This window comes from Sphingobacterium sp. UME9 (genome assembly GCF_014170215.1).
Classification (GTDB): Bacteria; Bacteroidota; Bacteroidia; order Sphingobacteriales; family Sphingobacteriaceae; genus Sphingobacterium; species Sphingobacterium paramultivorum.
This window is the reverse complement of sequence record NZ_LZZP01000013.1, coordinates 1,326,446-1,441,788: the sequence shown is the minus strand read 5'-3', so window position 1 is coordinate 1,441,788 and position 115,343 is coordinate 1,326,446. Positions and strand designations below refer to the sequence as shown.

96 protein-coding genes (1 of these 96 cut by a window edge) are annotated in these 115,343 nt (G+C 39.7%); 50 read left to right on the top strand and 46 right to left on the bottom strand.

All coding sequences use genetic code 11. The annotated features are described in order from the left end of the window. The first annotated feature begins 80 nt into the window (after positions 1–80). The 3 genes from A9970_RS25170 (at position 81) to A9970_RS25160 (ending at position 4,912) form a co-directional block, all read left to right on the top strand. Positions 81–449 carry a DUF1801 domain-containing protein gene (locus tag A9970_RS25170; RefSeq protein ID WP_120332728.1) on the top strand — a complete coding sequence of 123 codons (369 nt, stop codon included), beginning with the start codon at positions 81–83 and terminating at the stop codon, positions 447–449. Between the two features lie 188 nt (positions 450–637). Then, positions 638–3,904 carry a carboxypeptidase regulatory-like domain-containing protein gene (locus A9970_RS25165; RefSeq protein ID WP_182984117.1) on the top strand — a complete coding sequence of 1,089 codons (3,267 nt, stop codon included), beginning with the start codon at positions 638–640 and terminating at the stop codon, positions 3,902–3,904. Positions 3,905–3,967: 63 nt separating this feature from the next. Further along, complete coding sequence (locus A9970_RS25160; RefSeq protein ID WP_182984116.1) at positions 3,968–4,912, top strand: MBL fold metallo-hydrolase; 945 nt, start codon at positions 3,968–3,970, stop codon at positions 4,910–4,912. 43 nt (positions 4,913–4,955) lie between these two features. Here A9970_RS25160 and A9970_RS25155 read toward each other — a convergent pair whose 3' ends face one another. Further along, the gene (locus A9970_RS25155; protein WP_182984115.1) at positions 4,956–5,555 is read right to left on the bottom strand and encodes a nitroreductase family protein; all 600 of its coding nucleotides are present in this window, start codon (positions 5,553–5,555) and stop codon (positions 4,956–4,958) included. A 142-nt stretch (positions 5,556–5,697) separates the two neighbouring features. On the opposite strand from A9970_RS25155, the gene A9970_RS25150 reads away from it, so the two are divergent. The 3 genes from A9970_RS25150 to A9970_RS25140 all read left to right on the top strand — a co-directional run bounded on the left by A9970_RS25150 (position 5,698) and on the right by A9970_RS25140 (position 7,754). Continuing rightward, positions 5,698–5,994, top strand: coding sequence for a helix-turn-helix domain-containing protein (locus A9970_RS25150; RefSeq protein WP_198385931.1), 297 nt, complete (start codon positions 5,698–5,700; stop codon positions 5,992–5,994). Positions 5,995–6,028: 34 nt separating this feature from the next. Then, positions 6,029–6,595, top strand: coding sequence for a Crp/Fnr family transcriptional regulator (locus tag A9970_RS25145; protein ID WP_120332724.1), 567 nt, complete (start codon positions 6,029–6,031; stop codon positions 6,593–6,595). A 73-nt stretch (positions 6,596–6,668) separates the two neighbouring features. Beyond that, positions 6,669–7,754 carry a DUF418 domain-containing protein gene (locus A9970_RS25140; RefSeq protein ID WP_182984114.1) on the top strand — a complete coding sequence of 362 codons (1,086 nt, stop codon included), beginning with the start codon at positions 6,669–6,671 and terminating at the stop codon, positions 7,752–7,754. 107 nt (positions 7,755–7,861) lie between these two features. Here the strand turns inward: A9970_RS25140 and A9970_RS25135 are convergent, their stop codons facing one another. Together A9970_RS25135 and A9970_RS25130 are read right to left on the bottom strand one after the other, a co-directional pair. After that, positions 7,862–8,770: an NAD(P)/FAD-dependent oxidoreductase gene (locus A9970_RS25135; RefSeq protein WP_182984113.1), complete on the bottom strand. Its 909-nt coding sequence runs from the start codon at positions 8,768–8,770 to the stop codon at positions 7,862–7,864. Positions 8,771–8,780: 10 nt separating this feature from the next. Continuing rightward, entirely contained in the window at positions 8,781–9,389 is a 609-nt protein-coding gene (locus A9970_RS25130; RefSeq protein ID WP_182984112.1) for a bifunctional 2-polyprenyl-6-hydroxyphenol methylase/3-demethylubiquinol 3-O-methyltransferase UbiG, read from the bottom strand. Positions 9,390–9,655: 266 nt separating this feature from the next. Between A9970_RS25130 and A9970_RS25125 the strand changes: the two genes are divergently transcribed. Then, positions 9,656–10,318 (top strand): DUF1349 domain-containing protein, encoded by a 663-nt coding sequence (locus A9970_RS25125; RefSeq protein ID WP_075993244.1) that lies wholly within the window; start codon positions 9,656–9,658, stop codon positions 10,316–10,318. A gap of 45 nt (positions 10,319–10,363) precedes the next feature. On the opposite strand, the gene A9970_RS25120 is transcribed toward A9970_RS25125, so the two are convergent. The 4 genes from A9970_RS25120 to A9970_RS25105 form a co-directional block, all read right to left on the bottom strand. After that, positions 10,364–11,143 carry a helix-turn-helix transcriptional regulator gene (locus A9970_RS25120; RefSeq protein ID WP_182984111.1) on the bottom strand — a complete coding sequence of 260 codons (780 nt, stop codon included), beginning with the start codon at positions 11,141–11,143 and terminating at the stop codon, positions 10,364–10,366. A 35-nt stretch (positions 11,144–11,178) separates the two neighbouring features. Beyond that, positions 11,179–13,734, bottom strand: a complete 2,556-nt coding sequence (locus tag A9970_RS25115) for a BamA/TamA family outer membrane protein (RefSeq protein WP_182984110.1) — start codon at positions 13,732–13,734, stop codon at positions 11,179–11,181. Positions 13,735–13,824: 90 nt separating this feature from the next. Next, on the bottom strand, positions 13,825–14,250 hold the full coding sequence (locus A9970_RS25110; RefSeq protein WP_182984109.1) for a GNAT family N-acetyltransferase: 426 nt from the start codon (positions 14,248–14,250) through the stop codon (positions 13,825–13,827). Between the two features lie 55 nt (positions 14,251–14,305). After that, a complete protein-coding gene (locus A9970_RS25105) occupies positions 14,306–14,761 on the bottom strand; it encodes a DUF1572 family protein (protein WP_182984108.1) in 456 nt (151 codons plus the stop codon). Positions 14,762–15,262: 501 nt separating this feature from the next. Between A9970_RS25105 and A9970_RS25100 the strand changes: the two genes are divergently transcribed. From A9970_RS25100 to A9970_RS25040, 13 genes are all read left to right on the top strand, one after another. Next, positions 15,263–16,576, top strand: coding sequence for an ATP-binding protein (locus A9970_RS25100; RefSeq protein ID WP_182984107.1), 1,314 nt, complete (start codon positions 15,263–15,265; stop codon positions 16,574–16,576). Between the two features lie 90 nt (positions 16,577–16,666). Then, positions 16,667–17,266 carry a TetR/AcrR family transcriptional regulator gene (locus A9970_RS25095; RefSeq protein ID WP_088162102.1) on the top strand — a complete coding sequence of 200 codons (600 nt, stop codon included), beginning with the start codon at positions 16,667–16,669 and terminating at the stop codon, positions 17,264–17,266. A gap of 78 nt (positions 17,267–17,344) precedes the next feature. Further along, entirely contained in the window at positions 17,345–18,547 is a 1,203-nt protein-coding gene (locus tag A9970_RS25090; protein WP_120332716.1) for an efflux RND transporter periplasmic adaptor subunit, read from the top strand. A 14-nt stretch (positions 18,548–18,561) separates the two neighbouring features. Next, positions 18,562–21,750, top strand: a complete 3,189-nt coding sequence (locus A9970_RS25085; protein WP_182984106.1) for an efflux RND transporter permease subunit — start codon at positions 18,562–18,564, stop codon at positions 21,748–21,750. Between the two features lie 6 nt (positions 21,751–21,756). Further along, complete coding sequence (locus A9970_RS25080; RefSeq protein WP_182984105.1) at positions 21,757–23,202, top strand: efflux transporter outer membrane subunit; 1,446 nt, start codon at positions 21,757–21,759, stop codon at positions 23,200–23,202. 283 nt (positions 23,203–23,485) lie between these two features. Next, the gene (locus A9970_RS25075; RefSeq protein ID WP_153848369.1) at positions 23,486–23,968 is read left to right on the top strand and encodes a DUF4822 domain-containing protein; all 483 of its coding nucleotides are present in this window, start codon (positions 23,486–23,488) and stop codon (positions 23,966–23,968) included. A gap of 384 nt (positions 23,969–24,352) precedes the next feature. After that, on the top strand, positions 24,353–25,456 hold the full coding sequence (locus A9970_RS25070; protein WP_182331310.1) for a sensor histidine kinase: 1,104 nt from the start codon (positions 24,353–24,355) through the stop codon (positions 25,454–25,456). Further along, positions 25,456–26,217 carry a LytTR family DNA-binding domain-containing protein gene (locus A9970_RS25065; protein WP_182331308.1) on the top strand — a complete coding sequence of 254 codons (762 nt, stop codon included), beginning with the start codon at positions 25,456–25,458 and terminating at the stop codon, positions 26,215–26,217. The genes A9970_RS25070 and A9970_RS25065 overlap by 1 nt, the downstream gene beginning before the upstream one ends. A 241-nt stretch (positions 26,218–26,458) precedes the next feature. Continuing rightward, positions 26,459–27,577 carry an efflux RND transporter periplasmic adaptor subunit gene (locus A9970_RS25060; RefSeq protein ID WP_159730948.1) on the top strand — a complete coding sequence of 373 codons (1,119 nt, stop codon included), beginning with the start codon at positions 26,459–26,461 and terminating at the stop codon, positions 27,575–27,577. Between the two features lie 117 nt (positions 27,578–27,694). Beyond that, positions 27,695–30,856: an efflux RND transporter permease subunit gene (locus tag A9970_RS25055; RefSeq protein ID WP_153848365.1), complete on the top strand. Its 3,162-nt coding sequence runs from the start codon at positions 27,695–27,697 to the stop codon at positions 30,854–30,856. Position 30,857: 1 nt separating this feature from the next. Further along, positions 30,858–32,294 carry an efflux transporter outer membrane subunit gene (locus tag A9970_RS25050; protein ID WP_182984104.1) on the top strand — a complete coding sequence of 479 codons (1,437 nt, stop codon included), beginning with the start codon at positions 30,858–30,860 and terminating at the stop codon, positions 32,292–32,294. A 291-nt stretch (positions 32,295–32,585) separates the two neighbouring features. Further along, positions 32,586–33,455 carry a DMT family transporter gene (locus tag A9970_RS25045; protein ID WP_182984103.1) on the top strand — a complete coding sequence of 290 codons (870 nt, stop codon included), beginning with the start codon at positions 32,586–32,588 and terminating at the stop codon, positions 33,453–33,455. Between the two features lie 235 nt (positions 33,456–33,690). Next, positions 33,691–34,056, top strand: a complete 366-nt coding sequence (locus A9970_RS25040; RefSeq protein WP_182984102.1) for a VOC family protein — start codon at positions 33,691–33,693, stop codon at positions 34,054–34,056. 61 nt (positions 34,057–34,117) lie between these two features. Here the strand turns inward: A9970_RS25040 and A9970_RS25035 are convergent, their stop codons facing one another. From A9970_RS25035 to A9970_RS25025, 3 genes are all read right to left on the bottom strand, one after another. Then, complete coding sequence (locus A9970_RS25035) at positions 34,118–35,344, bottom strand: DEAD/DEAH box helicase (RefSeq protein ID WP_153848361.1); 1,227 nt, start codon at positions 35,342–35,344, stop codon at positions 34,118–34,120. A 221-nt stretch (positions 35,345–35,565) separates the two neighbouring features. After that, positions 35,566–36,753 carry a Na+/H+ antiporter NhaA gene (gene nhaA, locus A9970_RS25030; RefSeq protein ID WP_159730954.1) on the bottom strand — a complete coding sequence of 396 codons (1,188 nt, stop codon included), beginning with the start codon at positions 36,751–36,753 and terminating at the stop codon, positions 35,566–35,568. 587 nt (positions 36,754–37,340) lie between these two features. Further along, positions 37,341–38,321, bottom strand: a complete 981-nt coding sequence (locus A9970_RS25025) for a hypothetical protein (RefSeq protein WP_182984101.1) — start codon at positions 38,319–38,321, stop codon at positions 37,341–37,343. A gap of 274 nt (positions 38,322–38,595) precedes the next feature. Here A9970_RS25025 and A9970_RS25020 point away from each other — a divergent pair, with 274 nt between their 5' ends. Then, positions 38,596–40,221: an ABC-F family ATP-binding cassette domain-containing protein gene (locus A9970_RS25020; RefSeq protein WP_153846346.1), complete on the top strand. Its 1,626-nt coding sequence runs from the start codon at positions 38,596–38,598 to the stop codon at positions 40,219–40,221. A 133-nt stretch (positions 40,222–40,354) separates the two neighbouring features. Here A9970_RS25020 and A9970_RS25015 read toward each other — a convergent pair whose 3' ends face one another. Further along, positions 40,355–41,341, bottom strand: coding sequence for an endonuclease/exonuclease/phosphatase family protein (locus A9970_RS25015; protein WP_182984100.1), 987 nt, complete (start codon positions 41,339–41,341; stop codon positions 40,355–40,357). Between the two features lie 203 nt (positions 41,342–41,544). On the opposite strand from A9970_RS25015, the gene A9970_RS25010 reads away from it, so the two are divergent. The 3 genes from A9970_RS25010 to A9970_RS25000 are packed head-to-tail and all read left to right on the top strand — an operon-like array spanning position 41,545 to position 44,850. Next, complete coding sequence (locus A9970_RS25010; protein ID WP_153846348.1) at positions 41,545–42,720, top strand: glycosyltransferase family 1 protein; 1,176 nt, start codon at positions 41,545–41,547, stop codon at positions 42,718–42,720. Continuing rightward, positions 42,708–43,709: a lysylphosphatidylglycerol synthase transmembrane domain-containing protein gene (locus tag A9970_RS25005; RefSeq protein WP_182984099.1), complete on the top strand. Its 1,002-nt coding sequence runs from the start codon at positions 42,708–42,710 to the stop codon at positions 43,707–43,709. The genes A9970_RS25010 and A9970_RS25005 overlap by 13 nt, the downstream gene beginning before the upstream one ends. Further along, the gene (locus A9970_RS25000) at positions 43,696–44,850 is read left to right on the top strand and encodes a glycosyltransferase family 4 protein (RefSeq protein WP_220801692.1); all 1,155 of its coding nucleotides are present in this window, start codon (positions 43,696–43,698) and stop codon (positions 44,848–44,850) included. Before A9970_RS25005 ends, A9970_RS25000 begins: the two co-directional genes overlap by 14 nt. A 74-nt stretch (positions 44,851–44,924) precedes the next feature. Here the strand turns inward: A9970_RS25000 and A9970_RS24995 are convergent, their stop codons facing one another. The 6 genes from A9970_RS24995 to holA form a co-directional block, all read right to left on the bottom strand. Further along, the gene (locus A9970_RS24995; RefSeq protein ID WP_202883745.1) at positions 44,925–46,154 is read right to left on the bottom strand and encodes a sterol desaturase family protein; all 1,230 of its coding nucleotides are present in this window, start codon (positions 46,152–46,154) and stop codon (positions 44,925–44,927) included. Between the two features lie 339 nt (positions 46,155–46,493). Beyond that, positions 46,494–48,077 (bottom strand): MDR family MFS transporter, encoded by a 1,584-nt coding sequence (locus A9970_RS24990; RefSeq protein WP_153846350.1) that lies wholly within the window; start codon positions 48,075–48,077, stop codon positions 46,494–46,496. 2 nt (positions 48,078–48,079) lie between these two features. Next, complete coding sequence (locus A9970_RS24985; RefSeq protein ID WP_153846351.1) at positions 48,080–49,183, bottom strand: HlyD family secretion protein; 1,104 nt, start codon at positions 49,181–49,183, stop codon at positions 48,080–48,082. 14 nt (positions 49,184–49,197) lie between these two features. After that, complete coding sequence (locus tag A9970_RS24980; protein ID WP_120332703.1) at positions 49,198–50,508, bottom strand: TolC family protein; 1,311 nt, start codon at positions 50,506–50,508, stop codon at positions 49,198–49,200. After that, positions 50,498–51,115: a TetR/AcrR family transcriptional regulator gene (locus A9970_RS24975; RefSeq protein WP_075993267.1), complete on the bottom strand. Its 618-nt coding sequence runs from the start codon at positions 51,113–51,115 to the stop codon at positions 50,498–50,500. The genes A9970_RS24980 and A9970_RS24975 overlap by 11 nt, the downstream gene beginning before the upstream one ends. 170 nt (positions 51,116–51,285) lie before the next feature. Next, positions 51,286–52,293 carry a DNA polymerase III subunit delta gene (gene holA / locus A9970_RS24970; RefSeq protein WP_182984098.1) on the bottom strand — a complete coding sequence of 336 codons (1,008 nt, stop codon included), beginning with the start codon at positions 52,291–52,293 and terminating at the stop codon, positions 51,286–51,288. Between the two features lie 413 nt (positions 52,294–52,706). On the opposite strand from holA, the gene A9970_RS24965 reads away from it, so the two are divergent. The 8 genes from A9970_RS24965 (at position 52,707) to A9970_RS24930 (ending at position 62,592) form a co-directional block, all read left to right on the top strand. Next, complete coding sequence (locus A9970_RS24965) at positions 52,707–53,168, top strand: type I restriction enzyme HsdR N-terminal domain-containing protein (protein ID WP_153846354.1); 462 nt, start codon at positions 52,707–52,709, stop codon at positions 53,166–53,168. A gap of 169 nt (positions 53,169–53,337) precedes the next feature. Then, positions 53,338–54,039, top strand: a complete 702-nt coding sequence (gene clpP / locus A9970_RS24960; protein WP_046674530.1) for an ATP-dependent Clp endopeptidase proteolytic subunit ClpP — start codon at positions 53,338–53,340, stop codon at positions 54,037–54,039. Positions 54,040–54,041: 2 nt separating this feature from the next. Then, on the top strand, positions 54,042–55,292 hold the full coding sequence (gene clpX, locus A9970_RS24955) for an ATP-dependent Clp protease ATP-binding subunit ClpX (protein WP_070565518.1): 1,251 nt from the start codon (positions 54,042–54,044) through the stop codon (positions 55,290–55,292). A 124-nt stretch (positions 55,293–55,416) separates the two neighbouring features. After that, a complete protein-coding gene (locus A9970_RS24950; RefSeq protein WP_120332702.1) occupies positions 55,417–56,250 on the top strand; it encodes an AMP nucleosidase in 834 nt (277 codons plus the stop codon). Positions 56,251–56,494: 244 nt separating this feature from the next. After that, entirely contained in the window at positions 56,495–57,658 is a 1,164-nt protein-coding gene (locus tag A9970_RS24945) for an efflux RND transporter periplasmic adaptor subunit (protein WP_227550202.1), read from the top strand. Between the two features lie 77 nt (positions 57,659–57,735). Then, complete coding sequence (locus A9970_RS24940; protein WP_153846356.1) at positions 57,736–60,888, top strand: efflux RND transporter permease subunit; 3,153 nt, start codon at positions 57,736–57,738, stop codon at positions 60,886–60,888. Continuing rightward, positions 60,888–62,354, top strand: coding sequence for an efflux transporter outer membrane subunit (locus tag A9970_RS24935; RefSeq protein ID WP_182984097.1), 1,467 nt, complete (start codon positions 60,888–60,890; stop codon positions 62,352–62,354). The genes A9970_RS24940 and A9970_RS24935 overlap by 1 nt, the downstream gene beginning before the upstream one ends. A gap of 25 nt (positions 62,355–62,379) precedes the next feature. After that, positions 62,380–62,592, top strand: a complete 213-nt coding sequence (locus A9970_RS24930; RefSeq protein ID WP_120332699.1) for a DUF6965 family protein — start codon at positions 62,380–62,382, stop codon at positions 62,590–62,592. Between the two features lie 29 nt (positions 62,593–62,621). On the opposite strand, the gene A9970_RS24925 is transcribed toward A9970_RS24930, so the two are convergent. The 7 genes from A9970_RS24925 to dinB all read right to left on the bottom strand — a co-directional run bounded on the left by A9970_RS24925 (position 62,622) and on the right by dinB (position 70,546). Further along, positions 62,622–62,999, bottom strand: coding sequence for a response regulator (locus A9970_RS24925; protein ID WP_182331290.1), 378 nt, complete (start codon positions 62,997–62,999; stop codon positions 62,622–62,624). A 251-nt stretch (positions 63,000–63,250) separates the two neighbouring features. Then, positions 63,251–63,454 carry a YwbE family protein gene (locus A9970_RS24920; RefSeq protein WP_046674525.1) on the bottom strand — a complete coding sequence of 68 codons (204 nt, stop codon included), beginning with the start codon at positions 63,452–63,454 and terminating at the stop codon, positions 63,251–63,253. A gap of 247 nt (positions 63,455–63,701) precedes the next feature. Next, positions 63,702–65,027 carry an RIP metalloprotease RseP gene (gene rseP, locus A9970_RS24915; protein WP_182331288.1) on the bottom strand — a complete coding sequence of 442 codons (1,326 nt, stop codon included), beginning with the start codon at positions 65,025–65,027 and terminating at the stop codon, positions 63,702–63,704. Between the two features lie 16 nt (positions 65,028–65,043). Next, positions 65,044–66,201, bottom strand: a complete 1,158-nt coding sequence (locus A9970_RS24910; RefSeq protein ID WP_182984096.1) for a 1-deoxy-D-xylulose-5-phosphate reductoisomerase — start codon at positions 66,199–66,201, stop codon at positions 65,044–65,046. Positions 66,202–66,216: 15 nt separating this feature from the next. Next, positions 66,217–67,023, bottom strand: coding sequence for a beta-carotene 15,15'-monooxygenase (locus A9970_RS24905; RefSeq protein WP_182984095.1), 807 nt, complete (start codon positions 67,021–67,023; stop codon positions 66,217–66,219). Between the two features lie 154 nt (positions 67,024–67,177). Continuing rightward, the gene (locus A9970_RS24900; RefSeq protein WP_182984094.1) at positions 67,178–69,304 is read right to left on the bottom strand and encodes a S9 family peptidase; all 2,127 of its coding nucleotides are present in this window, start codon (positions 69,302–69,304) and stop codon (positions 67,178–67,180) included. A 144-nt stretch (positions 69,305–69,448) separates the two neighbouring features. Continuing rightward, positions 69,449–70,546, bottom strand: coding sequence for a DNA polymerase IV (dinB, locus tag A9970_RS24895; protein WP_182984093.1), 1,098 nt, complete (start codon positions 70,544–70,546; stop codon positions 69,449–69,451). Positions 70,547–70,785: 239 nt separating this feature from the next. Between dinB and A9970_RS24890 the strand changes: the two genes are divergently transcribed. Next, positions 70,786–71,193: a hypothetical protein gene (locus A9970_RS24890; protein WP_120332692.1), complete on the top strand. Its 408-nt coding sequence runs from the start codon at positions 70,786–70,788 to the stop codon at positions 71,191–71,193. Between the two features lie 152 nt (positions 71,194–71,345). Here A9970_RS24890 and A9970_RS24885 read toward each other — a convergent pair whose 3' ends face one another. The 4 genes from A9970_RS24885 to A9970_RS24870 are packed head-to-tail and all read right to left on the bottom strand — an operon-like array spanning position 71,346 to position 74,867. Further along, the gene (locus A9970_RS24885) at positions 71,346–72,302 is read right to left on the bottom strand and encodes an exonuclease (RefSeq protein ID WP_310889303.1); all 957 of its coding nucleotides are present in this window, start codon (positions 72,300–72,302) and stop codon (positions 71,346–71,348) included. 1 nt (position 72,303) lies between these two features. Beyond that, positions 72,304–72,879 (bottom strand): dephospho-CoA kinase, encoded by a 576-nt coding sequence (gene coaE / locus A9970_RS24880; RefSeq protein WP_182984092.1) that lies wholly within the window; start codon positions 72,877–72,879, stop codon positions 72,304–72,306. A gap of 10 nt (positions 72,880–72,889) precedes the next feature. Beyond that, positions 72,890–73,840 carry a YbbR-like domain-containing protein gene (locus A9970_RS24875; protein ID WP_182331280.1) on the bottom strand — a complete coding sequence of 317 codons (951 nt, stop codon included), beginning with the start codon at positions 73,838–73,840 and terminating at the stop codon, positions 72,890–72,892. A gap of 49 nt (positions 73,841–73,889) precedes the next feature. Continuing rightward, positions 73,890–74,867, bottom strand: coding sequence for a BtrH N-terminal domain-containing protein (locus A9970_RS24870; RefSeq protein WP_182984091.1), 978 nt, complete (start codon positions 74,865–74,867; stop codon positions 73,890–73,892). Between the two features lie 545 nt (positions 74,868–75,412). Here A9970_RS24870 and A9970_RS24865 point away from each other — a divergent pair. Then, positions 75,413–75,862 carry a hypothetical protein gene (locus tag A9970_RS24865; RefSeq protein WP_182984090.1) on the top strand — a complete coding sequence of 150 codons (450 nt, stop codon included), beginning with the start codon at positions 75,413–75,415 and terminating at the stop codon, positions 75,860–75,862. A gap of 928 nt (positions 75,863–76,790) precedes the next feature. Then, a complete protein-coding gene (locus A9970_RS24860) occupies positions 76,791–77,450 on the top strand; it encodes a DUF6266 family protein (protein WP_182984089.1) in 660 nt (219 codons plus the stop codon). Between the two features lie 61 nt (positions 77,451–77,511). Here A9970_RS24860 and yajC read toward each other — a convergent pair whose 3' ends face one another. From yajC to A9970_RS24840, 4 genes are read right to left on the bottom strand one after another with little or no spacing between them, the layout of a single operon-like run. Further along, entirely contained in the window at positions 77,512–77,832 is a 321-nt protein-coding gene (gene yajC, locus A9970_RS24855) for a preprotein translocase subunit YajC (RefSeq protein ID WP_088162141.1), read from the bottom strand. Between the two features lie 26 nt (positions 77,833–77,858). Then, entirely contained in the window at positions 77,859–78,320 is a 462-nt protein-coding gene (locus tag A9970_RS24850) for a DUF1573 domain-containing protein (RefSeq protein ID WP_182984088.1), read from the bottom strand. A gap of 27 nt (positions 78,321–78,347) precedes the next feature. Continuing rightward, a complete protein-coding gene (nusB, locus tag A9970_RS24845) occupies positions 78,348–79,295 on the bottom strand; it encodes a transcription antitermination factor NusB (protein WP_153846367.1) in 948 nt (315 codons plus the stop codon). A gap of 60 nt (positions 79,296–79,355) precedes the next feature. Continuing rightward, a complete protein-coding gene (locus tag A9970_RS24840; protein WP_182984087.1) occupies positions 79,356–80,435 on the bottom strand; it encodes a Glu/Leu/Phe/Val dehydrogenase in 1,080 nt (359 codons plus the stop codon). A gap of 181 nt (positions 80,436–80,616) precedes the next feature. Between A9970_RS24840 and A9970_RS24835 the strand changes: the two genes are divergently transcribed. Both A9970_RS24835 and A9970_RS24830 read left to right on the top strand, forming a co-directional pair. After that, on the top strand, positions 80,617–82,398 hold the full coding sequence (locus A9970_RS24835) for an ABC transporter ATP-binding protein (protein ID WP_182984086.1): 1,782 nt from the start codon (positions 80,617–80,619) through the stop codon (positions 82,396–82,398). 94 nt (positions 82,399–82,492) lie between these two features. After that, entirely contained in the window at positions 82,493–82,837 is a 345-nt protein-coding gene (locus A9970_RS24830; RefSeq protein ID WP_182984085.1) for a hypothetical protein, read from the top strand. Positions 82,838–82,933: 96 nt separating this feature from the next. On the opposite strand, the gene A9970_RS24825 is transcribed toward A9970_RS24830, so the two are convergent. The 6 genes from A9970_RS24825 to A9970_RS24800 form a co-directional block, all read right to left on the bottom strand. After that, positions 82,934–84,175: an MFS transporter gene (locus A9970_RS24825; protein ID WP_182984084.1), complete on the bottom strand. Its 1,242-nt coding sequence runs from the start codon at positions 84,173–84,175 to the stop codon at positions 82,934–82,936. Between the two features lie 213 nt (positions 84,176–84,388). Then, positions 84,389–85,483 carry a dipeptidase gene (locus tag A9970_RS24820; RefSeq protein ID WP_259655474.1) on the bottom strand — a complete coding sequence of 365 codons (1,095 nt, stop codon included), beginning with the start codon at positions 85,481–85,483 and terminating at the stop codon, positions 84,389–84,391. A gap of 1 nt (position 85,484) precedes the next feature. Beyond that, positions 85,485–86,591 carry a D-TA family PLP-dependent enzyme gene (locus tag A9970_RS24815; protein ID WP_182984083.1) on the bottom strand — a complete coding sequence of 369 codons (1,107 nt, stop codon included), beginning with the start codon at positions 86,589–86,591 and terminating at the stop codon, positions 85,485–85,487. Positions 86,592–86,601: 10 nt separating this feature from the next. Beyond that, positions 86,602–87,066: a RidA family protein gene (locus A9970_RS24810; protein WP_075993294.1), complete on the bottom strand. Its 465-nt coding sequence runs from the start codon at positions 87,064–87,066 to the stop codon at positions 86,602–86,604. Between the two features lie 30 nt (positions 87,067–87,096). Further along, on the bottom strand, positions 87,097–88,425 hold the full coding sequence (locus tag A9970_RS24805) for a gluconate:H+ symporter (protein WP_182984082.1): 1,329 nt from the start codon (positions 88,423–88,425) through the stop codon (positions 87,097–87,099). A gap of 235 nt (positions 88,426–88,660) precedes the next feature. After that, positions 88,661–90,118 (bottom strand): aminoacyl-histidine dipeptidase, encoded by a 1,458-nt coding sequence (locus A9970_RS24800; protein WP_182984081.1) that lies wholly within the window; start codon positions 90,116–90,118, stop codon positions 88,661–88,663. Between the two features lie 128 nt (positions 90,119–90,246). On the opposite strand from A9970_RS24800, the gene A9970_RS24795 reads away from it, so the two are divergent. Further along, a complete protein-coding gene (locus A9970_RS24795; RefSeq protein WP_120332681.1) occupies positions 90,247–91,731 on the top strand; it encodes a glycoside hydrolase family 130 protein in 1,485 nt (494 codons plus the stop codon). Here A9970_RS24795 and A9970_RS24790 read toward each other — a convergent pair. Then, positions 91,703–93,916: a glycosyltransferase family 4 protein gene (locus A9970_RS24790; RefSeq protein WP_182984080.1), complete on the bottom strand. Its 2,214-nt coding sequence runs from the start codon at positions 93,914–93,916 to the stop codon at positions 91,703–91,705. The genes A9970_RS24795 and A9970_RS24790 overlap by 29 nt on opposite strands. A 358-nt stretch (positions 93,917–94,274) precedes the next feature. Between A9970_RS24790 and A9970_RS24785 the strand changes: the two genes are divergently transcribed. After that, positions 94,275–94,865 (top strand): sugar O-acetyltransferase, encoded by a 591-nt coding sequence (locus A9970_RS24785; protein ID WP_182984079.1) that lies wholly within the window; start codon positions 94,275–94,277, stop codon positions 94,863–94,865. Positions 94,866–94,953: 88 nt separating this feature from the next. On the opposite strand, the gene A9970_RS24780 is transcribed toward A9970_RS24785, so the two are convergent. The 3 genes from A9970_RS24780 to A9970_RS24770 all read right to left on the bottom strand — a co-directional run bounded on the left by A9970_RS24780 (position 94,954) and on the right by A9970_RS24770 (position 100,527). Then, complete coding sequence (locus tag A9970_RS24780; RefSeq protein ID WP_182984078.1) at positions 94,954–95,370, bottom strand: GNAT family N-acetyltransferase; 417 nt, start codon at positions 95,368–95,370, stop codon at positions 94,954–94,956. Further along, positions 95,367–96,875 (bottom strand): NAD(P)H-hydrate dehydratase, encoded by a 1,509-nt coding sequence (locus tag A9970_RS24775; RefSeq protein ID WP_182984077.1) that lies wholly within the window; start codon positions 96,873–96,875, stop codon positions 95,367–95,369. Before A9970_RS24775 ends, A9970_RS24780 begins: the two co-directional genes overlap by 4 nt. Before the next feature lie 229 nt (positions 96,876–97,104). Continuing rightward, on the bottom strand, positions 97,105–100,527 hold the full coding sequence (locus A9970_RS24770) for a glycosyltransferase (RefSeq protein ID WP_182984076.1): 3,423 nt from the start codon (positions 100,525–100,527) through the stop codon (positions 97,105–97,107). Between the two features lie 165 nt (positions 100,528–100,692). On the opposite strand from A9970_RS24770, the gene A9970_RS24765 reads away from it, so the two are divergent. The 4 genes from A9970_RS24765 (at position 100,693) to A9970_RS24750 (ending at position 105,634) form a co-directional block, all read left to right on the top strand. After that, complete coding sequence (locus tag A9970_RS24765; RefSeq protein WP_182984075.1) at positions 100,693–101,532, top strand: DUF4846 domain-containing protein; 840 nt, start codon at positions 100,693–100,695, stop codon at positions 101,530–101,532. A gap of 254 nt (positions 101,533–101,786) precedes the next feature. Further along, positions 101,787–102,989, top strand: coding sequence for an NO-inducible flavohemoprotein (gene hmpA / locus A9970_RS24760; protein ID WP_220801691.1), 1,203 nt, complete (start codon positions 101,787–101,789; stop codon positions 102,987–102,989). 53 nt (positions 102,990–103,042) lie between these two features. After that, the gene (locus A9970_RS24755; protein ID WP_259655473.1) at positions 103,043–103,567 is read left to right on the top strand and encodes an Rrf2 family transcriptional regulator; all 525 of its coding nucleotides are present in this window, start codon (positions 103,043–103,045) and stop codon (positions 103,565–103,567) included. A gap of 1,467 nt (positions 103,568–105,034) precedes the next feature. Continuing rightward, on the top strand, positions 105,035–105,634 hold the full coding sequence (locus A9970_RS24750; protein WP_182984074.1) for a hypothetical protein: 600 nt from the start codon (positions 105,035–105,037) through the stop codon (positions 105,632–105,634). Positions 105,635–105,795: 161 nt separating this feature from the next. Here A9970_RS24750 and A9970_RS24745 read toward each other — a convergent pair whose 3' ends face one another. Beyond that, positions 105,796–106,275, bottom strand: coding sequence for an SRPBCC family protein (locus A9970_RS24745; RefSeq protein ID WP_182984073.1), 480 nt, complete (start codon positions 106,273–106,275; stop codon positions 105,796–105,798). Positions 106,276–106,390: 115 nt separating this feature from the next. On the opposite strand from A9970_RS24745, the gene A9970_RS24740 reads away from it, so the two are divergent. Beyond that, entirely contained in the window at positions 106,391–106,891 is a 501-nt protein-coding gene (locus A9970_RS24740; protein ID WP_182984072.1) for a GNAT family N-acetyltransferase, read from the top strand. A 9-nt stretch (positions 106,892–106,900) separates the two neighbouring features. After that, positions 106,901–107,746, top strand: a complete 846-nt coding sequence (locus A9970_RS24735; protein WP_182984071.1) for a metallophosphoesterase — start codon at positions 106,901–106,903, stop codon at positions 107,744–107,746. A gap of 34 nt (positions 107,747–107,780) precedes the next feature. Here the strand turns inward: A9970_RS24735 and A9970_RS24730 are convergent, their stop codons facing one another. Then, positions 107,781–108,362 carry a TetR/AcrR family transcriptional regulator gene (locus A9970_RS24730; RefSeq protein ID WP_182984070.1) on the bottom strand — a complete coding sequence of 194 codons (582 nt, stop codon included), beginning with the start codon at positions 108,360–108,362 and terminating at the stop codon, positions 107,781–107,783. A 61-nt stretch (positions 108,363–108,423) separates the two neighbouring features. Here A9970_RS24730 and A9970_RS24725 point away from each other — a divergent pair, with 61 nt between their 5' ends. Further along, positions 108,424–108,609 (top strand): hypothetical protein, encoded by a 186-nt coding sequence (locus A9970_RS24725; protein WP_075993309.1) that lies wholly within the window; start codon positions 108,424–108,426, stop codon positions 108,607–108,609. A gap of 828 nt (positions 108,610–109,437) precedes the next feature. Here A9970_RS24725 and A9970_RS24720 read toward each other — a convergent pair. Next, positions 109,438–109,863 carry a cold-shock protein gene (locus A9970_RS24720; protein WP_075993311.1) on the bottom strand — a complete coding sequence of 142 codons (426 nt, stop codon included), beginning with the start codon at positions 109,861–109,863 and terminating at the stop codon, positions 109,438–109,440. A gap of 370 nt (positions 109,864–110,233) precedes the next feature. On the opposite strand from A9970_RS24720, the gene A9970_RS24715 reads away from it, so the two are divergent. After that, positions 110,234–110,515: a GNAT family N-acetyltransferase gene (locus A9970_RS24715; protein ID WP_153846387.1), complete on the top strand. Its 282-nt coding sequence runs from the start codon at positions 110,234–110,236 to the stop codon at positions 110,513–110,515. 53 nt (positions 110,516–110,568) lie between these two features. Here A9970_RS24715 and leuS read toward each other — a convergent pair whose 3' ends face one another. Beyond that, positions 110,569–113,352 carry a leucine--tRNA ligase gene (gene leuS / locus A9970_RS24710; RefSeq protein ID WP_182984069.1) on the bottom strand — a complete coding sequence of 928 codons (2,784 nt, stop codon included), beginning with the start codon at positions 113,350–113,352 and terminating at the stop codon, positions 110,569–110,571. Positions 113,353–113,570: 218 nt separating this feature from the next. On the opposite strand from leuS, the gene A9970_RS24705 reads away from it, so the two are divergent. The 3 genes in view from A9970_RS24705 to A9970_RS24695 are tightly spaced (at most 22 nt apart) and all read left to right on the top strand, a layout consistent with a single transcriptional unit that may run on beyond the window. After that, on the top strand, positions 113,571–114,449 hold the full coding sequence (locus A9970_RS24705; protein WP_159731000.1) for an ABC transporter permease: 879 nt from the start codon (positions 113,571–113,573) through the stop codon (positions 114,447–114,449). Between the two features lie 4 nt (positions 114,450–114,453). Next, entirely contained in the window at positions 114,454–114,693 is a 240-nt protein-coding gene (locus A9970_RS24700) for a DUF3098 domain-containing protein (RefSeq protein ID WP_153846390.1), read from the top strand. A 22-nt stretch (positions 114,694–114,715) separates the two neighbouring features. Further along, on the top strand, positions 114,716–115,343 hold the 5' portion of the coding sequence (locus A9970_RS24695) for an undecaprenyl-diphosphate phosphatase (protein ID WP_153846391.1). Its footprint extends 167 nt past the window's final position; only the first 628 of its 795 coding nucleotides appear in the window; its start codon is at positions 114,716–114,718; its stop codon lies beyond the right edge, outside the window.

Genomic DNA, 115,343 nt, shown 5'->3' with positions numbered 1-115,343 from the left:
CTAAACAACAAAAGAAAATTGTAACTATATCATATAAAAAAGGATAAGTCTTGTATCTTTATTTGCAACACATCATTCATATGCAGGAGATCCAACATTTCTATCTGAACCAGAAAGAACCAAATAAAAGCTGTCTTTTAGCATTAAGACATATTATCCTTCAACAGGATGCGGATGTGAGTGAGACCATAAAATACGGTATGCCTTGCTTTTGCTATAGAAAAAAAGCATTCTGTTACCTTTGGACCGACAAACGGACTACATTTCCATACCTACTGATGGTTGAAGGTAAACATTTGGACCAGGTACAGCTGGAAGCAGGTCAGCGTCTTCGGATGAAAACATTGCCTATTGATCCACAGGAAGACCTTCCGATAGACACAATCGAAAGTATTCTAACGGCCGCCTTAAACCTCTATCGCAATGGCACAATTAAAATTAAAAAATAGCCCTCACCAGTGAAATAACCTATCATCAACCATCAAACGATAACCTATATAATTACCAAATGAAGGCTTCATATAGCAGCGATTGTGGAAATATTTAAATAATATTTACTTAACACAAAATCAATAATACTCTCCTACCTTTATCGCGGTTTAAAAATCACCTAGTCATTTAAACAGCTACAAAACAAATGAGAAAACATTTGATTACCAGCATTTTGCTAAGCACAATTGGTACATCACTTACCTATGCGCAAAATGAAACCACCTCTGCTCTGAATGGAACCGTCAGAGAGGGAAATTCGCCAATCAATGGGGCGACAATCGAAGCCATACATTTACCTTCTGGGACAAAGTACGTTACTTCATCGCGAAATGACGGTCGCTACAATCTTCCCAATATGAGAATTGGTGGCCCTTATCAAATCACCGTAACTTATCTGGGCCATTCACCCAATATCAAGCAGATAGAGAAACTAGCTTTGGGACAAAGCTCAACATTGGATATTCAGATGCAGTCCGCATCGCAGGTGTTGGATGAAGCGGTCGTTGTAGGAACGAGACAGGGAAAAGTCTTCAACTCCGGCCGAACGGGTGCAGCACAAAACATTTCAAGAACAGCGATTCAAAATCTACCTACACTTAATCGAAGCTTTACAGACTTTGTCAAACTGACCCCTCAATTTTCGATGCAGTACGGTAATCCTTCTTTTGCAGGAAGAAGCAACCTTGCAAATAACTTTACGATCGACGGAGCGCTATTTAATAATGCTTTTGGATTACAGGGAACTATCGGAAGTCAAACAAACTCGCAACCCATCAATATGGACGCCTTTGAGGAGATTTCAGTAAACATCGCTCCTTATGACGTCAGACAAAATGGTTTTACCGGCGCTGCAATCAATGCTGTAACAAGAAGCGGTACAAACGAAGTACAAGGTTCGTTAAATTATTATTTCAGAAATCAGAATTTAGTCAACAAATACAATTCGGCCGGGCTAAGAACACCAGTCAACAACTTCAGCTTAAAAGGCTATGGTTTTACCGTGGGGGGACCAATTATCAAAAACAAGCTGTTCTTTTTTGCAAGCGGCGAGCTTGAGCGAAGAACAGACCCAGGAACAAATTTTATAGCTTCACGTGGAGGAAATACGGGTCCAAATGTTTCAACCGTATCTGCGGAAAAACTTGATGATCTAGCCAACTACCTAAAATCGATCGGCTATAATCCTGGATCTTATCAAGATTATCCTTTAGATACACGCAGTGACAAATTTTCCGTTAAATTAGATTACAATATCGATCAAAAAAATACTTTAAGCGCCAAATATTTCTACTTTCGTTCCTATCGCGACATCCTACCGTCCAATAGTGGTGCGCCCAAAAATAATCGGCAACCGTCCAACCTTGGCCTACCTTTCAGCTCAGCAGGCTACGGTATAAACAACAATATGGACAATGTGAATTTAGAATTACGCACACGTATCAGTAGCAAATATTCAAATTCATTGACTGTAGGTTACAATGTCATGAACGATTTTAGGGAATCCAAAGGTGGTCAGCCATTTCCTTTGGTAGACATCATGAACCCCGACGGTAGTAGCATGACAGCATTTGGTTACGAGCCATTTACAGCATTTAATAGTTTAAAGACGAAGGTATTTCAAGCTACCAACAACTTTAATATTTATGCCGGAAAACATGAGATTACATTAGGTGCCAATTTTGAAAACTACAAAACCACCAATGGATTTGCACCGAACTATTATGGTGCCTATACATTTGCCAGTTTAGATGATTTCTACAACTCTGCAAAAAATAATGTTTCTAACGCAACCAAATACCAAATCCAGTATTCTGTTTTACCTGATGGATCTTTTCCTTACGCAGAGATTTCTGCACGTATGTTTGGTTTATATGCGCAGGATGCCTATGCTGTAAATGATCATTTTAAATTGACTGCTGGATTGAGAGCCGATTTGACGAACATATCATCTCCCAATGAACTGAAAAATGATAATGTAACCAAGTTGAATTTTGATCAAGGTGAAAAGATCGATGTATCAAAATATCCAAAGAGTGCAATTCTTTGGTCGCCACGAATTGGATTTAATTGGAATGTCAATGGAACCAGTCAAACGCAGGTACGTGGTGGATCGGGAATTTTTACAGGTCGTCCGCCATTAGTATGGATTTCTAATCAGGCCGGAAATAATGGTGTCATGTTTGGTTCTGAATCCATCAATAATCCAACAAATAGGCCGTTTACACCTGATGTAGATGCTTATCGCAATGTGAACCACCAAACTGCAGCCAACAACTCGAGTTACAACTTGGCGGTAACGGATAATAACTTCAAATTTATGCAGCTTTGGAGAACGAACCTTGCTGTTGACCAAAAATTACCGGGCGGTGTTATTGGTACTTTTGAAGCCATGTATTCGAAAGATATCAATTCGGTTTATTTCCGTAACGTCAATCTAAATACGACGGATGGAAAAGCTTTAGCTGGTGCCGATAACCGTATGCGTTATACAACACCACGTATCTATGGCGCCGCACAACCGACTCCTGAAAATCCTAACATTTCGGACGCTATTGTGATGTCCAATACATCAAAAGGCTATAGCTACACCCTGACAGGAACATTATCGAAAGAATTCAAAGGTGGTTTCTTTGCAAATATCGGTTATACCTATACAGATTCAAGATCTGTGAATGATGGAGGATCTATTGCACAGTCAATGTGGCGTGATCGTTATGTTTCGGGCAATCCAAATAGTGCTGATCTTTCTTATTCGACTTATCTGGTTAAAAATAGATTTATTGCCAACTTCTCGTACCGTAAAGAATACCTGGATCATTTAGGAACGACATTCTCTTTATTTTATCAACTGCAGGATGGGCCACGTTACTCCTATACCTATGGCGGTGACCTGAATAATGATGGTTTGTCGGGCAATGACTTGATCTATATCCCGAATAGTAAAGCTGAAATTGCTCTTGTTGGCGACAATGCGCAAGACACTCGGACAGCTGATCAACTATGGTCTCAATTGAACGGATACATTAATCAGGACAATTACCTGAATGCACACAGAGGCCAATACGCGAAACGTAACGCATTGGTAGGAAAAATGATCGGAACACTGGATATTCGTATCGCGCAAGATGTGTTTTTAAATACCAGCGGAAAGAAACATCAATTGCAGATTACTTTTGATGTATTTAATTTCGGTAATATGATCAACAAAAGCTGGGGAGTTGCCCAATTTGCCAACAAAGCAAACGGTATCTTAAATTACAAAGGATTGAATGCTCAGGGACAACCAACATTCTCATTCCCTTATTTAGATGCAACAAATCAGATTCCTTTAACCAACACTTTCTCGAACAGTGTGGATGAAACTTCACGCTGGAGAATTCAGCTGGGTGTACGTTACCGATTCAACCAATAAACAAAAAATAGTGTAAATTTGAACCCATCCTATAACAAAGGATGGGTTTTTAGTTTAATAATCATGAAAAAACTAGCGCTTTCCATTTTTACATTTCTTGTGACCATGACCTGTCAGGCACAGCATTTTGACCTTGTCCCGCTGGGAATATATGGTGGCGAACAAGAAGACAATCTTTCTGCTTATTTAGTAGGAACTCCAAAAGACACGGCCTTCCTTTGCCTCGATGCCGGAACCATAAATACAGGCATCAGAAAAGCCATTGCATTGAAAAGTCTAAATGGGTCGGTCGAAACAATTTTACATAACCAAATAAAGGGATATTTCATTTCCCATGGACATCTCGATCATTTATCGGGTCTTATTATTAATTCTCCTGCCGATAGCAAAAAGAACATTTTTGCTATTGATCCCGTCCTTCAAATTCTACAAAATCACTATTTTATCACGGATACCTGGATCAATTTTGGGGATCAGGGCCAAAAACCCATACTGGGAAAGTATCATTACAACAGTTTACAAGAGGGGCTGGAAACGCAAGTACCAAATACGGCATTATCATTGACGGCATACGAGCTGAGCCATGTAAATCCATATAAAAGTAGTGCTGCCCTCGTCCACTACGACAACCACTATCTCCTTTACCTTGGTGATACCGGTGCCGATCGGGTGGAAAAATCCGATCAGCTAGATAAGCTCTGGAATAACATTGCTCCACTGATCAAAAACAAACAATTAAACAGCATATTGATTGAAGTCTCCTTTCCAAATAATCAACCGGAAAATTTACTCTTTGGTCACCTAACCCCCAATTTGTTGCTAGAAGAACTGCTAAAGCTCAAAGAAAAAACGGGACTGAAAAACTTGGAAGGGCTAAGCATAGTGGTCACACACCGAAAACCAACTGGTAACAACCCTGAAATCATTAAAAACGAATTGCTCAAGAATAATCCACTTAAAGTAAATTATATTTTCCCCGAACAGGGCAAAAAGATACGTTTAAACTAATGTAAAAAAAGATGAAACCGATAGTGGTTTCATCTTTTTTTACCTAGAACTCTTCAATTATATCTGCAATTGTCAAGCGTGATTTTGCGGTAATGGCAGGCTGATTTGCATCCTCCACATGTCGATAGCCAATAGCAACTGCAAACAGCGTTTGATAGCCATCGAGTTCCAGTATTTCATCGTAGACGGAATTTTCAATTCCTTCCATCGGGGTTGCGTCAATATGATTTGCAGCACAGGCTGCAAGGAAAAATCCCAAAGAAAGATACACCTGTTGCTTCATCCAGGATTGAACATGGACCTCCCCTTTCGACTGCAAAAATTGCTTATAGTAATTAATCGATCCCTTTGGAAGCGTGTTTGCGATTTGCTCTTCAAAGCGATCTACATCGGTAAGTGCACTAAAGACAACCAGATGGCTTGCCTCATTTATCTTCTGTGCGTTCCAATAGGATGCGGCAGCGAGTTTTTGTTTCATGTCCCCAGAAGAAACAAAGAAAAACTTCCATGGCTGGCTATTGATGGAAGATGGACTCAATCGGATTATTTCCTTTAATTCAGCGATTTTCTCCTCCGGAATTAGCGCTTCTGAATTATACTTTTTCGTTGTGTAACGTTGCTTTGCAGTTTCTAAAAAATCCATAATATACAAGATTAAATTAACTATATTTTTTATAGTTGCAAACTTAAATATAGTGTTATATATTTGCAATAACGGTCAAACTTGATAGTAACAGATGTATTTGATAGACAACAAACAATATCCATGTAGTACCAGCCTGACTATGAAATACATAGGCGGCAAGTGGAAGGCAGTAATTTTGATTCATTTAATTGAAAAAAAACGCTATAATGAGCTGAGAAAAGAATGCGCCCTAATTACAGAGCGTACATTAAGCTTACAATTAAAGGAACTTGAGGCTGATGGTTTAGTAAAACGTACTGTACATACCGACAAAGCTCCTTTGAAAGTAGATTACGAACTGACAGAATTCGGAAAAACACTTGTTCCACTACTCGAGTCGATTGCTGAGTGGGGAAGAGAAACGGCGGGTCGGACCGAACGGATTCAACAAATGTAACTTCAGCAACTTTCGATCACTCAAATCAGCTATAATGAATGAGCATCTAAAAAAAATCAATGCTTTAATTGACGGTTTTGATGCGGAAACAAACTCAGCATTACAGGCCATTTCCAAAACCAAAAAATACAAAAAGGGCGAATTTCTTTTATATCAAGGTGAGGTTTGTAAGTCTAGCTTTTGGATAGAGGAAGGTATTACGAGGAAATACTATATGAATGAGAAAAAAGAAGTAACGACTGAGCTACTTTTTAAACATGATCTCGCAGTCGCCTTTAGCAGTTATGTTTCGAATCAGCCTAGCAGGGAGTTTATTCAGGCAATTACAGACGTTACTGTCTCGTGCATGGATAAAAACGCTTTTCAGCATCTCAAAATAAATCATCCTCAACTCATTCAACTCGATCTTTTAATGACAGAATACTATACAATGTGGTTAGAAAAGCGTCTATTTGAATTTCACACCCTCAGCGCCATGGAAAAGTATAAGCTACTCCTTAAGGAACAGCCAGATTTCATACGCCATATACCGCTTACCTATATTGCTTCTTATCTGGGAATTTCCCTAGAAACATTAAGCAGGGTCCGTACAAAAATCTAATTATTTGATTTAAATCAAATGCCAGACCAGTACATCTTTCAAAATTTGCAGTACATTTTGAAAATCAACTATCATGGCAGAAAAAATCAGATTTATAGGATTTGATATCCTGAGAGCTTACGCAATCTTTGGGATGTATATCGTCAATTTTAATCTCGTTCTTGGAGATCCACAACATACCAGTTGGCTAGGCCAGTTTCTCACGCTCTTTAGCGGCAATTCGAGTACAATATTTGTTGTCCTATCAGGCATGGGACTTACCTTGCGAACAGAAAAATCTATTTACGCTTCTCCGCAAGAACAAGTTAAACTAAAGACTATTGTGCAGAAAAAAGCAGGTTTTCTATTTGTTCTCGGATTATTATTATCTATTTTGTGGCCTGCAGATATCCTTCACTTTTATGGATTTTACATGTTTATCGCCTCTTCCTTGCTATTCGTTGATAAACAATACTACATATATGGGGCAATTTTCTTCACGATCGTTTTTCACCTTTTGCTCATTTTAATTCCTTATGAAACCGGATGGAATTTCGATACACTAACTTATACCGACAACTGGAGCCTAAAGGGGTTTATCAGGAACTCTTTATATAATGGCTGGAATTCTATTTTTCCGTGGATGTCTTATTTCATGATCGGTATGTACCTGGGTAAACTGGACTGGACCAACGCCATCGTTCAAAAAAAACTGTTTTTCATAGGATTGGTATTATACCTGGCAGTACAAGTTGCACAATATATTCCTCAAAACCTCATTGGCATAACAGCCTACTCTTTTCTAAACGCGGATTATCTTCCTCCGGTACTTCCATTTTTAATAAGTACAATAGGTTTTAGCCTGCTACTTATTAGCAGCTTCATGTACATTAGCCGCTTTATTACTCCCAATACATTTGTCAACTGTCTCGCGAAAACTGGCCAGATGACATTAACGCATTATATATCCCATTTAACATTAGGCATCCTATTATTTTCTTTTTTGGCTAGCAAGGGGGTGTTTCATCAAGTAATCGACCAGCAAGCAACCTTATCACCAGGGATAATTCTCTTCCTATCATCGACTTATTTTATAGGCAGCTACTACTTCAGCAAAATTTGGACAAAAAAATTTAAAAACGGTCCATTTGAATTTCTTTTAAGACGAGCATCGAACTAGGGTCCCGCTTAAAGGTAGTATTTACGCATCAGGAAGTTTTTGTGATATAAACTTCCTGATGAATTAACAAAGTGCGATCACATCCGGAAAACAGATCAATGCGGCCACTAAAAAACCTCGTCGACAAGTTCTTTATTAACCATTGCTCCAGCTAGGTTTCCTGTCGCAACAGCATTCGCCACCGAACGCATTATACTAGAATTATCTCCACAGGCAAAAACACCCGCAACTGTTGTTTTCTGGAAATTGTCTACTTTTATATGTCCCTGATCGGTCAATTCGCAACCTAACATGGCAGGAATAAGCGAATGTTGCCTGAAAGGAATGGCAGCATAAACAGCATCAAAGGCAAGTTCACGACCGTCTTTTAATTGTACCTGCTGAACCCATCCATTCTTGTGCTGGATTTTACTTATTTCTTCTTCAATAATCGAAATACCGTGTAACTTCAGTTTTGCTTTCTGCTTAACATCAAAACTAGCCTTACCCAAAGTCAATAGCGTTAAGTCAGATGACAGATTGTGAACCAAACCTGCAAGGTGAAGAGCTCTTTCACCATTGGCCATAATAGCAGTTTTTCCTTTTCGAAATTCATAACCGTGACAATATGGGCAATGGATAACCGAAATTCCCCAACAGGCTGAAAATCCCTGTATGCTAGGCATAATATCTTCCACACCGGTCGCAAAAATGAGCTTTTTAGCCTGAAAGACGTCCCCATTTTCGGTGGTTATTTCATACCCTGTAGCTGTCTTCGTGCCGCTCACAGCAAGCCCTTTCTGGAACTTGACACTCGGGTAGTTCAGGACTTCTTCCCTTGCTTTTTTCGCTATACTGAGCGGCTTTTCACCATCATGCGTGATGAAATTATGGGAGTGCGGCGTCTGTCGATTACATGGTAGCCCACTATCGATAATCAACACATTCCGCAAGGAACGTCCCAATGCCATCGCTGCAGAAAGCCCCGAATAACTTCCCCCAACAATAATTACCTCATAGCTTCTATCATCTTTCATATATACATTATTAAATATTAATCCTCTTCTGACAAATGATGAAGTAGAATGGAAAATTTTCCTCCACTTCCCTAATTTCCATTAATCCATAGGGATCGAATTCGGCATGAATGGAATCAACATCGTAAAAGAACATATGTACTCCACCAAACATTGCAAATCGATCAGTGCCTATGGCCTCTCCCTTTCCGTAGATGCTTGCTTGCTTTGATACGGTCGTAAAAATCATATAACCTCCTTCAGCTAATTGGTCAAAACAATGCTGGATTAACGCATTACGTTCATCAGCATCCAATAGATGAATAAGCCCGTAACAAAATATACCATCATATATATCCTGATCAAAAGGCATTTCATTAACTGAACCATGATGGATAACCGTATCTGCCCCAAAGGATTTCCGGGCGAGCTCTATTGCCGTTTTCGAGATCTCAATGCCTGTAATTTTTATTCCGTTTTCCGAAAAAGGGCGACCATTGCGACCGTAGCCGAACCCAGGAATCAATATATTTTTTATGTTATGCTCCAAAAAAAAGCCTAATGCAAAAATTGTAGACTTTGCGGCTTCATCCCCCCACATTTCTTGCTTCTCTATAAAATTACGTTCCCAAAATTCCATACTGCTGTTGCTTATATTGTTTAAAATTGAAATCGATCCTGTTGGCTATACCAATACGGTACTACAATGGATTAAAAGTCAACTCAGCGAAGATAGTACTTTTCACTATTGCAACTATGTAGCAAAAACACTAAATGCAATTAAATTGCAAATAAATTACAATAGGATGAATTATTGAAATCATGGTTATTTATCAGTATTGAAAATCTGTGCTATGCTTAAATATCTTTGCTGATGAAAATGAATATCATCACAAAAACAAAAACATGAAAACTATAAAGACATTTTTAGCAGCTTCATTATTTCCATTGCTTACGATACAGGCCAGCGCACAAAAATTGGATAAGATGCTTTGGTTTAACGAACCAACAGAATGGAACATCAAAGACAATTCGCTTTCGATGTTCGTTACGCCTAAAAGCGATTATTGGCGTATCTCTCATTATGGATTTACAGTAGATGACGCCCCCTTTTTCTATACGCTACGCGGGGGAGAGTTTGAAGTCAAGGCGAAGATCTCGGCGAACTATCAAACCCGGTTCGATCAAGCAGGTATTATGCTGCGCATTGATCATGAAAACTATATAAAAGCAGGAATCGAATTTGTCGACGGAAAATACAATTTAAGTACGGTCGTTACACATAAAACAAGTGATTGGAGCATTGTTCCGATCGATAAGGAAATCCCCTACATCTGGATCAAGGCGATACGTCGATTAGATGCTGTCGAATTTTTCTATTCCTTTGATGACAAGGAGTATATCATGATGAGAAATGCCTGGCTACAGGATAATCACCCTGTTATGGTCGGTTTAATGGCAGCTTCACCAGACGGCAATGGCTTTCAGGCCAAATTTGATTATTTTACGATCAAACACCTTGCAGATCAACGTCGAAGCAAATGGCTGAAAGAGAATAATTCAAACTAAAAATACCGACGCCCGCCTAAGACAGTCGCATAGGTGGGCGTTATCTTAAGTCAGTATATCCTGCTGCATCTTGTTAAACACACTCACTGCTTCATATGAATTTCGTACACGAAGCTTTTGGAGTATATTTTGCCGATGCCGATTAACTGTATTTAAGCTCAGGCCTAGTTTTTCGGCAATTCGTTTACTAATCATGCCCTCCTTGATACAACTTAAAATTTCTTTCTCTCGTGTACTAATTGACGTTTTCGCACCATAACCATCCAAGTGATGAACTACGCCTGTTACCTGATTGAGGATATAATTTCGGAGATTGATTGACGTTTCAGTTTCTGGTAATAGGGTATAACAGCATAAAGCCAACTGTGGGAATTCCGGTCCCGGGGTGTCCAAGTAAAAAATTTGATGGGACAGCTGCATGATTTGCCCCTCTCTCCCTTCGACCCGCAGGATGCTGTTTGCTTGATAATTGAATCGCTCCGCCCGATCCATTTTTTTGACCAAGTTGAGAAATTGAAGCTCCAAAGCATGCTTGATGGCCAAATCATCGGGGTAAACACGTTCGAGAAGAAAATCTTCCCAAATACCGTTTATTTCCAGTTTCTTTTCATCTGCAGGAAGATGAAGTCGCTCCGCAATTGTCCCTAAATATGTATAACTCCAGTTCGCTGTCAGGTCACTCAGTACAGCTATACCATTATGAATGTCGGCAAAAGTTTTTGCGTAACTCTTATAATGTTTTAGCACAGATAAATCAATGCTGCTATTTCGTAGTCTACGCTCCGAAAAATTCTTATCTAATTTTTTTTTGATCTCCGATTTCATTTCATTTCACACTTAAAAAGCTTCATTTTAGGTCTTTAAAAAGAAAGTCCAACGCGAAGATAAGGCAAGGTTGCTTCTTTACTAAAACCGACTACCCCCTGAATCGTGAGCAGATCTCCAGGCATAAAATAAATTCCGCCGCCGTACCCCATATGCCAGTCATTGGAATTTTCATGACTCATCCATACCCTTCCGACATCATAAAAACCAATTGCCCCGACTGTTCCAGGAACGATATAAGAAGAGTAGCTAAATAATTTTAATCGCATGTCAAAATTATTATATAGCGCTGTTTTCCCAGTGAACCGTCGGGAATTATACCCTCTTAAGCTCATTTCCCCTCCAATTTGCGCATGCTGATAAAAATAGGGATCTCCCCATACCGCATCAAATCCCACACGGTTGGCGAAAGTAATATAGTTATCGGCAACCGTTTTATAAAAACTCATGGAATGCTGCAATTTTGTATAATTGCGGCCCTCCCCTCCAATTTCAGCATTCCAGCCCAGCCTGGTATGTACGTATATTCCAGATTTAGGATTGGCCATATTATCACGTGTATCATAATCTATCCCGCCAGTAAGACCAGTAAAGAAATTACTCCCATAGATAGGTTCCGATGGATATTTTTGATGGAATTCCTCAAAATAACGTCCAACATTATTCGATTCTCTACTCGTATAATATTCAGAAGAAGATCCATAGAACACCTTGAATTTAGGTTCTAGGTACTTTTCCAGAAAAATGTCACCGCTCACAAGATCAAATCGATTTCGGTAATACGAAATGCGCTTTGAATCCGATTTATCGAAAATAGTATTGTTTCCATATCCAAAGAAATTACTCAGGTTTTTGGGACCAAGGGACGAAAGATGAATATAAAGATCATGCCCTGCAATGAGATCTTTATAATTCCCTTTGTAATCAAACATAAATGATTCGCGACCGGTCAAATAACTGCCTAGAAACTGATGCCGATAGGCATAAGGCTTCTTTCTGAACCCCTGATTCTCGATCATATACCCCAGCCCAAAAATAAGTCCACGATCAACTCCATAATCTAGGTTAAAAACGACCCCTTTACGATCATAGATAAAATTTTCATAGTCAAACTTATGGACAGCGCTGTCTTTGCTCAACTTCAGATGGATAGCATCATCAACCTGCATAGCACCCGGCACCTGATTTTTACCATCATAGATATAAACTTTGCTGCCATTGGCAAATTTATCAGTTGTACGATATAGATTCTGTCCATCCCCCCCAATTAGCCGGATCTTTATGGGCGATTTGCCCGATCCATGTAACTTATATTCGTCAGTGCCCGATATGCCATATATACGAACTTCTTTGGTCTGATCAGGTACAAAGGTGCGTTTTAGCAGTTTTCGCCCTTCGGTACCATCTTTTTTCTTGTTGTGGATATTGACAGTGACCGAGCCATCCTTATTGTAATCGACATCCACAAATTCAGATTTGGCGGACAATGGTAGTTCAACGACACGCGCAAGAAATCGATAGTAGGTCAGTCCGCTTTCCATCAGCTCGTCCCTTCTTGAACGAATATTTGTTTCCAATTCATTCGCGCTCATTTTCACAATTGTATCAGGCATCGTTAACATCGCTTGATGAATCAACGAATCCGTCAGTGTTTTCTGAACAAACTGTATTTCGTCAATCCATTCATCCTCTGTAAGATGAGTGAGAAAAAAATGATCAAAAGTACTCGCATTAAAATTCCAATGGGGCACATTTCGGATATGCGGACTAAAGGGTTGCAAATGAGCCTTCAGCCATTGATAGGAAAGTAATGTGGGAAATACACCCGAAGTTTTATAATATACCTTATCCCGATCCCTTGGGACGGGGGTATAGATCTTTTTACCTTTTTCTTTTTCGGGATCCCAACGCCAATTATCTTGATGACGATCCCAGTCCCCAAGCGTAAAGTCGAGCATCCGCGCACGTAGCGTGAGCTTCTGATCAATTTGCGTATCGTTGTCTTCCAACACTTTACGCATGACTTTTGCGCTATTATCTGTTTTTTGATCCTCAAAAGGGGTGCGCGCCTCAAACATATAGGCCCTATTTTTAAATACCTCACGATACTCGCCGAACCTAGGGTCATCTCCTACAAAAACCAGTTCTGGCGAAGCTGAAGGAATACCTAAGGCTTTATTAAATGGCGGAACGGTCAATGCACCAAATGGATGATGTATCGAAATCTGATCTTGTACTATATCTTTTGCAAATGTCTTTCGAAGGCTTTCTGGTAGACTACGTTCAGGGTATTTCTGAATAGACCTGAGAACCCACTCCCTACCCATAGAATCTACCAGTCGAAGTGACTGTGTCTGCATACCACCACCCAACTTAACAATCTGAAGCCCGCCCCGCTCAGTAGCGAGATCCATCACACGCATCTTAACAGGAGTATTGTATAGTTTACGGTAACTATCTCCAAGCCAAAATCGATGCAATAAACCCACTCGGTCATATTCAGGTGCGATCACCGTGGTAATACTGTCCATACGTTGTGCATGCGAATTAAAAACACAGCAACAGGCAATTAATGTAAAGATTCTTCTCATTTTATCTAAGTCGGGTCTTCGAGAAATCAACAGTCGATACAGGTAGAATGTTTGATGGTCTCGATATCTAATTGGGCTAAAGTTCACCTTTTAAAGCAAAGAATCAAAAACTTTCTGCTCCTTTTTTAGTATAAAACCGCTATTTTGATAAAACTTATGGCTCTCGGTCCGAATGATATTGCATCTGACACGCAAACGGTAACAATCGAGAGACCTAGACCAATCAGATGCCGTATGCAATAATAATCGACCTAGCCCCCGACCTCGATATTCTTCATCGACAACCAAGCCAATGATTTCTACATAAACACCAGTCTCCATACTGATTACCTGATGAAGTTGAATCCAGCCAACTGTTTTATTATCAATAATCCCCACAAATACAGCATACTCCTGCTTCCGCAACAGATCCTCCAAAATAGTTTTCATTCCCTCAATATCGGCTGGATACCCCAGCTGTTCGGTCAAGGTTGCGAGCTCCGGGGCATCAGATAATACCGCTTTTCTTACATCCATACTATAAATTTGTTTCCTATGTTTTAGAATAAGAATAGGTTTACCAATACATTAACTACACCTCAGGTTGATCCAGCAGTCGGCGGTGATAGTTTATTTGGCCAAGGTGATAAGTTAGGTGGGTGGTCAGATGAACAAGCAAATACTGCGTTGTTGTTTTTTTCTCAAACACGCGTATAGGATATATCTCAAGAAGATTCTCCTCTGACAACAGATCCAAAGAGCGTGTAACCACATCAATCGTATCATCTATCTGATCTATTAATCGTGTTCGAGGAATGTCTTTTAACGAAAACTCGGCCGCTCGATCTCTGATATACCCAGTCTTGCCTATTTCAGCACCAATATATGTTTGAAGATTTCCGATCAGGTGTAAACATAAGTTGCCAGCTGAATTGGAAATATTACGTTCAATAAGCCATATATTTCCTTCCTGTTTGTACAAAGAAATTTCATCACGCAGCCTGTTTAAGTCCCGTCGGAAAAGGCTTTTTAAAGTTTCTATAAGCATAGACTAAATTTAGGTATATTTTCTACCAAAAAAGCAACTTCTATATCAACACATCAACTTTAGCCGTCAATGGCCATATGGATACGAATGAAAAGTATACATCTCCACATGATATTATGTAATTTTAAGCTACTTAAAGCCCAATAACCATGAAGATAGTTTCAAATTTCCCAAAGAAAACCTGGGTAATTTTTAGTGTAATAACAGTTGCGGCCACCATTCTCTTCGCTAAATGCGATAGCCCATCCGATGGAAATAACAGATTGGGCTTTCCATTTCCTTTTTATGAATATATTGGCGGCAAACACTCATTTGAACCTGAGAATCGAAGTAGTTTCAATTTTATTTATCTTCTTTTCGATCTTATTATCTATTTTGGACTTGCTTATTTTTTCACATTTTTAATCAAGAGATCTAAAAAATAGTGTACATTGAAATGGAATTAATCGACCAAATTATTTCCATCTTTTTTTACAAGTTTTAAGCTAAACCGTCTTTACGATGAAGAAGAGCACAAAAATAACCAACCAAAGTATCGAATCTGCAGGACTTCCCAAAGACCCCAAACATGCCATTGCTGAATATATCTGGAATGGATTTGATGCAAAAGCCACACAGATCGAACTCTTCATAGACAGTAATGAATTAGGCTACATTAATCGTATAAGCATACAGGACAATGGCGAAGGCATATCCCTAGAGACGCTTTCTTCCTCATTTGGAAACTTTTTGGATTCTATAAAAAAGAACAGCCTCAGACGCAGCTCCTATACAAGAGGAAAAAAGGGAAAGGGCCGATTTTCTTTCTCGCTTTTTGCAACACGTGCAATTTGGAATACTGTTTTTCAAAAGGATGAATATTTCTCAAACTACCGAATTCAAATCGATCGCGAAAGTAAAGAGCAATACGATATCAGTGAAAGCATGCCAGTAGTACATAAAAATACAGGAACACAAGTTACTCTTGAAGGCGTTTTTGGACTTAATGCTACATTTTTTGAAAGCGATGACTTTAACAATTTCCTCGCACAAGAATTCGGTTGGTTTCTCTACTTGAATAAGGAAAGGAATTATGCCATACGCGTCAATGGAAAGTTGTTGGCTTATGATCATTTAATCCAGGAAGCTGATCAACTATCGTGGACTGGCTATAGCCCCGACCAGGATACTTCCTATAGTTTCACCATCAATTATATTCGCTGGAACCAGCAAATTGGTGATCGATATTATTATTATTTTCTTAATAGTGATAAAAAGGAAATTGCCAAAGTACTTAGCAGTTTCAATAATAACGCGATCAATTTCCACCACTCCGTCTATGTGGAATCTACCTTCTTTGATCATTTCGAACAACAAGATATCCTCCTATCTACAGAAGATAATCTTTTCTCGGGGAAAGCCAAACAAGTTATTTATCGAAATTTACTTGCCGAGTTACGTGATTTACTCGATAGAAAACAAAAAAAATATGTACTAGAGCACGCTGTCGCGGTAAAATTAACAGATCTTGAAAGAAAGGGCCTACTACCCGCATACAACAACTCGGAAAAGGATAAAAAAAGAAAAACCCTATTCTTAGCATTAGTACAGGAATTATATATTGTAGATCCACGCATTTTCTTCGGCATTAAAACAGACCTTATCCGCACCTATCTTGGTTTCATCGACCTGTTATTGCAATCGGAAAAAAGTACTGAAATTCTCCCTATCATCGAACAGGCACTTCCCCTAACTGAGAAAGAAAAAAATCGCATAAAACAGATTGTAACCCTTGCTGCAAGCCCTGAAAACGCTTCTTCCGAACCGAAAAAATAAGGCCTTTTTATTTAATGACTTTTAGATGTCAATAAATAAAATTAAAAGTATCACTTTTGCCTAACACTGTTAAATTATTTACGCATTAGCATGGGTAGTAAAGAACGCATACAACGGCTCAAAGATGAGAATAGAACCAATATTCTAGATGCTGCGCTCCAAATCGTCAAAGAAGAAGGATGGCAGGCCCTGAGTATGCGCAAAATTGCAGATATCATTGAATATACTGCCCCTATGATATACGAGTATTTCGCCAATAAAGATGCCATCTTGATGGAACTTGCCAACCAAGGCTATCTCCTGCTTGCCAAAAAAGTAAAGCAAGCCAAATCAACTGAAACCGATCTGGAGAAACAATTGGAAGCAATGTGGTTTAGCTATTGGGATTTCGCCTTCGAAGAACGTGAATTATATCAGTTAATGTTCGGCGTTGGAACAGCCTGTTGTGGATTTGAAAAAACGTATAAATGTGCAGAATCCCATGGGAAATTGATAAGTGATGTCATCCGTGAAATCATGAAAGAGAAAAATCCATCCGAAGAATTGATCTGTAGAAAGTATTTCACCTACTGGTCTATTATACATGGATTGATTTCGATCAATCTGGTAAACCAAGGTAATGGCGAAAATACCAATCAAGAAGTATTAAAGGATGCTATTTACGGCATCACACGCTCCCTGACTGACTAAATTTTTTTACAGCAAAAAATACAACGTTAAAAAATCTAACACCGTTAAATACACCAAAACTTCAATTTTTAATATCACATGAAAACAAATTTATCACCAAGTCTTAAAAAGATTTACGTTCCAGCACTTAACAGTGTTAAACGAATTAATATCGTAAAGACTGCATATGTGTTGAGTGCAATCTTTCTATACAGTTGCTCAACCGGAACAAGTAAACCCATTGATCCACCACCAGTTAACCTTCCGGTCGTTACCATCGAGAACGGTAACGAGACAGTTTACCAGGAATATCCAGCGACTATTGAAGCTTCTGCCAATATTGAGATCAGACCACAGGTAGAGGGAATTTTGGAAAACATCTATGTCGATGAAGGAGCCAAAGTGACTAAAGGTCAGGCACTTTTCAAGATCAACGACCGCCCCTATCAGGAACAATTAAACCAAGCGAAGGCAAATTTACTGGCAGCAAAAGCTAGTCTGGAAAATGCGGAGTTAGAAGTCGAAAAGAAAACAAAGTTGGTGAATACCAAAGTACTGACAGACTTCCAGCTAAAAACAGCTATTAGCGCACGTAATGCCGCTAAAGCAAATGTACAATTGGCACTATCGGCCGTTGAAACCGCAAAAATCAATGTCGGATATACACTAATACGGGCTTCAGCCGAAGGATACATCGGTAGATTACAACGCAAACAAGGGAGTTTGGTTGGTCCCACAGACGCACAACCACTTACCGCATTGTCAAATGTAAGAGATCTTCATGTTTATTTCTCACTGGGAGAAAATGACTTTATCGCATTCAAAAACAATACAGAAGGGAGTAATTTACAACAAAAGCTTCACAACCTCCCTCCGATCAGCTTAGTTCTTTCGGATCAGACAATTTATGATCAGAAAGGAAAAATAGATATGGTGGACGGGCAGTTTGATAAAAATACCGGTGCGATTACACTTCGTGCAACATTCAACAATCCGGAGGGAGTTTTGCGCAACGGAAACACCGGTCGTGTAAGGCTACAGAAGAAGTATGCACAAGCATTATTGGTACCGCAACTTGCTACCCTTGAAATGCAGGATAAAATCTTCGTTTATACCGTTGGTAAAGAAAATAAAGTTGTTCAACAACCTATTACTGTCATTGGAAAAAGTGGTGCAAATTACCTGGTAAGTAAAGGGCTGAATGCGGGAGACCGAATTGTCTACAAAGGCATTGACTTGCTTCAGGATGGTCAGAAAATTACACCACAAGCCTTATCAAGAGATAGCATCAATTCATTATAATATTAGAAAATCACATGCTTAAGAAATTTATAGAAAGACCTGTACTTGCTACCGTTATCTCCATATTACTTGTCATATTGGGGGTGATTGGTATCCTCAAACTGCCATTGCAGCAGTTTCCCGATATTGCACCGCCCGCAGTGCAAGTAACGGCATTATATCCTGGGGCAAATGCCGAAACGGTCCTTCGTGCCGTAGCCCCCTCACTCGAAGAGTCAATCAACGGTGTTGAAAATATGAGCTACATGAGCTCTACCGCCAGCAACGACGGTTCGTTAATGATTACGGTATATTTTAAACTTGGTACAGACCCTGACCAAGCTGCTGTAAACGTCCAAAATCGTGTGGCTCAGGCAACCAGCCAATTGCCGGCTGAAGTTGTACAAGCCGGGATCACCACGGCAAAACAGCAAAACAGCTTGATCATGGTATTGGATCTTTATACGGAAGATCAGAGTAAATACGATCAGACCTTTATTACCAATTACGCCCAGATCAATATTATTCCTGAACTGAAACGGATACCTGGGGTTGGACAAGCATTGCCATTTGGTGGTAGCAAAGACTACTCCATGCGTGTATGGCTCAATCCAAATCAAATGGCGACCTATAAATTAACGCCTGAGGAAGTAATGGCCGCCATTCAAGATAAAAACGTTGAAGCTGCTCCGGGTAAATTCGGAGAGAGCAGCCGTGAAGCTTTTGAATTTGTAATCAAATATAAAGGTAAACTCAACCAGCCAAGTGATTACGAAAATATTATTATCCGCTCCAATACAGACGGTTCTGTACTAAAACTCAAAGACGTCGCTCGTGTCGAACTGGGATCCTATACCTATGCGAGCCATACGCGCATCAACGGTAAAGCAGGATTGAATATTGGGGTAATGCAGCTTGCAGGTTCGAATGCAAATGAAATTCAGATTGCCATTCAAAAATTCATGGAGAAAGCCTCTTTAAGCTTTCCAAAAGGTGTCAAATATCTCGTTTTATACAACACAAAAGATGCACTTGATCAATCCATTGACCAAGTAAAACATACACTAGTTGAAGCATTTATACTGGTATTTTTAGTTGTCTTTCTATTCCTTCAAGATTTTAGATCGACATTGATACCAGCGATTGCGGTACCGGTAGCCATCGTGGGAACATTTTTCTTCATGCAGCTCTTCGGCTTTTCAATCAACCTACTGACTTTGTTTGCTCTGGTGCTAGCCATTGGGATTGTCGTCGATGACGCGATTGTGGTTGTGGAGGCTGTTCATGCCAAGATGGAGCATGAAAATCTCCCGCCTAAGCTTGCTACGACATCTGCCATGAGTGAAATCACAGGCGCCATCATCTCGATTACATTGGTGATGTCTGCCGTATTCCTTCCCATCGGCTTTATGGAAGGCTCTACCGGGGTGTTTTATAGACAATTTGCTTTCACTTTGGCGATTGCAATCGTTATTTCAGCAATCAATGCCTTGACACTAAGTCCTGCGTTATGTGCGCTCTTCTTAAAACCAACGCATCATGGTCATACTGATGCCAAGAAACTTAATTTCAAAGAGCGTTTCTTCGCTGGATTCAATGTCGGATTTGATCGGTTGACGAAGAATTATTTAGGTAGTTTACGCTTCTTGATCCGCTACAAATGGGTTGCATTTGCAGGATTGGGAATTACCCTGCTTTTGACCGTGTTTATGATCCGTAAAACACCTACTGGATTTATCCCATCAGAAGATCAAGGATTCATTGCTGTATCCTTATCTATGCCAGCAGGTGCTTCTTTGGATCGTACCTCTGGAGCATTAGCCGAAGCAGAGAAGCAACTTCAACATGCTGATTTTACCAAAACTTTAAATGTACTTGCTGGTTTCAATATTTTGACACAATCCACAAGTCCATCAGCCGGTGTTGCATTTATCCTCCTCAAACCACATGAAGAACGTGGTAAGATAAAAGACATCAATGCTATTATGGCCGATGTCAATCAGCGATTGGCAAATATCAAAGGCGCAAATTTCTTTGTCTTTACCTTCCCTACTGTCCCAGGATTCAGTAACGTGGATGGTCTGGATATGGTACTGCAGGACCGGACCGGTGGACAACTCGGAAAATTCAGTGGCATAGGCCAAAAGTTTATTGGCGAATTGATGAAACGTCCAGAAATTATGATGGCTTTCACAACCTTTAAAGCGGATTATCCACAATATGAACTCCAGGTAGATGATATCAAAGCAGAACAACTTGGCGTAAGCACAAAAAGCATCTTACAGACTATGCAAGCCTATTTTGGTAGTGCCCAAGCCTCAGATTTTAATCGTTTTGGAAAGTATTATCGTGTGATGGTCCAAGCTGATGCCAAGGATAGAAGTGAACCAACTTCAATGGACGGTATTTTTGTAAAAAACAGATTGGGAGACATGGTTCCCATCAATACATTAGTCAAATTAGAACGTGTATATGGTCCGGAAACAGCATCTCGTTACAACTTATTCAATTCGATTGGAATAAATGCGATACCAAAACCAGGATATAGTTCCGGAGATGCTATCCGTGCAGTTGAAGAAGTTGCAAAACAACAATTGCCGACCGGATTTACTTATGAGTTCTCAGGTATGACTAAAGAAGAAATTGTCTCCGGAGGCCAATCCACATTGATTTTTATTCTCTGTCTGATATTCGTTTATTTTCTGCTTGCAGCACAATATGAAAGCTATATCATTCCATTGGCGGTTATTCTCTCTATTCCTACAGGTATATTTGGGGTCTTCGCAGCAATTAGCTTCACTGATATTGCCAACAACATCTATGTACAAGTCGCACTCGTTATGTTGATTGGATTATTGGCCAAAAATGCCATTCTGATCGTAGAATTTGCCATCCAAGGACGCAAACAGGGACTATCAATTCCTAGTGCCGCACTTAAAGCAGCGAGATTACGTTTGAGACCTATTATTATGACATCCTTAGCTTTTATCGTTGGTATGATTCCAATGATGACAGCAGTAGGTCCATCAGCGCAAGGAAATCATTCAATCAGTATTGCCGCTGCGGGAGGGATGTTTACTGGAGTAGTTTTAGGGCTCTTTATTATCCCTATTCTCTTTATTTTCTTCCAATTTATCCAAGAGAAAATAGGAGGTGCTCCAAAGCAAAAACAACATGAAAACAATGCCGTTTCGTTGGAAATACCCGTGCATACAAACAATTAGTATATCATGACAGCATTTAAATATATAAATAGTAAATCAAAATTACTGACGGTTTTCATCTTATCTTTTGTCGCATGGTCTTGCAAAACAGATAAGTTGGTCAGCAATCAACACCTTGCCCCCAACTTACCCGAACAGTACCGCGACCAGGCTAAAGCTCCGCAGGAAACTAGCATAGGTTCTATTCCATGGCGTGATTTTTTTAAGGATCAAGTCTTACAAACCTTGATCGATAGTGCTATACAACATAACTTAGATATGCAACTGGCACTAAAAAATATAGAAGCGTCTCAACTGAGCTTAAAACAAGCAAAAGCCAACTATCTTCCCACGGCTCAACTACAGATCCGCGGAAATAGCACCAACCCATCCAATAACAGTATGAATGGATTGAGCCTGGGGCAGTTTTTAGGCCAACACCATGTGGAAGATTATACGGCATCCTTAGGTTTATCCTGGGAGGCCGACATATGGGGTAAAATCAAAAATCAAAATATCGCTGCTTTAGCTTCCTATTTACAGACAGAAGAAGCGAAAAAAGTAATTCAAACCCAATTAATTGCACAAGTTGCACAAGGTTATTATCAACTACTGATGCTTTATCAATTGCGTGATATCGCCAAACAAAACTTGCAATTAAGCGATACAACTTTACGTATTGTCCAGCAACAATATGAAGTTGGTGACATTACGCTGCTTGCATTGGAACAGGTCGATGCGCAGCGATTGTCTGCAGCTGCCTTGATCCCCGACTTTGAACAACAGATCCGTATTCAGGAAAATGCCATTCAGATTCTTAGCGGAAAACTCCCGCAGGAGATTAAAATAGCCGAGAAATTGTCGAATATTCAATTCCCCGAAGAATTAGCAACTGGCGTCCCAGCCGATTTGTTAAGTCATCGTCCGGATGTAAAACAAGCGGAACTGGCTATTACAGCTTCACAAGCTTATCAACAATACGCAAAGGCACGCATGTACCCTTCCTTGGTTATTAGCGCCGAAGCAGGAGTAAATGCATTCAAGGCAAGCAATTGGTTCAACTTACCAGCTTCATTATTTGGGGCAATTACAGGAAGTATTACGCAGCCAATTTTACAGCGGAAGGAATTGAAAACTCAATATGAACTGGCACGTGTCGAACAAGAAAAGAACGTATTGATCTTCAAGCAAAAAGTAATCTCAGCAGCTGGAGAAGTTTCCGATGCTTTAATTTCAATTCAAAAATTGAAAGAAAAACAAAAGATTACTTCAGATAGAACGACGCGTCTAAAGGAAGCAACGAAGCACGCCAATCTTTTATTTGAAACAGGAATGGCCACTTACTTGGAAGTAATTACGGCACAAAGCAATATCTTGCAAAGTGAGCTCGAACTTGCTCAGGTAAAGAAAGCGGAGCTTTCTGCAGTTGTTGACCTGTATCGTTCATTAGGTGGTGGATGGAGCAACAATTAATGCTGTAAAAAAGCAATTTTCTAATTTTATTATACATATCTGGTAGATGGGGGGCTTTCGGGTCCCCTGTTTTATTTTTATCCAAAGCCCATTCTTCCATCACCTTTAATTGTTTCCATGTAAAGCAGACTTCAAAGCAAACTAATAGCAAGCTTTTTCTTTTTAACCTTCTTCTACAGCGCGATCTCATTCAATTTATAAATCCTTCAAACCTTGGAATAAAAGAGACAAATGCAGCTGAAACAATGCGATTACTTTTGTGACATCATATAAATTTTATAAAATGAGAGATTTAAAAAAAATTGCATTAGCGGTATGTATCGCCTTAAGCACGTTAGTAGCGGTGAGCTGCAGTAAAGATGACGAAACTGTTGTTGAACCACAGCTTACACCAAGCGAAATATTGGCCAGTACACCCTGGGAAACAACAAACGCAAAGAATAATAAAGGAGAAAGTGTAGTGTTAACAGATGCTAACGTGTCAAATTTTGTAGGATTTGCTTATTTCAAATCTGACGGTACATTTACAATGTTCAATCTTGACAATTCTCCCAAAATGCATGGCGACTGGACCGTATCTGCAGATGGTAAAACGAGAACAATTGTTGCTAAAAATGCTGCTGGTGAAACATTGTTTACTCGTGTGGTTGATATTACTGTATTAACGAAGAAAGAATTCACGTATAGAGTTTATCCAAACGCTAATGACAAAACGATCTATTTCGATATTATCCATACGCCAACAACGCATCAAGAGCCAAAATAATTTACAGGATAACACATCGAAAAAATAGTTACCTCAATAAAACAGAAAGGATTGAAGAAATGATGTCAAGCCTTTCTGTTTATAGCTAAAAACGAACCCCATATCTAGAGTCATTCTTTGAAACTGTTATATCAATCGATCACAAAAAACAAATAACAACAAGATTTACAACCAATTAAAAAACAGGACACACGAATTTCATAAAGAATTCTATTCTGATATGTCAATACTAGATAATCTACCGATCTTCGTCAATATACGCCTGAGTGTATCAAATTGATATTTCAGTCGGGGCTTTATACGCTTCAGCAGAAATTTGTCGTCCAATACTAAAAGGAATTACGAAATTTGCATAGATTTCACCGATACATATAAGTTAAAAGAATGCAGGATATAGCGATCTATAAAAACGATAAAACTCTAATTAGTACAAATAAAAAAAGGCTGATATTTACCTTTCTGTCCTTTCTGCTTATTTATCTCGTCGCCTATATTATTGATCCTTTCTCGAGTTGCTGGGATGGCTATTTTAAACGGAATATGTTCGAAATACTCGGTGAATGGACATTTACAATCATTTACAGCTTTATCATTTCCGAATTTAGTATCATTGTCCATGACAAGCTTAATAAGTTCTTAACTTGGAAAGATAGCCCGACAGAGCGACTTCTACTTGAAACCGTCATCAACCTTTTTGCAGTACTCTTTATCAATTTACTGCTGGAGTACCTGATTTCAAAATATTATTTTGGACCTCAAAATGTTACTATAGCCCCATCTTTGGAGGAAAAAAGGGGGATGATTCAAAACATTACAATCAGTGTATTGATTGCGCTCATGATAATGGGGATCAATATTGGTAGTCATTTGATCACTAACTGGAAAAATGAGTCCATGCGTGCGGCAAAGCTCGATCAAGTCATTCTTGAAACAGAACTTCAATCGTTAAAATTACAGATCGACCCCCATTTTGTCTTTAATAACCTGAGCGTGCTCTCAGAAATCATCCTCGAAGACCAACAATTAGGCTATGAATATGCAGAAAACTTCTCCAAAATATATCGCTACCTTCTTGTCAATTCCAAAAAGGACATTATCTCACTCGAAGAAGAACTCAACTTTCTAAATTCATACATATTTCTCATCAAAAACCGATTTGGCGATGGGGTAAACTTCGAAATAAACGTCAATCCCGCCAAACGCAATTGTCAATTACCACCCCTTACCTTACAATTATTGGTAGAAAATGCATTAAAGCATAATCAGACAAATAAGAAAAAACCGCTGAAAATAAAGGTATACACCAACTCCCAGAATCAACTTGTTGTTGAAAATATATTAATCCCTATTGAGAATGTATCCGAATCATCGGGAATCGGGATTTCAAACATCATTAAAAGATACGATTTGCTATCCAACTTAAAACTGCAAATAAAGAATGATGGAAAAACATTTAACGTTATCCTCCCACTTTTAGCGCAAGCATAATGAATATAACCAAAGTATTAATCATCGAGGACGAAAAACTCAATGCCGATCGTTTAAAACGACTTTTGAAGGAAATAAAGCCATCCATCGTTATTTTAGATGTGCTGGATAATATCGCTGATAGCATCAACTGGTTCAATGGCAATGAACTTCCCGACCTGGTGATGATGGATATTCGTCTATCCGATGGTTTAAGCTTTGAAATATTAGAGACTATAAAAATAGATTGCCCCATCATATTTACAACAGCATTTGACGAATACGCTGTGAGGGCCTTTAAATTCAATAGCATAGATTATTTGCTTAAGCCTGTAGAAAAAACAGAGCTGGAAAATGCCATCCAAAAACTTGACTATCAAAAAGATCTCCAGATCAACCAACAACCGCTTCAAGGTTTATTGGATTTTATCTATCCGAAAGATTTTCGCTCACGCTTTCTAATTCCATTCAAAGACGGCTATAAAACCGTTCTTGTTGAAGAGATATTATACTTCTACTCCGAATTTAAACTTACCCATGCGCAACTCAAATGTGGTACTGTCGAAATTGTCCCTCAAACAATGGAAGAACTCGAACAGCAATTAAATCCAAAAGTATTTTTTCGCGCCAACAGGCAATTCATTGTACATATAGATGCGATCAAAAGATTACATAACCACTTCAACGGAAAACTAAAAATAGAAATTAAAAATAACGATCAAGTGGAAATCCTTGTGAGCAGAGAAAAGGCTCAATTGCTGAAAACTTGGTTAGACTATTGATGTTAAAACTGATCCGCTTGCTCCTTTTACGTCAGCAAGGTAAAATAAGTTTTTCGCGATGAACAAGGGAATGTCAATCGATAAGACCAATATCTTCAACACAATTGGATCGTACCATTTAATATCGTAAAATTCAGATCATCACTGATACGTTTCAGTAAGCAATTGTAACGTCTCGGTAGATTTCTTTACCTTATGGCTTAAAAGAATTCTTTTCTTTGTTTCATTATAAAATGATAAAATGGCACAAAGAACGATGACTTTAAAACCTTTCCTTACACTTATTACAGCAGCAGCATTATTATCGTCCTGTGGAGGCAACCAAGAACAACCGCAAGAGCAGGCAGTTACTGTTGACTTTATCGAATTATCTCCTACCCACGCGGAGACCGAAAAAAAATATCCTGGTACATTAGAGGGGACCGTCAACGTCGATGTCAAAGCTCAGGTAACGGGTTATCTTGATCAGATTTATGTCAAAGAAGGAGACTATGTATCCCAGGGTCAACCCCTTTTCAAAATAAAAGCTGATGTCTACAACGAACAAGTAAACAACAGCAAGGCAGCTTACCAAGCTGCTTTATCGGCAGAACAAAACGCTAAATTGGAGATTGAAAAAATCAAACCACTTGTCGAAGGTAAAGTGTATACCGAATTACAGTTAAAAACTGCAGAGGCCAATTATGCCGCAGCTAAAGCACAGGTAGCGCAAGCACAAGCTGCACTCGGTTCTTCTCAAATAAATGCCAAATTTACGTTGATAAATGCACCAGTGAGTGGTTATATCGGGCGTATCCCTAATCGGATCGGAAATTTAATTACCGCAGCAGATGCAACACCTTTAACAACGCTATCTGAAATCAATACCGTAAATGTGTATTTTTCATTGAGTGAGGCCGATTTTATAGCCTTTATCAAAGATCAGAATAACAAAACATCCAATCAACAAGCAACGCTATTACTGGCTGATGGAACAGCATACAACCATTCGGGGAAAGTAGAGTTAGCTAGTGGTAACATCGACAGAACAACAGGAAGCATGGCACTTAAAGCAAGTTTCATCAATCCCGAAAAAATTCTCCGTTCGGGTGGCTCAGCAAAAGTAATCTTGAAAAAAGCGCATGAAAACGTATTGTTGGTCCCTATGGCCGCTGTAAAGGATATTCAAGACCGCTATTTCGTGTATGTTATTGGTGAGAAAAATAAAATTTCCATGAAACAGATTGAAATTGCAGGAAATACCGCTAACGCCTATTTACTAAAATCGGGACTCACAGCTGGTGAAAAAATCGTTATGAATAGAATTGACATGCTTAATGATGGAATGCAAGTTCAACCGACTAAAAAATCCACCATGTAACAAGGATAGCAGGTATAGCAAAAGCTGAACTGCTCAAAGAAAGGCAACAAGCCTATACATTCAGTATTCACTTTTGAAAAAAAACGGTACTAAAAGCTTTATAAAATTTAAACTAAAATGTTAAAGAAATTTATTGACAGGCCAGTTTTGGCAACTGTTATATCTATCATATTTGTCATACTGGGGGTTATCGGTCTTTTTAGGCTGCCTCAAACGCGATTCCCGGATATCGCCCCGCCCACGGTCCAAGTTACCGGAAGCTATCCCGGAGGAAATAGCGAAACAGTATTGAGGTCAGTTGTTACACCCCTCGAAGAGCAAATCAATGGTGTGGAGGACATGGAATACATTACATCTACTGCAAGTAACGATGGTACATTCTCTGTGCGTATTGTCTTTAAAGCAGGTGTAAATCCAGATCAGGCAGCCGTAAATGTGCAAAACAGAGTACAACAGGCTACTCCTATCCTGCCACAGGAAGTTGTGCGAATGGGATTAACGACTTCCAAGCAACAAAATAGTATGATCATGATATTTAATATCTATACAGAAGATAATAAAAAATATGATGAACTATTTTTACAGAATTATGTGAACATCAACTTGATCCCACAGATCAAGCGTGTACCTGGGGTTGGTCAGGCCATGGTATTCGGTTCCAAAGACTATTCGATGCGTGTATGGTTGAATCCGCAAAAAATGGCGAGTTATGGACTTGTGCCACAAGAAGTCATTGCTGCAATTTCCAAACAAAGTCTGGAATCTGCACCTGGAAAATTAGGGGAAGAATCAAAAGCACCACTGGAATATGTCATACGCTATAAAGGGAAAAAGAACCTTCCAGAACAGTATGAAAACATTATCGTCAAAAACAATGACGTTCAGATCGTACGCTTAAAGGATGTCGCACGTATTGAGTTTGGCTCGATCAGCTATAGTGGTAATTCGCAAAATAACGGCCTCAATACCGTTACCATTGGTATATTCCAGACATCAGGCTCCAACGCCAATGAAATTGAAATCGGAATCGATAAACAGATTGAAATAGCGCAACGCTCTTTTCCTCCTGGAATCAAGATTTTTAAATTGATCAGTACCAAAGAACGCTTGGATGAAAGTACGGCTCAAGTACGTTCGACATTGATTGAAGCCTTCATATTGGTTTTCCTCGTTGTATTTTTGTTCCTGCAGGATATACGATCGACTATTATTCCAGCAATCGCAGTACCAGTAGCTATCGTAGGTACGTTCTTCTTCCTGCTGGTGTTTGGCTTTACAATCAATATATTGACGTTATTTGCCCTAGTACTCGCCATTGGTATTGTTGTCGATGATGCAATTGTCGTTGTCGAAGCAGTACACGGAAAGATGGAGACTTCCAACTTAACCGGTAAGCAGGCTACCCATAGTGCCATGAGTGAAATCACAGGGGCTGTAATCTCCATTACCTTGGTTATGTGTGCAGTTTTTATTCCCATTGGATTTATGACAGGTTCATCGGGCATGTTTTATAAACAGTTTGCCTATACCCTTGTTATTGCCATTGTGATCTCTGCGATCAATGCCTTGACACTGACACCGGCACTCTGCGCATTATTGCTTAAAAATACGCACGCCGAAAATCACGATGGGCAGACCCCAAAAACAGGATTTTCTCAACGTTTTTTCAAAGCGTTTAACGCTGGCTTCGAAAACATGACCAACCGATACGTTGGTTCATTAAAATTCCTGGCAAAGAAAAAATGGATTTCGGCACTTTTGATCCTAGCGACAATTGGCGTTGCCGGATACCTCATGACAAGCACTTCCAAAAGTTTTGTACCAATGGAAGATGATAACTTTGTCGTATACAGTTTGGAAATGCCCCCAGGAACGGGACTTGATCGAACCACAAAAGCAGTAGAAAAAATCGAAAAACTACTTGCCGATATCCCTTCTATTGAAAGCCATACAAGTATTACTGGATTCAATATGATCGGTAACAACTCCAGCGCAGCCTATGCAACAGGATTCATACGCCTGAAAGATAAAAAGAAACGTGGTGAGATGAACGATATCGATCAGATTCACCAAGTTATCTCACAAAAATTATCCAGTGTCAAAGAAGGTAACGCAATGGCCTTTCGCTCCCCTCCTGTTGATGGTTATGGTATGATGAATGGCGCGGAACTCGTTTTGCAGGACAGGGCTGGTAAATCGCCGGTAGAGCTCAAAGCAATGTCCGACTCCGTTATTGCGCAGATTATGAAACAACCAGGGGTACAGTTTGCCTATACCATGTTCAGAGCAGATTATCCACAGATGGAGTTAGAAGTAGATGAAGACAAAGCTGCCCAACTTGGCGTAGATGTCAGTGAAATGCTTTCGTCCGTTCAAACTTACTTTGCGGGTGACCAATCATTGAATTTCAATCGTTTCGGTAAATTCTATCGGATAGCAGTTAAAGCGGATGGCATCTATAGAACCGATAAAGAAGCCTTCAACGAAATATTTGTCAAGAATAATCTTGGCCAAATGGTTCCGGTGAATACCTTGGTTACCCTTCGTAAAGTTTATGGTCCTGAGTCGGTAACCCGTTATAATTTATACAATTCGCTCACAATAAACGTTGTTAGTACGCCTGGCATCAGTAATGGTGCGATCATGGAAACATTGGAGAAAAATGTATTGACCAAGTTACCGGGAGACTATAGCTACGAATGGACGGGACTTAGCTTGGAAGAGAAGTCATCAGGCAATCAAACCGTACTTATCCTAGCATTAAGCTTGCTATTTGTATACTTCTTACTATCAGCACAGTACGAAAGTTACTTATTGCCCCTTGCCGTCCTGTTATCAATCCCAACAGGTATGATAGGTTCTTTCTTAGGAACACGTGCCATTGGATTGGACAACAATATCTACGTCCAGGTCGGCTTGATCATGCTCATCGGTCTTTTGGCAAAAAATGCCATTTTGATTGTTGAATTTGCTTTACAGCGGAGAAGAGCAGGCTCCTCACTCATTGATTCGGCTTTAGAAGGAGCAAGAGCTCGTCTACGCCCAATCTTGATGACTTCATTGGCTTTCATTGCCGGCATGGTACCTTTGATGTTTGCGACCGGCGGAACAGCTACAGGTAACCATTCCATCAGTACGGGAGCAGCAATGGGTATGTTGAGCGGTGTTATCCTCGGCGTAATCATCATACCGTTGCTGTACCTAGTGTTCCAATATTTGCAAGAAAAAGTTTCGGGTAAAAAGCTTACGGACAATACAGTACACAATACAAACGATTAAAATGAAAAAATTTCATCACTATATAACAATTTTCGCAAGCAGCACCCTGTTATTGTCCGCATGCAGTGTGGAAAAAAAATACACACGTCAGGAGATAGCAATGCCCGAAAATTTTAAAAACAGCGCGGTTGTCCTGACGTCTGATACGCTACAGATATCCTGGCGTAAATTTGTACAGGATCCCTTGTTGACATCACTCATTGAGAAGGCATTATCCAACAATACAGACGTCAATGTTGCACTCCTCAACATGCAACAATTGGAACTCGCGTACAAGCAGTCTAAGAAAGGGTTACTGCCGACAGCTGATTTAAGCATTGGAGCGAATAGAACCTGGTTATCGAGCAATTCCTTGAATGGATCGCTGAGCGACCAATTTATCGGGACGCCTTATATGGACGATTATAGTGCCACGCTCAGAGTGTCTTGGGAAGCCGATATCTGGGGAAAGGTAAAAATGCAAAAAGAAGAATCCTTGGCCATTTTTTTTGGCCAAAAGGAAAATTTATCGGCTCTGAAAACCCGGGTTATTGTACAGGTCATCCAGTCCTATTACAATCTGATTGCTTTGGATGAGCAGCTTAAGATTGCACAAAGAAATGTTCAATTGAGCGATAGCACACTGAATATGATACGTTTGCAATACAACTCATCACTGGTCAGTTCGCTTGCCGTGGAGCAAGCCGAAGCTCAGAAGAAAACTGCTGAATTGTTGATTCCCCTAGCCCATCAAAACATGGCTGTAGAAGAAAATGCACTGAGCATTCTTTGCGGAGGTTTCCCCGAGGGCATTCAACGTACAGCAAGTTTAGATGATACGATTGTTGGAGACGGACTTGCCACCGGAGTACCGGCCGAACTCTTGAGCCGCAGACCAGATGTCAGAGCAGCTGAATACGCGGTTGTGGCAGCGACAAGCAGAATGGGACTCGCCAAAGCAGCGATGTACCCTTCCCTAAGCTTGACACCATCCATTGGTACAAACTCCATTCAATTTAACAAATGGTTTGATCTACCGGGATCGATCGTAAAAACAATAGCGGGGAATATTGCACAGCCAATTTTCCAGAAAGGTGCTTTAAAAACAAACTATGAGATATCGGTCATCGAACGCGAAAAGATAGCTTTGCAGTTTAAACAGTCGGTTATGGTCGCAGTTTCAGAAGTTTCGGATGCCTTGGCAAAAATCAAACATACGGAACAGCGCCTGCAACTTATCCACGCCAAATCAAATGCCCTGGCCAAAGCCACCGCTGATGCAGCCTTACTTTACAAAAGTGGGATGGCAAACTATCTGGAGGTGATAACTGCCCAAAACAATGCGCTCCAAAATGATTTGGAACGTATTACAGTAAAACGGGAAAAGCTCAATGCAGCCATAGATCTTTACCGTGCATTGGGTGGCGGAACAGATATTTTACCGCCAAATACGCCATAGAATCACAAAATAAAGGCAACGGACTAAATATATGCCCCTAGAAGCAAAGACTTTCTGGGGGCTTTTTCATTCCTTTTTTGCAGCTGCGCCCAAAATTCCCTATCTTCGGGTAAATACAAATATGATGAATAGAACGAGTTGTCTTCCTCCTCCAGTAGCGTAATATTTTTCTCAAATATTACTGAAGCACAATGCCAGAAATGGACTGATTTGCTGTGCTTCTTATTTACTATCAATTTTATTATTTAACACCTTTCGTCCTTAATGGACGGAACTGGAAGACAATTTCTTATGAAACATTCATATTTCATGCTGCACCTTGCTGTGTTGTGCCTGGGACTATCTGGCGTATTTGGAAAAGTGATTTCACTAAACGAAGGGATACTCACATGGTACCGTGTATTTTTAGCTGCCGTTATCCTATTTTTTATTCTAAAATGGTATAAAATACCTACAGATTTTACGTTCAAAGAGAAACTGCATATTGCAAAAAATGGGCTACTATTGACAGCATCCTGGCTATTATTCTATGCTAGCATCAAATATTCAAACATTTCCATCGGCGTGATCTGCTACTGTATGGCAAGTTTTTTCACCGCTATTTTTGCACCGATGATCAATAAAACGAAATTCAGATTGTCTGAACTTCTGTTGAGTGGACTTACGTTGTGCGGTATTGCACTGATATTTCACTTCGATACCTCACACCAGCTTGGCATAGTCTTAGGGATAATTTCTCCGGCTTTTGCCTCACTCTATGCGGTTCACAATGAAAAATTGACCAAAAAGTACAACGCAATATGCATCAACTATTATCAAATGATCGGTGGAACAATAGGGCTGGCATGTCTACTTCCTTTTTACATTCAGCACTATCCAATCAGCACTTTTATTCCCAATGCCCTGGATATTTTCTATCTGATCATCCTATCTTTATGTTGCACTGTGGGAGTCTATCTCGCATTTACAGAAATCTTAAAGAAGATATCAGCATTTACATTGAACTTAAGCTTAAATCTTGAGCCAGTATATGCTATTTTGATTGCATTTTTATTTCTTAATGAAGCAAGAGAATTAAACCTATCCTTCTATGTAGGACTGTTTTTGGTTGTTTCATCTGTGCTATTACAATATTGGATCAGCAGTAAAAAGAGCGCTTAACAAGCTCCTTTCATTTCCCAGTCCAACTAAGATTGGGAAATGAATGTTGTTTCCTCCTTTTGCCAAGCAGGTAGCCCCGATAAACAGGTAGCCCCGAAAAAAACATGTTGAAAAGAAAAATGTGTGTCATTTTCAACAAAGCCTTATATTTATGAAACGATTCGGATTTTAATTCCAAAACCGACGCAACCGATCAAGCAATTTATTATATATACATTAAATAGATAGTTCCTTTATGAGCAATAGCAGTACAGAAAACAAATTTGTTAACCAGCAGATCCAATACCTTGAGTTTGTATCAAGCGACCTTGAACGTGCCAAAGCATTCTACTCAACGAGTTTCGGTTGGGAGTTTACGGATTACGGGCCAGCATATACAGCTTTTGGCGGGAAATATGTGGATGGTGGTTTCGCACTTGGCAACCCAATAAATGGCAGTATTCTCGTCGTTATCTATGCCGACGATCTGCAGGCTACGCGTGATCAGGTTATCCGCGCTGGCGGGACTATATTAAAAGATATTTTTAGCTTTCCCGGTGGAAAGAGATTTCAGTTCCAGGATCCTGATGGATATGAATTGGCCGTGTGGACTGTTGAATAAAATATATACTCAAATGCAAAGCCCCCATATTTTTCTCATATGGGGGCTTTGCATTTTAAAATCAGGCTCTTTTAGCTTTCTGATAGTTTTTATTTTTATTCCTATTGAAACGCTTCTTCTTATGCTGTGGATTCTTTTTGGCAGGATTGTAAATGGGCCCTGCTTCAAACCCCTCTGGCAATGGAAGTTGTTCAATCGGATAACCTATTAAATTCTCAATCTGAGCAAAACGGTTTTGGTCTTTCTCATTGACAAAGGTAATGGCCGTTCCTGTAGTTGCTGCCCGCGCAGTACGTCCAATACGGTGTACGTAGTCTTCCGGATCCGGTGGAACATCATAATTAACGACCAAACTGATCCCCACCACATCGATACCGCGAGATATCACATCTGTCCCCACCAGTACCCGCACCTGACGAGACCGGAACCTGGCCATAATATCTTCCCGTTTCGACTGTTCGAGATCCGAATGGAAACCCTCCGCATCAATCCCCTGCTTCTGTAATTCCTGAGCGAGAAGTTTGACCGTAGTTTTTTGGGATGCAAAAATAATAACAGATACATAATTGGGATCCTTCAGTATATTCTTCAGAAGCTCCATTTTCTGTTGATCATAGGCAAGATATACACGTTGATCTATTCCTTCCGAAGGTTTAGAAATGGCAATATTGACCTCCACAGGCTCCTGCAGAATTTTTCGGGCAAAAGACCTGATCTTCATCGGCATCGTAGCCGAAAACAAAAGCATCTGCTTTTTCTTCGGTAAATAACTTACAATACGTAAAATATCGTCTTGAAATCCCATATCCAGCATACTATCAGCTTCATCCAAAACAAAGTGCTTTAAATGAGAGAGATCAATCTTCATGGAGGTAAGATGGCTTATCAACCTTCCCGGCGTAGCGACAATGATATTTACCCCCTCTCGTATAGCCCGTTTTTGCTGTTCGTAGCCCATACCGTCGCCCCCACCATAAATGGCTATGGATGTTGCACCCGTGTAATAAGACATGCCCATAATCTGCTGATCAATTTGCATGGCAAGTTCCCGGGTTGGGACAAGGATAATTGCAAGAATAGATTCCCTTGAATTCCGTGCTATTGCATCGAGGATGGGCAACATATAGGCTGCTGTTTTACCTGTACCTGTCTGTGCGCAGGCAATCATATCTTTTCCCTCTTTAATAATCGGGATGGTCTGTTCTTGGATCGGCGTAGCCTCCTCAAACATCATACTTTCTAAACCTTCTTCCAAAGCTGGAACAAAGCCAAATTCATCAAATCTCAACGTATTGTTTTTATTGTTGTGCCCTAAATTACTAAATCTAATTCATAAAAGTCTAAAATTAATACCTATAGCTCGTTATCCTCTTCCAAATTAACCCTCAGATAGGATTAATCCATGAAGGAATCAGGACTGAATTTGACCAAAACAACGGTCCTACACATTATTGTATGTCAAACGTACGACATTGTAAGCCAAACGTACGACTGCTATCTATGCAAAATTTAATCAATAACCTGTGTTTTCTTTGTGGCTGACACTGCATTCAAAACGATATAGCCTAGCAAGCCGGCGCATAAAGACGCGATCAGAACCGCGAACTTTGCTTCTTCAATCAACATGCTATCATCAAATGACAGTATCGAGATGAAGATTGACATCGTGAAACCGATTCCACCCAATAAGCCGACACCAAAAATCTGTTTCCAGCCAGCCCCTTCCGGTAATTGCGCAATCTTCAATTTTTTAGCAATAAAACAGATCAAAAATATCCCAATTGATTTACCAGCGATTAGACCAAGGATAATACCGATCCCCAATTTTGAAGTCAAACCTCCAATCATTTCACCATGGATTGGAATAAGTGTATTCGCAAATGCAAACAGAGGAATGATAATGAAATTGACAGGTTTGGTCAAAAGATGCTCAAGTTTTTCCAGGGGAGATTCTTTCGCGTCCGGTGTTGTCGGTAGCGTCATGGCCACCAGCACGCCAGCTATTGTTGCATGAATACCCGAGTGGTGAACAAAGTACCAAATAAATAGTCCCGGAATCAGGTAAGCCCATATTGCTTTAACGCCCAATTTATTTAACACGATCAAAAACAAAAAGATACCTAAAGCAATAAATAAATAGGTCGCATGAATACCATTGCTATAAAAGATCGCAATAACCAATATGGCAAGTAGGTCGTCAACAATGGCCAGTGCAGCCAAAAAGATCTTAAGACTGGCAGGTACCTTATTTCCCAGAAGCGTGATAACCGCTAAAGCAAATGCAATATCTGTTGCCATAGGGATTCCCCAGCCGTTTGCAGTATTGGTTCCCTGATTTAATACAAAATAAATGATGGCAGGCAAAAGCGCCCCACCAACCGCAGCCAAAATGGGCAGGATTGCTTTACTTGGCGATGAGAGTTCACCCTCTACAATTTCACGTTTTATCTCAAGTCCCACCAGTAAAAAGAAAATAGCCATCAAACCATCGTTGAGCCACAACAACCACGAATATTTTAAATGAATATGACCGCTCTCAAAGCCTACTTCCCGGTTCAGAAATTCCATTACACTGGCATACAATGACGTATTTGCAACGATCAATGCCAGAATAACACAGGAAAAAAGTATAATTCCCCCAGCAAAGCTGGATTTTAAGAATTCTCTAAAGACAGTTAAATTGATAAGTTTTGACATGATTTGAATATCTAAAAACGCTTACAAAGGTTCACAAGATACGATTTTTAGGACCATTTACCGAATTCCAGAGACAATATCCCGAGCGATATCCAATGGGAGACAGCCGATTTAGTTGTGTTTTATTAGTGGTAAAAGAACCAAAAAGCGAATAAAAAAGACAAAAGCTCTTCTGCTATCCTTTTATTTTTCGAACATAACGAATCAAATGTGAGAAACAGAGGTTATGCATTAAAATTTTATAAAAATCTTAGTTATTTTTTACCGAATTAATTTGACTTTGTTGCAAAAAATACTTAGCTTGCTACTATAGTTAATAAACCGTTTATTATGTGCAAGAAGTGGATTTTCATGGTGCTTCTTTTCGTAGCAAATTTTACATATGCGCAGACGACAGAGGATAAAACCCAACATTCAGGTTCCCATTACATTATTTTAGCAATCATCGCTATCATTGTCATTGTTTATATATTATACAGGAGGCAAAAGAGGAAATTTAATGAATAAGGGAGATCAGTAGATCTCCCTTATTCATTAAATTTCCTTCCCCCCCTTCACTTCCTATCGAACTTTCAATACCTCATATCTTAATGACGCACCGGTTCATTTGTTTGCGCTAACCGTTGTGACCCCGTATTTGCCGGACAGGCAATATCGTCTGTTGCATCGTATACAAGCTTCTTTCCATTCAATTTTGTAATCAATTCTTGAGGGACATACACCTGAACTTTGGTAATCGCATAACCACTTGGAAAATAGCGAACATAGTAGCCATCGGGGTGAAGTGTCCAAATACCACTTGGCACGTCTGTACGAGGCTCAGCCATACCAGCTAAGATTGCATATTGTTCAAAATCAGCGTACGAATAGTTTCCTGAGGAAACTAGCTGCCGAATATTATTTTCCGCTTCGAAGATTGTCCGTACTGCCGGTGGCATCTGGTCTTTTGCTTTTTGGACAACGTCAAATGGCAAAACGCCGAGCGCACCACCTTCCAAATGCAAAATTTGTTCAGCTGTAAGCAATTTTAAGGCTGTCTCTTTCACCGGGCCCGAATAATCAATAAATTTTGTCTTCGCAATGATCGTCCACAATAGCATCTGTATGTCAGATTGTGCTACTTCTGGGTGCTTTTCAGCACTTTTTAAAATTGCAATGACCACTTCTCTTTTTTTACCAAGAGTAGGCGCATACATATATCCATCGCCTTTTGAAGGTGCATAGGTACCCGCTTTCAAGCAATAGCTCTTATTGGTTATTTCAAAATGACCGGCTTCCAATACATAACCATCACTACCATTCTTTTGTAAATTTTCTAAAGGTTTATAAACCGCCGTATTTTGAAAATCGGGCATTTGCTCCCCTTTTCTATTTACGTCTTCAAAACTTGTACTGATTGCTTCAGGTTCCTTTAGCAACTTATCCAATCCCAGTACCTTACTCCCTTTGGAAGCAACGGCTTTGCTTGCTTTATCCAATAGTCCTCCAAACTGGGCTGAGGCTCCTTGAATATTAAACAAAAAAGCAACAGCAAGTATAACGACACCCGTTATTCTATTTCTTTTCATAATTGATTTCATTTCAGCTCTTGTCCACAAAAAAGAAGCCAATTTAAATCACTGACACAATATTTATAATTTATTAATCCAATATCTGCAAAACATAACTGCATTTCACACTTCATTGCAAAGATCATTTCCGCCCATTGAAATTTCACAGAATACTGTTTTGCCACAGGTGCTGAAAACTGCTGAATTCCGCAACATTGCTACCTTCAATTTCTCCACGTAACTGATCACCGTAAATAGTTAAAAATCCAAGATTAAAACGTATCTTTGCAGCATGATTAATGTGTCCAATCTCTCCCTTCGTTTTGGTAAACGTATACTATTCGAAGATGTCAATTTAAAATTCACACCTGGAAACTGTTACGGTATTATCGGTGCTAATGGAGCAGGTAAATCTACTTTCTTAAAAATTATCTCAGGGGAAGTTGATCCTTCGACAGGTTCAGTGGCATTCACGCCAGGCGAACGCATGTCTGTTTTAAGTCAGGATCACTATGCTTTCGATGAGTTTACTGTTCTTGAAACTGTCATGATGGGTAACCAAGAGCTTTACAAAATCATGAAAGAGAAAGATGCCATTTACATGAAAGAGGATTTCTCTGATGCCGACGGCGAACGCGCCGGCGAACTGGAAAGTCTTTTTGCTGAAATGGATGGCTGGAATGCCGAATCTAATGCCGCAACTTTATTGAGCAGTTTGGGTATCAAAGAAGATCTGCACTATAAATTAGTTTCTGAAATCGACGGTAACCAAAAAGTCCGTGTACTCTTGGCTCAAGCATTATTTGGCAAACCAGATATTTTGATTCTCGATGAGCCTACCAATGATTTGGATATCAACACCATTGCATGGTTAGAAGATTTTTTAGCAAGTTATGAAGCAATCGTTTTAGTTGTATCCCACGACCGTCACTTCTTGGATGCTGTATGTACGCACACGGTGGATATTGATTTTGGTAAGATGACAATCTATACGGGTAACTACTCGTTCTGGTACGAATCTTCTCAATTAGCGTTAAAGCAACGTTCTGATCAAAACAAGAAAATGGAAGATAAAGTGAAAGAACTCCAGGAATTTATCCGTCGGTTCTCTGCCAACGCTTCCAAATCCAAACAAGCTACTTCTCGTAAGAAAGCATTGGATAAGATTAATATTGACGAAATTAAACCATCCAACCGTAAATATCCGGCCATCATGTTCAATACCATGAATCGTGAACCGGGAGATCAAACGCTACAAGTCGAAGGATTAAGCAAAACGGTCAATGGCGAGGTATTCTTCAAAGATATCACGTTTATGATTAATAAAGGTGACAAAATCGCTGTTCTAGGTCCAAATTCATTAGTGACCACAGCATTTTACGATATTATCACTGGTAGAGACACCGATTTCGGCGGGGAATTCAAATGGGGTATTACCATCACTCCTGCCGATATGCCGATTGAAAATGCCGCATTCTTCGAAGGAAAAAATGATAATTTAGTCGATTGGTTGAGAGACTATACAACTAACCCAGAAGCAGACGAACAATTTATACGGGGATTTTTAGGGAAAATGTTGTTTTCCGGTGAAGAGGTTATGAAAAAGGTATCTGTGCTTTCAGGGGGAGAAAAAATGCGTTGTATGTTTTCTCGCATGATGCTTCAGGGTGCCAATTTCCTAGTTTTCGATGAGCCCACCAATCACTTGGATTTGGAATCTATCACTGCTTTAAATAACGGTATGTCTGATTTTAAAGGATCAATGTTGTTCACATCCCGTGACCACGAATTGACTGAAACTGTTGCCAATAGAATCATCGAATTGACTCCGAAAGGTATCATCGACAAATTGATGACTTACGATGAATACATTAATAGCGATGTGGTTAAAGCACAACGTGAAGAAATGTATAAATAAGATAATTTATCCCAATTTAATAAAGGCTCCATAATTCATTTTATGGGGCTTTTTTAATACGCAAAAAAAGCACTGAGGGGTTCAGTGCTAATCGCGATTGATATGAAAGAATTGAGAAAGTTTTATTTTTATTTTACTGAACTGAAGATTTGACAACACGCCAGCCTAATTGTAAGGACACTGCACAATGGTCGGATAAATCCTGGCCCTCTTCGTTTTGAAAAAGCTTTTTTTGAACCTGATAATTCTTTGCCTCAAATAGCAAATGATGATCATTGCGATAGTAAATTTTATCAATACCTTCGCAATCCTCTGTCAACTCCAATGCTGTTTTCGCTTCAAAATTCACTTGATGCCCAGGAATATCACCTTTGTTGCGTAAACTTACCCATGCATCTACCAAACCTAAGTCCTTCTGAAAAGAACCGATGTTATCCAGCTCGTAAGCATAATGTGCATTAAAGTCGCCCATAATCAAAAGTGGTCTGCCAGCCGAATACTTTTTGATATAGGATTTCAGCTGATTTATATTCTTCTGCCGGGCAATCGTTGCATTCTGATCATCCTGAGCTGTCGCATGTACATTATAAACATCAATAAATACCTCTTTGGCCAATTGAATTCGAGCATAAGAAAAGCCTTTAGGAGTCAGACAATCTGCGCCATTGCAATCAGTCCACCCTATCCGCTCAAACTCAACAATAGGATATTTTGAAAGTGTACTCAGCCCGTCCCCAAAAGGTACCCCACCCATATTTGCCGTTCGGTAGCTATGCGTATTTTCGCTGTAAAGAAACTTGTTGTAGTTAAAGTCTTCCTGTACATTGACTATATCAAACCCATTGATCCGATTGCCGATCGACGTAATACTAGAAGCCCGCTCGGTTACAGCACTGGAAATCAATTCAGGGAGACCTGCTATATTGTACGTTAACAAATTTAGCTTTCCGTAATTCGCTTCCGGCATAGCTGCATATACCGAATTACTGAGCTTCGGTTGTTGTTTTGGCTTCAACTTAAAACCCAACATAACACCGGCAGATGCACAAATAAATAAGATGACAATCTTTCGAAAACCCTTAGGTCTAATTTTTTTTTCGAACAATAGATCTAATAGCATGGATTGAATATTTCGTTCACTCCAAAGCTACTGCGCCAACATTAGCTCTGTTATCATATTCAATTAATTCTATTTTTAATAATTATGCACAAATTATTAAAAACTAATAATTTATAAACACTATAATGACAAAAGATTAATACCTGCATAGCATAGGAGTTACAGCTTTCAGATATTTTTATACAACCCCTAATAAGAATAACATGAGAAAGGTAGCCTTCTTTACAGAGATACTCGTCGAGGATTTTGACGGTGCATCACGGACAATGTTTCAGCTGATAAACCGTATAGACCAGCAGAAATTCAACTATTTTTTTATTTATGGTGGCGGCCCTACGCAATTTCGAAATTTTCATTCTTACAAGGTACCCACATTCAAAATACCGGTCAATGACGATTATTGTCTTGCCATTCCACAGCTTATCAAAAAGAAACTTGAGCTCGCCTTAGATAAATTTGCTCCCGACATGATCCATATTGCAACACCTTCTCTTTTAGGTTTTTTTGCATTAAATTATGCCAAACGGAAAGGTATTCCCGTCCTTACGATCTATCATACACACTTCATTTCATACATTGCCTATTATTTCAAAAATATACTACCCTTGGTCAAACCAACTGAACAATGGATGAAAAAAGCAATGAATAACTTTTATAACAAATGTGATATTGTCTATGTACCGACCAAATCCATTCTAAATGAATTACAACAGATCGGTTTACAACAAGAAGGATTAAAACTGTGGCAAAGAGGAATAGACACAAGCTTGTTTAACCCCAATAAAAAGAATCTTTCCCATATACAGACCATCACAAAAAATAACAAACCAACAATCCTTTTTGTCAGCCGTATCGTTTGGGAAAAAAATATTAAAACGCTTATTGAAATCTATCAACAGATACAGGCACAAAACCTCGACTATAATTTCATTGTTGTCGGTGAAGGAACAGCCAAAATAATTGCGATGCAAGAGATGCCTAAAGCCATTTTCTTAGGCAAGAAAAGCCATGATGAGCTTGCAATTCTATATGCTTCGGCAGATGCCTTTGTTTTTCCGTCTGTCTCAGAAACGTATGGAAACGTCGTTGTCGAAGCATTAGCATCCGGACTTCCTTGTGTTATCGCCGATGGTGGGGGTTCGGCTTCCTTGATTCAGCACGGGAAAAACGGATTTAAGTGTCAACCTGAAAATGCGGCTGGATATGTTTACTACCTCAAAAAAATCCTCTCTGACGCAAGCTTAAAAAAGAATCTCGTCACTGAAGGCCTATCCTATGTCGGGCAACTCGATTGGAATAGACTATCTGGACGCTACTTTAATGATATTGAACTATTGATAGACAAAACACAGGAAGTCGATTTGGCATGGGCAAACTAACAAACCCAAGCCAATTAATCAAAGGTATCTTTCTATTTTTGATTCTGGCGTCCATAACTGTCTTTTTAGCGAAAAGCGACTTAAATGCCTTGAAAAAAGAGCTCTCATCAGTTGGTTATCGCTTCATTGTTATTTTGTTTACGACTTGCGCGGCCTATTTTGTAGGCACATTCGCTTGGTGGATATGCTTGGGCTCCGCAAAAAAGAAGGTCAATCTGATCGAACTCTTTGCCATCCGTCAAATCGGGGAAACCGTTGGACTATTCAATCCTACAAGCATTATAGGTGGTGACTTATTAAAGGCACAATTGATAACCCGTTATGACATTCCGTTAAAAGAAGGATTGAATTCAGTTGCTATATCCCGTATTACCGCCGTACTATCTCAATTGACTCTCTTTTTGATTGCTATGCTTTGGTTGATATTTTCTCCTTTAAAAAATGAAATTATACGCTACGCAGGGCCAGTAATTTATATTATCTGTCTATTTCTGTTCCTTCTGATGATCCTGATACTTTATTGGTTAATAGCTGCGAAAAATCCCTCACAAACCAAGGCTTCAACAGCAACATTTTTTGGAAAAGCAAAAGCCCATTTTCAGTCACTACTTTGGAGTGTAAAAGACTTTTATCGACATCAAAATAAGGTTTTTTGGTATTCTTACTTACTTTTTGCACTACATTGGATTATTGGCAGCCTTGAATTCTATTATATTCTAAAATTTTTGGGTGTTGCAGTACAACCAATACATGGTTTAATAGTGGATATGAGTGTCATTGTGCTGAAAAGCATCGGTGCTTTTATTCCAGGACAACTGGGTATTGAAGAAATCGCCAATAAGCTCCTTCTCCATATGATCGGTATTACAGGGGGTAGTATTTGGCTCAGTGCTTCATTATTACGTCGCGGTCGACAGCTCACCTGGGTAGCGCTGGGTTTTATATTTTATCTATGCATCAAAAAGAAACCAGTTCATGTACCCATCTGAAATAGAAATACTATTTGTCAGCCACAAATATCCACCAAGTGTTGGCGGTATGGAAAAACAAAGCTTTGAACTGATCAATACTGCGGCTCTTTACTTGAAGGTACACACCTTAGTCTATGACAACAGGGAACCTCTTTTAGCCTTCTTCTTCCAGCTGAATCGCCGAATTCTAGCCAAAATTAACGATAACCCTGGCATCAAGCTTATTCACTTTAATGATGGGTTAATTGCGTCTTTAGCCTCTTTTCACAAAGGGTATCCCCATTTAAAACGTGTTGCCACGCTTCACGGACTGGATATCGTATTTCCCTTTAGCTATTTTCAACGTAAGATCATACCGCGGTTTAATACATTTGATCAGCTTATTGCGGTTAGCCAAGCTACCGCCGACGCCGCACAGTTACGTGGTATCGATCCATCCAAAATTATTGTTATACCCAACGGTGTAGATCCGATACACCACTCCACTCAAAACAATGAACCAGCCTGCGAAAACAAGCCCTATTTCATCACTTTGGGACGCCCTGTTAAACGGAAGGGTTTCTCGTGGTTGATGAAACATGTCATTCCCGCTATTCAAGGTGATTTCAAATTACTGATGGTGGGTCCATTCGATCACGAACCTACATGGAAAGAACGCCTATTGCAGCTTATACCAAAAAAGATAAATCATTTAATCACCTTATTCCTCGGATTTCCGACCGATCAAGGGGAGATCCGAAAATTACTGAAAGCATATCCCGAAAAAATTGAACATCTTGGAAAAGTCCCATTCCAACAACTGCAAAGCCTCTTGACCAACGCACAGGCCTTCTTGATGCCCAATATTGAAGTGGCCGGAGATATGGAAGGCTTTGGGCTCGTTTGTTTGGAGGCTTCCACAGCAGGCACCATTGTTGTCGCCGCCGAATTAGAAGGAATTACGAGCGCCGTGACACATAATTGCAATGGCCTGCTCCTGGCAAGCAAAAACCGAAACGAATGGATTGAACAACTTCAAGCCATTTTAGAAAATCCAGTCCACTATAAAAACCTAAGCCTACAATTTAAACAAAATACCCTAAAACAATATAGCTGGGATATTATGGCCAGATCCTATTGTCAATCATTTGCAGACTTAGTTACAGCAGCAGGCAAATAATTGACAGTAACAACGCCCTCACAAATTTGACTGCGTCTACCATTCACAGGGAATGGCTCTTCAGAAGTCAATTTTCAACATCTTTCAAGACGCAAAACTTTTTTATAGTGACCTGCTAACGTTTTATAAAAAATCAATTGAATCAAAGCGAAACATCCTACCAAAACAAGCCCCAATGTTGAATAAAAAGTTAGACCGATATACAGCAGTAATAAGAATAACCGAAGCATCTCAAGTGGAAAAACCCAATCTTCATGTTCTAGAAGCCCCCCAATACAAATGACGCTACAGAGAATAAATCCTCCGCCAATAAGGAGTTGTATGAGTTGCTGATAATTACCGTAAAGCAAAAAAAAGAAAAGCAGGAGCATCGTCAACATCGACTGAAAAAAGATATAGCGGCTTAACACCTGTGCATGAGCTTGCGGCCTAGCTCCTGCAAATATGCGCTCTTCCAGTTCTTCGCGAATTTCAGGCTGTATATCGTCGGGCCTACCAAATATAGTCCGCATTTTGTTCCTAAATCCTTCCGCCCGCTTAAATGACAAACCAATTTCAAATAAATAATGAAAATGCTGCCATAGAAAAGTGTAGCGGTGAATGGGTTTTGTGAGTCCATAGACACAAGGTTCTTCTTTTTGCTCTGGGATAAATGTTCCAAATAGCTTATCCCAAATAATCAGGATATCTCCATAATTCTTATCCAAATAGATTTCATTACTGCTATGATGCACCCGGTGGTGAGATGGCGTTACAAATACACGCTCTAAAATCCCCAAATTTCCTACGGTCTGCGTATGGGAGAAAAATGGATATACGCCATGAATCAACAGAATAGCGGTCATCATAAATGGAGGGAATCCCAAAAGGGGAATAAAAGCCCAAAATAACGAACGGAAAACGGCTTGAAATATGGTGATCCGGGCTGCTACGGTAAAGTTATAATCTTCACTTTGGTGATGTACAACATGAGCCGCCCACAACAAGTTTATTTCATGGCTATAGCGATGATACCAATACCAGAGAAAATCTGTAAATAGGAAAAGGATAACCCAGGTCCAAAAATTAGCTTCAATGTGAAATATCGCAAAGTTTTGATACACCCAAACGAAAAAAAAGTAAAATAAACTAACAGAAAACATATCACACATACGCTCGACGATACCAACATTGAGATTTGAGATCGATTCATCAAAAGAATAAAAACGTTTCTGTTTTTTGAGGCTATACCAATATTCCAACACCATCAAGATTAAAAATAAGGGAATGATAAACGCCAAAAAATTAAGTTTTTCTGTATACATACAGTCGCTATTTTGAAGACAAAAAATCTACCTTAATAGCAATTCAACAAGAACCGTCTTTTCTGATGCCAAAAGATCAATTCTTCCAAACTCTTTATTATTAAACAATCAATTCTAAATCAGGTTTTTCAATTTATGGTTTTTCAATGGACAAAAATGTATGCTTTCTCATGTCCAGAAAATAAGAAGCGCCAACTCAACATGATTTTCTACCACAAAAGAACGTGCACAAAAAAAGTCCTCAAAAAGTTAAACACTTTTTGAGGACTTCTGATTGAACGATAAATTGTTCTTCACTGATGTTGCACTATGATAACAGCGCAGCAGACGAATCCAATACTAATGCACACTGGACATATCGATCTGTGTTTTCCCCTGTTTGATCATCAATACAAAAGGGACACAAATCAAAAAGACAATCCCTAGATACAAAAACACATCCATATAAGATAAAACGGTCGCTTGCTTCATCACACTCAAGTCCAATATTTGATGCGCTTTGGCCAAAGCCTCATTAGGCGAAAAACCTTTCGCCTGAAAACTCATTTGCAATTGCTGCACCCGTTGTTGCACATCAAACTTACTTGGGTCTAAATTAGCTACCAGATCAACACGATGTTTTTGGCTATCACGGGCGATAAATGTCGTAATCAAAGCAATTCCAAATGAACCACCCAATTGACGCATCATCCCTGTAAAAGCAGCCCCTTCACCGATTGACTTACCATGTAATGTTGATAAAGACAGTGTCATAACAGGTACAAACAACAATCCTAGGCCAACTCCGCGGAGAATCAATGGCCAAAACATATGTTCCGAACCTGTATCGTTTGTCATGAGGCTATACATCCAAAAACAAAAGCCAAAAAAGATACATAGCCCTAAGGCAACCATATACTTCTGAGGAACACCATTTTGGATCATCTTACCGATAAAAGGCATCATGATACCGGTCATAATCGAACTTGGTAACAAGAGCAAACCTGCATCTGTTGCCGTCCATCCCAATATCGACTGCGTATAGATTGGAATAATAAACGTCGATCCGAACAAGCCAAAACCAAGAATAAAGCTCATCACCACACCCACCTGCAAATTCTTATCCTTCAATACGCGCAGGTTAACAATCGGTTTATCGTACACCAACTCCCGCCATATAAAAAACAGTAATCCAAAGACAGATAAAATCGATAAGCCTAAAATCAAGGGGTCGTCGAACCAGTCATCCTGTTGTCCGTGTTCTAATACAAACTGAAGTGAGCCAATAAACATGATCAAAAATATCATACCGAACCAATCCACTTCCCTAGCAGACTGCTTTTGACTGTATTTAGGACTGCGTACAAAAGATAAGGTCAACAAGGTCGCAATAATACCAAGCGGCACATTGATATAAAAGATATACGGCCAAGAGAAGTTATCGATGATGTACCCACCCAACGGCGGCCCTAATGTAGGGCCAACAATGACTCCCATCCCATAGATAGCTTGGGCCATACTACGTTTTTCTTTGGGATAACTTTCCGTGATAATAGTCTGGGCTGTAACCAGTAAGGCTCCCCCACCCATCCCTTGTATAAAGCGAAATGCAACAAGCTCCCACATATTGGTTGCATTACCGCACAAAAATGAAGATACTGTGAATATGATAATAGAAGCCGCAAAGTAATTTCTACGCCCAAACTGTTGGGACAACCAGCTGGTCATCGGGATCACAATTACATTCGCAATTGCGTAAGCTGTGATAACCCATGCGACATCCGTCAACGTCGCCCCCAGTGAACCTTTCATATCGTTCAGGGCCACATTGACAATGGTTGTATCCACAATTTCCAACAGCGCACAAAGCACCGCTGTAATCGTGATTACAACGCGTCGAAAACCATATTCAACCAGACTATCTTGTTGATTTAAATTTTCCATAGTTATTGAACATGCACATCTACGTCAGCATTCATGCCCGGTCTGAGCAAAGCCACATTTTCTGCTTTATTGTCTTTTGTCAATTTGATCTTTACAGGTAAACGCTGAACAGTCTTTACAAAGTTACCAGTTGCATTATCTGGAGGCAATAAAGAGAATCGTGAACCAGTTGCTGGAGAGAAAGAGTTTACCTCACCTTCAAACTCAATAGCAGGATAAGCGTCCACTTTAATACCAACTTTTTGTCCAGGTTTTATTTTTTCCAATTGCGTCTCCTTAAAGTTAGCAACGACCCAGGTTTCAATATTATCTACAATGTAGAACAAAGATTGACCTGGATTGACCATCTGCCCCGGTTGTACCTTGATATTCGATACCTGACCATCCACAGAAGCAAGTACCGCAGTATAAGAAAGGTTCAATTTAGCTGCCTCAAGTTGCGCATTCGCTCTTTTTATATTCGCCTCAGCAACAGAAGTTTGCTTTGAAGCCACTGTAGTCTTACTTACGACTGCATTGCGTTGTGAAGCACTGGCGTTACGTTGTTGTTGCAAAATTTCAACCTGCTTGTCAGCTTCCAATTTTGCTGTTAATGCCTGCTCATACTGTTGTTTCGTAATTGATTGATTGTTGTATAAGTTTTGGTAGCGGATATAATCATTGTTCGCTTGCTTAGCACGAATACGTGCCGCATCGATGCTGCCCAAATTAGATTGGATCGTTGCATCTGAAATGGCTACATTAGCCGAAGATGCAGATACGTCTGCCTTTGAAACATCAAAGCTACTTTGAGCTGCTGCCAAGGATGCTAGCGCTTCGTCCACACGAACCTGATAATCTTGGCTCTCAATAGTGAACAAGGTATCCCCCTTTTTAACCAAATCATTATCCTTTACGTACACTTTCGAGATAAACCCACCAACGCGTGGAATGATCGGACTCATGTTTTTCTCTACCTGCGCATCGTCTGTCGTTTCATGCGCCTGACCATGCATATATTTATAAGCACCGTACGCTCCTCCGAAGATGACCAATGCCACCAAAACAATTGTAAATTTTTTATTTGTACCTTTCTTTTCAGGTGCGTTTTCTACTGTATTTTCCATGTCTAGATTAATTGCTATTTAATGTTTAAAGACCCATTTGCTAACAGCAGGTCATAATATTTTTCAATGGTATTTGCTTTGCTGATCGCAAGATTGATTTTGCTTTGAAGCTGCTGTACGTCGGCAGTTAACAAATCGTCTGTATCCGCGATACCATTATCATACTTATCTTTTGTAATACGATAATTTTCAACCGCCTGATCCACCGCCTGATGGTAAACCACATCCTGCTTTTGTGCCAGCATATAGTTTTCATTGGCCTGTTGAACCTGCACTTTCACCTTATCGTTTAATAATTCAATGTGCTCATCAATTTCCCTGATATGATTTTTCGCAACATTCACTTCTCTTTTGTTTTTATAAAGTGAACCGATGTCGTAGGATACACCTACACCTACCATGGCCGCATTTGTTACGGTAACCACTTTTTGCAAACCAAAAGCATTGTAACCTGCCGTTGCAGAAACCTGTGGCAATGTAGATGCTTTTGTTACCTTCAACTGGTCCTCTGCAACCAATCGTTGTGACTCCAAAGATTTCACATCAGAACGTGAGGTTTTCGCAGCGTCATAAGATGCTTTTAAACCCAAATCAACACCGTTCACCTCAGCCAGATTGATCTGATCCAGCTGCGTATCCTCATCAATTTTCAAAAAATTAGCCAATTGATAATTCAGCACCTTGATATTTTTCTGTGCTTCCTGAAGCGAAACCTGATAATTTGAAAGCTGCAGTTCTGCTTTTAACAGGTCGTTACGCGCGATCAAACCATTGTCAAGCATCGCTTTAAAATCCGAAACACGCTGCTCAGACTGCTTGATATTTTCAGCAATCAACAAGTTGGTTTGCTGAGCCTTATAAAGGCTTAAATAAAGATTCACTGCACGTATAGCCAGTTGCTCTTTACTTGCTACAGCGTTGTACTCCTCGGCTTTTAATACATCTTTTGCAATATTAATTCCCCCTTTAATACGTCCACCTGTATAGATTGGCATGCTCACCGATGCCTGTCCTAACCACAATTGGTTTGCAGCAATATCCGGAGCAGAGCCCCCCTCACCTAAAGCCAACTTTAAATTCACATTTGGAGTAGTCATAGCCATGTATTGTCCACTCAATTTTGCATCAGGAAGCTGTTTCGATTTGGCAGTTTCGACTTCGAGCTGTCTCCCCAATATCTTGGTATCGGTAGACTTTGCTTCCACGCTTTGATTTGCAGCCAAGTGAATTATCTCTTCCAAAGTCATGTGTTTGTTGTCTTGCGCCAACAGACCCATAGGACTTAAAAGCAATAAAGCACTCAAATTGGCCAACTTATTTTTCATATGTCAATAAAGCTTTAATTGTTTTCTGTATAAATTCTGTTAAAGTTGTTTCTATATAATTTGCATAGTCCTCATCGTTATCGATATGCAACTGATCCTGTAAAAAACAATGATTCATCTGAAAATTCATAAATACGCCCATCATCATGGAGTGGATCAAGATGGGATCATAACCCGCTTTGAATACTCCCTGCTCTACCCCCGCATTGATGACAGACGATATCACTTCAAGATTGTGCAACTTGAGTTTGCGAAAAGCCTCCGAGATCAGCATGCGTTGCTTTAACGAACTTTCAATGGTGATGATATGATACAGTTTACGATGCGAGTTCATGGACTTAAACGATTTATCCACCATAGCGTCAATTTTATCTAACGCATTATCGACAAGCGCCAACTCATCCACATTGATCATAAAATCAGGAACACGCCATTCAAAAAACGTATCCAGTAGCTTGTCCTTTGATCCAAAATAATAGTTGATCATCGCAACATTCACATTCGCCTCATTGGCGATGTCACGAACGGAAGTCCCATCAAATCCTTTTGTTGCAAAAAGACGCTCTGCTGCAAGCAGAATATCAATCTGTTTCTCGTTAAATTCCATTTTAAACCTCGATCTTTTAAAGATACAATCGCATATTCATAGCGATTATAAAATACGTTCTCGCTAAATGCGCGACAAAGTTAAACAAACGTTTAATTTAAACAAGTGTTTAATTATTAAATTTGTGTAAAAAAAAACACCATTGCTGGTGTTCTTGCTGTTGGATGGGATTAGTTAAGTATCCGATAGATCATTTCTTTTAAAATCTCTTCACTATTGAAATTGCTCGGCACATTGACACCTTTGGATTTTAAATCAGTATCCTTCAACACATTGAGCACATCGAAAGTTTTCCGCCGGTTGTAATTTCTTGCAGCAAGCTCGTATTCTTTCAAAAAGAAAGGATGTACGCCCAATTCTTTTGCCGCGACCGATTTGTCGATCAGATAATGGTATTTGAGAATCTTCGTGAAGTAGGTAGCAATTTGTCCAATAACCATCACCAGCGGATTATTTTTGGGGTTCGCCACAAAATAATCGACTATCTGATAAGCTTTTAGAGCATTACGTTTAGCCAATGCAGTATTTAATTCAAAAACATTATAATCTTTGGAGATACCAATATTTCGTTCAACATCTTCCATGCTGATCTCTTGGCTCTTTGGAACATTAAGCATCAGCTTGTCAAGTTCATTGGACACTTTGGACAGGTCATTACCGAGATAGTCCGCAATCATCATCGTAGCTTGCGGATGAATGCGCCAGCCGGTATCTTTCACATACGCTCCAATCCAAGGGCCCACCTTATCGTCGTATAGTTTGGCCGCATCAACAACCAGCCCTTTTTTTTCAAAGACTTTATAGATCTTTTTGCGTTTGTCAAATTTCCCATGTTTAAAACAAAACACAAGAATGGTTGTCGGTGTAAGATGCTCCAGGTATTTAGTCAACAGTTCTTCCGTATCCGATTTCCATTTTAGCTCCTGTGCCTCCTTGATAATAATCACCTGATAATCACTCAACATGGGATACCGTTTTGCTGCATTAACAACGGTAGACATATCAATATCTTTTCCGTAGAAAATCGATTGATCAAAGCCCTTCTGCGCTTCGTTCAATACTGTTGCTTCCAAGGCGTCGGCAATGGTATCAATGAAATAACTCTCCTCCCCTTGCAATAAATACACTGGTTTAAAAGACCTGTTCTTAATATCGGATAAGATCGGATTTATGTTCATATGTAGTCTATTTATTCGTCGGCTGTAGATCAGTTGCCCCCTATTTGTTTCCGGCATCCAAGCGATCTGCTAGCGCTAAAATCCTCCCATGTCACCGCACATCAAAACGTCTATCGAGCTCGAGCATGGGCATTTTATGCGAAGCAAAATTACGATTTTAATGACAATTCAACCGAGTAAACTCCGTAAAATTACGCTTTTATAATTGACTCTTGTACCGCCATTACATTAAACTATTGGTTTAAAGCCTTGAACATTCAGCAACATAACTTTCACAATTGGGTTAAGCAATCGTGTCATAAATGCAGACATAGGGTTCCCCACAGTCTAAAAAATCAGACAAGTCAAAAAAAACACTGTATTTCGAACTTCATGAATTTATTTCTTTTGCTAAAATTTTAGTATATTTGTGTATGTTTTCACCGACTCCACTGAACTTACCGCCATTTAAAGCTAAAATATCCAAAAAGAACAATGCGATTTACATCTTTGATGAGCTCAGAAAAAAGGACTTGGTATTAACACCGGAAGAATGGGTTAGACAGCATTGGATCAATTATTTGTCACTCATGAAAAATTACCCCAAATCACTGATGCATATTGAGGGCGGATTGAAATTAAATAACCTTCAGAAACGGAGTGATTTGTTAATTTACAATAGCAGCGGAAATAAGGTCGTTTTAGCCGAGTTTAAGGCGCCACATATAAAAATCACACAGCAAGTATTTGAGCAAATTGCAAATTATAATACGGTGCACCGCATACCATACTTGTTAGTGAGCAACGGCATGAATCATTACTATTGTAAAATTGATTTTAATACGGAGTCCTATGAATTTTTAGAAGACCTCCCAAACTATAACGAAATTAGCTAAGGGGCTATACATGAAACAGATAAAAAAATAGCCCAAATATACGGTATCAAGAGTTCTTGGAGCGGGATCACCAAAAAAATGTAAAGTAGATGTAAAACATCTTTTCAATTTATTTGATTTTTAAAATATAGTTTTATATTAGTCCTACAGAATAGAAAAAAATAAAAAGATGAATATAGATAAAAACGAATTCAGAAAATATGCAGTAAAGCATCACCGTATTGGAAGTCAACATGTTGATAGCTTCATTGCTCGCACAGAAACAAGCATTCCTACAAACCTTACACCTTACATCGTGGAAGAACGTCAACTGAACGTTGCACAGATGGATGTGTTTTCGCGTTTGATGATGGACCGTATCATATTTTTAGGCAGCGGTATTGATGATCAGGTAGCCAACATTATTCAGGCACAGCTCTTGTTCCTACAATCTACCGATGCACAACGTGATATCCAAATCTATATCAATTCACCAGGCGGAAGCGTATACGCTGGACTAGGAATTTATGATACCATGCAATATATCACGCCAGATGTAGCGACTATCTGTACAGGTATTGCTGCGTCTATGGGAGCTGTTCTTTTGGTTGCTGGTGCAAAAGGCAAACGTGCAGCCTTACGTCACTCACGCGTCATGATTCACCAACCTTCCGGTGGTGCACAAGGAGTTGCAGCCGATATGGAAATCAACTTACGTGAGATGATGAAATTGAAAGAAGAATTATACACCATTATTTCAGATCACTCTGGACAAACTTACGAATGGGTAGAAAAATCTTCAGATCGCGATTACTGGATGAGAGCCAATGAAGCCAAAGAATTCGGTATGATTGACGAAATTTTACTTCCTAAGAAGGAGATTATTAAATAACAATGGCAAAGAATAACGATAGAGACATTCACTGTTCGTTTTGTGGCATAAGCAAAAATGAAGCTCAGATGCTCATTGCAGGCAATGGAGCACACATCTGTGACAGATGTATCCAGCAGGCAGGCGAAATCTTGGCAGAAGAATTAAAACAACGAAAAAGTAAAACTTTACAGACTGCTTTAAAGTTGATCCGTCCTTTGGAGATTAAAACTCACTTGGATCAATATGTAATCGGTCAGGATGATGCTAAAAAAGTAATTTCAGTAGCAGTTTATAATCACTATAAACGTTTAAATCAGAAAGTGGATAAAGACGAAATTGAAATCGAAAAATCCAATTTGATTATCGTTGGTGAAACGGGTACAGGTAAAACCTTGCTGGCAAAAACTGTTGCTAAGATATTAAATGTACCATTCTGTATCGTAGATGCAACTGTATTGACAGAAGCAGGTTATGTAGGGGAAGACGTAGAAAGTATATTGACACGTTTATTGCAAGCGGCGGATTATGATGTAGCCTCTGCAGAGCGCGGTATCATCTATATCGATGAGATTGATAAAATCGCACGTAAAAGCGACAATCCTTCCATTACGAGAGATGTATCGGGTGAAGGTGTGCAGCAAGCTTTATTGAAGATTCTCGAAGGTACAGTTGTAAACGTTCCACCTCAAGGCGGCCGTAAACACCCGGATCAAAAAATGATCGCAGTCAATACAAGTAATATTCTATTTATCTGTGGTGGTGCATTCGACGGTATTCAAAAGAAAATTGCAAACCGTCTGCGCACGCAAACTGTAGGTTATAAAATGAACGAAGACGAAGAGGAAATCGACTTGAACAATCTGTACAAGTATATTACACCTCAAGACTTAAAGAACTTTGGTTTAATTCCGGAGTTAATTGGCCGTCTTCCTGTATTGACTTACTTAAATCCACTGGATAAGGAAACTTTACTGAGCATTTTGACTGAACCAAAAAATGCATTGGTAAAACAATACAAGAAGTTGTTTGAATACGAAGGCATCGAACTAAAATTTGATCCTGACGTATATACGTTTATTGTTGATAAAGCTGACGAATTTAAACTTGGAGCCCGTGGCCTCCGCAGTATCTGCGAAGCCATTATGCTGGACGCCATGTTTGAGATTCCGTCAACAAAAGAGCAAACGGGACAGAAAGCATTAGAAATTACCTTGGACTATGCGAAGAAAAAATTCGAAAAGTCCGATTTGAAAAAGCTTAAAGTCGCTTAAAAAAAATCCCGTTCGCTGAACGGGATTTTTTTTTAGAAAAGAATTAAAAATCTTATATTACAATAATAACATAGCCATAACGGAATGTTGACAGGAAGATAAGAGATTCAAGAAATTAAATTTAATGACTATGACAACAAAGAAAAGTGCAAAGAATACCGTAAATAGTCCGATCACACCAGGTTTAAAAACCAAAGAAGAAATCGTGAACAACTGGCTTCCTCGTTATACGGGAAGGCCTTTGGAAGAGTTTGGGGAGTATATCCTTTTAACGAACTTTTCAAAATATATCCACCTGTTTTCTGAAATGCATGATAATGCTCCTATTTACGGGGAAGACAAACCGATGCAATCCGTCACTGCCGGAGGCATCACCATTATCAATTTCGGAATGGGAAGTCCAATGGCCGCAACCATTATGGATCTATTATCAGCAATTGCACCAAAAGCCGTTCTATTCTTGGGTAAGACCGGGGGTATCAAGAAAAAAATTCCTGTAGGTGAATTGATTCTTCCAATTGCCGCTATCCGCGGCGAGGGAACATCGAATGACTACTTTCCACCCGAAGTACCTTCATTACCTGCCTTCGCCATGCAAAAGGCCATATCCACTACAATTCGGGATCACCAACGCGATTACTGGACTGGAACGGTATACACCACCAATAGACGGGTTTGGGAACATGACAAAGCTTTCAAAAAATATTTAAAATCAATCCGTGCCATGTGCGTTGATATGGAAACCGCAACGATATTCAGCGTCGGATTTGCCAACAAGATTCCAACAGGTGCTTTACTGCTAGTTTCGGATCAACCGATGGTGCCAGAAGGAGTCAAAACTTCGGTCAGTGATGTAACAGTTACAGCAAAATATGTAGAAGAACATATCGGTATAGGTATTGATGCTTTAAAACAGCTTATCAATAACGGATTGACCGTGAAGCACCTTAAATTCTAAGCTACAATGCAAGCAACATCATATTTTCCTTTGAGGGAAAATATGATGTACCTCTCTCCATAAAACCATAACAATCAAATTCTTAAAACTATTAAACATTATTATTGATTAATAATTGAACAGTTATTAACTAAAATTTGAGATGTTAACAAATGTTAATCTTCACAATAATTAAACTATTTGACGTTTATATTGTAATATTCATATTACACAAAACATATATCGTAAAAATTAATCAAGCATTGTGAAGAAAAAAACATTATCTATTTTTAAAGTATCCCTATTGATTTGTTCAGCCTTAGCCACACAGGTAAGTTGTTCTTCAAGTTCTTCAAAAGAAAATAAAACCAAAGAAAAAAACGTAGCCTTGCCCGTCTATACCGTCACTAAATCAGATGCAACCACCATCAAGGATTATTTGGGCACCATAGAAGGTAAAGTTAACGTTGAGGTCCGCCCACAGGTGGAAGGACTGCTTCAGGAAATTTATATCGATGAAGGTTCTTTTGTTCAAAAAGGCCAGAAACTATTCAAAGTAGACCCCTCTACTTATCAGGAAAATCTCAATAACATGGTTGCTACAGAGCAGGTCGCCAGAGCCAAACTTAAAAATGCACAGCTCGAAGTCGACCGATTGAAACCGCTGGTTCAAAACGACGTTATCTCCGATGTCAGACTGGCATCGGCCAAATCAGACTATCAGGTAGCCAAGGCTACACTGGATCAAGCCATCGCAGCCGTACGTTCGGCTCAGATCAGTAAGGATTTTACGGTTATCACAGCTCCTGTAGGCGGTTATATTGGTCGGATTCCAAAACGCATTGGAAATTTGGTCTCAAAAGGAGATAAAGAACCCCTCACCTATCTTTCAGACATCCAGGAAGTCTATGTTTATTTTTCCATGAATGAATCTGACTTTCTTTATTTTTCCAAAGCACAGGCAAAAAAAGATAGCCTAGAAGGGAAAAAATACAACCAAAATCAGAAGCTTGTATTTCCCGAAGTTACGCTAGTCCTTGCAGATGGTGAAGAATACGCAAAAAAAGGTATAGTCGATGCCGTCAATGGCCAGATTAACCGTACTACGGGAGCGATCTCCTTGCGCGCCACTTTCCAAAACCACGACAATATACTTCGATCCGGAAGTAGTGGCACGCTTAAAATTGCAGAGGTTAAAAAGGACGTTCTACAAATTCCTCAGATTGCAGTCAATGAATTGCAGGATAAAACCTTCGTGTATATACTGGACCAAAACAATAAAGCACAGAAACGAAATATCCAGCTTACAGGAAAAACCAAAAACAATTATATCGTCTACTCAGGACTACAGGAGAACGATCGCGTTATTACCAGTGGATTTGACAAATTGACCGACGGTTCTCCAGTAACCCCGATTTTACAGAAATAATTATCTATCATTTTTACATGCTACAAGGTGTCGGGCATACTGTACACTTCATGTAGCGTGTTTAAAATTCCATATATATGCTAAAAACATTTATAAATAGGCCTGTATTAGCCACGGTGGTTTCCATTATCCTGGTAATCTTGGGCTTAGTGGGGCTAAAACTCCTGCCTGTCTCGCGCTTTCCGGAAATTGCTCCACCAAGTGTGCTTGTTTCACTAAGTTATCCGGGAGCTAATGCTGAAACCGTAGCAAAAAGTGTTTTACTACCTATCGAAGAAGCCATCAATGGTGTAGAGGATATGACCTATATCAAGTCGTCTGCCTCCAATTCAGGATCGGGAAGTGTGTCGGTCTATTTTAAGACCGGTACCAATCCTGATATTGCCTCGGTCAACGTACAGACACGGATTTCCAAAGCAATCAGTTCCATTCCCGCAGAAGTAAATGAGGCCGGAATCACGGTCATGCCACGGCAAACGGGTGTCATTATGACCATCAATCTCTACTCCGATCACCAGGATAGTGCCTACGACGAAACCTTTCTCCAGGCTTATGCACAGATTAACCTGATGCGGCCTTTGCTGCGTGTTGATGGCGTAGCCCAGGTTTCCCGTTTGGGAGCCAGGGATTACGCGATGCGACTTTGGTTGAACCCCGAAAAGCTAGCCCTTTATAACCTCGTTCCACAAGATGTCACCAACGCTATAAAAGATCAAAACTTTGAGATTGCCCCAGGTAAATTTGGAGAAACCTCAGATGAAGCTTTCGAAACAGTGATCCGTCATAAAGGACGTTTCACCACACCGGAGGAATTCCAGAGTATAGTGATCAAAACCAACACCGACGGTTCAGTACTCTATTTAAAAGATGTGGCACGGGTAGAATTCGGTGCTACAAATCTAAGCAGCGACAATAAGGTAAATGGACATCCCGGTCTTACACTCAACTTAACACAAACCAGTGGTTCCAACGCCCATGATATCGATATTGCCGTCAGAAAGGTTCTCGAAGAACAATCAAAAACATTTCCAAAAGGCATACACTACGAGGTGACCTACTCGGTACGTGACCAGATCGATGAATCGATCAACCAGGTTGAGCACACCCTTTTTGAAGCCTTTATCCTGGTATTTATTATTGTCTTTATCTTCCTGCAAGATTTTAGATCCACCTTGATCCCTGCAATTGCAATCCCGGTTTCATTGGTGGGAACCTTCTTTTTTCTGCAGCTTTTTGGATTTTCGCTCAATGTCCTCACGATGTTTGCCTTGGTGTTGGCTATTGGAATCGTAGTGGATGACGCCATTGTCGTCGTCGAGGCCATCCACGAAAAAATGCACAGCACAGGAATGAAACCCAGAGCCGCTACATTATCGACGATGTCCGAAATTACGGGAGCTATCCTGTCCATAACCATGGTCATGGCTGCTGTATTTTTGCCTGTAGGATTTATGGAAGGGCCAGCAGGTATCTTTTATCGCCAGTTTGCTTACACCCTTGCAACGGCAATTCTGATTTCAGCACTCAATGCATTAACTTTAAGTCCAGCCCTATGTGCGCTCCTACTTAAAGCACCACAACATCATGCCAATCAAAAAACCGGCAAAATCAATCAATTTAAAGATCGCTTCTTTAAAGCATTCAATACCTCTTTTGATCGACTGACCGCCCGTTATGTCTCGATTGTAGAAATACTGATCAAGAATAAGAAAATAGCCTGGGTAGGCTTAATTTTAATTACAGCACTTGGCATTGTGTTTATGATTAAAACACCCAAAAGTTTTATTCCGACAGAAGATGATGGATTTATCACGTACAACATTGCCCTCCCTCCCGGCGCTTCATTGAGCCGGACAACTGAGGTACTGCACCGTGCCGATAGTATTTTAAAGAAAAGACAGGATATTAATGGGATGACAACAGTTTCTGGTTTCAATGCCCTGGACGGAAGTTCAAGCCCGGCATTTGCCGCTGGGTATATTACTTTAAAACCTCATGCCAAACGCGAGCATATCAAAAATATCAATGCATTTATGGATACCATCAGAAATGATCTATCTCAAATCAATGAAGCAACGTTTACAGTATTCCCCCGACCTACCGTACAGGGCTTTGGAGACTTTGCTGGAATTGAAATGGTTCTTCAGGATCGAATGGGTGGTGACATTCGGGATTTTAACACCATTGCAGATACCTTTATCAACCAGCTCAATACCTTACCTGAAATACGAAGCGCCTACACGAGCTTTAAGTCGAACTTCCCTCAGTATGAAGTAAATATCGACGCCGTGAAGGCAAAATCCCTCGGGGTAGAAATCAAAGATCTCATGTCCACAATCCGATCTTACTTCGCACGTGTACAGGCGAGTGATTTTAACCGATTTGGTCGCCAATATCGTGTTTATGTCCAATCGGATTTCGATTTCCGTAAAGATCCCGAATCCTTCAACTCAATTTTTGTACGCAACAGCAAAGGCGAAATGGTTCCTATTAACACCATATTGACCCTGGAAAAGACTGTGGGACCAGAAACCATTACGCGTTATAATCTATATAATGCCATCGCTGTAAATATCACTCCTGCTGAAGGCTACAGTACAGATGACGCCATGCAAGCTATCCAAAAACTGGCCGATACTAAACTTCCGGGTAATTACGGTTTTGAATGGACGGGCATGAGCTATGAAGAAAGTCAATCCGGTTCACAGACCATCTTGATTTTTGCACTTAGTATCCTATTCGTCTACTTCTTACTTTCGGCCCAATATGAAAGCTATATTCTTCCCTGGGCAGTGTTATTGTCTATTCCAGTGGGATTGATCGGCGTTTTTTCTGTGATCAACCTTGTTGGACTTCAAAACAACATCTACGTGCAGGTGGGGCTTATTATGCTCATTGGCTTATTGGCCAAAAACGCAATTCTGATCGTAGAATTCGCCGTCCAGGAGCGTAAAAACGGAAAAAGTATCGTCGAAGCAGCCATTAGCGGCTCGAAACTGAGGTTACGGCCAATCTTGATGACCAGTTTAGCCTTTGTTGCTGGCTTGGTGCCCTTGATGTGGACGGTTGGCCCCTCGGCGATCGGTAACCATTCGATCAGTTTCAGCGCTGCCGGCGGCATGCTCTTTGGTGTAGCCTTCGGCATCTTTATCATCCCTGTACTCTTTGTCGTATTCAAAAGCCTGGATGAAAAACTACATGATAAACTAGCTAAAGAAGAGGAAGAATAATGAAAAACATAAAAAAATACCTTTCGGGAATATCGATCATCATTGGTCTCTTAGGCCTGATGAATGCCTGTAAGATTGGCAAAGATTATGTGCAGCCCAAGCTCAAACTTCCGGAAAACTTTCGTGGCGATACATTGGATTATTTCGGAGACACCTCCAGTATGGGGCTGATCCATTGGAAGTCCTTCTTTCACGATCCTACCTTGAAGCTATTGATTGACTCTGCCTTAGCAAATAATTTTGAGATGAAGACAGCATTGCTCAACCTGCAGATTTCAACCCGAGTTTTGGCGCAGAACAAAGCCAATTATCTGCCGAGTGTAAATGCGACAATTGCCAATGGAAACCGTACCTGGCGATCCAAAGACTTTGGCAGTGGACCTCTGACCAAATATTACGATCACAAAGGTGAAACAGCGCCACAAAATATGTTCGTGTATCAATCTATGTTTGGTTCTGATATTAATTTTAGCTGGGAAATAGATATCTGGAAGAAAATAGGAAGTAAACAAGAGCAGCTATTAGCCGAGTATTTGGATACACAGGAGGCAAAAAATGCGATACAGACCTCTATCATAACTTCTGTAGCAAAAGGCTACTTCAATCTCTTGATGCTTGATGCCAAAATAGAGGTCGCTAAACGTAACGTCCAATTAAACGACAGTACGCTCCGCATGATCAAGCTACAATATGAAGCTGGTGAAATCACGGCTTTGGCTATCCAGCAAACCCAATCACAGCGCCTATTGGCGGCGTCCCTCGTTCCCGAACTCGAAAAGGAAATTGTCATCCAGGAGAATGCTCTTCAAACGCTCACAGGAAAATTACCTGACAGTATCAAAAGAGGCACCTCTTACGAACATCTCTTCGCTGAAAGCAAAGACATCTCCCTCGGTTCTCCAATCGAAATTGTGCGCAATAGACCAGATATCCGATCATCTGAATTTCAATTGATGGCAGCCAATGCGAATGCCAATATCCAACAGGCTATGCGTTATCCTTCATTGACCGTGGGTGGCGTATTGGGGGTAAATAGTATGCTCCCCAAAAATTGGTTCAATATCCCCGGAGCATTGCTCGGTGGTATAACCGGGAATTTAACCACACCTATTTTCAAAAACAAAACCTTGAAAACACAGTATGAGGTGGCTAAATTGGAACGTGATAAAGCCGAACTCCAATTGCAACAAAAGGTCGTGGAAGCCGTAGCCGAAGTCTCTAATGCAGTGGTCACGGTCGACAAGCAACGGGAGCAATTGTCTTTGGCGAAAGAAAGAGTCGATAATGCACATCTTGCCGTCAAAAATGCGGGTTTACTCTTTAAAAGTGGCTACGCTACTTACTTAGAGGTCATTACAGCGCAAAGCAATGCCCTAAACAGCGACCTCGATCTGGTCGAGTTAAGACAACAGCATTTAGATGCATTTGTGGATCTGTACCGGGCACTCGGAGGAGGTTGGAGATAAGGATTCAAAACGCTATTTTTGTGGTATGACTCCAGAAGAATTACAACAATATTTTCAATCCAAAGACTTGCCTGAATCGCTAGAAATACAGCAAGATATGCAGGTCTTCGACGTGCAACGTTTCTTGAGCACAAGTTTTATCCATGTTGGATTATGGAAAAAAGATCTAAGCAAATGTCCATCCTGGATTAGACTTCTTAAATTTAAGGATGCTTTAGAAAATAAAGAAGAGGCCTAACATCTGTTAGACCTCTTCTTTATTTATAGCTATATGCTGGGAGCAAGTTGTTTCATTAATAGAGGCATCTGTTCTTTCGAAAAGATCTCTTCTGCCCCAGCGTCCCGTAATTCCATCCGTTCATTTTCATCACTACTTGATGTCAACCCAAATATTCGAATAGAGGGAAACCGCTCACGTATGATTTTTGCCGTTTCTATCCCGTTTAATACAGGCATATGCAGATCTAATATACATATTTCAGGAAGTTCGTGCTCATTTTCATCGAGGTAGTCGATTAAATCCCTACCATTGGAAGCACAATAAACCAAATCCAATAAATGAGATTGAGCCATAGCTCGCATCAACACATGATGAATCAGCGCATCATCTGCGTAGACAACCGTACATTTACTTTTGGTATCCATTTGAAAAAGCTATCATTTTAATAATTATAAAAACAATATTATATAAATATGTAATAAAATAAAAAATACAGAAAAAAGTTAGCAATAATTATGTTATAATACAAATTTTATTTCAAAATGTTCCCTATTAACAATCCAACAAGCTTTTAGTTTGATTTATACAATAAGAACATCATAGGTAGTAAATCTCTCCGCGTCAATACCGTTAGAAAAGATTAAGTAAAGAGAAATAAAGATCGGTAGCCTATACCTTAAAAATCATCTTCAATAATTTCAGCCACTCTGCCTACTTGGCCATCCGTCAACCTGACTTTAATTCCCCTCGAATGATATGAGGATGATGTCAGCAAGTCTTTCACAATGCCTTCTGTTAAATTCCCTGTACGTTGGTCCTTTTTTAAGATTATATTCACCAACATACCTGGCTTTACATCTGCTCTATTTCTTCCATCCATGGTCAAACTTAGAAAAATTGTTTTTCAAATGCAATATAAATAAACAATTTATTGTTAGAAAAACCTTCGTCTCATATTTTGGAACCGGTACAGTGAAAGCAAATGAAAGCGAATAGCGTAGATGAATGTTATAAACCGAACTTCAAGCTGTTCAATACTAGACCTACCTACCATAAAAAAAGGGGCTTAAGCCCCTTTTTTTATGGTAGGTAGGTCATCAGCATATTGGCTGTTTGACCAATTGAATTTATTTAAATAGCTTAAAAATATCGTTTCCGAATATAAAGACCATTAAAGCCAATAAAATAAAGAAACCGACCATTTGTGCTTTCTCCAGGAATTTTTCGCTCAATGGCTTACCTTGTATCATTTCAACCAACAAGAACAATACGTGACCGCCATCCAAAGCTGGAATAGGCAATAGGTTCATAAATGCCAATGCCATAGACAACATCCCTACTAAGGACCAAAAACGGATCCAGTCCACTTCCGTGCCGAACAAGGTAGCAATTCCAATTGGACCAGATAATGCTTTATCAGCACGTACCTCGCCTTTGAAAATCTTGCCAAATCCTTTGGCGTTGTCAGTAATGACTGTAAATGCCTTTTTAGCGCCGATTGGAAATGCTTCCATCAAGCTATATTGTGTTGTAAAAGATTTGATAGAATAATCACGATTAATACCTATTCCCAGCATGGCATCCACAGGAACATTCCCTTGCAATGAAACTTCGGTTCCTTTGCGTAAAACTTTAATCGCAACAGCTTTATTGATATTCGCTTTTATTTGTGCTTTAAACTCGTCGAAGAAAGGAACCGGGACCTCGTTCACCGCAATAATGCTATCTCCTTTGATAAAACCCATCTTACTTGCCACCGATCCAGGCGTTACTTCAGCAACACTTGTCGTTTTAACACGTGGCTCGATGAACTTTTCCCCCTTCTTGTCAGAAAGCGTGTTCAATAAATCCGCTGGAACTTTTACTTCTGTTGTTGCACCATTGCGCTCAACTGTAAGTGCCACTCCGCCCATCAATACTTTAGAACTGATCAACTCCGAGTAATTTTCGATACGGTGACCGTCTATTGAAATCACTTTATCACCAGCTTTCAAACCGATGGATTCACCAATGGATCCTGGAACTATACCATTTACCAGCTGATCCATTTTGATATCTGTATTACCCATTTTAAAAGTCAGCATCCAAAAAACAACAACGCCGACCACAATATTGACAATAATACCCCCAAGCATAACAATTAAACGTTGCCAAGCTGGTTTTGATCTAAATTCCCAGGGTTGTGGTTCCCCTTTTAATTGCTCAGTATCCATCGATTCATCGATCATACCCGCAATCTTGACATAACCACCTAAAGGCAACCAGCCAATACCATATTCACATCCTTTATAATTGAATTTAAATAATTTCACTCCCCAAGCATCAAAGAACAGATAAAACTTTTCCACTTTGATACCAAATGCACGTGCTGCTAAGAAATGTCCTAACTCATGTAGAACAATTAAAATTGACAAGCCTAAAATCACTTGTCCGACCATAATTAAAACACCCATGTATGCTTTTTAAAATTTAATCTTTGATTATTTCCTTTGTTATTAATCTTGCGATACGATCCGTCTCCAGATAATCATCCAGCGTCGGTGTAGCAATGAATTCTACTTTACCTAATGTCTGTTCAATAATATCACTCATTTCCAAAAACCCAACTTGATCTTTCAGGAAGGCATCCACAACAACTTCATTGGCTGCATTTAATACACAGCTTCTATTTCCGCCGGCACGAAGGCTCTCATAGGCAAGTGCCAAGTTTCGAAAAGTTTCCATGTCTGCTTTTTCAAAACTGAGCGTTGGATAGTCCATGAAATTAAATCGCTCAAAACTGTTTTCAAAACGTGCCGGATAGGTCAGTGCATACTGGATCGGCAATTTCATATCAGGAACCCCCATTTGGGCCTTCATGGAACCATCCTGAAACTGGACCAGTGAATGTACAATAGATTGGGGATGTACAATCACATCGACCTGATCTATTGACAGATTGAAGAGCCATTTTGCTTCAATCACTTCTAGCCCTTTATTCATCAAGGACGCCGAGTCAATCGTAATTTTGGCACCCATCGACCAGTTGGGATGTTTCAAGGCTTCAGCCTTAGTCACCTGCAGAAGGTCTACGCGTTTTTTTCCACGAAAGGGTCCTCCTGAGGCAGTAACATATATTTTCTCGATTGGATTATGCTCCTCTCCAGCCAAACACTGGAAAATCGCCGAATGCTCCGAATCTACAGGAAGCATGCGTACACCATATTCTTTCACTAAAGCCATAATCAGCTCACCGGCTACAACCAGCGTCTCCTTATTGGCCAGCGCAATATCTTTTTTCGATTGAATTGCTTTAACAGTAGGTTTTAATCCCGCAGATCCAACGATTGCATTCAAAACAACATCAACTTCTTCATACTGCACCACTTCAATCAGTCCAGCTTCCCCCAAAAGAACAGCGATATCTTGTCCTTTTAAAGCATCCTGCACATAGCTGTACTGAAGGGAATCTGTTACGACAACTGCCTTGGGCTTAAACTCCAGGGCCTGTTTAACCAGCAGAGCGGCATTGCTACCACAAGTCAGAACGATTGCTTCAAATTTATTAGGAAAGGCTCTAATCACATCCAAGGCTTGTGTACCTATACTTCCCGTTGCCCCTAAAATGGCAATTCCTTTTTTACTCAAAACCTTTGCTATTAATTAAAATATATTACTTAAAATCTTTGGATCCTCTCCCCCATGATAATCCGCCATCATGGATCGGTAAGCGACCGAAACAACAATACTAGCCAAAGGTACCACCAAGAAAGAGCTCACGAGGTTCAAAATAATAAAAATTATGTAATATTCTAAATAATTAAAATACATCTGTAATAACTGGAAAAAAGCAAATACAGCCAAAATCAATAATAGTTTGAATACATTGCCTTTTGTCAGTGCAAAACTGAAGCGTAATGACCTCAATGTCCCCGCGTGTTTATCAATAATGAAAAATGGATAAAATGCCACTCTAATAATCAGGATGAAAGTCAATATTGCTGCGACAAAAACAACAAACATCGTAAAGTTGCTCATTAACTCCATCCGATTGTCACCATTTTCAAATAGATAAAGGAATGGTAAAGAAACGGCCCCTAAAATCATCAGGAGTGCTATGGAGAGCACCATTATACTTAACATGGCGCCAAAAAAATAGGCGAGCTCCTTAGAACTAGGAATGCATTGGATCAGTTTTTTATCGTGATTTCCATCAATCAGATTTAAAATATACTTAAATAAAGTCATATTCAATCCGAAATACATAACCATGAAAAAAAATGCCATAAAGCCACTCAACACCACATTGAAATCACTGATTGTGGTCGCGAGATAATTAGAGAGTCCGGAGGTCACGAACAGTAAAAAACAAAGCCCCGCCACTGAAAAATAATGTTTTTTCAGCAACTCCCATGACTTATTAAAAACCTCATTAACGGCAAAAGTACTTTCCTTTAGGAATTGAATCATTTTTTCTTTGAATAAACTTCTACAAAGATGCCATATTTTTTAATTTTCAACAATTTACACTCCCATAAAAATCATTTTTTTTGTAATATTTAACATAAAAAAAAATCCCCTATCCGAATGGACAGGGGATTCTATATGTTATACCGAACTATGCCTATTTAAATTCTTTGGGAAGCGGCTTCTCCAATAAGTATTGGTAGTAGAAACGCGCACGCTCATTAAAATCATATTTACTTTTCGAACGATCAAATCCATGACGGCTTCCCGGATAGATCATCAACTCAAAAGGAACACTTCGATCTGTCAATTTATCAACAAGTTGGATTGTATTCTGTAAATGAACATTATCATCCATATCGCCATGCATAATGCGCAAAACGCCTTTATAATTATTTGCATAGGTTAACACAGAACCAGCTTTATAGCCTTCAGGATTATCTTGAGGCGTATCCATCCATCTTTCAGTATAATGGCTATCATACAGATCCCATGAGGTTACGGGTGCACCGGCAATACCAAAATCAAATACATCTGCAGCCTTCGTCATCGCTAAACAAGTCATATAACCTCCGTAGCTATGCCCTGTAATAAGCACTTTGTTTTTAGCTACCCAAGGTTGCGATTTTAACCATTTAACAATCGTTGAATAATCAATAATTTCCCAGTGGCCAAGATTGCGGTGCATATAAGCAACACCTTGTTTACCAAAATGACCAGATGCCCGGTGATCTGCAGAGACTTGAATAATTCCTTCATTAGCCCAATACTGATTATTCGTTCCTTTCCAGGTATCTTTTACCGTTCCAGCATCAGGACCTCCATAGATACTGAAAACAACAGGGTAAACTTTTGATTTATCGAAATTTGTCGGATAAGTAATTGTTAATGGAAGATCGAACAAACCATCATCTGATTTAAGATGTAAGTATTCGGTTTTACCGTACGTATACGAAGCAAAATCAGCCGCTTTACTATCTGCTAACTGACGGACGACCTTGCCTTGATTATCCAACAGCGCAAATCGATCTGGTGTACCCACATTGGAGTATTTGCTAATAAAATACTTGCCATCAGGCGATACATTGACATCGTGTGAGTATTCACCGAAAGTCAGACGTTTTAAGTTTTTACCCGAATAATCCACGCGGTACAAATCAAAACGTGCCGAATTTTCTTTCCGTGCGGTAAAATAGATCACCTTATTTTTTTCATCAATCCGTTTTAATTCGGTTACCTGCCATTCGCCTGAAGTAATTGGATTGACCAATGTTCCATCCAATTTATAGAGGTAGTAATGCGCCCAGCCCGTCTTATCCGATTTTAAGATATAATATTTGTTGTCCGCAAGATAGGTGATACGTTCATCGTGATCCAAATTGATCCATGAGGCCTGACGCTCGTCGTAAATTTCTTTTTTCGAACCAGAATTCGGATCCACTTGATAAAACTTCAAATTGTTCTGATCCCTATTCATCCACTGCACCATCACATTTTTGCTATCAAAGGCCCAATAAGGCTGCCCAAAATACTGATCATCTTTTTCGTTGAAATCAGCCCAGGTAACGTTCCCCCCATCGAGATGAACGATACCCACCTTCACTTCCGGATTTGGGTCTCCAGCTTTGGGGTATCTTGTTTCCTCCAGGTAACCATGCTGGCCTTTGGACGAATAAATCGGAAACATAGGAACCTTGGTATCATCGAAACGCATGAAGGCGATTTTACGGCTATCCGGAGACCACCAAAAAGCTTTGTATTTTGTTGGGCGCCCAAGAATTTCCTCGTAATATACCCAAGATGACCAACCATTGTAAATCACGTCGGTACCATCATTTGTATATTGCATTTCTTTTCCCGAAGTCACATCCACACTATACAAATTGCTTTTGCGGGTAAAGGCAACATATTTACCATCCGGCGATAAGGTCGGATTCTGTTCCGCGACATCCGGAGAGTTGGTCAACTTCTTGGCAACACCATCTGTACTTTTCAGGAAGATATCATTGTTCTCGACATAGACAACCGTGCCTTCTTTAGCGGGAACTGTATAAATGCTTCTATGACCTGATTTAACGTTAACCTGATATAAACGACCATCATTTACATCATTTTCCAGATAAGCTGTCCCATCTGCCCAGCCAGGATACTGATTCGTACGAACTGTCAACGATGGCTTCTGCCCCCAGGACTGTGCAAAATCCAATTTCTTTTGTGCAAAACCAACCTCATGCACTAAAAAAACGATAGACGCACCTAAGAGTACTCTTGATACCGTATTCATTAATTTTTGGATATGTTTATTAATTATTTTGGCTAAGATAAAGAATTGTGGCAAATAACGACGATTTTGCCTGTAACAAGCTTAATTCAGATCGCGCATACCATAATGCTTAGCCAAGACTTGATTAAACCGGATGATTCCTTGCTAAGGACGATGCTCGAAAAGTACAAGCTGTATACCTTCCTTTGGAAAATCAGCTTCTTCCACAAAATTTGATATCGAAACACCCAACAACCTCACTTTGTTCACCAGCTCAACCTTGCTCAACAAACTATGGGCGGTGGCGTAAATTTTATCTTCCGAATCAAAACTATTTTCTAAGGTTATACTTCGTGTCAACTGAACAAAATCGGCATATTTAATTTTTAAGGTTAAGGTTCTTCCAGAGATTTCCTTTTTCCCGATGCGTGTCCACAACTGTTTGCAGAGCCGTTGCAAAATGGTATTTAATTCTTCAAATGCTTCTACATCCTCGCCAAAAGTATCCTCAATCCCGACCGATTTACTGCTGCGATTGGGGACAACAGGACGGTCGTCGATCCCGCGTACGATACGGTAAAAAAAGTGCCCAGTCTTTCCAAACCAACGTACGAGGTCCTCTTCACGCTGTTTTTTTAAATCAAGTCCGGTAAACAGCCCCAGTTCATGCATTTTTTTTGCGGTCACCTTACCTACGCCAAAAAACTTATCCACGGGCAATGACTCCATGAACTTGACAATTTTCGAAGGACCTATAAATGTTAAGCCGTTGGGCTTGTCCATATCCGAAGCAATCTTTGCAACAAATTTATTGACGGAAACACCAGCAGAGACAGTCAGATTCAACTCTTCTTTGATAGCCTCTTTAATGGCTTTGGCGATATCAATAGCCGAACCAATACCCTGTTTGTCTATGGTCACATCCAAAAAAGCTTCATCCAGGGACAGCGGTTCAATTAAATCCGTATAACGGAGAAAAATCTCCCGAATTTGGTATGAAACCTGCCGATAAACATCAAAGCGAGGATAGGTAAAGATAATATGGGGGCACAACTGGAGAGCCTTTCGGGAGCTCATAGCAGATTTGACGCCAAACTTTCGCGCTTCGTAACTGGCCGTTGCAACTACCCCCCTCCCATCCGGGGAACCACCTACTGCAATCGCTTTTCCCCGATATTCGGGAAAATCACGCTGATCTACAGAGGCATAAAATGCATCCATATCCAAATGAATAATCTTGCGATGTACCTGTTCGGGATCCATGATCCAAATTTACAAAAATTAGCATTATAGACTAAGAAAACCGAAAAATAACTAATAGAATTAGCAACACAGCACAAAACGGCAATCACTATTGCTAGCCAACCGTTAGTCTAGGTATAATCCATTCGTCATTATGCTGTTAATTATTTATCTTTAGGTGAAACTATCCGTTGGACAGAAAAATCATCGTTCTGGCGCATAGTCCTAGGCACTGCATTAAATGGTTTTAATTAGCACACATGATGGAAAATTTACCCGAACAAAAACCGAAAAAATCCGGATTTAAGAAGTTCTTACTCCTGCTGATCCTTTTCCTCCTTGTGGGGGGCGGCTCCTACGTTTACTGGAAGTATTACTATGTATTCGGTGAAGGTGTAAAATCTGGCTATCTTAATTATGCTGTAAAAAAGGGCAATATTTTCAAGACCTACGAAGGCAAGCTCATCCAGGAGGGATTTGGAAGTATCAAAACGGGGGGTATCGCCAGCAATCAATTTGAATTTTCTATTGAAGATGATTCTATATTCCGTCAATTGGAGCTCAATAGTGGAAAATACTTCGATCTGCGCTATAAAGAATATCATGGTGTGCTTCCCTGGCGTGGAAACACGGTTTATATCGTTGACAAAATTGTCAATATGAAATAGCGAACTCCGCTATGTTTACCAGCGGAGTTTTCGAAGTTCAGTTTAACTCAGTTATAGTACATCAGTACGCTTTTGTAGCGATGCCCTTCCATGAACGGCCCATTTTCCTTCGCATTTACGTGCCCGATCGAAGATTTTTCGACACAGCCTGCTTATGCAGAAAGCACATCACGCACGATCAATTTTTCGTTAAAATAACTTTTTAAAATGCTTCCGTCACCGTGTAGTGTCCAAACTTCTTTGGGATTTACCATCTTAATGTACTGAAGAATGTCATTCCAGTCCACATGATCAGAAATGTACAGCTCGATATCATTCTGTGCCTGTAAACGTTTCCAGCCTGAGGCAAATGCACGTAATACTTTGGTCGCCCTAAAATAACTATTGAAGGTCATCGGCGGTACCAAGTAAACTTTGTTCTGTTCGCCCTGTTTCATTTCTCTTCTATTGTAGGGCCCATAGTCCAATTTCTTCAGCCCGTGTTGATCATAAAGGCGATGGTAGGGCAATATTCCACTATGCACAAGCACTTTTCGATCCGGGCAGTACCTGTTGATCAAATCAGTAATCCGCTGCGCCTTGCCCAACACATAAGTACCTAATAAGATATTACTGGCATGTCCATCAAGTTTTTTTATCTCCTCCGCCGGATCGGGATGGCTGATATCCGGATTTGCAAAGGTGCTTTCTGTAATGAGGACATCGGCCTGCTGCACTTCGATCGGCTCACAGGTATCATCAGCTTGTAACTTGTAATCGCCGGTGTATAAGTAACGTACCCCCCGATATTCCATTAGAATCTGTGCTGAACCCAGTATATGACCTGCTGGTAAAAATGTGATTTCGACCGCACCTATTTTAAAGGGACTATTAAACAATTTGACCTGATAAGAATCTTTGCGATTCTGTTTATACCGATAAGTCATAAACAGTGAAGTCGCATGTGTGGCATACACATAGTCGTGTCCTGAACTGGCATGATCGCCATGGGCATGAGATACGACATTGTGCACGACGGGATTGCTGGCATCAATAAAAAAATCACCATAACGGCAGTAATAGCCTTCTGGCTTTCTGACTAAGAAGTCAGCCAATAGTGTAGACATCATATTATTTTAGAAACTTTTGATGCAAAGTCCACACCTGCGGCAATAGCGGAGTGGTTCCATCATTAATGATGACGAAGTCTGCCAATTTTAATTTTTCTTCGTCAGATAGTTGCTTATTAATTCGCTCCATGACCTGTTCTTCAGTGACAGCATCACGTTCCATGACACGTTTAACGCGTATCTCTAAAGGCGCAGTAACCAGTATGGTATAATCAAGATCCTTGTAAGAGCCACTTTCAAAAAGCAAAGCAGCCTCTTTGAGTGAATAACGGGACTTTTGCTGTTCAGCCCAGTCTTTTGCCGCCTGGATAACGATGGGATGTACAATACCGTTCACAAGTTCGAGCTTCGCCTTGTCGGAGAATATCTGTTCAGCCAAAAAAGCGCGATCCAGTTTCCCATCCTTATAGGTCTCTTCGCCGAACTCCGCTATCAAACGTGCTTTGATTCGCAAATCGGTATTCATCAATTCCTTCGCCTCATCATCAGCATTATAAACAGGTACAGCCATAGCTTTAAAAAGCTGACAGATAAATGTTTTACCGGATCCAATTCCACCTGTTATTCCAATCTTCATGAAAATATTGTTATTTACGTACAAAAAAGTCCACGTTTTGAGGCACAACGCTAATTACCTTACAATAGTCAGGTACTTTGGTCAGCAAAATAGGCAGATATTGCACCTCGTTTTTCTCCCAATCGGACAAATCCACCACCGCTTCAAAATCTCGCGATGTATAGTTATTATAATCTTTGACAGACATCAACACCGTTACAACAACTTTGCTCGGACTAAGTCTAACCGAACTATAACGTTGGCCATTCTCCACTTTTACGGGCAACTCGATTACTTTCTCGGTCAACTCACCTACAGGCATCAGCACCTCGACTGAAGTCGGATAAACATTGATATTCGCTTTTTGGTTACGTGCCAGGTTGGCCACGGTCCGAACATCGGTTTCGACTTCCTTTCCACGAACGGTATCCGTTTCCCAATACTCGATAGCCGAAACATCCTCGTAAGGTCCAGTGATTGTCACATAAGCTGGTGTAACTTTGGTATCAGCGATAAAACCGTAGCCGCGTTTAAATCCTATATTTGCAAGGGGTTTTACAGGCACCTTCCGCTGGGTCTGCTTAGAAAAATCAAAAAATAAGGTATCTGGGCTAACTGACACCACGCGTTGTTCATGTGGAAACTGTCGGTTGATAAAGCCCAATTGATTGGAAAAAACAATCCAGTCTTTGGTTTTTAAAGAGCTTAGGTCCACCTGAACCTTTGGGGTTTCCAAAGCAGCTTTGGAAAACAGGAATTGCCATCCTGTCATCTCCAGCTTCACTTTTACCGTATCGGATTGCTGAGGGTGAAATGCGCGTTTCTCGGGAAGATTGACATATTCAATCGCCGCCTTGACGGAAACAGTATATTGATTGGAGATCGAAAACAATAACCAAGCTAACAACGAAATTCCAACACAACGCACGAAGACATTAATCTTACGCCGTTGGGTCTTATTTATTCGAACTGCATTCGCCATGATACAAACTTAATCAATTTGCGTAAAAATCTGTGTTCTTATCTGCATTTCATCTTAAAGACAGCAATATTTCCATTGCATTTTTCTCTTTTGTGGCAAGGGTTTTGAGAATTTCTGATGCCTGTTGCACGTCATCGAAACTGACTGTCTCCGCAATTTGATTAAACAATTCCGACAAGGATGTCCACAATAATGCAATCTGCGCAAACTCATGATGAACCTCAGCGATCTGCTCTATTCCGAGCAGATCATAACTTTCTTTTATAAAGTCGCGATATAGATTTCGAAACAAGGCGCCGCCAGTACCTGCGTTTTCCATCAAATTTGCAGCCATTTTAAACTCACTTTCAATCGCATGACTCGTCTTGTACCATTTGGTCAATTCCTCAGCAGTCTTCAAAATTCCTTTATATGAAATGTTGCTGATGGGCGGTGCAAGATATTCCTTTGCATTATTGACCATTGCAGCAATCAGCACTTCTATCAAGTCCAAATCCCCGCCACTACCGGCTATCGTGTAATACAGATTTTTAGACGCCATAGGCCCCTTCTCTGCCCTAGCTAGCGCCAAACTCGCAAGGGATGTACGCACGCTTCCACCCTGCTGCCTCGTATCCACTAAATAGGCATTATCATGGTCATAACCATAAATAGCTACATAATGACCCGCGAAATGAAAGGGTTTTGCAAAATACTCCAGATGATAGGCGTCGAGTTTTAAGCCTACCGGTTGCCCCCTATCCAAGAGCTGTCGTACAATCTGCCAAGCTTTTGTTTTTGAAGAAGTTTCATGAACGCTGAGGTTTAGACCGAGATTTTTGCAGATATGCTGCGTCAGGAGATCTGGTTTTATTCGTCCGCCCAAAAATGGAAAGTCCATGGTTTTCATTTTCCAATAGATAAAACTGAGCCCTTCCCCTAGTCCAAAAAGCATCGGCTCCGAAAGCTCAATGCCCATATGGGCAAGTAATGTACCTGTTGCCGTTGTTTCACAATGCTGCCCATCAAATGGTCTAAGATTTTTCATATCGTTTTTTTTTACAAAATTAGAAGCTCGATTGACAACCAGATGTCAACAATAAAGAAATCCGCTTTCTGTAGGCTTCTATTGAATAAATTTATCCCATTAAGATTAGAAATTGTAGTAACTATTCAGCGTCATCAATAAGTTTCATAATTTTCGGTTTGTCACGGGCGGAAAAATTAGATTAAGATAATATTCATCAGTCTTTTTCCACCCATTAACTACGGAAAACAAAACATCAAAATACATCCATGATACAGACTTAATCAAGTTGCGTAAAAATTAGCCTTATTGAGATGAAAATTAATATAATACACTTGTAATCTGAACACTTAATTACGACTACATCAACTTTTGCAATATAATAGTATATCATATAATCGTGGATTCTAAAGTTTATTGAATGAGCTCTTCCAGGATCCTTTATAAAAAAAATTAGAGAAAAAAACATAAAAAAAAATAAGTTTTTCCATATATTTAAATAACCATATATATAATAAATTATAAAAAAAAGATTAGAATTCTCTCTTGTCGTATTCACCTGTTCTATGTTTGTTTTCTTCCAAGCATGTAGGAAAACCGAGCCAACCACTGATGAAAACAGTAAAAAAGTAGAATCATTAAGAAGTGTTGAATTAACATTTTTAAATGGAGCAATTAAAGAAACGCTTTACTTAAAAAATGGCGTTTGGGTTCCAAAAACAGAAAATATCATCAAAAAAGAATATAAAGATTCAAAAAGCAGCCAAATTATATATGGCTATACTTATTTAAAATCTATTGGTAAAACTTCTTCAGCCATGAATAAAACCGCTAAATCTCCGATCACAACATCAACAGGTTTGTATGGCTGGAACGGAAGATGCTTTGTTTGGGGGACATTAATTCGTAATGAAGAAGGAGTAGAACTATTTTTCCCCGCAGATTATACAACACAAAGTCTTTTAAATGTTTGCCCTGGCCCAAATGAGGCTTTTGCAAAGGTTCCGAAAAATTAAATTTAATAAATTATGAAAAAGTTCAAACTAATCTATCTTTCAATATTATTTTGTTTACTGTTCTCTAGCAGATTATATAGTCAAGAGAAAAATGATATGGCTATGTTAGAGAATAAAAAAGAATCTCAATATATTCTCAATAGCTTATACAAACACAACAACAATAAAACTTTGATACTCCACAATAATAAATTTTACAGTTTAAATAATTTCAATTTGATAGATACACTCGCTAAAAATGAGAAACTGAATTTTAAAGTAATTAACCAATCTGATTCAATTAAAACACTAATCTCAAAAGAAGTAAAATCTATTATTATAGTAAAGTAATAATACTACACCAAAAATCGTCCTGACCAACAAATATTGTACTGGAAGCTGCGATTTCTCAAAACAGCGACCAGCACAACATTTGTTAACCGCTATAGTATGTACTTACCAATCTTCAGAAGATCGATGAAACATTTACACCTAATATAAATCCATCATAAAGGCAGAATCTCTTCGCGCACTTATATCTGTTTTCCGAAAAAATACGTTTAAATCTTCAGTTTGAACAGCAGCAAAATCATCTATTTCTTGCTGCTTAAACCGAACTCACATTATATATTTCATCTTCTCCTTTGAGGGGAGTTAGCATTTATTGCGATATACTTTTTTGTTACATAATGTAGCCCCTTCCCTATTTTCTCTTTTAATTTTTTAGCTACAACAAAAGAATATCAGCTGGTAACCAAATTAGGATTTTTTACAGTGATTGTTCAGTGATCGTTCAGTGATCGTTCAGTGATTGTTCAGTGCAGACTGAATAAACAATGACTGATTACTGTCTAAACATAGACTAAAAATTGTGATTATGGATTACCTGATATTAGCATATTTCCTTTTTAATGCTTATCTTAATTATCTATAAGCTAACCAATAAATTATGGCAATTATCAAAAATGGCGTTAATGGGACTGTTTCCGGGAAAGCAGGCTCTGTTGTATTTGTGTCGACTAAAACAGGAAATTACGTACGCTCTCTCCCTCGCGTTAGAAAACGAGAGCCCACACCTGAACAGCTGCTGAGTAGAACACGCTTCAAAACTATGAGGTCGCATATGAGCGTGTTAAACCCGATCATCAATATAGGTTACAAGGCATACAGTTATCCGAAACGGGCCTATGATGTCGCAATGTCTTATAATTTGAACCATGCGCTTATTCAGGAAGAGAACGGTTTTGTAGTGGACTGGCAAAAATTTATGATTGCCAAAGGAAGCCCTAATCCCATCACTTCCTACACGATGGATTTCGATCAAGAAAACCAAGTACTTCTGGTTACTTGGGAATACGACGCCTATCTGGAGCAGAAATTTGACATGGGAACTTATGATTCGTTCTTATTCCTATATAATGCAGCGGATAATGGGGCTGAATATCCATTTTTGACGAATAAGGCGAAAAATAGCTTAATAGCTTGTAGACAAAATATTGATATACCGAAACATAAAAAGCAAGTGACCTATGAAGTGTATATCTTTTTTGTAGAGAGCTATGGAGGAGGTAATACAGACAGTATGCACTTAGGTAAGATAAAGGTTTGACCAGTACATAAAAAAGCCAGTTTTCTACGAAAACTGGCTTTCATTTCTTTTAGGAAAAAGCTTAAGAAGCGCTCTTCTCCGTGTTGTTAGCAGCTTTAGAAGCATCTAAAGCAACTGCTGATTTATCAAAACGGATTTTTACGCCCGAACCTACATCGACTAAGAAAGTAGTGTCTGATACTTCTACAATACGGCCGTGAATACCAGCTGTAGTTACCACCTTTGAATTTACACCTAATTGCTCAATATATTTCTTATGGTCTTTTTGTTTTTTCATCTGTGGTCTGATCATGAAGAAATAAAATACCACAACTAGACCAACCATCATTATCAGTTGACCATAACCGGCGCCACCTGCTGCTTGTAATAATACTGTATTCATTTGTTATTATATCGTTTAATAATGTGTTATTTTGCTAATACTTCGCCTTTCAGCTGCACCGTTGTTAAGCCATTGGAAGCATTCGATTGAATCGTAATGATCTTCTGCTGTTTACCAACCTGTCCTTCACTATTGAAAGTTACATGGATCTCAGATTTTCCACCTGGCAAAATAGGGCTTTTCGAAAACTCAGGTTGTGTACAACCACATGAAGCAGTCACTTTCGAGATAATAACAGGTGCATCACCCGAATTTTTCAACACAAAGGTGTGTTTTACCTGTGCGCCTTCCTTTACCTGACCGAAATCAAATGCAGACTCTTCAAATTCTACTTTTCCCAATTGTGCTGCCGCCTTAGAAAGGCTATCCGCAGCTGCTGTTTCAGTCGCTGTCTTGGCTCCTTCTTCTTTTCCTTTTTGTGCATTTCCACAAGAAAATAAAAGTACTGCCGACAAAGCTAAAACCGAATATTTGCCAAAGTTTTTCATTCGTATAAATTATTTATGCGTTTGGTTTTAATCTCTTAAACCACGACCTGCCTTCTGGATTCTTCCTTGTTGATTCAGATCGCTCAGTATTTTATCCAAGATACCATTGATAAATGTATTACTTTTCAATGTACTGAATACCTTAGAAATTTCAATATACTCATTTATTGTCACTTTCACTGGAATAGATGGAAAATTAACCAACTCACATATGGCCATACGCATCAATAATGTATCCATTAAGGCAATACGATCTGATTCCCAATTCTTCGTTTTCTCAGAGATAAGCTTTTGATATTCATTTGTATTGCGGATAGTTTTACCCAACAATGCAATGACATAGTCGCTATCATCATTCCAGTTTTGCGTAATCTCTGCAAGTTTATTTTTACGTGGATCTTCAGAACTAAAATTCTTAAAAGTCTTCGCAATCAAAGCCTGCAATACTTCTTTATCTACCGGCCAGTTGATGAATTTTTCTTCAAAAACCTGCTCTATAACCGGCGATTTCAAGATGATCTTTTTAAAGATATGCTTGATGATATCTTTTTCCGTACCGATCGAACGATCTTCTTGTTGCAAGTACTCCAAATAAGCTTCAGAATCCTTTAACTGCAAAAATACAGTACGTACGATCTCCGGGTCAAAGCTCCAGGAAATCTTATACTTTTTGACACCCTCTCCATATTGTGGATTTTGTCTCAATGACTCAATAAAAGTGTTTGTACTTAACTTGGTTGTTAAAGACAAGTCTTTTTCAGTTGGTAAAAACTTATTGGCCCTACCCTCTGCATCTATTAAGACATAATCAGATACTTCATCTAAAAGATTCAGTGTCCACATATACATCTCATAAACTTCATCCACATTTTTTAATAGTGCTTTCTCAAATGTTTTGATGTCTTTATCTTCCGAAAGACTGTACGCATAAAGCGTTTGCACTACTTTTACCCTCAGGTGTCTCCTGTTTAACATAGTAATTTTAAAGAACGATTTTTTATAAAATAATAAATAAGAACGATTTTGGGATGAAGACTATCTCTTGATTTTTTTAATATCTTGGATACGCTTCTCCGCGATGCGATTGGCCGCTTCAAAAGTTGAGATATTCTCTTCTTTTGATTTTTTTAACACGTCTCTAGTCGCATTATAAATATTTTTGATCACAAATTCAGTGTGATCTACACCATAATTTTGAATTTCTGAATAACAGCCGATTAATGCACCAGCGTTGATCAAATAGTCAGGGGCGTATAATATACCTCTTTCATGAAGGATAGCACTTGTAACAAGTTCATCTTTCAATTGATTATTGGCAGAACCAGCAATAATTTTGCATTGCATTTTCTGTGCGGATTCTGGATTTACAGTACCGCCTAATGCACAGGGAGAATATACATCAAATTCGTGATCGAATACTTCACCGTAAGGGATTGGCTCTGCTTTGTATTTGGCCGCCACTTTCAGCATTTTTTCTTCCGTAATATCGCTGACATAAACACGTGCATTCTCTTCGCGCAACATCGCAATTAAACGCTCACCAATACCACCTACTCCATGTACAATCACTTTTTTACCGGCAACACTTTCCGATCCATAAAGCTCTTTCAAACAAGCTTTTATACCAAAATAAACACCTTGAGCCGCAAAGATCGAAGGATCACCTACACCACTACCATGAATTGCTTTTGGTAAACCAGCAACATGGTCAGTCTCCGTATAAATATGTTCCAAATCGCGTTGTGTGGTACCTACATCCAAAGAAGCAATGAAATTACCATTCAATCCTTCAATAAACTGGCCCAAACGGCGCAATAAAACCTCAGATTTGTCCAAGCGGCTATTACCGATAATAACAGCACTTCCCCCGCCTAAATTCAATCCAGTGATGGCAGATTTATACGTAATGGCCTTGGATAAACGTAAAGCATCCTCAATAGCTTCTTCTGTACTTTCGTATGGTAACATACGAACCCCTCCTATCGCAGGCCCCAAGGTTGTATCATGGATCGCAACGATAGCTTTCAAGCCCACTAATTCATCATTACAGAAAAATAAGTTTTGATGGCCAGACTGGCTCATCAATTCAAAAATAGAATTTTGAGATGTTGACATAAAATGTACTACTCTAATTTGTTTTAATTTTTTAAGGTACTTGATGCAAAAGTAGGAAAATTATTCGTTGTGCATAACAACTTTTTTTATCCAAGACTTAACATTTGATTTCCGAATGACAGTAAATTCGCTCAAATCATAAAGCATTTTGATGAATTAGTCCTACTTTTGTATTCGTAATATGAAGGATCTCGCCTACTTAAATAAGTACTTTTATAAATACCGCTGGAAACTGATTCCAGGGGTTATTTTTGTTATCATCTCCAACTATTTCGGAGTATTGCCTGCAAAGGTGATTCGCGAAGCATTTGATTTGGTACAGGAAAACATCTATCTATACCGTCTATTTGATGGTTTCGACAGACAGGAACTCATCTACCAGGTATTTGGCACCAGCCTCCTGTTTTTTGGTTTTGTTGTCCTCCTACTTTCGCTGTTGCGGGGCATATTTTTATTCTTTATGCGTCAGACAATCATTTTAACGTCGCGTTATATTGAATACGACCTCAAAAATGAGATCTATAATCATTACCAAGATTTAAACTTCGGTTTCTTTCGGAAGAACAATACCGGAGATCTCATGAGCCGAGCCACCGAAGATGTCAATCAGGTACGTAACTACCTCGGACCTGCCATCATGTATGCGATCAATACCATAGTTTTATCGATCATGGTCATCTATGCGATGTATAGCGTCAATGGACGGTTGGCTACTTATGCATTGGCGCCAATACCGGTCCTATCGGTTATTATTTTATTTGTCAATAAGATTATTAACAAGCGTAGCTTAAAAATACAGAAACAACTGGCGAACCTTTCTTCTTTTGTGCAGGAAACTTTTGCAGGTATCCGCGTCATCAAGACCTATACCAGAGAACAAAACAAAATGCAGGAATTTGAGAAGGAAAGTACCATTTACCGTAATACGGCTCTTGATCTCGTCAAAGTGCAGGCTGTTTTCTTTCCGCTTATTCTATTGCTCATTGGGCTCAGTACGGTAATCACCATTTATATTGGTGGAATTGAGGTTGCCAAAGGAACAGTCACTGCCGGAAATATTGCTGAGTTTATCATCTATGTCAACCAGTTGACTTTCCCTGCCATGTCTTTGGCTTGGGTTACATCATTGGTGCAACGTGCTGCAGCCTCACAAAAACGCATCAACGAATTCCTCCATACTGAATCTCCAATTTTTAACGGAACAGCTACCAAAGAACTAGCGGGTGAAATCAGGGTTGATGGAATCTCCTTTACCTATCCGGAAACAGGTATTCAGGCAATTAAAAATATATCATTCCAAATTCCGGTTGGCAAAACACTTGCTATTATCGGAAAAACAGGATCCGGAAAATCCACGCTGGCCAACTTACTCCTTCGGATGTATGATATCGACAAAGGAAGTATTCATTATGATAGTCTTGAAATTAAAAACCTTGATTTCAAAAGCTTGCGCCAACAAGTTGGATTTGTCCCACAAGATGTTTTCCTATTTTCAGATACTATTGCCAATAATATAGGCTTTGGTTTAGACCACTTTACACAGGAACAAGTGGAACAGGCCGCCAAAGATGCCGCTGTATACGACAATATTATAGCTTTTGAAGATGGATTTGAAACCGCCGTTGGGGAACGTGGTATCACCCTCTCCGGTGGACAAAAACAACGGGTTTCCATCGCACGCGCTTTAATTAAGGAACCCAAAGTATTGATTTTTGATGACTGTCTTTCAGCCGTAGATACAAAAACAGAAGAAACAATTCTCCGTTCGCTAAGCCGCATCATGAAAGGCAAGACCTGTATTTTTATTGCCCATCGCATCTCGACAATCAAGAATGCAGACCATATATTGGTGATGGATCAAGGAGAGATTGTAGAACAGGGTACACATGCTGAATTGATGGAGAAAAGAGGTGAATATTTTGAACTCCATGAAAAGCAATTACTGGAAAGTGTCGAAGGATAATTAAAATATCCCTGAATTCAGCTAAAGGATGAAAGGGATATCTCTCCTAAATTTGTCTTAAATATTTAAGTCAAACATTTTACATTAAAGGATCATGGAGAGACCCCCTATTCAGAAGGCTACGTCAAGTGACGGAAAAACAATTGCTATTATTTCTTACTTAACCATCATCGGCCTTGTTGCTGCCATCATTATGAACAACAAGGAAAAGACTGCTTTAGCGCAATTCCATATCCGACAAAGTATAGGAATTTCAGTAACAGGAATGGCTTTGGGACTGTTACGTTTTGTTCCAGGTATTGGCGGAATAGCCATTAGTATTGTTGGATTGCTCCTACTTATTGCTCTTATATTAGGATTAATATCCGCATTTTCCGGAGAGCGGAAACCACTCCCTTTCATCGGTGAAAAATACCAGGAATGGTTCAATATGATCTAATAGGCATTTTCAAGACATGGAGCACCTTCCCATCAAAGCTGCTCCATGTTATCGTTTTTTATGAACGTTCTGCCTTTAATTGAACGTAGCGCATCTTTAGCTAGCTTTCATATCCGGCACCGCTTTCTCCTCTTTAAAAAACAGGGCAAATAGTACAAGACAAAAACCAGAAATACCTGCTGGAATAAACCAAAGATATTCCCAAAATTGAGCAGCATAAGCTGTTTTTAGGTAATCTGAAACAGCACCGGCAACCCAAAATCCGATCAGCATCCCTACACCATACATCGCGATGGTAATAAGCCCCTGTGCAGAAGCTTTGTATTTTTCACCAGCAATTCGATCGGTATAGATCTGACCCACTACGAACATAAAATCATAGCAGATGCCATGCAATAAAATTCCGAATAGCAATAAGAATGACCGTTCCTGTCCGTCGCCGTAAGCAAAAAACAAATAACGGAGTGCCCAGGCCGCAATGCCCAGTAAAATCATCTTTTTATACCCCAAGCGTCTAAAGAAAAATGGAATCAACAACAGGCAGATGGCTTCGGAAAATTGCCCCAATGCCATTTTTGCTGTGGGGTTCGGTATTCCGGCGTTGACCAAGAATGGGTTCGCATTTTGATAATAGAACGAAATGGGAATACAGATGACAATTGCTGTTACAAAAAAAATCAGAAAACTCCGCTGTTTTAAAAGCTTCAATGCATCCAAACCGATTGCCTTTCCAAAATCAAACTTTTCATCTCTAAGCTTCACCTGTGGTGGTGTTTTTGGCAATGCTAGACTGAAGACCGCCAATAATAACGAACAAACCGCGCCCATAATAAAGGTATTATGCAGAGCACCTGCCTGTATCGATTCGGGAGCATCCCAACGGAACAAATAACTGATCACGAGTCCCGAACAGATCCAACCGATCGTTCCCCACACGCGTACCCCCGGAAAATACTTCTTCGCATCTTCAATATGCCGGAATGCGATCCCATTGGATAAGGATAGCGAAGACATGTAAGCCATAAAATAGACAAATACATAGGGATAAAAATGTGTCGCATCGGGTGCCTGCGACATCCCGTAAAGTAGTGCAGCTCCAATGAGATGTAATGCTGAAAGTACCCGCTCGGCATTAAAATATCTGTCGGCGACAAAACCCACAAAAAAAGGAGCAAATACAGCACCAAGGGATTGTGTTGCAAAAATATTCGCGACCTCCATACCCGAGGCATTGAGCGATTTAATGAGGTATGTTCCCAAAGTAACAAACCAGGCCCCTTTGATAAAATATTCTAAAAACATCATAAGGGACAATTGGACGCGTAATACTGGTTTCATCGATTAATTCGTGTTGGAGGTGTTTGTTTTGATTTATTTCATCGGTTTCAATGACCACGTAGACGCCTTATGTTATTGATACACACAACGACAGCGAGCGATACGATTGCTGAAGTAACGCGCTCGTTGTCCTCGAGTGACTATCGCTTAAACAGGCTATTGTCTTCGGTTGTCATTACTCTATACAAGCTCAAATAGAGCTCTATTTTATTCTTAAGATTCGGGCAATGCATTTCGCATAAAATTAAGCCAGTTCTTGCTGGCAATCTTTTCAAGATCGGTGTTACCATACCCTCTTTTTGACAGGATACCAAATACTTTTTGGATATCAGCAATAGTTTCCAGATCATAAGGACACTGCTCACGGCCAAATGCTCCGTCTAAATCGCTCCCCACGCCAACATGATCGACATTTCCTGCCAATTGACAAATATGATCAATATTGTTGGCCATGATATCCATGGAGCAATTGCTTGTTTTAGGGTCGGATACACCTCGGACCCAATTCGGTACCATCATCCAAGCATCGAGCGCTACACCGATCACCGCTTTTTTCTCCACAAGTGTCTTAATCATTTCATCACTGAACTGCCTATTATGGTCCACAAACTTGCGGCAATTATTATGACTGGCCCAAATCGCACCCTGATAACGTTGGACAGCATCCCAAAAAGCATCATCATTTAGGTGTGTCGCGTCCAATATCATCCCCAATCGCTCCATTTCCTGCAACAACCTTATTCCCTGCTCATTAAGCTTGCCAGACGAATCTGTTCCATTGGCATATCTACCTGGCCCGTAATGTGCTGGCCCAATCGCTCTTAAACCATAGTTATAGGCTGTTTCGAGATAGCTGATATCCACAATGGAATCGGCACCTTCCAGACTCAGCAGATATCCGATTGGCTTATCGGCATGATCGCCGCCATCCGACCAAAGCGCCAAATGTTGGTCCAAATCAGTCTTTGTACAGATCATTTTCATTTGTCCATCGGCTTCCATTGCTTTATACCATGCAAGCTGTCCCTGTGTTTGCGCCCATGCCTGTTCCGGTGAGTACCAGCCTGGTAATGGGCTATCGGGTTTTACGAATCGAGCGATTTGTGTGGCAACAACCAAACCAATATGACCACGACGCAATTCGTCAAAAGTGACGGTTGCCTTAGCCCGATCAGGCTTGTCATCCATCCCCTTTTCCCTACGATTCAGTTCGGTAATCGGCAATCGAAGATCCCGATTCCATTCCATGGCGTTCATACTCAAATCCAAATGTGCATCGACCAAAAATGGCATTTCAAATTCGTACATATCAATAATTTATCTTTTTATTTCGCGCATAAACAGTCCAAATTTGATCTGCCTGCCGTTCATTGACAACTTGAAGTTCGCCATAACAAGCTACTGTCGGACAGATATGTCGTGGCACGGCATAAAGGGCATCGCCGATATTAAATTGTGCGGTATTGGAAACTTCAACGACCAAATGTTCTTCACTCTGCATTTTTATTTCGCCAATACGGGGATCGAAAAACTTGACGCGAGGCTGCGGCGATTCACATGCAACTGATTTATACCCCAGGTCCAAACAAAGGTGCTTGTGATCAACGATAGAAACGACACGCGTCAAAAGTACCGCCGCAAGCATAAAATCCTGTTCTGCGTAATTTTCGGCATAGCCAAAATCCCAAAACACAAACGTTCCGGGACTGCATTCTACATCGCTGCGTTCGGCATGAAAAGTGAAACTTGGCGAACCGCCAATAACTTTAGTCAAAGGCTTAGAAGTGGACACCTGCGCCATAAGGTAGGCGGTTTCGAGTATACCATATGAATGTTGGGATTGCTTTTCGCGAAGTTTATAATCCTTGTCATGAATATGACCGTCATAACCATGCACACCTACCAACTGAATACCTTCCAAAAGATGGATATCCATAACGAGACGCTCAATCCCTTCTAAAGGTACTCCGGTACGGCCCATGCCAATATTAACATCCAGATAAACAGCGCTGCGTAAGCCTTTCGACAAGCTCCGCTTTGAAATCTCCTGTGCTGCATCGACATGATCCACAAGACAGGCAAAATGTGTCTCCGGAAAGGCGGTTACAAGATTCAAAAAACGATTTATCTTTGGCCCTACGGGCTGGTATGCCAACAAAACATCTTTTGCACCGATAACACCCGATAGTTCAGCTTCTGCAATGGTTGCACACTTAAACTTTGTTATCCCCCTATCCATCATCAGTTGGCATACTTCCCGACACTTGTTCGTTTTGATATGCGGCCGCAATCGATCAGCCCGCCCATGCACAATATGTAAAGCGCGGTCTATGTTCTTGACAATGCGATCAGGGTAGACCAGCAAGGCTGGCGAATCGACCTGATCGACATCATGTATATGGCACCAAGTTTCCATACAATTCAGATTAGTATAACTCAAATAATGCTTCGATTTCTACGGGAATATTATCGGGCAAAGAACCAAATCCAACTGCACTACGTGTTCCAATACCATTCTCTTCTCCCCAAACCGCAGCGAATAGCTCACTACAGCCGTTAATTACACCTGGATGATAAAGAAAATCCGAGGTACAGTTGACCATACCCAATACCTTGATCACACGCTTGATTTTGTTCAATGAGCCCAAATTGGTTTTAATGGTCGACAACATGGTTAGGCCAACCTGTCTGGCTGCAAGTTTGCCTTCTTCAGGACTGATATCACTTCCAATTCGACCGATAATTAATGCAGCATCATCTTGTACGGGACCATGACCAGAGAGATACAGGTACTTGCCGTCAATGACGTATGGTTTATAGACACCTTTAGGTGCCGGTGCCGGAGGTAATGTCAAACCTAATTTTTCGAATTGTTCATCTGCGTTGTACATCTTTAACGATTTTAAAGTTTAAAATAATAGCTAATATAAAATTAATTGCAATAGTAAAACAGCAAGGAGCCCAACAATGGAAACAATCGCTTCCATGATCGACCAGGAAAATAACGTATCCTTTATGCTAAGGCCAAAGTACTCTTTAAATAGCCAAAATCCGGCATCATTGACATGGGAGAACATCAGACTTCCGGCTCCTATCGCCAGTACCATGAGATTAGGATCTGCTTTTCCCCCTGTAACAATAGGTAGCAGGACACCAGCGGCTGTCAAGGCGGCTACTGTGGCCGAGCCGACACAACCTCTGATAACAGCTGTAATTAACCAAGCCAACAGTAAAGGTGAAATGGTGAGCTGTTGCAGGGTATTGGCCAATAACAGACTGACTCCACTGTCCTCCATCACTTGTTTAAAGATTCCCGAGCCAGCAATAATCAATAGAATCATGGCAATATCTTTCACCGCAGACTCATAGATTGTCATCACATTGGTCATCGATCGTCCCAATTTCAATCCTAATAAATAGGTTGCTACACCGACCGCAATAACCATAACAACGGTAGGGTTGCCGATAAACTTAACTCCCTGCTGCAGCGCTATATTGGTTGTATGATAGCAATAAGGAAGCAGTGTAAATAAAACAATGAGCAATACCGGCAGCAAAGCAACAGCCAAACTTACTCCCACTGTCGGGCGCGGATACTGCGCTGACTCCGAACGATCTTTCTCGCGAAAAATTGATTCCTGACTTGCCCGTATATTTTTGAGGCTTCTTCCAAAAATTGGCCCACCCAAAATAATAGCAGGTATGGCGATCAAAAGACCATAGATAAGTGTCAGTCCCATATCAGCGTGAAACAGGGCAACTAATGCAACCGGCGAAGGATGCGGCGGAATAAAACCATGCGTTACAGACAGGGCTGCCAGCATCGGTAATCCAATATATACTGTCGGCAACTTATAGCGGTAGGAAATCGAAAATATCAAGGGAACTAATAAGACAAATCCGATTCCATAAAATAGCGGTATTCCAACGATAAAACCCGTCAACATAAGCCCCCACTGCAGGTATCGCTCTCCCATCAGGCGGACCATTTGCTCAGCAATTATCTCGGCGGCCCCACTTTCAGCTACAATTTTCCCCAACATTGCGCCCAATACAATAATTAAAGTCAGGCTCCCCATAACGCCCGCAACGCCCTTTTCAACTGTCCCCACTAACTGTGCCGGTGGAATACCCAAACAAAGTCCACTGAGTAAGGAAACAACTAAAAAAGCGAGAAAGGCATTGATCTTAAAATAAGTTATGCAAAGGATAAGCAAACAAATGCTGATTACAATGAGGATTATAGTCATTATATCACTATTAGGTTTTCCCTCAATTTGAGAGCTTGTATAAAATTTGGTCTATTAAATCATTTTTTCATCCTGAAAGTAAGGTTATTTTTCATTTTTTGCAAGGAAAATGAAAAATTAATGAAAATAAAAAAGGTATGGCTTACACCATACCTTTCTGTTTCCGTGACCTATCTCTTTTTGCTTTCATGACCTATCGTCAAAAAAAAACCAGCAATAGGCCCTTGTTGAAAATTTATTTTTTAGGGATCTCTTTGAGAATTTCGAGCACAAAACTCCAAAACTTCTGCACCGAAGAAATGGAGACACGCTCTGCAGGCGAATGTGCACCTAAGATTGTTGGTCCAAAAGAAATCATATCCATTTCAGGATAGTTTGTTCCCAAGATACCGCACTCAAGCCCGGCATGGCAAGCCACCACTTCTGGAGCTTCACCATGTTGTCTCGTATAAATTGATTTGAGCACTTCTAAAATCTCAGAATTCGGATTAGGTGCCCATCCTGGATAATTGCCCGAAAAACCGACGGTAAAACCACCCAGTTCAAATGCAGCTTGTAAAGATTGGGCTAAATCAAATTTAGACGTTTCAACAGAAGATCTGGTTAGACATTTGATGGAAACCTTTTCCCCGCCTACTTCTACTTTAGCAATATTATTGGAGGTTTCTACCAAATCTTCAAAATCGGCACTCACACGATATACACCATTTAAGGCCGCATAAACACTGTTGATCAAGTTTTCCTGCACGTTTACTGGAACTACTGTTGCATAAGCAGCATCAGTTTGCTTCACGACAATTTCCATAGCCGGTTCTGTCGTTGCAAATTCCAATTTGATATCTTGAGCCAATTGTGTCAAATTCTGAACAAAGTCAGTTGCTTTATCCTTAATAATGACCACCTTTGCAACACTTTCTCTCGGAATTGCATTGCGTAGACTTCCGCCCAATAAAGAAGCAATACGCAATCCATAATGTGCATTGGCGCCAAATAGCAAACGGTTCATTACTTTATTGGCATTGGCAAAACCTTTATGAATGTCCATACCAGAATGCCCCCCATGTAGTCCTTTTACTGTAATTTCAAAAGATAATGTATCAAAAGGACAAGGCTCTGCAACGTAGGACTGCGTTGCCGTCACATCAATGCCCCCGGCACAGCCAATATCGATTTCAGTATCATTCTCTGTATCCAAATTCAACAGGATTTCGCCCGAAAGCACACCGCCTTTTAAACCTAAAGCTCCGGTCATACCTGTCTCTTCATCAATGGTAAACAAGGCTTCAATGGCAGGGTGTTCAATAATGGATGATTCCAAAATCGACATGATTGTCGCAACGCCAAGACCATTATCTGCACCCAAAGTGGTACCCTCAGCTTTTACCCAATCACCATCAACGTACATCTTAATACCTTCATTATCGAAGTCAAAAACAGTATCGTTATTTTTTTGGTGCACCATATCCAAATGCGACTGCAATACAATCGTTTTACGGTCCTCCATTCCCGGAGTAGCGGATTTTTTGATGAGCACATTACCAATCTCATCAACGCTTGTTTCTAACCCCAAGGATTTACCAAAGTCTACCATAAAGGCAATCACGCGCTCTTCTTTTTTAGAAGCTCTCGGGACCGCATTCAATGCAGAGAAATTTTTCCAAATTGCTTTTGGTTCTAAACTATTTTCAATCATATCTAAAATTTTTCCTTGGTCAAAGTTACTCCATTTTTATTAGATATCCGGTGATTATTGGCTTAGAATAAAAACAAAAGCCAATCACTGTTCGTTCTAATACAGGGTATAAACATCAACATATCATTATGCATAGACCAGTACAAGTTGAACGGAAGGATATTTACTTTAAACCTGATAAAAAGAGAGTGCTAGCACGTTTTTTTTCGTTGGGAGATGACCGCACGATAAAAGTTATCAAACGCCTTCTATCGCTTAACGAATTGGAACGGAAAGAGGTATTTGGACAGGTCCTGCGAAGCTATACGAAAAGACATCGTAGCATTGTCCATATATTTGAACGTAATTTTGACCGAATAAGCCACTTATTGGAGAAGATTCCATTTCCAAAGGAAAAGCTAAGTCAAATTGACAAGCTACTGATCGGATCCTACTTCACCATGGAATATTCGATTGAGTCAGCGGCATTATTTAATCCCTCCATTATCGAACATCCGGACCAGACAGAGTTATTCAAAGGTGAAAAACGGGTTATTTTGAGTTTCAGGGCTACAGGAGAAGGCCATGTCTCTTCAATCGTTTTTCGATCAGGCACATTGGATGTCGACAATAATATACATATCGATTATGTTGGCAGTTTATTGGATAAGCCCATACAAGTCAAAAATCACCGTTATCACAAGGAATCGTTCTTAAAGAAAATGAATGAGCTACATGCCGAACCAACGGAAGTCAAGTCCAAGCTAGAGGAAAAGCTAACAGAAACATTTACCTACGAAGAACTCAAACGGTACATCGATGAAGTGCGACGCGATAGTGACGATAATCTGGAAAATATTACATTTCTGCAACAGGCGCTCTGGCTTGCATCTTCACATTATGAAATGACTTTCTCCCTGGATACTTCCATTTCGGAACGTGTCATATTTCCTATCGCCGACACAGAAAAAAGAGGAATTGAAGACGCTCGCTTCGTCCAGTTCCGAACCGAAAAAGGTGAGAGCACGTACTATGCAACATACACCGCTTACGACGGATTCAGCATCCTCCCGAAATTACTCACCACAAAAGATTTTTACCATTTTAAAGTGAAACCTATTTATGGTGAAATTGCCAACAAGGGGGCGGCACTATTTCCACGTAAAATAAATGGACGTTACGCCATGCTCTGCCGCATTGATGGTGAGAACAACTACATCGCCTACTCCAATAATATCAATATATGGCAGGAAACGGCAATCCGGATTCAGCAGCCAGAATATCCGTATGAATTTGTTCAGATCGGAAATTGCGGTTCGCCAATAGAAACACAATACGGCTGGCTGATTCTAACCCATGCCGTAGGACCAATGCGTGAATATGTCTTAGGGGCAGCTCTTTTGGACTTGGATAACCCGCATGTGGAAATTGGGCGCCTACATAGCCCATTGATGACACCCAATGATGAGGAACGGGAAGGGTATGTACCAAACGTCATTTATTCCTGCGGAGCCATCGTACACAACGAACACCTTATCTTACCTTATGCGATGTCCGATTATGCATCAACCTATGCGACCATCAAGCTCGAAGATCTATTGCTCGCTATCTTGAATCCTGATCGTTATCAATAAAAGCACGATAAGCTACGATATAAGCCAAATAGAAACAAAGGGTGCTCTCCGCCCCTTGGTTTCTATTGATGCCATAGGATTCAAGGCCATCACAGCAACCTTTGGTTTCCTCATCATACAAACCGAGCCGAAGATCATTCTCTCCTAAAAACCAGCGGAAAGAAGCAATCATACGGGTAAAATAGACCTTTTTATTGGTTAATCGAAAAGCTTCACGATACATAAATACCATTGCCGTGACATCGAGCGGCTGCTGGCCAAACTTACTGATATGCTTTCCTTGCTTGGCCCATTCCTGGTTTCCTACCAATGAAAGCGCACCATTCTGGACAGTCATACTTTCGAGAAACTTTAAAGTCGATAGGCCCAACTGTTTTATTGTTTCATCGTTCAAAAAAGGATAGGCCGTCAATAACGCATAGGGCAAAATTGCGTTGTCATAACTCAATACCGCTTCAAACCATTGCCAGTTTTCATCTGAGCTTGCTTCGTATTCCCGTACCAGCTTGCCGATAAGTGCCCGCATCAGCTCTATCATCACCTCGTCATTGGATTGATGATGCAAATATTCCGCAATTCCCAGTACAGTATAAGCTATCGCTCGGTTGGAACGCAACTGGCCAAAATTTGGAACGGCCCTAAAAAACAGCTCATGTCCCAATTGATAATAACTTGTCAATTTTGTTTCCCGAAGAAGCACCCCCAGTGCCCATATCGTCCGTCCAAAGGAGTCTTCCGAACCGACCTCATCGAGGAAACTATGCTGGAAATTCATAAAATTATGAAAAAGCCCATCTTCGCGCTGATGATAATAGATATAACTCAGATAAGTCGAAATACGACGGTCAAGCCTTTTGTCAGCAAAATCTTGCTGCGCCAATAAAGCAACTAAAAGCGCTCTCGCATTATCGTCAAGACAATAGCCCTCTTTGTAGTTCGGTAGCGAATAAGTTGCATGCTGTAAGATACCGACTTGATTGGTCAGTCTGTCGATATGCTTCCAGCTGAATTTAGGCATTTCCTCTTTACTAAATCCTACATTTTCTTTGAGGCTATCGTAGGTAGGAATAATTTTATCTAAAATTCGTGTGTACCGGAGGCCTATATTTTTCCAGGTCATCTCTTTACCAAATATACGGGCATTGTCTCTTAGTGTCGTGCGATAGTCCAAATTTGAAAACAGATTTTTGAGCACCTCGGCCATCTTGGCTGAATTTTTAAATTCCACCAACACGCCCCTCCCATCAGCTAGCAGCTCTTTGGCATGCCAATAGGGAGTGGACACCACCGCAGCTCCGGCACCAATAGCGTAAGACAATGTTCCACTTGTAATCTGTGCCTCATTAATATAAGGTGTAACATAAACATCACAGGCACATAGATACTCCACAAGATCGGCCTGACTGACAAAGGAATTGACAAATTGCACATGTTCCTCCAACTGATAGGCTTCCACGAGACTACCCAGATATTCCCGATATTCCTCGCCGGAATGTGCCAATACATTGGGATGCGTTTTACCAACAACGAGGTACAACAGATTCGGTTCATCCTTGACGACCTCAGGTAGGGATTCAATCACCATTTCAATTCCCTTGTTACGCCCCAAAAAACCAAAGGTCAATAAAACTTTCTTTCCAGAAAGCCCCTTTTTAAGTTTTGCAAGCTCATGATCCAAGGTAAACTCTGGAACCCCGTGCTGTATCAGCCTCACTTTAGAGGTATTGACTCTATAAATGGATTTGAGTAATGTAATTGCATAATTGCTCATGACGATTACAATGGAAGCACGTTTTACAATTTCAATAAGAATGGCCTTTTCATCAACATTTGGTTTTTCAAGAATGGTGTGAAAATTAACGAGTAGCGGAATGTGCAATGCATTAATCAATGATAAGATATACATGCCGCTATTCCCTCCGAAGATGCCATATTCGTGTTCGAGTATGACACAATCGTACCCGTTTTCATTAATATAATTTGCTGCTTCAATATAGGACAATTGACGATGTTGATCTATTTTAAACACGACCTCACTGGGATAAACATAGTCCCGATCCGCGACCGCAAAAACATGTTGCGTCAGTTCCTGATTATGCAGTGCTACAGCATGCAACAAATCTGAAGTAAAAGTGGCAATCCCACATTCTTTGGGCAAGTAGGTACTTATATAAGCAATCTTCATTGGAATAATATTTTGAATATAGCCCGGACAAAGGCAATAGCATAGTGTGCTCCAATATCTAAATGCATCTCGAACCAAAATTGTTTGTCACAACTGTATGAATTAAATCGGAGAAAGGTTTAACGACACTTTGTGGGGATCAGTAGGTGCTATAAAACCTGGCGCTGGAAAGCTGTCCATTTGTTGAAAACAGGATAATTTAATGGAAAACAGGGTATTCATTGGTTATGCTTAGTAGAAAACAGGGGCTTGATTATGCGAAATAAGAGCGCTCAATATCCTAGATTCACAACGCGTAGATTGCTATTGCTTTTAAAAATCAATTTATCTAAGTTTGTTACAGAAAAACGGGCATTGAATGAAATCAGCAAAGGAAAAAATGATTGCCGGACTTCCCTATATCGATTCGGAGGGGCAATTATTTAAGGAAAGACAATACGCAAAAGAAGAACTGAAGCGATTTAACGATTCGGAACCTAAACAACTGAAATTCAGAAAACAGATCATTCAAAAACTGTTTAAAGCGACGGGAACTCGATTCTTTCTCGAACCTCCTTTTCGTTGCGATTATGGTTATAATATTGCTATTGGTGAGAACTTTTACAGCAACTATAATTGTACGATTTTAGACGGCGCGCCGGTTACCATAGGTGACAATGTATTATTTGGGCCCAATGTAAGCCTCTTTACAGCTGGTCATCCTCTCCATTTTGAAGCAAGAAATCAAGGTTGGGAATTTGCTTTGCCGATCGTTATCGAAGATAACGTATGGATCGGTGGACATGTTGTCGTCAACCCCGGTGTGCGAATCGGAAAAAATTCGGTCATTGGTTCTGGATCGATCGTCACAAAAGATATACCAGCGGATGTCGTAGCTGCAGGCAATCCTTGCCGGGTGATACGTAACATTACCGAAGCGGATCGGATCACCTACGCTGAAAATCTGTAGGGATAACACAGGTCACAAGGGATAACATAGGTCACATTTATGGGGAAAAGGATCTATCTTCCCGCTTACACTATATTCCCACTTACAGTTAATGTATAGGATCATCTGTTATAGATAATGAATAGGTGACGGTGTCTTCATGCTGTTTTAGAAGAACAAATCCATTACTTGTCCAAAAATGTTGCTGGTCGCCGGTCACATTTGCAAGAAGATATTGACCAGCAAATGTATGGATAAAAAGCCGTGCATAACGCAATAATGCGGTCCCTATTCCTTTTAGTCTTAGATCTGGGGCAACGGCAAGGAAATGGATTGTATAAGTATCACCTGAACTAATCAGGCTCAGCACGCCTACCACTTCGTTTCCATCGTAGGCCGCAAAATGTGTCGCTTCAAAATCGCCATCCAACATCACCTCGACCAACTTACCTTCCGAAGCGAAAACCTCTTTTCGAAGTTTCCAGGTCCGGGCGGCAAAAACTTGTTCAATGTACCAATCTATCATAATCCTTTTTCTAATGAGATAAATGCGTCGGAAAGATGATTAATGGTATCCGAAGGTAATAAGGAATAGGTGCCGATCGTCTTCACTGCAATATCTGCCGCCCGCCCATGGATATATACCCCCATAATTAAAGCCTCTTTAGAAGAATAGCCCTGTCCAAGCAAGGAGGTGATTATCCCCGTCAGGATATCGCCACTGCCTCCTGTTGCCATCCCAACATTGCCTGTACTATTGAAATATACCTGCCCATCAGGCATAACCATCGCACTATTGGCCCCTTTTATTAACACGTAAAACTGATGTTTACGCGCAAAGACTTTCACTTTCTCCATCTTTTCGAAATCATCTTGCCAAGCACCCAATATCCGGCTAAGTTCTTTGGGATGGGGAGTCAATATACTGTGCGCTGGAACAAAAGCCCAGAGATCCGGTTCGCAGGCGAGAATATTTAAGGCATCAGCATCTAATACCAAAGAGGTATCATTAATACGGGTTATAAATACCTTTAGCGCATCAATTGTATTCGGCGCTGTTCCCATGCCGATTCCAACACCCACAGACTGGTAGCCATCGATGGCCGGGAATTGGCTAATAAAATCTTGTTCAGGATCAGTCAACACCATCGCTTCTGGCACGGCGGTCTGTAAGATGGTATTACCATCGTCAGGCACATAAGCGGAAGCTAAACCGCAACCCGCTCGGAGAGCCGCTTTTAGCGCAAGCTGAACAGCCCCCATTTTACCTTTACTTCCGCCAATAATCAGGCTATGACCAAATGTTCCCTTATGATCAAATTTCCTTCGTTGTCGATAAAAGGACCTGACAAGCGACTCGTCGACATAAAAAAGATTGGTTTCTACCGCTTCAATTGCTCGTTGGCTTAGATCGATATCCAATACCTTGAAGTCTTTTACATACCATTGGTTTTCGGGTAGCAGCAAGGCCATCTTGGGGAACTGAAAGGTATAAACCAAATCTGCCTTTACTATTGGAACATCTGCAGCAGTCTTTTTATCTGCCAGTAATCCAGAAGGCATATCGACGGAATAGATCCTTGCACCACATCCATTTATACTAGAAATAAGTCCAATCCAGTCTGCTGTTAATACACGCTTTAATCCATAACCAAACAGGCAATCCAGTACGATTGCATCGGAAGGGATAGCAATCTGGTCTTCCGCAGCAACTTTTTGAATGATATGATTGGGCAAACGCTTTTGATTGGCAAGATTATCAGCGGAGTAATCCTCCACATCAATTAAATAAACCTTGACTTGGGCCTGTTGTTGATCTAACAGACGAGCCAACACCAAGCCATCGCCGCCGTTGTTTCCTTTACCGCAGAAGATTAAAAAGGTACTGTACTCCAATCGGGGATGAAGCTTTTTAATTTCCTCAAAAACAACTGTTGCAGCTCGTTCCATCAGGTCTAGACTACTGATTTTTTGATCCTTTAGGGTTTCACTATCAATCCTGTTTATCTGCTGAGCGGAAAGTATCTTCATTTGGCTGTTATTTTTATTGAAAGTACCTATTCTCAAGGTCAATTAAAAATCTCGGTATATTTTTTGGCGCGCTGGCGATAGTGATCCTAGTGTAGGATCCGACGAAGGAACTACATCGGATCGCTATCGTTTAGCTCATGCACGTGTCTGCTTTTTATTCACTTGTTGTTACCGGCTTCTTATCCACTTGTTGTTACCGGCTTCTTATTCACTTGTTGTTACCGGCTTCTTATTCACTTATTGTTACCTGCTTTACTCCCCCTGTACGTTTCAAGGTACCCCAGGTATTCAATTCACCTTTAATGGCTTTTCTGACAGACTTGAATAAAACGAAGTACATCAGTTGACGCCAGAAAAAACGCTGCGGAAACAAATAAATTAAATTGCTAAGCTTCTCGCCTTCCATTTTAAAGGCAATACCTGCAAAGAACATATCCACGAATACAAAAAGGAAGTAATAAAACATCACTTGACCAAAACCGTTATGCAGTGAAAATAATCCTGCAATTCCCGTCCAGCTGATACCATTTACCTCGCTTAAGGAGAAAAGACCACTCACAAGAGAGAATAACATAAAAATATCGGCCAAAGGAGCAAATAAAGGAAGTATAATCTGAAAAATCAGAATATTAGGCATTCCGACCATACCAAAATAGCCATATTTGGGATTCAACAAGGTCTGTTTATTTTTCCAAAAACTCTGTAACACACCAAAACTCCAACGGAAACGTTGCTTGAAGAGCATTTTGACCGTATCTGGTGCTTCCGTATAAGCGATTGCTTCAGATGAATTTCGCACGGTATAACCCGCTCTTAATATACGCATGGTTAAATCACAATCTTCCGCTAACGTATCCGTAGTAAATCCGCCCACTTCCAAAATAACAGATCTACGAAAGGCCCCAATTGCTCCTGGTACGACCGATATCATATTGAGCAAATCGAACGCTCTCCGATCCATATTCTGTGAGGTGATATATTCGATCGATTGCCAATGTGTCAATATATTATGCACATTTCCCACTTTAACACTACCCGCAACAGCGGCGATCTGAGGTTTATTGAAATATTTCATCAACTGTTTTAACGCATCTGTTTTCAGTTGTGTATCGGCATCGATACAAAGCACAAACTGTGCTTCGGATTGTTGGATACCATAGTTAAGCGCAAACGCTTTCCCCCCATTTGGTTTTGTAAATAACCTTACTTTAGGATGATCGCCATACACCTTACTGACAATCTCAAAAGTTTTATCTTTCGATCCATCATCAACAAAAATCAATTCATAATTGGGATAATCCAAATTCAACAGGCTTTTTATCGTTGCCAACACTGTTATTTCCTCATTATAGGCAGGAATGATCACACTTACCTTTTCCCGAGGTTCCACAACCAATTGAGATCGCTCTTTTTTACTTTTTTGTTTTTGTCGGATTGCCAGATAAGCAATCATTGCTGTTCTAAAAATTGCCAATACAATTGCAATGGAAAAAACCAAGTTAAGGAAGATGTTACCGTAAAACAATGTTCCTAAGAACAAGCGATTGGAAGATCCACTAAATCCCGAATCGGAAGCATTTTCTACAGGGGGCATCAATTCATCACGTTTTTTTCCCATTAAATCTCCAATCTTCGCAAATTTATAACCATGAGATTTAAAATAATGAATAATACGCGGCAAGGCGGCTATAGTCGCTTCTCGATTGCCTCCGGCATCATGTAATAGAATAATGTTTCCATTATCGCGTTGTTTGATGACTTCATTATAGATTTCATCTGCCGTACGACCAGGTAACCAGTCGTTGGGATCAATGTACTCTCCAATATTGATGTAGTTCTCTTTCCGGCTCTGAGCAACAGGCAGAATTTCGGCAACAGTCTGTGGTTCGGCATCAGCATTAAAAGGAGCCCGGAAAAGAATTGTACTATGACCGGTTATACATTCGATGATCTTTCGGGTGGCATTCAGTTCAAACTTAACGCGATTTGGGCCTATTGTAGACATATCAGGATGAAAAAAGGTATGGTTACCGAGTTCATGCCCCTCTTGATATTCTCTCCGAACCAAATCCATATTTTTCTCAGCCATAACACCAACAAGAAAGAAAGCTCCGGGAACATGTTCCTTTTTTAAGATATCCAATACTTGTGGTGTATACGTAGGATCGGGACCGTCATCAAAGGTCAGAACTACAGTATTATCTCTTTCTCCAAAGCGTTTGATTACATAATTACTTGGCGTCCTTACATACTCCTGATTCTGAACCATGAGCGTTGATGGGTCATAAGTGAATTTAACTTCCCCCGGAGCGGGACTATTGACCAAGTCCAAAATTTCCCCATCGCCAATATATTGAATACCCCCGACATTGATCTGGCTTATCTTTCCAAAGTCAAAAGGTTCTTTTTTCAAGTTTTCTTGACCCAATGATCGTGAAATAAATGACCATAAACGGGCATCTTCACTTCCTAAACGCCACAGTGCGATACCGGCCAGCCCCCAGTCATCTGCTTTACGGATAAGATTAAAATAGGTTGCAGCGTCTGTAAAATAGACATCATGATGCATCCCTGTCCCATCTTTGTAGCTAAAGTTGAGATTTGCAGATTCGGGATCAAAAGTAATCTTAGCATTGTAATTATGCGCCAAAATAACAGCGTTATCATAAGTCAATGTCTTACCAACACTGCCTTTTGGCCAATCATATCCATAACAGGCCAAAGCCAGAATCACCTTGTCTGCATCGATCTTATTGCAAAGTTCATCGAGATTTTTTTCAACCCATGCCTGATGTGAAATGGCGCCGGCATTACTTTCAATGGAATGCTGATCATAAGCCATCAAAATAATATAGTCGTTGTATTTTTGTAACGCAATGGGATCGTAATCATCATTTTCAGGTGAAATATCCTGAGTGACAAGCAGGCCCTCCGTATGAAATACGGTATAGATATGGGCCATAAAATCGTTTAATGGCTTGTGATCATCCAACTGTAAATTCTCAAAGTCAATATTTATACCAGCAAAGCCATTGCGCTTCACTTTAAGAAGGATGTCGTCTATAAAACGCTGTTGTTTATCCGGATTAAGTAAAATAGCCTTTACAGTCTGCCCGTCAAAATCATTACCACTAAAATTGGAAATCTGTGCGATAGCTTTGCGCTTATATTGATGAATGACCTTAAGTGCAGCAGTATCTGCTTTATCCACTACTGTATCTTGATTAGGCACAGTAAAAAAGGATTCCATAGCAACCATATCCAAATGACCAATATTGCGGCGTAGATCCGATAGAGACTGCTCACGGACTTCATTAGACCAAGAACTGACATAAAACCCCATATTGATTCTATCTTTGGTACCAATATGTTTCAAATGCTTCAGCTCCCGGTCACGTTTAATCTTCTCTAATTCGGATTTTACAATGGTAAACTCCTTAAATTGTTTGGATTTTTTTAATCTGGCGGTGGACTTTTCAGTCAACGCTGTGTTGGTATTAATTGTTGGAAAAGGAGGAATCTGAATCTTTCCCAATGTATAAACCACACATATAACACCAATGATCAAACCAATCACCAATGCTCTGCTCATCCATGAAAAAGCGTACCAGCGCTTTTTGCTTGACGTCTGAAAAATCTGTTTTCCTGACATAATCGTATTCTTATTAACTTCGGCTAAGCTACATCAGAAAATGATCCAAAAAGTTGATGAATAGCTTAAAAATTTCTTAATTTTTTCAAATGATTCACACTTCGAATTATATCTAAATTTAAGTATATTCGATGAAACGCAATACACTAGCTCAGAAACTTTTATATGAGATCAATATATGTACTCATTCCACTCCTCTCGTGTCAGGTTTTCAGTGGATGTGGGCAGCCAAATGTTGCTGCACCAAATAACAAAACTTTGAATCCGGCAACTATTGAGTCAATAGCACCTGACGGGAATCAGTTTATCAACCCCGATGGGATGACGATCAAATCGCGCATTTTGTTACCAGAAGGCTTTAAAAGACCTACCTATAAGGTAGAAGAATTTGGAAAATTTCTCGAAAATCTTCCATTATACCCCATCACCCAGGAGGTACATTATTATAACGGAAAAATTAAACCTAGAAATAACATCTACAATAGCGTTGTGAAACTAGACATAGGGAAGCGCGATTTGCACCAATGCGCCGATGCTGTAATGCGGCTCAGGGCAGATTACTTATACCAACAAAAGCGGTATAAGGATATCAAATTCAACTTCCTTTCCGATAGCAAACCCCGCGCGTATACAAGCTACGCAAAAGGAGACTACTCCTACCCAACCTATTGGAAATACCTGGAATATGTGTTTGCCTATGCCAATACAGCTTCGTTACACGATGAGCTGCCCAGCGTAAAAACGACTCAGGAAGTTAAGATTGGAGATACTTTTATCCAGAAGGGATCACCCATTGGCCATGCAATCATTGTAGTTGATCTAGCTAAGGACAGTACTGGAAAAACAATCGTGCTGCTCGCGCAAAGTTACATGCCAGCCCAAGAAATACAAATTTTAAACAATTGGAACAACAGCACGCTTAGTCCTTGGTACGATATAGACCAGGATATTATAAAAACCCCTGAATGGACATTTTATTCTAAAAACCTCAAAACCTGGGAATAGCCAGCGCTATAAACTTACAATAGCCAGAGCTGATAATAATACTACCTTTTCAATCGATCAGGTGATGACCAAACAACAGGTAAAAAATAATAAAAGATATTTTTGTCTTTTATTATAAATTTCTATTTTTGTACCCGATAGTCATTTGCAAATGAAGCCTATCAAGGTTTACAAAATTCCTCGTAGCCGAGGTGGATTTTTTTGTTTTTTATTCCGATCAAATAAAAGATAAAAAGGTATTTAAATATTTTATTATGATTACTGAAGCACAAAAAGAGTTAATCAAAGGCACTGTACCGGTTTTAAAAGAACATGGTGTAGCGCTGACCAGTTATTTTTATAAACGTATGTTTGCTCACAATCCTGAGCTTAAACATATCTTCAATATGGGAAACCAACAAAATGCGCGACAACAAACAGCGTTGGCCACGGCAGTGTTGGCCTATGCCGAGCATATCGAGAATCCCGCAGTCCTTCTTTCTGCAGTGAAACATATTGGACAAAAACACAGTAGCCTCAATATTCGTCCGGAGCATTATCAGATTGTTGGCAAGCATCTATTGGCCTCCATTCAAGAAGTATTGGGGGACGCTGCAACAGAAGAACTGATTGAAGCCTGGAAAGTTGCCTATTTTCAATTAGCAGATCTGATGATCGGAGTCGAAAAGGATATGTATGATCAAATGATCCAGAACGACGGCGGATGGACGGGCTGGAAGCCATTCACAATTGTAAAAGTGGTATCTGAGACCGCCGAGATTCAGTCTATTTATCTCAAGCCAACAGATCAAGGAAAACTTCCAAAACATGAGGCAGGCCAGTATGTAAGTGTACGTGTATTTCTTCCCGAATTACACCTGTATCAACCAAGACAATATAGTCTTTCCGATGCGAGCAATGGAGAGTACCTTCGGATTTCGGTAAAAAGAGAAGCTACGGAAGGAAAACCTGACGGCATGGTGAGTAATTATATACATCAATACTTTGAAGTTGGAAAACAACTGGAACTCACAGCACCAACAGGTTCCTTTCAACTTATCGAAAGTGAAAAACCAGATGTATTTATTAGTGGCGGAGTTGGTCAGACCCCATTGATTGCCATGTTAGAGCATTTAGCTGACAAGAAAGAAGACAAACCAATCACTTGGATCCACGGTTGCCGTAACCCTGATTTACATGCTTTTAAAGAAAGAGTAAAAACATTGGAAAATCAACATCAAAACATAACTAGTTTTTCTTTCTATGACGAAGCTCAGGATGCGGATGCCGACGTACTTGTGGGTTGGGTTGATCTCGCTAAAATAGATGCTTCGCATCTTCCACAGGAGGCAAACTATTACCTCTGTGGCCCATCAGGATTTATCAAAAAGCACTTCCAATATTTAACCAATCAGGGTATCAACGCTGAGAACATTCATTTCGAAGAATTTGGTCCAGCATCATTGCAACTAAATTAACTGCACTACCCCACTTCATCAAATAGTCATCCCTAATTTTTAATCATTGGTGGATGGCTATTTTTGATTTTGTACATTTGCAAAAAGCAAAAAAGATTATGGGCATTTTTTCTAAAACATGTGAATATGGACTACGGGCAGTTTTTTTTATCGCACAAAGCTCCCAAGAAAATAAACGCGTGAGCATAAAAGAAATAGCAGAGAGTATCCATTCTCCGGAAGCTTTTCTAGGTAAGATACTGCAGAATCTAAGTCGTGCAGGTATCATTCGATCCATGAAGGGACCTGGTGGTGGATTTTACCTCGACAGGGAAGATATGTCCACTCCACTATCCGAAGTCGTCAAAGCGATCGACGGTGAAAGCCTATTTGTCGGCTGCGGCATGGGGCTTGAATTCTGCTCCGAACAATATCCCTGCCCCTTGCATCACGAGTTCAAAAGCATACGCAATAACCTCTCGGAAATGCTTCAAAAAACAACGGTCGGCCAATTCAATGATGACCTGATTAAAGGGAAAATCCTGTTAACGAAAAGCCATATCTACCCGAATAAAACCACGGGTAATTCCTTGGATTAACAGGCTAAATCTTCAGCTTTTTCCTTCATTTTTTCTATTGAGCATCGTTTTGAAAATAATCCAGAAGACGCAAAATCAACTTTTTCAAAACATAAACTACACATCGACATAATCTACATAAACAAACTGATTAAAAGCAATATAAAAATTACAAAACATTAAAATATATCGCATTTAAGCGTCCCGCTATTCAATTATTCAAATCATTGAAATCCCTTCAAATTACGCGAAATAGGACGACCCAAGACCATTTCTAAACCTGTTATAAGGTCGCTACCAAACTCGATATAACTCCCTGAAAGTAACCCTCACTTTTTATTTAATCCACTCCATTGAACAAGGAAATAGGCTTTTTGTAAGCCTATACCAAGGCAACAATGCTCCTTTTTTGACGCCTTTCCTTTGGGTTAAATCAAAAAAATACGGATCATTTCCTGACTATAACACTATTTTTATACAATTTTACATCTTTTAACATAAAATCAAGAAAAAATACAAATTAATATCTATACAGCAACACATTACATCGATTATATAAATAAAAAAAACACATGTAAAACGGTTTGAAAAGCCTGGTTTTAATAGCGGAAAGGGTGTGGATAAAATTTTATCCACACCCTTTCCGCTATTCATGGATAGCGCCAAAGCGGGCATTCCCTCCAGTGCCGGATACAAAAAAATACAGGAGACCACAATCTTTAAATTCTTCATGTGTATGGTACAGTTCGAGGTCACAGTTCCCGCCATTAACGATGGCCACCTACCAAAAGAACATCCATGCAGCAGAGCGCGCACATGTACTTTGCTATATTTCTCTAGCGCTTCTATCAACATCATGCGAAACGTTTAGACACCCCCAAGCAAGTCCATTTGCAAAGACCACTTCATTAAGAGTAAGCAAACACCGGATTTAACACCATTTTAATTCGATCTAAGACAATATCTCTACACAATCACCCGTTTACTCACAATTTGCATAAAATTGCTTAAAACGAGTAATAATAACCTTTTCGCAAAACTATAGGATGATATAAAAAACTTGTCCGCTACATAGACACGCAACTCCCACCTAAATGGATCTGCGGCGACCAAGACCAACTATCCAAATCACCCGACTTAATTCTAGCCCTCTTTTAATCAATTTAAGACGTCATCTCCGAGTAAAGCACCGTACGGTCGTTTAAGAAAAAGAGAAGCAAAAACAAGCTTAAACAACCTTCACAACATCGCACCAGCACTGGAATTTTATGAGTCAAGATAATCCTTTCGATATATCCAACAGCGTTAAAAACAACAAAACAAATTAATAAGAAGATTTAATACAGTTAAATAAACAGAACAACGTTAAGTAAAGCATTACAAGCAAAACTCCCCAAAGCCGTTAAAGTCCAATTCGCATAGAACAAAACAAACGCTTTTATTATATTTAAGCTTTTCCAACAAACTATAAGTAACAACCCCACAGTAATGAGATCATTCTTAAAAGCAGAACTTATAAAAATCAGGAAAACCCGCAATGTGATAATTGGAGTCTTCCTTGTGTTGTTCGTTTTTTGTTACGGTTTTTTTCTGGCAGCTTTTTTCAAGAAATGGATGGACAGTGAAGACAGGCTGTCGTTTTTTTACAAATCGCTCCCTACCCTATCCTTTCTTTTCGTTTACCTAGGCTTTGCGTTCGGCCTGTTGAGTTGGATAGCTTACATTAAAAACCAAAAATTCATCCATGCACTGCAGCAACTAGACGACGATGATCTTTACATCTACCAACAATATAGCAGACGGCTAGTCCGCATCTTTTCAGCTATTGCCCCTTATCTTTTTTGTGAAAATGAAATTTTATTTTTCCCATTTATCGGAAACAAACAGATCCCAATTAGTCATATCCATCGCATTGAAACAAAAATCATAAGAAACTACCGGGGGCCCAACAGCTATCGCGTCTATTTCTATAATGAATTCAACAAAATCTATCAGGTCACCATGAATCAGAAAGGAGCTTTTGATTTCTTGCAGGAGCAACTTCGGAAGGAAAATCCAACGATAGTTGTTGTTGCTAGAAACCATTAAATACATACGAATTTTCAGATAATTCAGCGAAAAAGCGGAGCATCCCCATATCATCTTTCATTGAACTGCTAAATGTGATCCAGTTGAAAAATTCGCCCCTATGCTTCTCGCTAAAACCAACAGTCGACACCTAGCAACCTATCGTTTACCCCCAAATGAAACTAGACTGGAAGATAGACCTGGAATTCACCCGACTCAGCAACTTCTTTGATCACCTGATTTCTTTCTTCAAGAAAGCGCAGCATGTATCGGGTTAAAAATAGCCATTCTGCAAGCCTTCCCAGAACCCCGAGAGGAGCTTTAAAATTGAACACATCGCGCATTAATACTTTGCCATGTTCCAGTTCCTTGAAAATATGCTGGTGATCCATCGAATGAAACACTCCCTGAGTCATTCGATCTTCGAAAAAATGAGGTTTTTCCATCGCTGTTATCTGCACAGTTAATGTTTGCTTTACTCCAAGATGCCTTGCACGCCAGCGCACATGCTGACCTTCCTCGATTAATCCTGTCGTGACCCCATCAATTGCCTTCTCCCCAGTTTTCTTTGTCGAATACATATGCAGATCAATACTACGTGCCAAGTCAAAAACAACCGATAAAGGAGCTTCTATAATTGTATCTAAAATAAGCTGCGGCATAATACTCTTTTAATATATTTCACACGAATTTCGTAAAATTCAGTAATTTCTTTAGGATCGGACACGAGAATTTTCTAAATTGATTTGCCTTCAGAGTGGCAACTAGACAATAATCATGATAACACTACTTCAATTCGAAAAATCAGATTTCCCGCTTTTTAAGTCATGGATTCAATCAGCAGAGGAACTATTACAGTTTGCAGGACCGTATTTTTCGTTTCCGCTTACCGATTACCAACTTGAAAAATACATTCAAGACCCAAAGCGAAACGCCTTTAAAATAATCGATACAGCAACCAAAGAAATTATCGGCCACTGCGAATTAAGCTTCGAACGGGAAATTCCAAGACTTTGCCGCATCCTAATTGCAAAAAGTTCCGAACGAAATAAAGGTTATGGCAGAAGCACGGTAAATGAACTACTTAAGCTGCTTTTTACTGAAGGCAATTATGAAATAGCCGATTTAAACGTTTATGACTGGAATCACAATGCAATCCGATGTTATGAAGCCGTAGGTTTTCGAATTAACGAAAATATTATTTCGGAAGTAACAATTGGCAACGAAACCTGGAAAAGCCTCAATATGAAGATTAGCAAATCTGACTGGAAAAGTTAATTTAGCGCTATGAAAAATAAGCGAAAATTAAAGCATATAGCAATTTATTTATTCGTATTGGGTGCATTGCTCGGTTTTTACAGCTGGAAAATCGAGCCACATTGGGTAAAATACGAGCAGATCAATCTAACTGTAAAACATTTACCAGAAGCATTGGAAGGAAAGTCATTGATCCAAATCTCGGACATCCATATCGGTAACTATGTGAATAAAGATTTTATAAAAAGAACCTTTCGGGAAATCCGAGCATTAAAGCCCGATATCATGGTATACACCGGTGACTTTGTACGTCTTGTCCAGAATAAAATCCCTTTAGAACAACTCGATGAAGTCATGCAAGATGCCCCAAAAGGCAAACTTCAAACATTGGCAATTCTAGGCAATCATGACTATGGAAAGAATTTTCAGGACAGTGCGGCGGCAGATTCAATCGTTAGCCTACTCAATGGATATTCGATAAAAGTATTGAGAAATGAAAGCGTAATAACCCAAGGATTAAGAATATTCGGTATAGATGACTTTTGGGGAACGAACTTTGACCTTGTAAAGACCATGAAAGACTATGATCAATCTCAAGCCAGTTTAGTTTTATGTCACAATCCGGATGCCGCAGACCTCGACGGCTGGAATGGATACAATGGCTGGATACTGGCAGGACACACGCATGCTGGCCAAGTAAGAATTCCTTTCTGGGGCTCCCCGATTATTCCCGTAAAGAATAAAAACTACGATCAAGGAATCAAGAAAATAAGCGGAGACAGAACATTATATATCAACCGCGGACTGGGACACAGCATTCCCATCAGATTCAACGCCCGACCCGAGGTTACCATTTTCACATTAAGGAAAGAATAACAATCCAAGGATCAATCCAATTTGACCCGTTCCTTTAAACAAGATATGGATAAAAGGCCGTGTGAATCGTCTGTCTATAATCTTCCAGTGGATTTCCATTTTGGTGTGCACCCAAAACAGCATAGCTTGAGCTCCAAAAATCTGAAATGATAAAAAGTTGGCGCACGAACCCCTGTAAATTTACCAAGGGTATATCAGAACGAAACATACCTAACTCAGCGTAATACAAAAATAGAGAGACAAGTTGCTCTTCACGCTGTGCCACCAAATTTCTGTAAGCTTCTGCAATACTGGGGATCCAGTTGCAAATTTCAACAAAATTCTCAAAAATAAACCTGTATTTCGATATCAGCGCATAAGAGCCATCAATAAAACTATCCAGCACCTGGTGAAATGAGCTCGCTTCATGTTCAGATTTCAAAATCATCTTTTCATACTCGTTTTGCAATAATTGGAAAAGTTGAAAAATAATATCCTCGGTATGTTTAAAATGATAATGAAGATTACCGGCACTTATATTCAGTTCCTGAGCAATTTGACGCGTTGTTACCGTACGTATACCATCACGATTGTAAAGCTTCAGCGCACCCACAATAATTTTTTCTTTCGTATTCATGATGCAAAATTAGAACAATTGTTCTAATTTTGCATCATAAACTAAAAATAAGATCATATACATGGAAAAATCAACGGGAAATTGGCTAAAAAGGCAATACATCGAATTAAAACAAACTTTAATCCCAGCTCATCCAAACGACAGTTCTTGGAAGAAATTCGGTAAACAGACTGCTTTCTTTATGTTTTTAACTTTAATGGCATGTGGTGCTATAGCAATGTTAATCGCCGTCTCCTTCGCTCATTAAGTAGGGAGCTGTTTGACGGCTTATTTATCTTCTACTGGTTTTGTTGGTTCTTTATTCGATTTACTCGGACTAATCATTTCCCTATCCCCTTTCTGAACGGATGGCTGACTGATTTCGTTTTTGTACCGATCATTATCCATTGTTCATCTATCGTGGGTAGTTATGTATTCAACAATGGCAGAGCCCATGGTTATCCGCTTTACCAAATATGGATAATTTCATTCTTTACCTCCTTACTTTTTGAATGGATTATGCCTCAATATACCACTTATAATACCGGAGATATTGCTGACGTCGCAGCTTACTTTGCTGGAGGGTTATTTTATTTCTGTTTCCATCAATCCTTCTATATCAAAAAAAATCATCAACTTATACAGGACAGGAACAATAACCAGAAATTTACCCTATAAATTCTTAGAAGACAACTTAGAATCAACAGTATTTAAGGCAAAATATCACAGGACTACAAAGGTACCCCCAGTAGGACCATATAAAAAGTATACAAATCACGTAAAAAGCATACAGATCACATAAAAATTGGATCAGCGACATATTCAAAACAAAGGGGAATTCTAAAAATCGAACTTTTTCTGTAAAGGTAATCGTGAAATTATGCCGGTAGGGAAAAACTCTTTTCGCTATCAAGAGAGCGATTAATGAAAGCGATTTAAAAGCTAAAACTGCAGGAAGCCTCTCTTTTAAAGAATACCATTAGCGGGAAAGCAGGCATTCGGATAAATGTAAAAAACCTTTGTTTGACTCCAAATACCCTGACATCAAACAAAAGGCCTTATAATCATCAATACTCGATTAAGAGTACTTTTTTAGCTAATACTCGATCAAGACTTCAGTGACTTGAGCACCTTGTTTAGCACTTTTAAATTTAAACTTCACTTTCTGATTCAGGTTCAATTTCTGTCCAGCAAGACGGTCATTGAAATAAATAGATTGCTGAGTTTCGTTGTCTCTAATAAACCCATAGTTGGAGTCGTTATTGTAATGGACAACTTTTCCGAAGGAATACTCGTCATGATGATTTGAGGCCATGCTTGGACTCTCCCCTTCTTTCAATTTTATCGCAGGTCTGTCTGAAATATTCCCATGTTCATCAACATAAGCAAACAGTTCTTCCAAAGATTTCCCCTTGTCGTTGTTTGTTTTGTTGAATTCTTTTTTCTCAATTTTTTGTTGTTTTTTGAGTAGTTTCTTTTTTTCTCGTTCTTTTTTGTTAAATGTAATTTGGCTTTTGCTCATTCAATATGGATTAAAATAAATGTTCCCGAGGAGGTTACGGACCTTTAGAGCTTCGTTGAAAAGATAAAAATGCGATGTGTTCTAAGGAGATAATTGCAAAGGTACAAAAAATTCTTTAAAAAAAGGGATGTTGAACGATCCTGCACCAAGTGATTTTAACCTGGAACCGATTCGTTTCTTTGATTTTAAACACCCATGTCCAGTTCATAAGTTATTGTCTAAACCTAGTCGCGTGCAATGGGGCTGATAACAGTCAGTCAACTGAAGCTTACCGATCTTTCAACCTTTTAAACAAGATGTATTCCGATCACAAAATTGAAAAATTCCATAAAACAAAAAGATCATTTGGACGTTATTTTTATAAAAAACTATGGAAATAAGAAACATCGAAAGGGACGAAAGAGGCAATTTTATTGCAGAAGTTGAAAATAATGAAGCCGGAATTTTAGAGTATACCTGGCAAAGCGATCATGAGTTTTCCATTGATCATACAGAAGTCTACGACGAGTATCAGGGAATGAGTGTGGGAAAAAAATTGGTACTGGAGGCTGTTGACTATGCCCGAAAAAATGACGCCAAAATTATCCCAAACTGTCCCTATGCGAAAGCTATCTTCGATAAAACAATAGCTTTTCAAGATGTATTGGCATAAAAAAGCCGTTTTATCCTGTCGATAAAACGGCTTTTTATACTGTATGGAGTGGGTTAAATCACAATATTGATTATTTTTCCTTTGACAAAAATAATCTTTTTGATCGCCTTCCCATCTAAATGCCGTTGTACATCAGCATGTGCTCTAATCGTATCTTCTACAGCTTTTTGATCTAAATCAAGCGCTAATGATAGATTGAATTTCATCTTACCATTGAAAGATACCGGATAAGCAAATTCAGATTCAACTAAATATTCTGGTTTAAACACAGGATATGAAGCGTAAGAAAGTGTACCAGCTTCTTTACCCAATAGCGCCCACAACTCTTCCGTAATATGTGGCGCATACGGTTGAAGAGTGGCAACTAATTGCTCCAATATTTTTCGTTTATTGCATTTCAAGTCCGTCAACTCATTGACGCAGATCATGAAGGCTGAAACTGAAGTATTGAATGAAAAACGCTCAATATCATCTTCTACCTTTTTGATAATTTTATGTAAGGCTTTAAACTCTGCTTTGGATGGATCTTCATCGGAAACACTGAAATTACCCTCAGCATCGTGGAACAGTCGCCATAATTTACGTAAGAACTTATAAACCCCTTCAATACCATTTGTATTCCAAGGCTTAGCCTGCTCCAAAGGCCCCAAAAACATTTCGTATAGACGCAATGTATCTGCTCCATAAGATTCGATAATATCGTCAGGATTGACTACATTGAATTTGGATTTAGACATTTTCTCCACCTCACTACCGCAGATATACTTACCATTTTCCAATACAAATTCAGCATTTGCAAAATCCGGTCTGAAGTTTTTGAATTTTTCCAAATCCAATAGATCATTATGAACAATATTCACGTCTACATGTAAAGGAATAGTTTTGTATTCATTTTTTAATCCATAAGACACAAATTGATTTGTACCTCTCCCTTCGTCATCAAGTACACGATACACAAAATTAGAGCGCCCTTGAATCATGCCTTGATTAATCAATTTGCGGAATGGTTCTTCTTCATTTTGGTAACCCAAATCTTTTAAGAATTTGTTCCAAAAACGCGAATATAATAAGTGCCCTGTAGCATGCTCAGAACCACCGATATATAAATCTACTGCTTTCCAATAATCTACAGCCTCTTTAGATGCAAAATTGCCTTCATTTTTTGGATCCATATATCTAAACCAATACCATGAAGAGCCTGCCCATCCCGGCATCGTGCTCAGTTCATACTCATATTGATCTTCATATTTCCAATCTTTGGCCCTTCCTAAAGGAGGTTCACCTGATTCCGTTGGTAAATATTTATCAACTTCGGGCAATAAGAGCGGTAATTCTTCTTCTTTAATTAAATAAGGTAACCCATTTTTAAAGTAGACAGGAACTGGCTCACCCCAATAACGCTGACGCCCAAAAATAGCATCACGCATACGGAAGTTTATTTTCGCTTTACCTAATTTCAATTCTTCCAATTTAGCAATCAAAGCAGGAACCGCTTCTTGGTAAGTCATACCGTTGATAAAATCGGAATTGATGTATTTTCCTTCTTTATTTGGATCAGCTTCTTCTTCAATATTTTGGGTATCCGAAATAGGAATAATAGGAAGAGCGAAATGTTTAGCGAATACATAGTCACGTTGATCGCCACTAGGAACCGCCATAACAGCCCCTGTTCCATAACCAGCAAGTACATAATCTGCGATCCAAATCTGTACATCTTGTCCAGAAATTGGATGTTTAGCGTAAGAACCTGTAAAAGCACCTGAGACTGTTTTTGTATCGGCCATGCGATCTAATTCAGACTTTTTCGAAGTTTTCTCGATATAGGCATCTACTTCAGCTTGCTGCTCAGGGGTGGTCAATGCTGTAACCAATTCATGTTCTGGAGCCAAAACGACAAATGAAACACCATATATAGTATCTACACGTGTCGTAAACACTTCAATTGCTGTATCGAATTGTGGTACTGGAAATTTCACGGAAGCACCCACCGATTTTCCGATCCAGTTACGCTGCATTTCAACCAAAGGTTCTGGCCAATCAATTGTATCCAAACCTTTCAATAAACGATCCGCATAAGCAGTAATACGCATAGACCACTGCATCATCTTCTTTTGCTCTACAGGATAACCACCGCGTTCAGAGACACCGTTGATTACCTCGTCATTCGCTAATACTGTACCTAAAGCAGCACACCAGTTTACTGTACTTTCACGCAAATAAGCAATCCGATATTTCAACAATTCCCGTTGTTGTTTTTCTTCATCAAAAGATTTCCACTCGTCAGCGCTGAATTCCAAGACATCTTCATCTGAAACTGCTGAAATGCCAGTTGAACCACTTACAACAAACCTCGCGATTAATGTTTCGATCGGTTCAGCTTTATCTGATTCCTTATTATACCAAGAATCAAACAATCTCATAAAAATCCACTGTGTCCATTTGTAATACGACGGATCAGAAGTACGTACTTCTCTACTCCAATCATAAGAGAACCCAATGTTATCCATTTGCTCACGATACCGATTGATATTTACCTCAGTCGTCACTGCAGGATGCTGACCAGTTTGAATGGCATATTGCTCTGCAGGAAGCCCAAAAGAATCATATCCCATCGGATGCAATACATTGAAACCTTTCAAACGTTTATATCTTGAAAAGATGTCCGAAGCAATATATCCCAGCGGGTGACCAACGTGCAGACCCGCTCCGGAAGGATAAGGAAACATATCCAATACATAGTATTTTGGCTTTTGATGCGTATCGGACGTTTTATACGTTTGATGATCCGCCCAAAACTTCTGCCACTTTTTCTCTAATGATTTGTGATTATACTCCATTTTTATTCGTAAGGAATTTTTATGACTTGCGAAATTACGATTTTAATACTGAAATGTGATAAAAGTTTTGTAGTTTGAACAATAAATTATAGTATTGAAAAGTTAATTAAACATAGGAAGAAAACAGCCTTCGAATTGATTTTTATCAAAGTAATTATAAGATTAATTCGAAATCTTCCACTCAAATAGTTACTTTCGCAAATAAATTTTTGCTTATTATGTCAGAATACGAATTAAGCACACAAAAAAGAAAAACAAAATCTGTATACGTATCTACGGTTATCAGTATCGCTCTCGTGTTGCTGGTAACAGGTATGTTGGGATTACTCTTGGTGCACGCTAAAAATCTTTCGAAATACGTTAAGGAAAATATCGTCTTAAATGTCATCGTAAATGATGGTACAAGCGAAGGTGATGTCCTTTCTCTACAAAAAGACCTTGAAAAAGATCCCTACGTGCTTCGCACCGAATATATTAGTAAGGAATTGGCTGCAAAAAACTTGAAAGAAGATCTTGGTGAAGATTTCGTACAATATCTGGGGCATAACCCGCTATTGCCTTCTTTGGATGTTTACATGAAAGAGAATTATGCCAATACAGATAGCATTAAAACTTTTATTGAAAAGATCTCCAAAAACAATAAAATTAAAGAAGTTGTATACCAAGAGTCATTAATTGACATGATCAACAAAAACGTACGCATCATTGGAATGATTGTTCTGGCTTTTGCGGTTATCCTATTGATTATCGCCGTAGCTTTAATCAACAATACGATACGTCTTGCGATCTATTCACAACGTTTCTTAATCAAAAGTATGCAATTGATTGGGGCTACTAAAAACTTTATTCGTAAACCATTTATAACGTATGGTATCATTCATGGTTTACTGGGATCTTTGATCGCGATTTTACTCCTCATTTTAACGCTAAAATTTGCACAGCAGCAAATACCAGAGCTGGTCTTTTTACGCAACTGGTTCGAATTTGCGGTGATCTTTTTAGGCGTAATCTTGATTGGAATTCTCATTTCGGGACTTAGCACCTATTTCGCAGTAACAAAATATTTAAAGGCACAATCTAACGATTTATACAGATAAAAAAATGGCTCAAATAAAGAAATCTACTGAATCAGTCAACAAAGGTTCATTTGTATTCTCCAAAGTAAACTACCAACTGTTTATAGCTAGCTTAATTGTTGTAATCATTGGCTTTACATTGATGTCTGGTGAAACTGATATCTATAGTTTTACCAAGATTACCTTGGCCCCTATTGTTGTTGTTCTCGGGTTTGCGCTAGGGTTCGCTGCAATTCTATACCGCCCCAAAAACAAATCCAACTAAAGTATAATCTTATTTCAAACAGATGTCTATTATTGAAGCTATCATCCTTGCTATCATCGAAGGATTAACGGAGTTTTTGCCTGTGTCTTCGACAGGCCATATGATTATTGCTACTGCCTTAATGGGTATTCAACCATCGGCATTTGTTAAATTATTTACGATTGTCATCCAGTTAGGAACGATATTATCCGTTCTGGTACTATACTACAAACGTTTTTTCAAAACGCTATCATTTTACTACAAATTGGTCATTGCAGCTATTCCAGCCTCTATATTGGGCTTGCTATTCAACGATTATATTGATGCATTATTAGAGAGTCCCTTAATGGTCGCAGTTATGTTGGTGGTCGGTGGCGTAGTTTTACTTTTCGTCGACAAATGGTTTAACAAACCAACAGTAGAAGATTCGGACAATGTTTCTTACAAACAAGCTTTTATGATCGGTGTATATCAATGTCTTGCATTGATCCCGGGTACATCAAGATCCGCAAGTACGATCATTGGAGGTATGGCCGAAAAGCTAACACGTAAAGCAGCAGCCGAATTTTCCTTTTTCCTTGCGTTACCAATGATGTTTGGCGCTTCTGCGGTAAAACTTTTGAAATTTTTTAAAGAGGGAAACACCTTCACGGGAGAAGAACTCAATTTAC

Bases quoted from the DNA above. Each gene is read 5' to 3' on its own strand.
- A9970_RS25170 (WP_120332728.1), top strand. From the start codon at position 81: ATGCAGGAGATCCAACATTTCTATCTGAACCAGAAAGAACCAAATAAA.
- A9970_RS25165 (WP_182984117.1), top strand. From the start codon at position 638: ATGAGAAAACATTTGATTACCAGCATTTTGCTAAGCACAATTGGTACA.
- A9970_RS25160 (WP_182984116.1), top strand. From the start codon at position 3,968: ATGAAAAAACTAGCGCTTTCCATTTTTACATTTCTTGTGACCATGACC.
- A9970_RS25155 (WP_182984115.1), bottom strand. From the start codon at position 5,555: ATGGATTTTTTAGAAACTGCAAAGCAACGTTACACAACGAAAAAGTAT.
- A9970_RS25150 (WP_198385931.1), top strand. From the start codon at position 5,698: ATGAAATACATAGGCGGCAAGTGGAAGGCAGTAATTTTGATTCATTTA.
- A9970_RS25145 (WP_120332724.1), top strand. From the start codon at position 6,029: ATGAATGAGCATCTAAAAAAAATCAATGCTTTAATTGACGGTTTTGAT.
- A9970_RS25140 (WP_182984114.1), top strand. From the start codon at position 6,669: ATGGCAGAAAAAATCAGATTTATAGGATTTGATATCCTGAGAGCTTAC.
- A9970_RS25135 (WP_182984113.1), bottom strand. From the start codon at position 8,770: ATGAAAGATGATAGAAGCTATGAGGTAATTATTGTTGGGGGAAGTTAT.
- A9970_RS25130 (WP_182984112.1), bottom strand. From the start codon at position 9,389: ATGGAATTTTGGGAACGTAATTTTATAGAGAAGCAAGAAATGTGGGGG.
- A9970_RS25125 (WP_075993244.1), top strand. From the start codon at position 9,656: ATGAAAACTATAAAGACATTTTTAGCAGCTTCATTATTTCCATTGCTT.
- A9970_RS25120 (WP_182984111.1), bottom strand. From the start codon at position 11,143: ATGAAATCGGAGATCAAAAAAAAATTAGATAAGAATTTTTCGGAGCGT.
- A9970_RS25115 (WP_182984110.1), bottom strand. From the start codon at position 13,734: ATGAGAAGAATCTTTACATTAATTGCCTGTTGCTGTGTTTTTAATTCG.
- A9970_RS25110 (WP_182984109.1), bottom strand. From the start codon at position 14,250: ATGGATGTAAGAAAAGCGGTATTATCTGATGCCCCGGAGCTCGCAACC.
- A9970_RS25105 (WP_182984108.1), bottom strand. From the start codon at position 14,761: ATGCTTATAGAAACTTTAAAAAGCCTTTTCCGACGGGACTTAAACAGG.
- A9970_RS25100 (WP_182984107.1), top strand. From the start codon at position 15,263: ATGAAGAAGAGCACAAAAATAACCAACCAAAGTATCGAATCTGCAGGA.
- A9970_RS25095 (WP_088162102.1), top strand. From the start codon at position 16,667: ATGGGTAGTAAAGAACGCATACAACGGCTCAAAGATGAGAATAGAACC.
- A9970_RS25090 (WP_120332716.1), top strand. From the start codon at position 17,345: ATGAAAACAAATTTATCACCAAGTCTTAAAAAGATTTACGTTCCAGCA.
- A9970_RS25085 (WP_182984106.1), top strand. From the start codon at position 18,562: ATGCTTAAGAAATTTATAGAAAGACCTGTACTTGCTACCGTTATCTCC.
- A9970_RS25080 (WP_182984105.1), top strand. From the start codon at position 21,757: ATGACAGCATTTAAATATATAAATAGTAAATCAAAATTACTGACGGTT.
- A9970_RS25075 (WP_153848369.1), top strand. From the start codon at position 23,486: ATGAGAGATTTAAAAAAAATTGCATTAGCGGTATGTATCGCCTTAAGC.
- A9970_RS25070 (WP_182331310.1), top strand. From the start codon at position 24,353: ATGCAGGATATAGCGATCTATAAAAACGATAAAACTCTAATTAGTACA.
- A9970_RS25065 (WP_182331308.1), top strand. From the start codon at position 25,456: ATGAATATAACCAAAGTATTAATCATCGAGGACGAAAAACTCAATGCC.
- A9970_RS25060 (WP_159730948.1), top strand. From the start codon at position 26,459: ATGGCACAAAGAACGATGACTTTAAAACCTTTCCTTACACTTATTACA.
- A9970_RS25055 (WP_153848365.1), top strand. From the start codon at position 27,695: ATGTTAAAGAAATTTATTGACAGGCCAGTTTTGGCAACTGTTATATCT.
- A9970_RS25050 (WP_182984104.1), top strand. From the start codon at position 30,858: ATGAAAAAATTTCATCACTATATAACAATTTTCGCAAGCAGCACCCTG.
- A9970_RS25045 (WP_182984103.1), top strand. From the start codon at position 32,586: ATGAAACATTCATATTTCATGCTGCACCTTGCTGTGTTGTGCCTGGGA.
- A9970_RS25040 (WP_182984102.1), top strand. From the start codon at position 33,691: ATGAGCAATAGCAGTACAGAAAACAAATTTGTTAACCAGCAGATCCAA.
- nhaA (WP_159730954.1), bottom strand. From the start codon at position 36,753: ATGTCAAAACTTATCAATTTAACTGTCTTTAGAGAATTCTTAAAATCC.
- A9970_RS25025 (WP_182984101.1), bottom strand. From the start codon at position 38,321: ATGAAAAGAAATAGAATAACGGGTGTCGTTATACTTGCTGTTGCTTTT.
- A9970_RS25020 (WP_153846346.1), top strand. From the start codon at position 38,596: ATGATTAATGTGTCCAATCTCTCCCTTCGTTTTGGTAAACGTATACTA.
- A9970_RS25015 (WP_182984100.1), bottom strand. From the start codon at position 41,341: ATGCTATTAGATCTATTGTTCGAAAAAAAAATTAGACCTAAGGGTTTT.
- A9970_RS25010 (WP_153846348.1), top strand. From the start codon at position 41,545: ATGAGAAAGGTAGCCTTCTTTACAGAGATACTCGTCGAGGATTTTGAC.
- A9970_RS25005 (WP_182984099.1), top strand. From the start codon at position 42,708: ATGGGCAAACTAACAAACCCAAGCCAATTAATCAAAGGTATCTTTCTA.
- A9970_RS25000 (WP_220801692.1), top strand. From the start codon at position 43,696: ATGTACCCATCTGAAATAGAAATACTATTTGTCAGCCACAAATATCCA.
- A9970_RS24995 (WP_202883745.1), bottom strand. From the start codon at position 46,154: ATGTATACAGAAAAACTTAATTTTTTGGCGTTTATCATTCCCTTATTT.
- A9970_RS24990 (WP_153846350.1), bottom strand. From the start codon at position 48,077: ATGGAAAATTTAAATCAACAAGATAGTCTGGTTGAATATGGTTTTCGA.
- A9970_RS24985 (WP_153846351.1), bottom strand. From the start codon at position 49,183: ATGGAAAATACAGTAGAAAACGCACCTGAAAAGAAAGGTACAAATAAA.
- A9970_RS24980 (WP_120332703.1), bottom strand. From the start codon at position 50,508: ATGAAAAATAAGTTGGCCAATTTGAGTGCTTTATTGCTTTTAAGTCCT.
- A9970_RS24975 (WP_075993267.1), bottom strand. From the start codon at position 51,115: ATGGAATTTAACGAGAAACAGATTGATATTCTGCTTGCAGCAGAGCGT.
- holA (WP_182984098.1), bottom strand. From the start codon at position 52,293: ATGAACATAAATCCGATCTTATCCGATATTAAGAACAGGTCTTTTAAA.
- A9970_RS24965 (WP_153846354.1), top strand. From the start codon at position 52,707: ATGTTTTCACCGACTCCACTGAACTTACCGCCATTTAAAGCTAAAATA.
- clpP (WP_046674530.1), top strand. From the start codon at position 53,338: ATGAATATAGATAAAAACGAATTCAGAAAATATGCAGTAAAGCATCAC.
- clpX (WP_070565518.1), top strand. From the start codon at position 54,042: ATGGCAAAGAATAACGATAGAGACATTCACTGTTCGTTTTGTGGCATA.
- A9970_RS24950 (WP_120332702.1), top strand. From the start codon at position 55,417: ATGACTATGACAACAAAGAAAAGTGCAAAGAATACCGTAAATAGTCCG.
- A9970_RS24940 (WP_153846356.1), top strand. From the start codon at position 57,736: ATGCTAAAAACATTTATAAATAGGCCTGTATTAGCCACGGTGGTTTCC.
- A9970_RS24935 (WP_182984097.1), top strand. From the start codon at position 60,888: ATGAAAAACATAAAAAAATACCTTTCGGGAATATCGATCATCATTGGT.
- A9970_RS24930 (WP_120332699.1), top strand. From the start codon at position 62,380: ATGACTCCAGAAGAATTACAACAATATTTTCAATCCAAAGACTTGCCT.
- A9970_RS24925 (WP_182331290.1), bottom strand. From the start codon at position 62,999: ATGGATACCAAAAGTAAATGTACGGTTGTCTACGCAGATGATGCGCTG.
- A9970_RS24920 (WP_046674525.1), bottom strand. From the start codon at position 63,454: ATGGATGGAAGAAATAGAGCAGATGTAAAGCCAGGTATGTTGGTGAAT.
- rseP (WP_182331288.1), bottom strand. From the start codon at position 65,027: ATGGGTGTTTTAATTATGGTCGGACAAGTGATTTTAGGCTTGTCAATT.
- A9970_RS24905 (WP_182984095.1), bottom strand. From the start codon at position 67,023: ATGATTCAATTCCTAAAGGAAAGTACTTTTGCCGTTAATGAGGTTTTT.
- A9970_RS24900 (WP_182984094.1), bottom strand. From the start codon at position 69,304: ATGAATACGGTATCAAGAGTACTCTTAGGTGCGTCTATCGTTTTTTTA.
- dinB (WP_182984093.1), bottom strand. From the start codon at position 70,546: ATGGATCCCGAACAGGTACATCGCAAGATTATTCATTTGGATATGGAT.
- A9970_RS24890 (WP_120332692.1), top strand. From the start codon at position 70,786: ATGATGGAAAATTTACCCGAACAAAAACCGAAAAAATCCGGATTTAAG.
- A9970_RS24885 (WP_310889303.1), bottom strand. From the start codon at position 72,302: ATGATGTCTACACTATTGGCTGACTTCTTAGTCAGAAAGCCAGAAGGC.
- coaE (WP_182984092.1), bottom strand. From the start codon at position 72,879: ATGAAGATTGGAATAACAGGTGGAATTGGATCCGGTAAAACATTTATC.
- A9970_RS24875 (WP_182331280.1), bottom strand. From the start codon at position 73,840: ATGGCGAATGCAGTTCGAATAAATAAGACCCAACGGCGTAAGATTAAT.
- A9970_RS24870 (WP_182984091.1), bottom strand. From the start codon at position 74,867: ATGAAAAATCTTAGACCATTTGATGGGCAGCATTGTGAAACAACGGCA.
- A9970_RS24865 (WP_182984090.1), top strand. From the start codon at position 75,413: ATGTTTGTTTTCTTCCAAGCATGTAGGAAAACCGAGCCAACCACTGAT.
- A9970_RS24860 (WP_182984089.1), top strand. From the start codon at position 76,791: ATGGCAATTATCAAAAATGGCGTTAATGGGACTGTTTCCGGGAAAGCA.
- yajC (WP_088162141.1), bottom strand. From the start codon at position 77,832: ATGAATACAGTATTATTACAAGCAGCAGGTGGCGCCGGTTATGGTCAA.
- A9970_RS24850 (WP_182984088.1), bottom strand. From the start codon at position 78,320: ATGAAAAACTTTGGCAAATATTCGGTTTTAGCTTTGTCGGCAGTACTT.
- nusB (WP_153846367.1), bottom strand. From the start codon at position 79,295: ATGTTAAACAGGAGACACCTGAGGGTAAAAGTAGTGCAAACGCTTTAT.
- A9970_RS24840 (WP_182984087.1), bottom strand. From the start codon at position 80,435: ATGTCAACATCTCAAAATTCTATTTTTGAATTGATGAGCCAGTCTGGC.
- A9970_RS24835 (WP_182984086.1), top strand. From the start codon at position 80,617: ATGAAGGATCTCGCCTACTTAAATAAGTACTTTTATAAATACCGCTGG.
- A9970_RS24830 (WP_182984085.1), top strand. From the start codon at position 82,493: ATGGAGAGACCCCCTATTCAGAAGGCTACGTCAAGTGACGGAAAAACA.
- A9970_RS24825 (WP_182984084.1), bottom strand. From the start codon at position 84,175: ATGAAACCAGTATTACGCGTCCAATTGTCCCTTATGATGTTTTTAGAA.
- A9970_RS24820 (WP_259655474.1), bottom strand. From the start codon at position 85,483: ATGTACGAATTTGAAATGCCATTTTTGGTCGATGCACATTTGGATTTG.
- A9970_RS24815 (WP_182984083.1), bottom strand. From the start codon at position 86,591: ATGGAAACTTGGTGCCATATACATGATGTCGATCAGGTCGATTCGCCA.
- A9970_RS24810 (WP_075993294.1), bottom strand. From the start codon at position 87,066: ATGTACAACGCAGATGAACAATTCGAAAAATTAGGTTTGACATTACCT.
- A9970_RS24805 (WP_182984082.1), bottom strand. From the start codon at position 88,425: ATGACTATAATCCTCATTGTAATCAGCATTTGTTTGCTTATCCTTTGC.
- A9970_RS24800 (WP_182984081.1), bottom strand. From the start codon at position 90,118: ATGATTGAAAATAGTTTAGAACCAAAAGCAATTTGGAAAAATTTCTCT.
- A9970_RS24795 (WP_120332681.1), top strand. From the start codon at position 90,247: ATGCATAGACCAGTACAAGTTGAACGGAAGGATATTTACTTTAAACCT.
- A9970_RS24790 (WP_182984080.1), bottom strand. From the start codon at position 93,916: ATGAAGATTGCTTATATAAGTACCTACTTGCCCAAAGAATGTGGGATT.
- A9970_RS24785 (WP_182984079.1), top strand. From the start codon at position 94,275: ATGAAATCAGCAAAGGAAAAAATGATTGCCGGACTTCCCTATATCGAT.
- A9970_RS24780 (WP_182984078.1), bottom strand. From the start codon at position 95,370: ATGATAGATTGGTACATTGAACAAGTTTTTGCCGCCCGGACCTGGAAA.
- A9970_RS24775 (WP_182984077.1), bottom strand. From the start codon at position 96,875: ATGAAGATACTTTCCGCTCAGCAGATAAACAGGATTGATAGTGAAACC.
- A9970_RS24770 (WP_182984076.1), bottom strand. From the start codon at position 100,527: ATGTCAGGAAAACAGATTTTTCAGACGTCAAGCAAAAAGCGCTGGTAC.
- A9970_RS24765 (WP_182984075.1), top strand. From the start codon at position 100,693: ATGAGATCAATATATGTACTCATTCCACTCCTCTCGTGTCAGGTTTTC.
- hmpA (WP_220801691.1), top strand. From the start codon at position 101,787: ATGATTACTGAAGCACAAAAAGAGTTAATCAAAGGCACTGTACCGGTT.
- A9970_RS24755 (WP_259655473.1), top strand. From the start codon at position 103,043: ATGGCTATTTTTGATTTTGTACATTTGCAAAAAGCAAAAAAGATTATG.
- A9970_RS24750 (WP_182984074.1), top strand. From the start codon at position 105,035: ATGAGATCATTCTTAAAAGCAGAACTTATAAAAATCAGGAAAACCCGC.
- A9970_RS24745 (WP_182984073.1), bottom strand. From the start codon at position 106,275: ATGCCGCAGCTTATTTTAGATACAATTATAGAAGCTCCTTTATCGGTT.
- A9970_RS24740 (WP_182984072.1), top strand. From the start codon at position 106,391: ATGATAACACTACTTCAATTCGAAAAATCAGATTTCCCGCTTTTTAAG.
- A9970_RS24735 (WP_182984071.1), top strand. From the start codon at position 106,901: ATGAAAAATAAGCGAAAATTAAAGCATATAGCAATTTATTTATTCGTA.
- A9970_RS24730 (WP_182984070.1), bottom strand. From the start codon at position 108,362: ATGAATACGAAAGAAAAAATTATTGTGGGTGCGCTGAAGCTTTACAAT.
- A9970_RS24725 (WP_075993309.1), top strand. From the start codon at position 108,424: ATGGAAAAATCAACGGGAAATTGGCTAAAAAGGCAATACATCGAATTA.
- A9970_RS24720 (WP_075993311.1), bottom strand. From the start codon at position 109,863: ATGAGCAAAAGCCAAATTACATTTAACAAAAAAGAACGAGAAAAAAAG.
- A9970_RS24715 (WP_153846387.1), top strand. From the start codon at position 110,234: ATGGAAATAAGAAACATCGAAAGGGACGAAAGAGGCAATTTTATTGCA.
- leuS (WP_182984069.1), bottom strand. From the start codon at position 113,352: ATGGAGTATAATCACAAATCATTAGAGAAAAAGTGGCAGAAGTTTTGG.
- A9970_RS24705 (WP_159731000.1), top strand. From the start codon at position 113,571: ATGTCAGAATACGAATTAAGCACACAAAAAAGAAAAACAAAATCTGTA.
- A9970_RS24700 (WP_153846390.1), top strand. From the start codon at position 114,454: ATGGCTCAAATAAAGAAATCTACTGAATCAGTCAACAAAGGTTCATTT.